Source organism: Variovorax sp. RO1 (genome assembly GCF_002849325.1).
GTDB lineage: Bacteria > Pseudomonadota > Gammaproteobacteria > Burkholderiales > Burkholderiaceae_C > Variovorax.
Window position 1 is genome coordinate 111,418 of the sequence record NZ_PKMT01000007.1, and the last position, 113,802, is coordinate 225,219.

98 protein-coding genes and 1 riboswitch (2 of these 99 cut by a window edge) are annotated in these 113,802 nt (G+C 68.7%); of the genes, 49 read left to right on the forward strand and 49 right to left on the reverse strand.

The window, feature by feature from the left end; translation table 11 throughout:
* The 3 genes from CY658_RS27420 to CY658_RS27430 all read left to right on the forward strand — a co-directional run.
* Positions 1–456, forward strand: partial view of a mandelate racemase/muconate lactonizing enzyme family protein gene (locus CY658_RS27420; RefSeq protein ID WP_101493193.1) — the final stretch only. The gene continues 699 nt to the left of window position 1, outside the view; 456 of the gene's 1,155 nt are visible here — the last part of the coding sequence; the start codon falls outside the window, past its left edge; it ends in the stop codon at positions 454–456.
* A gap of 72 nt (positions 457–528) precedes the next feature.
* On the forward strand, positions 529–1,536 hold the full coding sequence (locus CY658_RS27425; RefSeq protein WP_101493194.1) for a Bug family tripartite tricarboxylate transporter substrate binding protein: 1,008 nt from the start codon (positions 529–531) through the stop codon (positions 1,534–1,536).
* A 315-nt stretch (positions 1,537–1,851) separates the two neighbouring features.
* The gene (locus tag CY658_RS27430; protein WP_101493195.1) at positions 1,852–2,562 is read left to right on the forward strand and encodes an aspartate/glutamate racemase family protein; all 711 of its coding nucleotides are present in this window, start codon (positions 1,852–1,854) and stop codon (positions 2,560–2,562) included.
* Positions 2,563–2,572: 10 nt separating this feature from the next.
* Here the strand turns inward: CY658_RS27430 and CY658_RS27435 are convergent, their stop codons facing one another.
* The 3 genes from CY658_RS27435 to CY658_RS27445 are packed head-to-tail and all read right to left on the reverse strand — an operon-like array spanning position 2,573 to position 5,896.
* Positions 2,573–3,934 carry an MmgE/PrpD family protein gene (locus CY658_RS27435; protein WP_101493196.1) on the reverse strand — a complete coding sequence of 454 codons (1,362 nt, stop codon included), beginning with the start codon at positions 3,932–3,934 and terminating at the stop codon, positions 2,573–2,575.
* A gap of 10 nt (positions 3,935–3,944) precedes the next feature.
* A complete protein-coding gene (locus CY658_RS27440; RefSeq protein ID WP_180839065.1) occupies positions 3,945–5,108 on the reverse strand; it encodes an acyl-CoA dehydrogenase family protein in 1,164 nt (387 codons plus the stop codon).
* 5 nt (positions 5,109–5,113) lie between these two features.
* The gene (locus tag CY658_RS27445) at positions 5,114–5,896 is read right to left on the reverse strand and encodes a citryl-CoA lyase (RefSeq protein WP_101493197.1); all 783 of its coding nucleotides are present in this window, start codon (positions 5,894–5,896) and stop codon (positions 5,114–5,116) included.
* Positions 5,897–6,041: 145 nt separating this feature from the next.
* Here CY658_RS27445 and CY658_RS27450 point away from each other — a divergent pair, with 145 nt between their 5' ends.
* The 5 genes from CY658_RS27450 to CY658_RS27470 all read left to right on the forward strand — a co-directional run bounded on the left by CY658_RS27450 (position 6,042) and on the right by CY658_RS27470 (position 12,057).
* Positions 6,042–8,378, forward strand: a complete 2,337-nt coding sequence (locus CY658_RS27450; protein WP_101493198.1) for an acyl-CoA dehydrogenase — start codon at positions 6,042–6,044, stop codon at positions 8,376–8,378.
* Between the two features lie 44 nt (positions 8,379–8,422).
* Entirely contained in the window at positions 8,423–9,409 is a 987-nt protein-coding gene (locus tag CY658_RS27455; protein WP_101493199.1) for a Bug family tripartite tricarboxylate transporter substrate binding protein, read from the forward strand.
* 3 nt (positions 9,410–9,412) lie between these two features.
* Positions 9,413–10,915 (forward strand): class I adenylate-forming enzyme family protein, encoded by a 1,503-nt coding sequence (locus CY658_RS27460; RefSeq protein WP_101493200.1) that lies wholly within the window; start codon positions 9,413–9,415, stop codon positions 10,913–10,915.
* A gap of 111 nt (positions 10,916–11,026) precedes the next feature.
* On the forward strand, positions 11,027–11,212 hold the full coding sequence (locus tag CY658_RS27465) for a DUF3606 domain-containing protein (protein ID WP_101493201.1): 186 nt from the start codon (positions 11,027–11,029) through the stop codon (positions 11,210–11,212).
* 164 nt (positions 11,213–11,376) lie between these two features.
* Positions 11,377–12,057, forward strand: a complete 681-nt coding sequence (locus tag CY658_RS27470) for a hypothetical protein (RefSeq protein ID WP_101493202.1) — start codon at positions 11,377–11,379, stop codon at positions 12,055–12,057.
* Here the strand turns inward: CY658_RS27470 and CY658_RS27475 are convergent.
* Positions 12,003–13,157, reverse strand: coding sequence for a DNA topoisomerase IB (locus CY658_RS27475; protein ID WP_101493203.1), 1,155 nt, complete (start codon positions 13,155–13,157; stop codon positions 12,003–12,005). The two genes, CY658_RS27470 and CY658_RS27475, sit on opposite strands and share 55 nt — an antisense overlap.
* A gap of 108 nt (positions 13,158–13,265) precedes the next feature.
* On the opposite strand from CY658_RS27475, the gene CY658_RS27480 reads away from it, so the two are divergent.
* The gene (locus CY658_RS27480) at positions 13,266–14,327 is read left to right on the forward strand and encodes a purine-nucleoside phosphorylase (protein WP_101493204.1); all 1,062 of its coding nucleotides are present in this window, start codon (positions 13,266–13,268) and stop codon (positions 14,325–14,327) included.
* 6 nt (positions 14,328–14,333) lie between these two features.
* On the opposite strand, the gene CY658_RS27485 is transcribed toward CY658_RS27480, so the two are convergent.
* Both CY658_RS27485 and CY658_RS27490 read right to left on the reverse strand, forming a co-directional pair.
* Positions 14,334–15,017, reverse strand: coding sequence for a TIGR02117 family protein (locus tag CY658_RS27485; protein WP_101493205.1), 684 nt, complete (start codon positions 15,015–15,017; stop codon positions 14,334–14,336).
* A gap of 11 nt (positions 15,018–15,028) precedes the next feature.
* Positions 15,029–16,213 carry a Y-family DNA polymerase gene (locus CY658_RS27490; protein ID WP_101493206.1) on the reverse strand — a complete coding sequence of 395 codons (1,185 nt, stop codon included), beginning with the start codon at positions 16,211–16,213 and terminating at the stop codon, positions 15,029–15,031.
* A gap of 166 nt (positions 16,214–16,379) precedes the next feature.
* Here CY658_RS27490 and CY658_RS27495 point away from each other — a divergent pair, with 166 nt between their 5' ends.
* Positions 16,380–17,234 (forward strand): RNase A-like domain-containing protein, encoded by an 855-nt coding sequence (locus tag CY658_RS27495; RefSeq protein WP_101493207.1) that lies wholly within the window; start codon positions 16,380–16,382, stop codon positions 17,232–17,234.
* A gap of 23 nt (positions 17,235–17,257) precedes the next feature.
* On the forward strand, positions 17,258–17,536 hold the full coding sequence (locus CY658_RS27500) for a contact-dependent growth inhibition system immunity protein (protein WP_101493208.1): 279 nt from the start codon (positions 17,258–17,260) through the stop codon (positions 17,534–17,536).
* Between the two features lie 3 nt (positions 17,537–17,539).
* Here the strand turns inward: CY658_RS27500 and CY658_RS27505 are convergent, their stop codons facing one another.
* Positions 17,540–18,157 (reverse strand): YiiX family permuted papain-like enzyme, encoded by a 618-nt coding sequence (locus CY658_RS27505; protein WP_257885004.1) that lies wholly within the window; start codon positions 18,155–18,157, stop codon positions 17,540–17,542.
* Between the two features lie 63 nt (positions 18,158–18,220).
* Between CY658_RS27505 and CY658_RS27510 the strand changes: the two genes are divergently transcribed.
* Together CY658_RS27510 and CY658_RS27515 are read left to right on the forward strand one after the other, a co-directional pair.
* Positions 18,221–18,781: a putative glycolipid-binding domain-containing protein gene (locus CY658_RS27510; RefSeq protein ID WP_101493209.1), complete on the forward strand. Its 561-nt coding sequence runs from the start codon at positions 18,221–18,223 to the stop codon at positions 18,779–18,781.
* A 44-nt stretch (positions 18,782–18,825) separates the two neighbouring features.
* Complete coding sequence (locus tag CY658_RS27515) at positions 18,826–19,944, forward strand: hypothetical protein (RefSeq protein ID WP_101493210.1); 1,119 nt, start codon at positions 18,826–18,828, stop codon at positions 19,942–19,944.
* Here CY658_RS27515 and CY658_RS27520 read toward each other — a convergent pair.
* Both CY658_RS27520 and CY658_RS27525 read right to left on the reverse strand, forming a co-directional pair.
* Positions 19,941–20,933, reverse strand: coding sequence for a Bug family tripartite tricarboxylate transporter substrate binding protein (locus CY658_RS27520; protein ID WP_101493211.1), 993 nt, complete (start codon positions 20,931–20,933; stop codon positions 19,941–19,943). The two genes, CY658_RS27515 and CY658_RS27520, sit on opposite strands and share 4 nt — an antisense overlap.
* Positions 20,930–21,856 carry a LysR family transcriptional regulator gene (locus CY658_RS27525; protein ID WP_099795484.1) on the reverse strand — a complete coding sequence of 309 codons (927 nt, stop codon included), beginning with the start codon at positions 21,854–21,856 and terminating at the stop codon, positions 20,930–20,932. The genes CY658_RS27520 and CY658_RS27525 overlap by 4 nt, the downstream gene beginning before the upstream one ends.
* A 118-nt stretch (positions 21,857–21,974) precedes the next feature.
* On the opposite strand from CY658_RS27525, the gene CY658_RS27530 reads away from it, so the two are divergent.
* Genes CY658_RS27530 through CY658_RS27540 form a run of 3 tightly spaced genes read left to right on the forward strand, consistent with a single transcriptional unit; the run spans position 21,975 to position 27,108 of the window.
* A complete protein-coding gene (locus CY658_RS27530) occupies positions 21,975–24,755 on the forward strand; it encodes a tannase/feruloyl esterase family alpha/beta hydrolase (RefSeq protein ID WP_101493212.1) in 2,781 nt (926 codons plus the stop codon).
* Entirely contained in the window at positions 24,752–26,104 is a 1,353-nt protein-coding gene (locus CY658_RS27535) for an alpha/beta hydrolase family protein (RefSeq protein WP_101493213.1), read from the forward strand. Before CY658_RS27530 ends, CY658_RS27535 begins: the two co-directional genes overlap by 4 nt.
* A gap of 29 nt (positions 26,105–26,133) precedes the next feature.
* A complete protein-coding gene (locus tag CY658_RS27540; protein WP_101493214.1) occupies positions 26,134–27,108 on the forward strand; it encodes a tripartite tricarboxylate transporter substrate-binding protein in 975 nt (324 codons plus the stop codon).
* Positions 27,109–27,123: 15 nt separating this feature from the next.
* On the opposite strand, the gene CY658_RS27545 is transcribed toward CY658_RS27540, so the two are convergent.
* On the reverse strand, positions 27,124–27,834 hold the full coding sequence (locus tag CY658_RS27545) for a FadR/GntR family transcriptional regulator (RefSeq protein WP_101493215.1): 711 nt from the start codon (positions 27,832–27,834) through the stop codon (positions 27,124–27,126).
* Positions 27,835–28,072: 238 nt separating this feature from the next.
* Here CY658_RS27545 and CY658_RS27550 point away from each other — a divergent pair, with 238 nt between their 5' ends.
* The 10 genes from CY658_RS27550 (at position 28,073) to CY658_RS27595 (ending at position 40,185) form a co-directional block, all read left to right on the forward strand.
* Positions 28,073–31,324 (forward strand): glycosyl hydrolase family 95 catalytic domain-containing protein, encoded by a 3,252-nt coding sequence (locus CY658_RS27550; RefSeq protein WP_101493216.1) that lies wholly within the window; start codon positions 28,073–28,075, stop codon positions 31,322–31,324.
* 80 nt (positions 31,325–31,404) lie between these two features.
* A complete protein-coding gene (locus CY658_RS27555; protein ID WP_101493217.1) occupies positions 31,405–32,463 on the forward strand; it encodes a porin in 1,059 nt (352 codons plus the stop codon).
* A gap of 35 nt (positions 32,464–32,498) precedes the next feature.
* Positions 32,499–33,260: an SDR family oxidoreductase gene (locus CY658_RS27560; protein WP_101493218.1), complete on the forward strand. Its 762-nt coding sequence runs from the start codon at positions 32,499–32,501 to the stop codon at positions 33,258–33,260.
* Positions 33,261–33,283: 23 nt separating this feature from the next.
* Positions 33,284–34,159 (forward strand): amidohydrolase family protein, encoded by an 876-nt coding sequence (locus CY658_RS27565; RefSeq protein WP_101493219.1) that lies wholly within the window; start codon positions 33,284–33,286, stop codon positions 34,157–34,159.
* Between the two features lie 10 nt (positions 34,160–34,169).
* A complete protein-coding gene (locus tag CY658_RS27570) occupies positions 34,170–35,681 on the forward strand; it encodes a sugar ABC transporter ATP-binding protein (RefSeq protein WP_101493220.1) in 1,512 nt (503 codons plus the stop codon).
* Positions 35,682–35,698: 17 nt separating this feature from the next.
* Positions 35,699–36,724: an ABC transporter permease gene (locus CY658_RS27575; protein ID WP_101493221.1), complete on the forward strand. Its 1,026-nt coding sequence runs from the start codon at positions 35,699–35,701 to the stop codon at positions 36,722–36,724.
* Between the two features lie 42 nt (positions 36,725–36,766).
* A complete protein-coding gene (locus CY658_RS27580; RefSeq protein WP_101493222.1) occupies positions 36,767–37,720 on the forward strand; it encodes an ABC transporter substrate-binding protein in 954 nt (317 codons plus the stop codon).
* A gap of 26 nt (positions 37,721–37,746) precedes the next feature.
* Positions 37,747–39,027: an L-fuconate dehydratase gene (locus CY658_RS27585; protein ID WP_101493223.1), complete on the forward strand. Its 1,281-nt coding sequence runs from the start codon at positions 37,747–37,749 to the stop codon at positions 39,025–39,027.
* 37 nt (positions 39,028–39,064) lie between these two features.
* Positions 39,065–39,841 carry an SDR family oxidoreductase gene (locus CY658_RS27590; protein ID WP_101493224.1) on the forward strand — a complete coding sequence of 259 codons (777 nt, stop codon included), beginning with the start codon at positions 39,065–39,067 and terminating at the stop codon, positions 39,839–39,841.
* 14 nt (positions 39,842–39,855) lie between these two features.
* Positions 39,856–40,185, forward strand: a complete 330-nt coding sequence (locus CY658_RS27595) for an L-rhamnose mutarotase (RefSeq protein ID WP_101493225.1) — start codon at positions 39,856–39,858, stop codon at positions 40,183–40,185.
* A gap of 18 nt (positions 40,186–40,203) precedes the next feature.
* Here the strand turns inward: CY658_RS27595 and CY658_RS33085 are convergent, their stop codons facing one another.
* The gene (locus tag CY658_RS33085) at positions 40,204–40,551 is read right to left on the reverse strand and encodes a hypothetical protein (protein WP_257885005.1); all 348 of its coding nucleotides are present in this window, start codon (positions 40,549–40,551) and stop codon (positions 40,204–40,206) included.
* Positions 40,552–40,782: 231 nt separating this feature from the next.
* On the opposite strand from CY658_RS33085, the gene CY658_RS27605 reads away from it, so the two are divergent.
* Positions 40,783–41,223: a hypothetical protein gene (locus CY658_RS27605; protein WP_101493226.1), complete on the forward strand. Its 441-nt coding sequence runs from the start codon at positions 40,783–40,785 to the stop codon at positions 41,221–41,223.
* Positions 41,224–41,345: 122 nt separating this feature from the next.
* Here CY658_RS27605 and CY658_RS27610 read toward each other — a convergent pair whose 3' ends face one another.
* The 6 genes from CY658_RS27610 to CY658_RS27635 all read right to left on the reverse strand — a co-directional run bounded on the left by CY658_RS27610 (position 41,346) and on the right by CY658_RS27635 (position 46,135).
* Positions 41,346–41,762 carry a type II toxin-antitoxin system HicB family antitoxin gene (locus CY658_RS27610; RefSeq protein WP_101493227.1) on the reverse strand — a complete coding sequence of 139 codons (417 nt, stop codon included), beginning with the start codon at positions 41,760–41,762 and terminating at the stop codon, positions 41,346–41,348.
* On the reverse strand, positions 41,763–41,951 hold the full coding sequence (locus CY658_RS27615) for a type II toxin-antitoxin system HicA family toxin (RefSeq protein WP_101493228.1): 189 nt from the start codon (positions 41,949–41,951) through the stop codon (positions 41,763–41,765).
* Between the two features lie 242 nt (positions 41,952–42,193).
* A complete protein-coding gene (locus CY658_RS27620; RefSeq protein ID WP_143713801.1) occupies positions 42,194–43,075 on the reverse strand; it encodes a DUF3108 domain-containing protein in 882 nt (293 codons plus the stop codon).
* A 255-nt stretch (positions 43,076–43,330) separates the two neighbouring features.
* Positions 43,331–44,488, reverse strand: coding sequence for an alpha-hydroxy acid oxidase (locus tag CY658_RS27625; RefSeq protein ID WP_101493230.1), 1,158 nt, complete (start codon positions 44,486–44,488; stop codon positions 43,331–43,333).
* Positions 44,489–44,625: 137 nt separating this feature from the next.
* Complete coding sequence (locus CY658_RS27630) at positions 44,626–45,519, reverse strand: LysR substrate-binding domain-containing protein (RefSeq protein ID WP_101493231.1); 894 nt, start codon at positions 45,517–45,519, stop codon at positions 44,626–44,628.
* A gap of 34 nt (positions 45,520–45,553) precedes the next feature.
* On the reverse strand, positions 45,554–46,135 hold the full coding sequence (locus CY658_RS27635) for a TetR/AcrR family transcriptional regulator (protein ID WP_101493232.1): 582 nt from the start codon (positions 46,133–46,135) through the stop codon (positions 45,554–45,556).
* Between the two features lie 88 nt (positions 46,136–46,223).
* Here CY658_RS27635 and CY658_RS27640 point away from each other — a divergent pair, with 88 nt between their 5' ends.
* Together CY658_RS27640 and cynS are read left to right on the forward strand one after the other, a co-directional pair.
* Complete coding sequence (locus CY658_RS27640) at positions 46,224–46,646, forward strand: nuclear transport factor 2 family protein (RefSeq protein ID WP_101493233.1); 423 nt, start codon at positions 46,224–46,226, stop codon at positions 46,644–46,646.
* Between the two features lie 199 nt (positions 46,647–46,845).
* Positions 46,846–47,289 (forward strand): cyanase, encoded by a 444-nt coding sequence (gene cynS, locus CY658_RS27645; RefSeq protein WP_101493234.1) that lies wholly within the window; start codon positions 46,846–46,848, stop codon positions 47,287–47,289.
* On the opposite strand, the gene CY658_RS27650 is transcribed toward cynS, so the two are convergent.
* The 4 genes from CY658_RS27650 to CY658_RS27665 form a co-directional block, all read right to left on the reverse strand.
* Complete coding sequence (locus tag CY658_RS27650) at positions 47,243–48,064, reverse strand: SDR family oxidoreductase (RefSeq protein ID WP_101493235.1); 822 nt, start codon at positions 48,062–48,064, stop codon at positions 47,243–47,245. The genes cynS and CY658_RS27650 overlap by 47 nt on opposite strands.
* Positions 48,065–48,225: 161 nt before the next feature.
* Positions 48,226–48,828, reverse strand: coding sequence for a Pr6Pr family membrane protein (locus CY658_RS27655; protein WP_101493236.1), 603 nt, complete (start codon positions 48,826–48,828; stop codon positions 48,226–48,228).
* Positions 48,829–48,845: 17 nt separating this feature from the next.
* The gene (locus CY658_RS27660; protein WP_101493237.1) at positions 48,846–49,193 is read right to left on the reverse strand and encodes a DUF1161 domain-containing protein; all 348 of its coding nucleotides are present in this window, start codon (positions 49,191–49,193) and stop codon (positions 48,846–48,848) included.
* A 171-nt stretch (positions 49,194–49,364) separates the two neighbouring features.
* Positions 49,365–51,599 (reverse strand): NADP-dependent isocitrate dehydrogenase, encoded by a 2,235-nt coding sequence (locus CY658_RS27665; protein WP_101493238.1) that lies wholly within the window; start codon positions 51,597–51,599, stop codon positions 49,365–49,367.
* 266 nt (positions 51,600–51,865) lie between these two features.
* Positions 51,866–51,991: riboswitch (glycine riboswitch) on the forward strand.
* Between the two features lie 134 nt (positions 51,992–52,125).
* On the opposite strand from CY658_RS27665, the gene CY658_RS27670 reads away from it, so the two are divergent.
* Genes CY658_RS27670 through CY658_RS27695 form a run of 6 tightly spaced genes read left to right on the forward strand, consistent with a single transcriptional unit; the run spans position 52,126 to position 60,060 of the window.
* Positions 52,126–53,709 (forward strand): ABC transporter substrate-binding protein, encoded by a 1,584-nt coding sequence (locus CY658_RS27670; protein ID WP_101493239.1) that lies wholly within the window; start codon positions 52,126–52,128, stop codon positions 53,707–53,709.
* 23 nt (positions 53,710–53,732) lie between these two features.
* Positions 53,733–54,674, forward strand: a complete 942-nt coding sequence (locus CY658_RS27675) for an ABC transporter permease (protein WP_101493240.1) — start codon at positions 53,733–53,735, stop codon at positions 54,672–54,674.
* A gap of 20 nt (positions 54,675–54,694) precedes the next feature.
* Complete coding sequence (locus CY658_RS27680; RefSeq protein ID WP_257885006.1) at positions 54,695–55,672, forward strand: ABC transporter permease; 978 nt, start codon at positions 54,695–54,697, stop codon at positions 55,670–55,672.
* Positions 55,673–55,675: 3 nt separating this feature from the next.
* Positions 55,676–57,295 carry a dipeptide ABC transporter ATP-binding protein gene (locus CY658_RS27685; protein ID WP_101493241.1) on the forward strand — a complete coding sequence of 540 codons (1,620 nt, stop codon included), beginning with the start codon at positions 55,676–55,678 and terminating at the stop codon, positions 57,293–57,295.
* 37 nt (positions 57,296–57,332) lie between these two features.
* Positions 57,333–58,835 (forward strand): M81 family metallopeptidase, encoded by a 1,503-nt coding sequence (locus tag CY658_RS27690; RefSeq protein ID WP_101493242.1) that lies wholly within the window; start codon positions 57,333–57,335, stop codon positions 58,833–58,835.
* A 40-nt stretch (positions 58,836–58,875) separates the two neighbouring features.
* A complete protein-coding gene (locus CY658_RS27695) occupies positions 58,876–60,060 on the forward strand; it encodes a M20 aminoacylase family protein (protein WP_101493243.1) in 1,185 nt (394 codons plus the stop codon).
* Between the two features lie 3 nt (positions 60,061–60,063).
* Here CY658_RS27695 and CY658_RS27700 read toward each other — a convergent pair whose 3' ends face one another.
* From CY658_RS27700 to CY658_RS27730, 7 genes are all read right to left on the reverse strand, one after another.
* Positions 60,064–61,386 (reverse strand): CynX/NimT family MFS transporter, encoded by a 1,323-nt coding sequence (locus CY658_RS27700; RefSeq protein WP_257885007.1) that lies wholly within the window; start codon positions 61,384–61,386, stop codon positions 60,064–60,066.
* Positions 61,383–62,063 carry a FadR/GntR family transcriptional regulator gene (locus tag CY658_RS27705; protein WP_101493245.1) on the reverse strand — a complete coding sequence of 227 codons (681 nt, stop codon included), beginning with the start codon at positions 62,061–62,063 and terminating at the stop codon, positions 61,383–61,385. Before CY658_RS27705 ends, CY658_RS27700 begins: the two co-directional genes overlap by 4 nt.
* Positions 62,064–62,175: 112 nt before the next feature.
* Entirely contained in the window at positions 62,176–63,636 is a 1,461-nt protein-coding gene (locus tag CY658_RS32840) for a TPM domain-containing protein (RefSeq protein ID WP_180839066.1), read from the reverse strand.
* Positions 63,633–65,894, reverse strand: a complete 2,262-nt coding sequence (gene pbpC / locus CY658_RS27715) for a penicillin-binding protein 1C (protein WP_101493246.1) — start codon at positions 65,892–65,894, stop codon at positions 63,633–63,635. The genes CY658_RS32840 and pbpC overlap by 4 nt, the downstream gene beginning before the upstream one ends.
* 85 nt (positions 65,895–65,979) lie before the next feature.
* Positions 65,980–68,382, reverse strand: coding sequence for an ATP-binding cassette domain-containing protein (locus CY658_RS27720; protein WP_101493247.1), 2,403 nt, complete (start codon positions 68,380–68,382; stop codon positions 65,980–65,982).
* A gap of 90 nt (positions 68,383–68,472) precedes the next feature.
* A complete protein-coding gene (locus CY658_RS27725) occupies positions 68,473–68,883 on the reverse strand; it encodes a VOC family protein (protein WP_101493248.1) in 411 nt (136 codons plus the stop codon).
* A gap of 31 nt (positions 68,884–68,914) precedes the next feature.
* Positions 68,915–69,361, reverse strand: coding sequence for a helix-turn-helix transcriptional regulator (locus tag CY658_RS27730; RefSeq protein ID WP_101493249.1), 447 nt, complete (start codon positions 69,359–69,361; stop codon positions 68,915–68,917).
* A gap of 182 nt (positions 69,362–69,543) precedes the next feature.
* Between CY658_RS27730 and CY658_RS27735 the strand changes: the two genes are divergently transcribed.
* Positions 69,544–69,750, forward strand: coding sequence for a hypothetical protein (locus tag CY658_RS27735; RefSeq protein WP_056572175.1), 207 nt, complete (start codon positions 69,544–69,546; stop codon positions 69,748–69,750).
* Between the two features lie 83 nt (positions 69,751–69,833).
* Here the strand turns inward: CY658_RS27735 and CY658_RS27740 are convergent, their stop codons facing one another.
* From CY658_RS27740 to CY658_RS27775, 8 genes are all read right to left on the reverse strand, one after another.
* Positions 69,834–70,460, reverse strand: coding sequence for a LysE family translocator (locus CY658_RS27740; protein ID WP_101493250.1), 627 nt, complete (start codon positions 70,458–70,460; stop codon positions 69,834–69,836).
* A 66-nt stretch (positions 70,461–70,526) separates the two neighbouring features.
* A complete protein-coding gene (locus CY658_RS27745) occupies positions 70,527–70,817 on the reverse strand; it encodes a DUF2277 domain-containing protein (protein ID WP_101493251.1) in 291 nt (96 codons plus the stop codon).
* A gap of 113 nt (positions 70,818–70,930) precedes the next feature.
* Positions 70,931–71,296: a nuclear transport factor 2 family protein gene (locus CY658_RS27750; protein ID WP_101493252.1), complete on the reverse strand. Its 366-nt coding sequence runs from the start codon at positions 71,294–71,296 to the stop codon at positions 70,931–70,933.
* A gap of 75 nt (positions 71,297–71,371) precedes the next feature.
* Positions 71,372–71,719 (reverse strand): NIPSNAP family protein, encoded by a 348-nt coding sequence (locus CY658_RS27755; protein WP_101493253.1) that lies wholly within the window; start codon positions 71,717–71,719, stop codon positions 71,372–71,374.
* A 19-nt stretch (positions 71,720–71,738) separates the two neighbouring features.
* Entirely contained in the window at positions 71,739–72,575 is an 837-nt protein-coding gene (locus tag CY658_RS27760) for a hypothetical protein (RefSeq protein WP_101493254.1), read from the reverse strand.
* Positions 72,572–73,084, reverse strand: coding sequence for a phosphatase domain-containing putative toxin (locus tag CY658_RS27765; protein WP_101493255.1), 513 nt, complete (start codon positions 73,082–73,084; stop codon positions 72,572–72,574). The genes CY658_RS27760 and CY658_RS27765 overlap by 4 nt, the downstream gene beginning before the upstream one ends.
* Positions 73,085–73,108: 24 nt before the next feature.
* Entirely contained in the window at positions 73,109–73,753 is a 645-nt protein-coding gene (locus tag CY658_RS27770; RefSeq protein ID WP_101493256.1) for a hypothetical protein, read from the reverse strand.
* 88 nt (positions 73,754–73,841) lie between these two features.
* Positions 73,842–79,832 (reverse strand): alpha-2-macroglobulin family protein, encoded by a 5,991-nt coding sequence (locus CY658_RS27775; RefSeq protein WP_101493338.1) that lies wholly within the window; start codon positions 79,830–79,832, stop codon positions 73,842–73,844.
* A gap of 183 nt (positions 79,833–80,015) precedes the next feature.
* On the opposite strand from CY658_RS27775, the gene opgC reads away from it, so the two are divergent.
* Complete coding sequence (gene opgC / locus CY658_RS27780; protein ID WP_101493257.1) at positions 80,016–81,158, forward strand: OpgC domain-containing protein; 1,143 nt, start codon at positions 80,016–80,018, stop codon at positions 81,156–81,158.
* A 46-nt stretch (positions 81,159–81,204) separates the two neighbouring features.
* Positions 81,205–82,017 (forward strand): hypothetical protein, encoded by an 813-nt coding sequence (locus CY658_RS32595; protein WP_143713803.1) that lies wholly within the window; start codon positions 81,205–81,207, stop codon positions 82,015–82,017.
* Here the strand turns inward: CY658_RS32595 and CY658_RS27790 are convergent, their stop codons facing one another.
* The 3 genes from CY658_RS27790 to CY658_RS27800 are packed head-to-tail and all read right to left on the reverse strand — an operon-like array spanning position 82,018 to position 84,191.
* Complete coding sequence (locus tag CY658_RS27790; protein WP_101493339.1) at positions 82,018–82,794, reverse strand: SGNH/GDSL hydrolase family protein; 777 nt, start codon at positions 82,792–82,794, stop codon at positions 82,018–82,020.
* Positions 82,795–82,840: 46 nt separating this feature from the next.
* Positions 82,841–83,599 carry an anti-sigma factor gene (locus tag CY658_RS27795; protein WP_101493259.1) on the reverse strand — a complete coding sequence of 253 codons (759 nt, stop codon included), beginning with the start codon at positions 83,597–83,599 and terminating at the stop codon, positions 82,841–82,843.
* Between the two features lie 16 nt (positions 83,600–83,615).
* Positions 83,616–84,191 carry an RNA polymerase sigma factor gene (locus tag CY658_RS27800; protein ID WP_257885008.1) on the reverse strand — a complete coding sequence of 192 codons (576 nt, stop codon included), beginning with the start codon at positions 84,189–84,191 and terminating at the stop codon, positions 83,616–83,618.
* 187 nt (positions 84,192–84,378) lie between these two features.
* Between CY658_RS27800 and CY658_RS27805 the strand changes: the two genes are divergently transcribed.
* From CY658_RS27805 to CY658_RS27830, 6 genes are all read left to right on the forward strand, one after another.
* Complete coding sequence (locus CY658_RS27805) at positions 84,379–84,939, forward strand: DUF3455 domain-containing protein (protein WP_101493261.1); 561 nt, start codon at positions 84,379–84,381, stop codon at positions 84,937–84,939.
* 97 nt (positions 84,940–85,036) lie between these two features.
* Positions 85,037–85,576, forward strand: a complete 540-nt coding sequence (locus CY658_RS27810; protein WP_101493262.1) for a hypothetical protein — start codon at positions 85,037–85,039, stop codon at positions 85,574–85,576.
* A gap of 25 nt (positions 85,577–85,601) precedes the next feature.
* Positions 85,602–86,903, forward strand: a complete 1,302-nt coding sequence (locus CY658_RS27815; RefSeq protein WP_101493263.1) for a hypothetical protein — start codon at positions 85,602–85,604, stop codon at positions 86,901–86,903.
* Between the two features lie 71 nt (positions 86,904–86,974).
* Positions 86,975–89,167: an ATP-binding protein gene (locus CY658_RS27820; RefSeq protein WP_101493264.1), complete on the forward strand. Its 2,193-nt coding sequence runs from the start codon at positions 86,975–86,977 to the stop codon at positions 89,165–89,167.
* Positions 89,164–89,784, forward strand: a complete 621-nt coding sequence (locus CY658_RS27825) for a response regulator transcription factor (RefSeq protein ID WP_101493265.1) — start codon at positions 89,164–89,166, stop codon at positions 89,782–89,784. The genes CY658_RS27820 and CY658_RS27825 overlap by 4 nt, the downstream gene beginning before the upstream one ends.
* A gap of 145 nt (positions 89,785–89,929) precedes the next feature.
* A complete protein-coding gene (locus CY658_RS27830; protein ID WP_099795530.1) occupies positions 89,930–91,279 on the forward strand; it encodes an MFS family transporter in 1,350 nt (449 codons plus the stop codon).
* A gap of 47 nt (positions 91,280–91,326) precedes the next feature.
* Here the strand turns inward: CY658_RS27830 and CY658_RS27835 are convergent, their stop codons facing one another.
* Both CY658_RS27835 and argH read right to left on the reverse strand, forming a co-directional pair.
* A complete protein-coding gene (locus CY658_RS27835) occupies positions 91,327–92,805 on the reverse strand; it encodes a rhomboid family protein (protein ID WP_101493266.1) in 1,479 nt (492 codons plus the stop codon).
* A 134-nt stretch (positions 92,806–92,939) separates the two neighbouring features.
* A complete protein-coding gene (gene argH / locus CY658_RS27840; RefSeq protein ID WP_101493267.1) occupies positions 92,940–94,337 on the reverse strand; it encodes an argininosuccinate lyase in 1,398 nt (465 codons plus the stop codon).
* 57 nt (positions 94,338–94,394) lie between these two features.
* Between argH and CY658_RS27845 the strand changes: the two genes are divergently transcribed.
* Genes CY658_RS27845 through CY658_RS27855 form a run of 3 tightly spaced genes read left to right on the forward strand, consistent with a single transcriptional unit; the run spans position 94,395 to position 97,497 of the window.
* Complete coding sequence (locus CY658_RS27845; RefSeq protein WP_101493340.1) at positions 94,395–95,480, forward strand: sensor histidine kinase; 1,086 nt, start codon at positions 94,395–94,397, stop codon at positions 95,478–95,480.
* Positions 95,477–96,229: a LytR/AlgR family response regulator transcription factor gene (locus CY658_RS27850; RefSeq protein WP_101493268.1), complete on the forward strand. Its 753-nt coding sequence runs from the start codon at positions 95,477–95,479 to the stop codon at positions 96,227–96,229. The genes CY658_RS27845 and CY658_RS27850 overlap by 4 nt, the downstream gene beginning before the upstream one ends.
* The gene (locus CY658_RS27855) at positions 96,226–97,497 is read left to right on the forward strand and encodes an AI-2E family transporter (protein ID WP_101493269.1); all 1,272 of its coding nucleotides are present in this window, start codon (positions 96,226–96,228) and stop codon (positions 97,495–97,497) included. The genes CY658_RS27850 and CY658_RS27855 overlap by 4 nt, the downstream gene beginning before the upstream one ends.
* 9 nt (positions 97,498–97,506) lie before the next feature.
* Here the strand turns inward: CY658_RS27855 and CY658_RS27860 are convergent, their stop codons facing one another.
* A complete protein-coding gene (locus CY658_RS27860) occupies positions 97,507–97,965 on the reverse strand; it encodes a winged helix-turn-helix transcriptional regulator (RefSeq protein WP_101493270.1) in 459 nt (152 codons plus the stop codon).
* 121 nt (positions 97,966–98,086) lie between these two features.
* Between CY658_RS27860 and CY658_RS27865 the strand changes: the two genes are divergently transcribed.
* Complete coding sequence (locus tag CY658_RS27865) at positions 98,087–99,016, forward strand: nitrilase family protein (RefSeq protein WP_101493341.1); 930 nt, start codon at positions 98,087–98,089, stop codon at positions 99,014–99,016.
* Here CY658_RS27865 and CY658_RS27870 read toward each other — a convergent pair.
* Both CY658_RS27870 and CY658_RS27875 read right to left on the reverse strand, forming a co-directional pair.
* Positions 98,934–100,253: an MFS transporter gene (locus tag CY658_RS27870; RefSeq protein WP_101493271.1), complete on the reverse strand. Its 1,320-nt coding sequence runs from the start codon at positions 100,251–100,253 to the stop codon at positions 98,934–98,936. The two genes, CY658_RS27865 and CY658_RS27870, sit on opposite strands and share 83 nt — an antisense overlap.
* Positions 100,240–100,764 carry a GNAT family N-acetyltransferase gene (locus tag CY658_RS27875; protein WP_101493272.1) on the reverse strand — a complete coding sequence of 175 codons (525 nt, stop codon included), beginning with the start codon at positions 100,762–100,764 and terminating at the stop codon, positions 100,240–100,242. The genes CY658_RS27870 and CY658_RS27875 overlap by 14 nt, the downstream gene beginning before the upstream one ends.
* A gap of 48 nt (positions 100,765–100,812) precedes the next feature.
* On the opposite strand from CY658_RS27875, the gene CY658_RS27880 reads away from it, so the two are divergent.
* Complete coding sequence (locus CY658_RS27880) at positions 100,813–101,739, forward strand: LysR family transcriptional regulator (RefSeq protein ID WP_101493273.1); 927 nt, start codon at positions 100,813–100,815, stop codon at positions 101,737–101,739.
* Positions 101,740–101,745: 6 nt separating this feature from the next.
* Here the strand turns inward: CY658_RS27880 and CY658_RS27885 are convergent, their stop codons facing one another.
* The 5 genes from CY658_RS27885 to ppc all read right to left on the reverse strand — a co-directional run.
* A complete protein-coding gene (locus tag CY658_RS27885; protein WP_101493274.1) occupies positions 101,746–102,996 on the reverse strand; it encodes an MFS transporter in 1,251 nt (416 codons plus the stop codon).
* 211 nt (positions 102,997–103,207) lie between these two features.
* Positions 103,208–103,750, reverse strand: a complete 543-nt coding sequence (locus CY658_RS27890; RefSeq protein WP_101493275.1) for a hypothetical protein — start codon at positions 103,748–103,750, stop codon at positions 103,208–103,210.
* 35 nt (positions 103,751–103,785) lie between these two features.
* Positions 103,786–112,017, reverse strand: coding sequence for a GH36-type glycosyl hydrolase domain-containing protein (locus CY658_RS27895; protein WP_101493276.1), 8,232 nt, complete (start codon positions 112,015–112,017; stop codon positions 103,786–103,788).
* Complete coding sequence (locus CY658_RS27900) at positions 112,014–112,232, reverse strand: hypothetical protein (RefSeq protein WP_062474298.1); 219 nt, start codon at positions 112,230–112,232, stop codon at positions 112,014–112,016. The genes CY658_RS27895 and CY658_RS27900 overlap by 4 nt, the downstream gene beginning before the upstream one ends.
* Positions 112,233–112,398: 166 nt before the next feature.
* On the reverse strand, positions 112,399–113,802 hold the 3' portion of the coding sequence (gene ppc, locus CY658_RS27905) for a phosphoenolpyruvate carboxylase (protein ID WP_101493277.1). It continues 1,443 nt past the right edge of the window; 1,404 of the gene's 2,847 nt are visible here — the last part of the coding sequence; the start codon falls outside the window, past its right edge; its stop codon occupies positions 112,399–112,401.

Sequence of the window (113,802 nt, forward strand, 5' to 3'; positions counted from 1 at the left end):
CTCACGCAGAACGACGTGCGCCAGATGGCCCAGCTGCGCGCACGCACGCGCATTCCGCTGGCCTGCGGCCAGAACGAGGGCCTGGCCTACCGCTTCCGCGACCTGCTGGTGAACCAGGCGGCCGACGTGCTGCAGCCCAACGTGACCATCTCGGGTGGCTACTCGCAGTGCCTGAAGATCGCGGGCATGGCCGCCGCCTTCAACGTGCCCATCGACAACGGCGGCGCCTGGCCCTTCCACAACATGCACCTGCATGCGGGCGTGTCGAACGGCGGGCTCGTCGAGTACCACTACGTCGCGGTGCAGATGCTCAAGCAGATCTTCGACGGCCTGCCCGTGCCCGACCAGGGCTGGCTCACGCTGCCCGAGGCGCCGGGCCTGGGCTTCACGCCCAACGCCGAGCGCGTGCGCGAACTCGCGAAGCTGCCCACGTCGCACGGCAAGGGAAAGGCCTGACGCGCAACGACACTTCAGATCACGACCAGGCCGCGCAGACGGCCGGCGAATCCCGACCACCACGGAGACAAGATGAACGACAGAAGAAGAGACGCCACGCGACCCTCGCGCCGGCATGCAATACGGGCCGCCCTGGCCTTGGCCGGCCTGCTGGCCGCCACACCCGCCGCGTGGGCGCAGAAGTTTCCCGACAAGCCCATCCGCATCGTCGTCGGCTACTCGGCCGGCGGCGGCGTCGATGCCGTCGCGCGCATGCTCAGCGCGCGCTTGCCCGCCGTGCTGGGCCAGCAGGTGCTGGTCGAAAACCGCACCGGCGCCACCGGCCTCATCGCGGCCGACCTCGTCGCCAAGGCGCCGCCCGACGGCTACACGCTGATGATGGGCGACAGCGCCTTGCTCATCGCCAAGCTGCTGCAGCCGAAGATCCCCATCGATCCGCTGACCAGCTTCAAGCCCGTGGCCGGCGCTTTCGTGTCGCCGCTGATGATCGTCGCGGGCAACGACTTTCCCGCCAAGACGCCCGCCGAACTCGTCAAGGAACTCAAGGCGCATCCGGGCCGTTACTCCTACGCGTCGTCGGGTGTCGGCACGGTGCAGCACCTGGGCTTCGAGATGCTCAAGCAGTCCACCGGCGCGTTCGTGGTGCATGTGCCGTACCGCGGCGCCGCGCAGATCGTGCCCGATGTGGTCGGTGGCCAGGTGCCGCTGGGCGTGGTGAGCGCCACGGCTGCGATGGCGCAATCGAAGGCCGGCAAGCTGCGCGCGCTGGCGCTGTTGAACAACGCGAAGCTCGAAGGCGCCGAAAGCGTCGCACCGCTGGCCGACGCATTGCCGGGCTTCGACGTGGCGCCGCGCATCTTCCTGCTGGCACCGGCGGGCACGCCCAACGATGTCGTCGACAAGCTCTCGGCTGCGGTGAAGACCGTGCTTGACATGCCCGAGACGGGGACGGCCGCCGCGGCACAAGGCACGCTGCGCGCCTACGCCACGCCGGCCCAGTTGGGCAAGGACATGGCGGAGGAAACGACGCGATGGAAACGCATCATCACGGACCAGCGCATCGTGGCGGAGGGGAACTGAGGTGACTGTCTGGTTTGGTCGTTCTTCTATGCGCTGCGGTTCTTCAGGGCGACGCTCCCGCCGACGGGGAGCCTTGCTCCGCGAATGTCCCCCGCTTCGCTCCTCCTTGATTTCGCTGCGCAAGGCACCCCATCGACGTGAGCGTTGGGCAGTGCAGTCGTTGATCGAACGGCACGACAACCGCACTCGGTGTGCGCAGGACACTGGGTGCTTCCCGCAGCGAAATCAAGGAGGAGGCCGCAGGCCGGGGGACATTCGCGGAGGGAAGTACCCGGTGGCCTGTGCACACGCCCTGAACAAACAAGAGCCACACCCATGACCCGTCTTCCTCATCTGGGCCTCATCGTCCCTCCGGCGGCCGGCGCGGTGCCGGTCGACGGCCCACTGCTCTACGGCGACCGCATCCGCTTCACTGCGAAAGGTTTGGCCCTCGGCGAAATCTCTACCCGCGGCTACACCGAAGTGATCGACTCGGTCATCGGCAAGGCGCTGGAGTTGAAGGCAGAGGGCGCCAGCGCCATCTCCCTCATGGGCACGTCGCTGAGCTTCTTCCGCGGCGTGGCCTTTACGCGTCAACTCAAGCGAGAGATGGAACAGGCCACAGACCTGCCCTGCACGACCATGAGCGACGCCATCCTCGCGGGCCTGCGTCACCTGAAGGTGCGGCGCGTGGCCGTCGCCACGGCCTACATCGACGAGGTCAACACGCAGCTTCGCACCTACCTCGAACAGAGCGACTTCGAACCGCTCGCACTCGAAGGCCTGGCCATCTCCGACGTGCAGGCCGTGGGCCAGGTGTCGACCGAGGTGCTGGTCAACCTGTGCCTCAAGGTGTTCGAAGGCCAGCCCGGTGCCGACGGCCTTCTGATCTCGTGCGGCGGCCTCGTCACGCTCGATGCCGTGCGCGAGGTCGAGGCGCGCCTGCAGGTGCCCGTGGTGTCCAGCTCGCCCGCGGGCTTCTGGGACCTCGCGCGCACTGCGGGGCTCGATGCGCGCTCGCCGGGGCAGGGCCGGCTGTTCGCCTGAACGACCGGCCTTAGCCCAGCCAGCGCCCCACGCGCGCCGTGTCGGCCAGTTGCCAGATGCGCTCGCAGAGCGCCTTCGCTTCGTCGGCCGTCGCGCCTTCGCCGTAGTGCGCGAGGCGCTGCATCTTGTCCTCGATCTCGGCGCGGCTCAGGCTGTTGCCGGGGTCGCCCTTGGGCTCGTCGACGCGGCCGGCCAATGTGCGGCCGTCGGCGGTGTGCACGCTGACCTTGCCGATCCAGCGCGCGGGGTAGGCGGTGTCGACCTCGTCGTCGAGCGCCATCGTCACCTTCTCGCGGAAGGCCGAGACCTCGGGCGAGAGAAAGTCGCGGTCGAACTCGCCCAGGCCCGCGCGGCCGTGCACGGCGATGAGGCCCAGCACCGTGCCCATCGAGAACTTGCCCTGGTGCACCGTGGCCGGCACCGTCACGCGGCCGAGCACGTCGATGGCGCCTTGGTGCACGTGGGTCGTGACCTGGGAAACGTCGGCCGGCGTGAGCTGGTTCTGTTCCATCACCTGCAGCAGCGCGTCGGCAGCCGGGTGCGTGTGGCGGCAGGAGGCGTGGTACTTAAACGAGGTTTCGGCCAGCGTCCAGCGCGTGCCCAGGCCGTCGGTGAGTTTGGCCGGATCGGCGTCGCTCGACATACCCACGCCCAGCCCCTGCGCGCCTTCGAGAATCTTCGCCGCGCCCGTGAAGCCGTCCTGCGCGAGGTAGGCCGACATCAACCCGCTGGCCGCCGCGTGCGCGCAGTGCAGCTGCTTTGAATCGGCGGCGTCGCGCAAGAATTCCCAGACACCGGCCGACTGCGTGCCGGCCGAGCCGAAGGCATGCAGCATCTGCTGCGGCGACAGCTCGAGCAGCTGGCCCACCGCCGCGGCTGCGGCGAGCGTGCCCGCCGTCGCCGTGGTGTGGAAGGTGCGGTAGTGCGATCGGCCCAAAAATTCGCCGACGCGGATGCCGACCTCGTAGCCCGCGACCACGGCCGTCAGCAGCTGCGCGCCGCTGGCGCCGATGCTTTGTGCCACGGCCAGTGCGGGTGCGATGACCACGGCGGCCGGGTGGAACACCGAGCCGTTGTGCACGTCGTCCTGCTCCACGTAGTGCGAGGCCGCGGCGTTGACCAGCGCGGCGAACAGCGGCGAGCTGGTGCGCCGCGAGGTGAGGATTTCGCTCGGGCCGTCGGCGGGACCCATCATCTGCGCGAAGCGCTCGATGCTGCGGATCGGCCTCGCGGTGCGGGCCGCGAGCACCGAGCCGAGCCAGTCGAGCATCAGGTCCTCGGTGCGGCGCAGCACCGGCGCGGGAATGTCGGCGAACTTCAGCTCGGCCGCGAAGGTCGCGAGCACCTTGCTGGGGTGGTCGATGGCGTTCATGTGCAGTCCTTCAGAACGAGCGCGGCAGGCCGAGCATGTGCTCTGCTACGTAGCTCAGGATGAGGTTGGTCGAGATCGGCGCCACCTGGTACAGCCGCGTCTCGCGGAACTTGCGCTCGATGTCGTATTCGCACGCAAAGCCGAAGCCGCCGTGGAACTGCAGGCACGCATTGGCCGCCTCCCAGCTGGCCTTGGCCGCGAGGTACTTCGCCATGTTGGCCTGCGCGCCGCAGGGCTGGCGCGCGTCGAACAGGCGACAGGCCTCGTAGCGCATCAGGTTGGCGGCCTCGGTCTCGATGAAGGCTTCGGCAATCGGAAACTGCACGCCCTGGTTCTGGCCGATGGGCCGGCCGAACACCACGCGGTCCTTCGTGTAGGCCGTCACCTTGTCGATGAACCAGTAGCCGTCGCCGATGCACTCGGCCGCGATCAGCGTGCGCTCGGCGTTCAGGCCATCGAGGATGTACTTGAAGCCCTGGCCTTCCTCGCCGATGAGGTTCTCCGCCGGGATCTCGAGGTTCTCGAAGAACAGCTCGTTGGTCTCGTGGTTCACCATGTTCAGGATGGGCCGCACCGTCATGCCCTTGCCGATGGCCTCGCGCAGGTCGACGATGAAGATCGACATGCCTTCCGACTTCTTCTTCACGTCCGCCAGCGGCGTGGTGCGCGCCAGCAGGATCATCAGGTCCGAATGCTGGATGCGCGAGATCCACACCTTCTGGCCGTTGATCACGTAACGGTCGCCCTTCTTCACGGCCGTGGTCTTGATCTTCGTGGTGTCGGTGCCGGTGGTCGGCTCGGTCACGCCCATGGACTGCAGGCGCAGATCGCCGCTGGCGATCTTCGGCAGGTACTGGCGTTTTTGCGCCTCGCTGCCGTGGCGCAGCAGCGTGCCCATGTTGTACATCTGGCCGTGGCAGGCGCCTGAATTGCCGCCGCAGCGGTTGATCTCTTCCATGATCACCGAGGCTTCGGTCAGGCCCAGGCCCGAGCCGCCGTATTCCTGTGGGATCAGGGCGGCCATCCAGCCGGCCTTGGTGAGTGCGTCGACGAACTCGGCGGGGTAGCCGCGTGCTTCGTCGACCTTGCGGAAGTACTCGTTGGGAAACTGCGCGCACAGGTCGCGCACGGCATCGCGAATGTCGGGGAAACGGTTGTCGGTAGCGATCATCATGTGCATCAATCCTGGCGGGGGCCGCCTGCTTCTTTTTCGACGCGTTGCCAGATCTCGATCGCCATCGGGTCGTCGATCTCCTCGAGGATGTGGCCCACGAGGCCGATGGCGCGCGCCATCACGCCGAAGCCGCGGATGATCTTCCACGGAAAGCCGAACTCGGCGGCAATGGCACCGATGGCGCCCGTGGCGTTGATCGGCAGCGACTTGCCCGACACGCGCTCGGCCTCTTCCTGCACCGCCTGCATCAGCGCGACGTAGTGGGAAGAGAGACCGTTCTCGGCCGCGATCTGGAACAGGCGCGGCGTGCGCGGGTCGATCGGCTTGTGCAGCGGATGGCCCAGGCCCGGCACGATGAGCTTGCGTGCGCGGTGGTCGGCCACGATGTCCTTCGCCATGTCGGCCAGCGGACGACTCGGCTTCTCGCCGAAGGGAATGGCCTCGTACAGCATCTTCGCGGCGCCTTCGGTGCTGCCCACGAACACGCTGCCCAGCCCGCACAGGCCGGCGGCCACGGCGGCCTGCAGTGCTTCGGGGGCGCCCGCGTAGGTGAGCCGCGCGACCAGCGCGCTCGGCGTGACGCCGTGCTCCACCAGCGTGACGACGATGGCGTTGAAGGTCACGGATTCCTGCGGCGTCGGGATGCGTCCCGTCAGCTCCAGGAAGGCCATGTCGCCCAGGTTGAGATGGCCGAGGATTTCCGAGGGCAGGTCGCGCCCGCGCACGGTGATCTTGTCGGGCGTGCTGTGGCCGAGGTCGGTGTGCAGGGATTTCTTGATCTTTGTCATGGCCGCAAATCTATCCCCGTGCGCGCGATCGGCCACTCAGTGATTGCCAAACCCTCCCTTCCGCAATTGCGAATGCCCTGCGGCGGGGTCTTCGGGCACGCTGCGACTCGTCAATGCAACGGAAAAGAAAAGGCAGAACAGCGCGATGGATTCCGACTCACTCCTGGCCGTGCGCGAAGCGGCGCTCGACTACTTCACCCGCAGCGGCGCGACCGCGCGGCGCCGCGCCCGCACCGAACGACCCGAGGCCGACGAGGCGGAAGGCTGGGGCGAGATCGCCGCGCTCGGCTGGCCCGGCATGCTGGCGCCCGAAGCGGCCGGCGGGCTCGCGCTGGGGCTCGACGGCGCCGCCGAAATCCTGCGCGCGGCCGGTGAACACGCAGCGCCGGAGCCGCTGCTGGCCGTGGCAGGCCTGAGCGCGCTGCTGCTGGCTCGGCTCGACTCGACCGGCGCGCGTGCCTTGCTGGCCGACCTCGTGGCGGGCCGCAGCCTGCCCGCGCTGGCGTGGCAGGAAAGCGCGGGTGACCTCAGCGCCGTGCCGCTGGCCTGCGGCTGCGAGGTGCGCGCGGGGCACGTGGGCGGCGTGCTGCTGCAGGGCGAAAAACTCATGGTGCTGCCCGGCGCCGCTGCCAGCGGCTGGCTGGTGTCGGCGCGCGGCGAGGACGACGCCGTGCTGCTGTGGGTGCCGCGCGGCACAGAGGGCGTGAGCGAGACGCTCGTGCCGCTGGTCGATGGCAGCCAGGCAGCCAACCTCCGTTTCGAAGAGGTCGTGCTGCCGGCCGACGCCGTGCTGGCCAGCGGACCGGCCGCGCAGGAGGCACTGCGCCAGGCGCTCGCCGCCGGGCAGATCCTGCAGGCGGCCGAGCTGCTCGGCGCGGGGCAGGCGATGCTGGCGCAGACGCTGGCCTACCTGCGCACGCGTTCGCAGTTCGGCAAGGCCATCGGCAGCTTCCAGGCGCTGCAGCACCGCAGCGTCGACATGTTCATCCACCTCGAAGTGGCGCAGGCCACGCTCAACGAAGTGCTCGCGCTGGTGGGCGACGGCGCGATGCCTGCCGACCGGCTCGAAGCCGAAGCCAGCCGCGTCAATGCGCGCTGCACGGCTGCTGCGTTGCAGGCGTCGCGCGCAGCGGTGCAACTGCACGGGGCCATCGGCTACACGCAGGAGTGCGACCTGAGCCTGTTCTACAAGCGCGTGCTGTGCCTGTCGGCGTGGCTGGGCAATGTCACGGCGCACCAGCGTCGGCATGCCGCGCTGACTGGCGAAGCCGAAGCTGCTGCGAGTAGTGCTGCAGCTTGGAGCGGCGAGTTCCTTGCGCGGACCACCGACTGGTCTGCCATGCCCGAGCCTGAGTTCCGCCGCATGGTGCGCGGCTTCCTGCAGCAGCGCTATCCGGCGCAGTTGCGTTACCTGTCGCACCGCGCGCGCTGGAGCGAGATGCGCGAGTGGTACCTCACGCTCTCGGCGCAGGGCTGGATCGCACCGGCCTGGCCGCAGTCGCACGGCGGCATGGGCCTGCCGGCCGACAAGCTCATCGCCTGGATCGAAGAGCTGGAGCAGCACGGCGTGGCGCGCGCGCCCGACCAGGGCATCGTGATGATCGGGCCGCTGCTGATCCAGCACGGCACGCCCGAGCAGCAACAACGCTTTCTGCCGCGCATCCTCAGCGGCGAGCATGTGTGGTGCCAGGGCTATTCGGAGCCCAATGCCGGCTCCGACCTCGCCGGCCTGCGCACCGAGGCGGTGGCCGGGCGCGATGCGCAGGGCGATCACTTCGTCGTCAACGGCCAGAAGATCTGGACCACGCTCGCACAAGACGCCAACCATATCTTCATGCTCGTGCGCACCGACAAGGGCGCGCGCAAGCAAGAGGGCATCAGCTTCCTGCTGTGCGACCTGCGCACGCCGGGCGTCACGGTGCGGCCCATTCACACGCTGGCGGGCGAGCCCGAGTTCTGCGAAGTTTTCTTCGACAACGTGCGCGTGCCGGCCGACCAGCTCGTGGGCCAGCTGCACGGCGGCTGGACGATCGCGAAGGCGCTGCTGGGCTTCGAGCGCATCTTCCTGGGCAGCCCCAAGCAGTCGCAGTACGCGCTGGGCCAACTGGCGCGGCTCGGGCAGGCGCGGCGGCTGTTCGCCGACCCGGTGTTCGCACAGCGCTTCGCAGCGCTGCGGCTCGACGTGCTCGACCTGTCGGCCGCGTACACGGGCTTCGCCAACATCGTGCGCGCGGGCAAGCCGCTGCCCGCGTCGGTGTCGCTGCTGAAGATCTGGGCCAGCGAGACGTACCACCGCATCGGCGCACTGCTGGTCGAGGCCGGCGAAGAGCAGGGCGCGGTCGCAGGCGACCAGGTGCTCGACGGCCAGAGCTTCAACGTGCTCTCGCCGCTCATCGGTTCCACCGCCGCAATGATCTACGGCGGCACGAACGAGATCCAGCGCAACATCCTCGCGCGACAAGTTTTGGACTTGCCGGCCTGAGCGATGTGAGCGACCGAAGACATACACAAAAGGAGACAACGCTCATGCAATCCCTCGAACTCTCTCGCCGCCAGCTCATGGCTGCGTTGGCGGGCAGCGCGGCGCTCGCCGCACTGCCTTCGCGCGTCTTCGCGCAGCAGCCGCTGCCGCCGCTCATCAAGCTGGTGGTCGGCTATTCCGCCGGCGGCCCGGTGGACGGCGCCGCGCGCCTGCTCGCGCCCGCGCTGGGCCAGGAGCTGGGCACGCAGGTGATCGTCGACAACCGGCCCGGCGCCGCCGGTTCGCTCGGCGGCAACGCGGTCGCCAAGGCGCCGCCCGACGGCGCGATGCTGTTCTTCGGTGCGAGCCCGACCATCACCATCAACCCGAACGTGCAGCGCAGCATGCCCTTCGACCCGATGAAGGACCTCACGCCCCTCGCGCCGCTGGTCGACTACACCAACGTGCTGGTGGTCAACAACGACCTGCCGGTGCGCAACGTGGGCGAGCTGCTGGCGTATGCCAAGGCCAAGCCCGGCAAGCTGTTCTACGGCTCAGCGGGCGTGGGCGCGTCCAACCATCTGTGCGGCGCACTGCTCGAGAAGATGAGCGGCCTGCAGCTCACGCACGTGCCGTACAAGGGCAGCGCGCCGGCGCTGGCCGACGTGATGGCCGGCACCGTGCCGATGATGTTCGACATCATCGCCACCTCGCGGCCCTTCATCCAGTCGGGCAAGCTGCGTGCGCTGGCCGTCACCTCGCGCCAGCGCAACCGCATGCTGCCCGACGTGCCGACCATGATCGAGTCGGGCGTGCCCGGCTACGACGTGGGCGGCTGGTTCGGCCTGTACGGCCCGGCGCGCATGGATGCGGCGCTGGTCGCGCGCGTGAACGCCGCGGCGCAGAAGATGCTGGCGCGCGAAGACATCGCGCACCGCCTGCGCGAGCAGGGCTACGACGTCTGGGCGGGCGCACCGGAGGTGCTGGGCACCAAGGGCGTGTCGGACCGCAAGCTGTGGGCGAGCGCGTCCAAGGGCATCGAGGCGGAATAGCCGATGCAGCCATCACGCATTCATCACCTGCTCGAAGACCGCGCCGCCCGCACGCCGGACGCGGTGTTTCTCTACGAACTTGAGGGCACCACCACCTATGGCGCGCTGCAGGCCATGGTCGAGACCGCCGCGAACGACCTGCTCGCCGCCGGTGTGCGGCCGACCGACCGCGTGGTGCTGGTGGCCGAAAACTGTGCGGCCCACATCGCGCTGCTGCTGGCCTGCAGCCGCGTGGGCGCATGGTCGTGCGGCGTCAACGCGCGCATGTCGCCGGGCGAGATCGCGGCCATTGCCGAACGCGCCGACGCGCGGCTGTGCGGCTTCACCACCGATGCGTCCGATGCCGCGCGCACGCACGCGCAGCGCGCGTCGGCCGTGCCGGCCACGCTGCCCGGCGTGATGTTCACCGCCGCGCGCGCCGACGCCCGCCCCGAGCCCGACGCGGCGCTGACCGATGCCGCCGCGATCATCTTCACGTCGGGCACCTCGGGCACGCCCAAGGGCGTGATGGTGTCGCACCGCGGGCTGCTGCACTTCGGCCGCGTGTCGGCCACGGTGCGCACGCTCGACACGCACGACCGCGTCTACGCCTTCCTGCCGATGACGCACATCTTCGGCATCGGCACCGTGCTGATGGCCGCGCTCTCGGGCGGGGCCGCGCTGGTGCTGCGCGCCAACTTCTCGCCGGCCGACATGCTCGAAGCGCTGGCGCACGGGCAGGTGTCGAACCTGCTCGGGCCGCCGACCATGTACGCGCGGCTACTGGCGCACATCGAGGCACAACAGCTCGCGCCGCGCTTTCCGAATCTGCGTTACGTGTACACGGGCTCCGCACCGCTCGACCCGGCGCTCAAGCAGCGCGTGGAGCAGCGCTTCGGCCAGCCGCTGCACTACGGCTACGGGCTCTCGGAGTACGCGGGCTCGGTGTTTCTCACGCGCACCGAGGCGCCGCGCACCGACACCTCGGCCGGCTACGTGGTCGAGGGCGGCGAGGGGCGCATCGTCACGGCCGACGGCGCCGAGGCTGCACAAGGCGACACCGGCGAGATCTGGCTGCGCGGCCCGGGCCTGATGCTGGGCTATTTCCGCGACGCGGCCGCCACCGCACAGGTGATGCGCCCGGGCGGCTGGTACGCCACCGGCGACCTCGGCCGCTTCGACGCCGACGGTGCGCTGTTCGTGGTGGGGCGGCTCAAGGAAATGATCATCCGCTCGGGCTTCAACGTGTACCCGGCCGAGGTCGAGGCGGTGATCGGCCGCTTCACCGGCGTGCACCTGTGCGCCGTGGTCGGCGTGCCCGAGGCCGACGGCAACGAGCAGATCGTCGCGTTCGTCGAGCTGAACCCGGGCGCGTCGCTCGACGAGGTGGCGCTGCGCGCGCACCTGGCCGAGCACCTGTCGCCCTACAAGCGGCCCGCGCGCATCGAGGTGATCGACGCGATGCCGACCACCGCCAACGGCAAGCTGCTCAAGCGGGAACTGCAGGCGCGGGCCCGCGCGTCCTGAAACCCATCGGGCCGGTCCTCGGACTTTTCCTGCACGGGCGCGCGCTGCTGTCCTCTAACGAGCGGCGCGCCGACGCGGCATGGTGAAAGCATCTACCGAGGAGACTTTCCCATGGCCGATGACCTGAGCAAGCGCGGACCGCAGGATGCGAGCCGCGTCAACGTCAATGAACTCCACGAGGTTCGCTACTGGACCCAGACGCTGGGCGTGACGGAGGCGCAGCTGCGCTCGGCCGTGGCAGCGGCCGGGGTCGAGGTGAAGGACGTGCGCGCCTACCTCGGCAAGCCAGCGGCTTGACGCGCGGCGGCGCGGGCAGGGCGTAGGCAGGCTCCTACAGCCGCGGCGCGGAGCGGGCCCGATACTCGTGGCCTTGTTCCCGCCTTCAGGAATCTTCCCGTGACCGTGTTCCCTGCCGCCTCCCGCCACTCGGGCCGCGCGCCCTTGCGGGCCGCCGCACCGCGATGAAGTCGTCCCCCAGTGCCCGCAGCTGGATTGCGGCCGGCGTGCGCCACGAGCTGCTCACGCGCGCCCTGCCGGCGCTGCGGCACGACATGACGGCGCCCGTCTCGGTGATCCGCATGGCGGTGCTGATGCTCAAGCGCCAGGTGGCGGCCGACCCCGTCGACCCCGCCGCCTGCGAGGACCGCGTGAACCTCATCGACAACCAGGTGTCCGAGCTGGTCGGCGCGATCCGCTCGCTGCGCGACTGGGAACTGGCCACCACCGACGACGGCATCACGCGCAGCGCGCTGGTGGCGCAATGCATGACGCTGATGCGCTCGGCCTTCGACCTGCACGGCGTGACGCTCGAGGTCGACGAGGCGCTCGCCACCCCGCAAGACGACGAGCCGCGCTGGCCCAATGCCGCCGCGCTGCGCTACCTGTTCCTCGGCGCGCTGGGCTACCTGCACGACGGCGTGGACGAGATTGGCACCATCTGCATCGAGCCCGACGGCGCCGATGCGCTGCGCCTGCGCGCCCTGGTGCGCGAGGCCGGCGGCACGAACGCGGTGCTCGACGCCCACCGCGCGCCGCGCGCCCTGGCCATCGACACCGTGGCGCTGCAGAACCTGGCCGAAGACCTCGGTTACGCCGTGCTGCTCGACGCCGACGCCGTGCGCCTCGCCCTCGCCGCAGGCTGAGGCGCCCGCAGGAAGGCGAGCAATCGCCGCTCCGCCGCGACCAGGCCGCGCGCCGGGCCGGCCGTGGCGGCACGGGCCGCGATCTTCTCCAGCAGCGTGCCCGTGACCGCCGTGTCGTCGGCGCGCGCCAGCGCCTCGCCCAGCGCCAGCACGGCCGGGTGCACATACGCCTTCTTGCAGACCGCCGGCGTGTTGCCGAGCTGCCGCGCGACGGCCGCGAGGATGTCCTTGGCACCAGGCCGGCGCTCGTCGCCCTCCCAGGCGCAGGCCAGCCGCGTGAGCTCCAGCGCCTGCACCGTGCCGTGCCAGGTGCGGAAGTCCTTGGCGGTGAAGCGCTCGCCGTCGCCCTTGTCTGTGGCTTCGGCGATGTAGTCGTTCACGTCGTTGGACGACACGCCGCGCACCTCGCCCGCTTCGTCGGTGTACTGGAACAGCGCCTGCCCCGGCAGCTGCTGGCACTGGCGCACCACGCGGGCCACGCGCGGGTCGTCGACGCGAGCCTCGTGCACCACGCCGCTCTTGCCGCGAAAGCGCAGTCGCAGTGCCGAGCCTTGCACCGCCGCGTGGCGGTTGCGCAGCGTGGTGAGGCCGAACGATCCGTTGCTGCTCGCGTAGGCCTCATTGCCCACGCGCAGCAGCGTGGTGTCTAGCAGGCGCACCAGGGTGGCGATCACCTGCGCGCGGCCGGGCGTCTTGGTGCCCGCGCGCAGGTCGCGTGCCACGCGGGCACGCAAGCGGGGCAGGGCGCGCCCGAAGGCTTCGAGGCGCTCGAACTTGGTGCCGTCCTGCAGCGTGCGCCAGTCGGGGTGGTAGCGGTACTGCGTGCGACCGCGTGCGTCCAGCCCCGTGGCCTGCAGATGGCCCTGCGGCAGCGGGCAGATCCACACCTCGGTGTAGGCCGGTGGAATCGCCAGGCGGCGGATGCGCGCCAGCGTGTCGGCGTCGCGCACCCAGCGGCCGTGCGCGTCGCGGTAGCGAAAGCTGTCGCCCCACTTCAGCCGGCGGATGCCCGGCATGCCGGGGTTCACGTAGACCAGGCCGCGCGCCAAGGGGGAGGCGGAAGCCGGTGCGGGCCGGCATGGGGTTTGCATCGAAGGCATGACAACGCGCTTGTGCCAGCATCGACAATCGTGCGGTGTAGGACGCCGCATGCTCACGCTGTTACCGAGGTGCGCTTTCCCTTCCTTCTTTCTCTTCGGATTCCACCCATGTCCCTCCTGAACTCCCGTCGCGTTTCCCTGGGCGCCCGCGGCCTGGCGCTGTGCGGCGCCGTGCTGCTCGCCACGGCCTGTGCCTCCACTTCGCCCACCGCCGACACGCGCGCTGCTGCAGTTGCCGGCGCACCCGTCAAGGTGAAGGTGTTCGTCGCCGCCATGTTCGAGATCGGCCAGAACACCGGCGACCGCGCCGGCGAGTTCCAGTACTGGTACGAGCGCTACTGGAAGGGCGCCAAGCCCATGGCCGTGCCCGGCGCGCTGCAGCCCGTGTACTGCAACACCGACGGCGTGTGCGGCGCAGTGCTGGGCATGGGCAAGGTCAACTCGTCGTCGTCGATGCAGGCCATCCTGCTGAACCCGCAGTTCGACTTCTCGCAGGCCTACTACGTGATCTCCGGCGTGGCCGGCACGCCGCCGCAGCGCGGCACCATCGGCGAGGTGAGCTGGGCCACCTGGCTCGTCGACTACGACCTCGGCCACCGCTGGGCGCCCGAAGAAAACAAGCCCGGCGAACCCACCTTCATGCCGCGCAAGGGCTACGAGGAGTACCGCCGCTTCAAGCTCAACCCCGACCTCGTCGGCTGGGCCATGAAGCTGTCGGCCGACACGCCGCTGAAAGACTCGGAATCGGCCCGCAAGTACCGCCTGCGTTATTCCGACGCGGCCGCGCGCCGCGCACCCTTCGTGGGCACCGGCACGCACATGACGGGCGACACCTTCTTCCACGGCCCCGGCATGTCGAAGCAGGCGCAGTACATCGCCAAGCTCTACGGCGCCGACGACTACGTGATCACCGAAATGGAAGCCGCCGCCATCACCCTCGTGATCAAGCGCACCCACGGCACCGACCGCGTGATGAGCCTGCGCGGCGCGGTCAACTTCGACCAGGGCAACCCGAAGGAAACCACGCTGCAGCACCTGGACCCGGCACCGGGCGAGACGGCGGGCGGCTTTGCCGAGACGGTGGAGAACATCGCGCTGGTGGGCACGCGCGTGGTCGATCACATCGTGAAGAACTGGCCCACGTGGTCGACGGGCGTGCCCAAGCCCTGAAGATCGTCAGCGCTGCAGCACCGGCTGCAGATGCCACGTCACGTTGAAGTCGAAGGGCGTCCAGCGGCTCACCGTGACGCCCGCCTGCCGCAGGCCGCGGCCGGTCCAGGTGTTGCAGGTCTCGAACAGGTGGTAGCTGCCTTTCGCTTCGTAGAAGGCATCGTCGCTCGCGTAGTGCGCGCCCGCGATCGGCGTGGCGCGGCCTGAGGGCAGCGTGGCGCGCACGTGGGCCACGAGCTGCGCGTACTGCGCCTGCGAGAGCGGCAGCTTGTAGGCCCCGCGCTGCAGCTGCGCGCGCTGCAGGTAGGTCACGTGCAGCAGCGAGCGGTTGCCGCCCGACAGCGCCCCGAAGGCGCGCGCAGCCGTCAGGTCGGCCCAGGTCGGCGTGTGCAGATAGAACTCGCGGTCGCCCCAGCCGATGGCGACGAACTCGGCATCGGGCGGCGGCGCCTTGAAGTCTGACAACGGAAAGAGCTGCTGCCAGTCGACCGTGGCCGAGCGGACCGGAAACACCAGGTCGGTGTGCACGCCGTTGCTCAGCACCCAGGCCTCGACGGCCGGCGGCTCGGCCGGTGGTTTCGCGTTCGCCGGCAAGAAGACCAGCGCGCAGGCCACGGCCACATACAGCGTGATGGCGAGCAGCAGCCCCAGCAGGGTGAGGGCGATGCGTCGCAGCCAGCGTCTGATCATCGGGGAAGCGGTCAGAAGAGCGACGCCGTGGTCGCCACCGGCTCCGCGCTGCGGGTGCTTCCGGCGGGCGCCAGCGCCTCGGGGCTTCCCGCCTTGGCCAGCGCGCCCACGCGCACGCCGAGCAGGCGCAGCGGCCGTTCCAGCGGCACGCGCTTGAGGCACTGGCCGCCGATCTGGCGGATGGTCTTGCCGTCGTCGGTGAAGCGGTCGATGGTCTGGTCGCGCGTGGCGATCTTGAAGTCGTCGTAGCGCAGCTTGATGCCGATGGTCTTGCCCACGTAGCCCTTGCGCTGCAGGTCTTCGGCCAGCTTCTCGCACAGGTGGGTGAAGATCGCGCCCAGCTCGGCGCGGTCGCGCACGGCGTGCAGGTCGCGCTCGAAGGTGGTCTCGCGGCTCATCGACACGGGCTCGCTCTCGGTCACCACGGGGCGGTTGTCGCGGCCCCACGCCACCTCGTGCATCCACGCGCCAGTGGCCTTGCCGAAGGTGTCGATGAGCCAGCCGCGCTCGCGCGCCGCGAGCTGGCCCACGGTCTCGATGCCGAAGCGCTTGAGCTTTTCGTCGGCCTTGGGCCCGATGCCGTTCACCTTGCGGCAGGGCAGGGGCCAGATGCGGGTTTCGAGGTCGTGTTCGTAGACCACCGAGATGCCGTTGGGCTTCACGAACTCGCTGGCCATTTTTGCGATGAGCTTGTTGGGCGCCACGCCGATCGAGCAAGTCAGGCCCGTGGCGTCGAAGATGGCTTTCTGGATCAGCCGCGCCAGCGAGCGCCCGCCGTCGCGCTGGCCGCCGGGCACGTCAGTGAAGTCGATGTACACCTCGTCCACGCCGCGGTCTTCCATGAGCGGCGCGACCTCCAGAATGACCTGCTTGAAGGTGCGCGAGAAGCGCCGGTACTCGTCGAAATCGACCGGCAGGATGAGCGCCTGCGGGCACAGCTTGGCGGCCTTCATGAGCCCCATGGCCGAGCCGATGCCGAACTGGCGCGCGGGGTAGGTGGCGGTGGTGATCACGCCGCGCCCCGTGTAGTCCTTCAGTCGCGGAAACGCCTCGATGGGAATGTCGGCCAGCGTGGCGCCCTCGGGCAGCTCGCGGATCGCCTCGTCGACGCGGCGCCGGCCGCCGCCGATCACCACCGGCAGGCCCTTGAGCTGCGGATAGCGCAGCAGCTCGACCGACGCGTAGAACGCGTCCATGTCGAGGTGGGCGATGCGGCGGATCGGAGGGGCGGGGGGCGCGGGCTGGGAACTCACGGGGACAATTGTCTCGCTCTCGCCGCATGTTCGCCCGCGCCCGTGTCGCGTGCAAGAATGCGGCGGAATTTCAATCCCCACGCAGGTGGCGAACGGAAAGGAATGCACGATGGGTGATGACGACGAGGTGGAAGGCGGCCTGTCGGTCGCGCTGACGCCGGTGCAGATGGCGGCGGTGCTCGGCGGCGAAGACGTGCCCGAGTCGGCCAGCCTCAGCAACCGGCTCTGGGGCACGGCGGCGCTGATCGGCGGCGTGATCGAACTGGTCGGCGCCGGCGTGCTGTGCGTGGCACCCGAGCCCACCATGGCCAGCAAGGTCGGCTGCGTGGTGCTGGGCGCGCATGGCAGCGACGTTACCGCCACGGCCGCGCGCCAGATCTGGACCGGCCAGACGCAGCGCACCGCCACCGCACTCACCGCCGACGCCACCGCGCAGGCGCTGGGCGCCTCGCCCGAAACCGGCGCGCAGGTCGGGCTCGCGGTCGATGTGGCGGTGCCGCTTTTCGTGGCCGGCGGGGTGGCGGTGTCGCGCGTGATTGCGGTGCGCGCGAGCCGCTTCAAGCTCGAGCCCGTGCGCCTCATCGAGCACGAGGGCATGGCCGGTTCCAAGGCCGGCGGCCACACCATCCGCGAGCACGTGGGCAAGTCGGCGCAAGAGCTGTTCGACCGCTTCGCGAAGAAGCCCAGCCTGCAGCGTTCGTCGTCGTTCTTCGACCTCGCCACCGCCGAGTCGGCCATCAGCCAGACCGTGCGTGCCAACGCACGGGCCATTCGCGCGTGGTCGCGCTCCGCGGCGGTGGGCTCCAAGCCCGTGGCCTTCGAGCACGACATCGGCGCGGTGGTCGGCATCGGCGTGCAACGCGGCAGCACCGCCGTGAGCCAGCTCACCAAGGTGCGCGTGACGCTCAACATGCGCACGTACAACGGCAAGCCGTTCTACATCCTCACCGCCCATCCGTTCTGACCTTTTCTCCCCCACGACCCACGATGCGATTCGAACTGATCGACCACCTCACCAAGGTTTATTTCGGCCAGGACGCCGACATCCTCTTCGGCGAAACCGGCGCCGAGATCATGGCGTCCTACCGCGAGTCGAGCACCCCGGCCGAACTGGCCGCGCTGCGTGCCGAGATTGCGGACTACCTCGGTTCGCACGACGACGTCGAGGCGGCCTTTGCGCGCGACTTTTCGCGCGACTACATCCCCGAAGATTTCGGCACGCCGGCGAAGCAGTTTCTCGACAGCGTGCTGGCCGCGGTGCAGTAGCCGTCAGCGCGACTCGACCGTCACCAGCAGCGGCGAGTCGAACATCGCCACCGGCGAGATCACCGGCTCGTCCATGGGCACGTTGTCGCCGTAGCGCTCGCGCATCTTGGCGCGCACGGCCGGGTCGCTGAGGTTGAAGCTGCGGATCTTCTGCAGCTCGCCGATGCGCACGCCCAGTGCGCGGTCGTAGAGCTTCCACACCAGTTCCGAGCAGTAGATGCGCGAATCCGACCACTCGAAGGTCAGGTCGTACGGGCGGCCCGCGAAGTCGGAGGTGCGCGCATGCAGGCGCGCCACGGCGCCGGGCGTGAGCCGCGTGTCGGCGTCGCGCAGCCGCTTGACCACGTAGCGCCCGCCGTTGCCGCGCGCCGTCCATTGCGCCAGCGGCGTGTAGCGCACCGTCGAGACGGCCTCGAATACGTAGGGTTTGCCCTCTCGCAGCAGCACGATGCCCATGTGGCTGTAGCGCGAGCCGGTGGCGCGCTGCACGGCGACGCTTTGCGCCGAGCGCGAGGTGTGGAAGATGATGTCGCCGTCTTTCAAGGCGGTGGCCGCGTGGCCGGCGCTCGCTGTCAGAAGGGCAAGAAGGGTAGACAGCAACGGATAAAGGGCTTTCGACATGCAGGGCATTTTGCTGGATGCCGCTTGCGCCCCGCGGCATGCCGGTGCCATGATCCGCGGCATATGCAAACCGTCGCCTCCATCCTCTGGCGCAGGCTCGATGCACCGGGCCACGATGCCTGTCGCCTCGAACGCAATGCCTCGGCCTGGCAGCTCGACGGCGCGGCGGTGTTCCGCACCGAAGGCGGGCGCATCGCGCAGCTGCACTACCGCGTGCGCTGCGACCTGCTCTGGCACACGCAATGGGGCACGGTGCGCGGCTGGCTCGGCGAGTCGGCCATCGACCTGTCGATCACGCGCGATGCGCACGGCCACTGGAAGCTCAACGACGAAGCCGTGTCCGACATGTCGCACTGCGTCGATCTCGACCTGGGCTTCACGCCCGCCACCAACCTGCTGCAACTGCGCCGGCTGAACCTCGCGGCCGGCGAAAGCGCCGATGCGCCGGCGGCCTGGGTCGATATCGAAGACGGCGGGCTCAGCGAGCTGATGCAGCGCTACGAGCGGCGCAGCGACAGCACGTACGCGTACGAGGCCAAGCGCTTCGATTACGCGGAGGTGCTGGCCGTCACGGCGGACGGCTTCGTGAGCGACTATCCGCGGCTCTGGCGCGCGGAGGACTAAGCCGTTGTTGGGAGTCATCGGGCGCTGCGCCTGAACGCAGCGGCATGGGCTTTTTGAGTTTCGCCTTCAACGCGGCCACCGTGGTGCTGCTGATGGTCGGCGTCGTGATCGTCGGCGTCGTCCTGCTGCGGGTCTTCGGGGCACTGGAGCGGCGGATGGACTCCCGGGCGGCCGGGCGTTTCTTCAAGTTCACGGGCTACTTCACGCTGGCGACCTGCGTGGTCGCGCTCGTGGGCGGCTTCGTTCTCTACGTGACGCGCGCGCCGGACCCCGCGGAACTCGAGCGGGGCATGGCCAAGCTCTTCACCTACCCGTCCAACCGCATCCGCATCGATCTGAACGCTGTCAGCGAAGCGCAGCGCCAGGAACTGGTGCGCGCCCTGCAGCCGCTGCTGGCAAGCACGTCGCGCGAGTTCTACCAACGCGTGACCACGCGCCGCGGCGGCTACGGCGTGAAGGCGACGCTGCCGAGCTACTACCGCCTCACCGCCGATCGCCTGGAGATCGCCACCGGCGAGAGCTTCGGCAACGGCAGGACGATCCCCGTGCTGTTTCCGCAGGTGCTGGCGCATGCGGCCAACGCCGCCACCGTGCCGGCGCTGCCTCCCGCGATCGACGCGCAGATCGTGGCGGGTGACCACGAACCGGTCCCGCTGTCGCTGGTGTCGAAGACCGCCGAGCTGATGGTGCTCACGCGCCAGACGCTGCGGGGCACGCAACCCTTGCCCGCGCCCTGTCTCATGGCGGTCCGGGCGCAGGTGCCCACCGATCATTTCGAGTGGCTCTTCGGGGCCGACCGGAACGGTTTGGGCAAAGACGTGCGCCTGCAGGTGAGCGCCGTGCCCGGCGTGCTGCCGGCCGGTGACTACGAACTGCGCCAGCTGACGCTGCTGGGCTCAGAGCGCCGGCGCGTGCTCTGGGAACGCGCCGCCGCGCAGGGGCATGTCGCCGTGCAGCTGGGCCTGGCGCCTGTCGGCCTGCGCGAGAGCCCCGGCTGCGAGGCCCGCCTGCTCAAGCAGCTCGACCGCGCTTGGACCGTGACGGCGTTGCGCAACGTGTCGCCGGCGCTGGCCAGCGCGGTGAAGCAGGTCGACATCGAGCAGCGCCCGTCGCGCTTCAGCCCCTGGTACGCGGGCTTCGGCTGGACGGCGGCACCGCCCTAATCGAACTGCGCCCGCGCCCCCGCCACCAGCGCGCGGTTGCGCCGCCGGTCGGCGGCAATCTCCTGCGCGAAGTCCTCGATGCTCCCTCCGGCCGGCAGGTTGTAGGCCTCGCGCAGGCGCGCACGCAGCGCGTCACCTTGCAGCAGCCGGTTGATCTCGGCGTTGAGGCGCTGCACCACCGCTGCCGGTGTGCGCGCGGGCGCGAAGATGCCGAACAGCGAATCGCGGTTCGCCTTCTCGTAGCCCAGCTCCGCGAGCGTGGGCACCGCAGGCAGCGCCTCGATGCGCGCGGGTGCGCCGACGGCCAGCGCCTGCAGGCGACCGCTCTCGATGTACTGCAGCTGCTGCGCCGCGACGTTGGTCGACAGCACCTCGAACTGCCCGCCGAGCGCGTCGTTGAGCTGCGGGCCGCCGCCGTGGTAGGGGATGTGTGTGATGTCGGTGCGGCTTTGCATGCGCACCTGCGCCAGCACCATGTGGCCGATGGTCGCAACGCCCGAGGTGGCCCAGCGCACCGCGCCCGGCTGGCGGCGCGCCAGCGCGATCAGCTCCGCAAAGCCGCGGCCCGCGAAGGCCGGCGTGCCGACGACGAGCACCGGCGTGCGCATGACGCTGGCCACGGGCGCGAAGGCGCGCAGCGGGTCGTAGGGCGCGCGTGCGAGCAGCGGGTGCAGGGTGAGCGGGCTGATGGCGGAAAAGGCCAGCGTGTGGCCATCGGGCGTGGCGCGCGCGAGCGCGTCCATGCCCAGGCTGCCGCCCGCGCCGGCGCGGTGTTCGATGAGCACCGGCACGCCCAGCGACTGCGCCAGCGGCTCGGCCAGCGCGCGCGCCATGCCGTCGCTCACACCGCCCGGCGGGTAGACCACGATCAGGCGCACGGGGCGGCTGGGCCAGGGTGGCGAGGCCGCGTGCGACAGATGCGGCAATGCGCACGCAGCCGCGAAGCCGATGCGTTGCAGGAAGTGGCGGCGCAACAGCGGAAGGGTCATGCGACGGGCTTCCCTTCGGCCAGCCCGCGCAGCAGCGCCGCGAAGTGCCGCGCCGGCAGGTTGTCTTCGTCGGCGCGCGACACCAGCGTGAGCGGCGCGTCGAGCTGGCCGCCGTCGGCCAGTCGCGTGTAGGCGATGGCGTGCGCGTGCACGCCGGTCATCGAGGTCGGCACCACCGACAGGCCGACGCCCGCGGCCACGAGGTTCAGGTTGGTCATCATGCGATCGACTTCGGCCACCACGCGCGGGCGCAAGCCCTGCGCGTGGCACAGCGCGAGCAGCTCGGCATAGAGGCCGGGCGCGCCCGGGCGGCGCACGAGGATGATGCCTTCTTCGCAGAGTTTCGACAGCGACAGTGGCTTCGCCGGCTTCTTGCCATTCGCAGCAGTTGCAAAGCGGTGGTCGCTCGGCATCGCGACCCACACCGGCTCGCGCAGCAACGTCTCGAACACCAACCCCTCGGGCCGCGCCACCGGCACGCGCAGCAGGCCGCAGTGCAGCCGGCCCGCGGCCAGCGCCTCGGTGAGTTCGGCGGCGTTGTCTTCGCGCAGCTGCAGTTCCACGCCGGGGTGTGCACGGCGGAACGCGCGCAGCGCCTCGGGCATGAAGCGGTGCGCGGCGGCCGAGCTGGTGAAGCCGACCGCGAGCGTGCCGGTCTGGCCCTGGGCCACGCGCGCCATGCGCTGCTTCATGGCCTCCATGTCCTGCAGCATGCGCAGCGCCTCGGCCTGGAACAGCCGGCCGGCGTCGGTGAGCGCCACGCCGCGCGGGTGGCGCTTGAACAGCAGCACGCCCAGCTCGCGCTCCAGCGCCTTGATCTGCAGGCTCAGCGGCGGCTGCTGGATGCCCAGCTGCTCGGCGGCGCGCGTCATGTGGCCGGTGCCGGCCACGGCCACGAAGTACCTCAGGGCGCGTATGTCCATATGTTTTTTGTATTGAATAGGCCTTGTTATTTTATTTGACCCTAAGTCACACGGAATCTATCGTCCGGCCGCCTATTCAAAAAGCAGTCCACCGAGGCTGCATGCCGGAGACAAATCCATGCGCACACCGCGCCCTGCCTCGAAGTTTTGTGTCGTCGTTGCGCTGATCGGCGCCTCGCTGGTTCTGGCCGCCTGTGGTGGCGGCAGCGGAGGTGGGGGAGGGAGCCCCGGCTTCTTCCTGCCGACCCCGCCGCCCGCCAGCGGCAACAACCCGCCGGCCGAGGAGCCGCCCGGCAATCCGCCCCCGCCCGTGCTGCCCGTCGTGGCCTGTGCCGACCTCGCCGGCAAAAGCCTGCCCGCCGCGCTCATCAGCCTGCCCACGCAGGGTGCCACCGTCACCAGCGCCACGCCCGTGGCCGCCGGCGACGCGGGCAACACGCTGGGCGACCACTGCCGCGTGCGCGGCACCATCGCGCCGGTCGACCCGGCTTCGCAGCTCATCAACTTCGCCGTCAACCTGCCCGAGCAGTGGAACCAGAAGACCATCCACTTCGGCGGCGGCGGCTTCGACGGCGTGCTCATCGACGGCACCGAAGTCATCCGCTTCGGCCCCGCGGGCAAGCCCGCGCCGCTGGCGCTGGGCTACGCGACCTACGGCGACGATTCGGGCCACCAGTCGAGCAGCATCACCGACGGCAAGTTCGCGGCCAACGACGAGCAGCTGGCCAACTACGGCGGCCAGTCGCTCAAGAAGACGCGCGACGTGGCGCAGGCGCTGGTGTTCGCGCGCTATGCGGTGAAGCCCAAGCACGCCTACTTTCTCGGCACCTCGACCGGCGGGCGCGACGCACTCGGCTACATCCAGCGCTGGCCGCAGGACTACGACGGCGTGATCGCCAACGAGCCCGCGCTCAACTACACCGGCACGCGCCTGTCGAACGTGGCGGTGGGCCGCGCGCTGTACAACAACAGTGCGGCGGGCTGGCTCAACCTCACCGAGACGCTGCTGGTGCAGAAGGCCGCGATGCAGGCCTGCGACAAGCTCGACGGCGCGGCCGACAGCATCGTGAGCAACGTCGAAAGCTGCCGTCAGCTCAACACGCAGATCCTCGCCTCGCTGCGCTGCCCCAACGGCGCCGACACGGCGGACACCTGCCTGTCGGACGCGCAGATCGACACGGTGCACGCCATCGAGTCGCCGCTGGAGTTCACGCGCTATTCGCTCGCCAACGGCGTGAAGCGCGCGGGTGGCTACAACCTGCTCGAGGGCGCGCTCGTGGCGGGCCCGTACACCACGCGCGACCTCGGCACACGCAAGGTGCCGGGCAACCCGGCCACCTCGGCCGACGCCAACATGTACGTCACGGGCGACCAGTGGGTGAAGTTCTTCGTCACGCGCGATGCGGACTTCAACACGCTGACCTTCGACCCGCAGAACCCGGGCGCGTACACGTCGCGCGTGACCGAGGTGTCGAAGCTCACCGATGCGACCGACCCGAACCTCGCGCCCTTCTTCGCACGCGGCGGCAAGCTGCTCATGCTGCACGGCCTGGCCGACGAGGTGATCAGCCCCAACTCGACCATCGACTACTACCAGCAGCTCGTCGCCACGCTGGGCCAGGCCGCGGTCACGCAGAACGTGCGCTTCTACACCGTGCCCGGCATGGGCCACGGCACCGGCAGCTTCATTCCCAACTGGGACTCGCTCGCGGCGCTCGAAGGCTGGGTCGAGGGTGGCCTGGCGCCCGCCACGCCGGTGGCGGTGGACGCCGTGGCCGGCAGCTACGGCCGCACGCGCCCGCTGTGCCAATTTCCGTCGTGGCCCAAGTACCGCGGCAGCGGCAGCCTCGATGCGGCCGTCAACTACAGCTGCGTGACCGAGGTCGGCGACCCGCTCGCTTGCCCGAACCTGCCGGCGAGCGCAACGCGCTACAAAGGCGGCAACAGCTTCGGCGAGGAACTGCAGGTGCAGATCGACCCGGCTTCCATGGCCTACACCGTGACCATCGATGCGAGCCACGAACCCACGCGGGTCGGCACGCAGCGCGCCGGTTCGCTCGTGTCGCAGGGCAGCTGCAGCTACACGAGCGGCGAGAGCGGGGCGGTGTTCAGCTTTGGCGCCGGCGGCGTGCTGCTGGGCGGCGTGAACCCGCCGAGCGGCACCGGCTTCTCGCCGCTGGTGGCGTTCCAGAACACCTTCCAGAACGTGTCGCCGTCGACGGATTTCCGCACGGTGTCGCTGATCTTCAATGCGACCGGCGTGGAACAGCTCGGCGCGGGGGCCACGACGGCGTTCTCGTCGGCGGGACGGCTGCGCAATGCGGGCACCTTCCAGTTCTGCCGCAGCCCGGCGTCGAACAGTTTCATGACCTACGACCAGACCTGCAAGAACACCGAGAAGGGCTACCTCAGCTACAGCACGGTGCGGGGCGCCTTCGACATGTACACGACCTCGACCTCCTCGAGCGGCACCGCCGAGACCACGGGTGGCACGCTCACCGGCTCGGTGGTGATCGGGCTGGTCAACGGCGTATCGACGCCGCTGTACCTGCGCCGCGTGGCGACCGCTGTGCCGGCCGGCGACACCACCAGCGGCGCGGCCACCGTCATCCAGCCGGGCCTGCGCCTGCTGGCGGTGCAGCAGACGCTGATGCCTGGCGCGGCCGACGGCAGCTATGCCATGGCCAGCGCGAAGGGCGAGAGCCGCGAAGCCACCGTGGTCGCCACCGCCTTCAACCTCGGCGGCGCGGCGGCCACGCTGGGCTACGACACGCCGGTGCTCGGCGTGGCGCAAGCCGGCGCCGGCCGGCCGGGCCATTTCATCTTCAACAGCGGCGTGATGGCGTTCGTCACCACCGACGGAACGAACGCCGCGCTGGACCTCGGAGTACGCCATTGAAAAAACACCTCTCGCAACTTGCCGCCCTCGCTTTGCTGGGTGCGGTGCCGCTGCTGTCCGCGCATGCGGCCCCCGCCACCGCACCGAAGCCCACGGCCTGCCCGTCGCCCGTGCCGGAGACCGCACGCTGCTACACCGGTGAAGACGGTACGGGCGCGTTCTACTGGATCGCCATTCCCAAGGACTGGCAGCGCGGCGTGCTCGTGATGCATGCGCACGGCGGCCCCGAGACGGGCGCGCCCAAGCTCGCGCGCAGCGAGGAAGACCTGAAACGCTGGGCCATCACCGTGAAGGCCGGCTATGCGTGGGCCGGCTCCACCTACCGGCGCGGCGGCTACGGCGTGACGATGGCGGCCGAAGACACCGAGCGCTTGCGGCAGATCGTCGTGCGCCACTTCGGCACGCCCAAGCGCACGCTGCTGCACGGGCAGAGCTACGGCGCGGGCGTGGCGGCGAAGGCGGCCGAACTCTATGCGCCCGTGGGCGATGCGAAGCGTCCTTACGACGGCCTGATGCTCACCAGCGGCGTGCTCGGCGGCGGCAACAGCGCCTACGACTTCCGGCTCGACCTGCGCGTGGTCTACCAGTACGTCTGTCGCAACCACCCGAAGCCCGACGAGCCGCAGTACCCGCTGTGGATGGGGCTGCCGATGGACGCGAAGCTCACACGCGCCGACCTCGCCGCGCGCATCAAGGACTGCACCGGCGTCGGCACGCCCGCCGCGCAGCGCACGCCCGAGCAGGCGGCGCGGCTGAAGACCATCCTGTCGGTCGTGAAGATCCCCGAGCGCTCGCTGGTCGGCCATCTCAACTGGGCGACGTGGCTGTTCCAGGACCTCGTCCAACAACGCCTGAACGGCCGTAACCCCTTCGGCAACATCGGCGTGGTCTACAGCGGCTCGACTGACGACGCGGCGCTCAATGCCGGCGTCCTGCGCTACACGGCCGACCCGCGGGCGCAAGGTGCGCTCGCGGCCGACAGCCAGCCCACGGGCCGCACCTCGCTGCCGACCGTCGGCCTGCATGCCATCGACGACCCGACCGCGTTCGTCGAGCTCGAGAACGCCTACCGCCGCATCCGCGATGCGGCCGGCACCGGCAGCCACCTGGTGCAGAGCTTCAGCGCCGAGCGCGAGCACAGCTACCTCAGCGATTCGGAATACCCCGCGCTCTTCGGCGCGCTGCTCGACTGGATCGACACCGGCGAGAAGCCCACGCCCCAGAGCCTCGCGCAACGCTGCGCGTCGCTCATGCCGCGCTACGACACCGACGGCAAGAACGGCTGCTACATCCAACCCGAGTGGCAACCCCCGACGCTCGAAAGCCGCGTGCCTTCGCGCGCGCCCTGATTTTCTTTTTGACCTTGACGGAGACTCCGATGAAAAAAATGTTCGCCCTCGCGGCGGTGGCCCTTGCTGTGTGCGCCCACGCGCAAGACTTTCCCGCGGGCAAGCCCGTGACCATCGTCGTGCCCTTTGCGGCCGGCGGCCCGACCGACCGCGTGGCGCGCGACCTCGCCGAGGCGCTGCGCAAGCCGCTGGGTGGTGTCAGCGTCATCATCGACAACGTGCCCGGCGCGGGCAGTTCCATCGGCGCGGCCAAGGTGGCGCGCGCCAACCCCGACGGCTACACGCTGCTGCTCAACCACATCGCGATGGCGACCGTGCCGACGCTGGTGCGCAACGTGCCGTTCAAGGTCGAGACCGACTTCGAGTACCTGGGCATCGTCAACGACGTGCCCATGACGCTCATCGCCAAGCCCAGCCTGCCGGCCACCAACTACAAGGAACTGACGGCCTGGATTGCTGCCAACAAGGGCAAGATCAACCTGGGCAACGCGGGCATCGGCTCGGCCTCGCACCTGTGCGGTTTGCTCTACCAGAGCGCCATGAAGACCGAGATGACGCCCGTGCCCTACAAGGGCACGGCACCGGCCATCACCGACCTCATCGGCGGCCAGATCGACCTGCTGTGCGATCAGAGCACCAACACCTCGCCGCAGATCGAAGCCAAGAAGGTCAAGGCCTATGCCGTGACCACGCCCAAGCGCCTGACCACGCCGCTCTTGAAAGACCTGCCCACGCTCGACGAGGCCGGCCTGAAGAACTTCCAGGTGACGATCTGGCACGGCCTGTATGCGCCCAAGGGCACGCCCGCGCCGGTGCTCAAGAAGATCAGCGATGCACTGAAGCTGGCACTGAAAGATGCCGACTTCATCAAGCGCGAAGAAGCACTGGGCGCCGTGGTCGCCACCGATGGCCGCATCGAACCCGAGGGCCACAAGAAGTTCGTGGCGGCGGAAATCGCCAAGTGGAGCCCGATCATCAAGGCCGCGGGCGTCTACGCCGACTGACCTTGTAGCCCGGCGTCAGCCGCCCGGTGCGACGGACTCTCCGCTCCACCGTGCGTGCGACGCCTGCAGGTGGTGCAGCATGGCCGCCGCCGCCACCTGCGGATCGCGCGCCACCAGCGCGAGATAAATCGCCTCGTGCTCCACGAACGCCGCCTTCCAGGCCTGCGGGTTCTCCGTGCGTTCGCTCATGCGCGACGAGATCGGGCTGTGCCGGTCGTCGAACAGGTCGCCGATGAGCCGGATCAGGATCGAGTTGCCCGTCATCTCGGCAATCGCGAGGTGAAAGCGGCGGTCGTTCTCGACCATGGTGCGCCCGCTCAGGCCGTCCTGGCGCATCGCTTCCAGGCACTCCTTCACGCGCTCCAGCTGCTGGCGGCCGACCCGGGCCGCGGCCAGCGTGGCGGCCGAGCTCTCGAGCATCGAGCGCACCTGCATCAGCTCTGACGGGCTCTCGCCCAGCGCGGGCGTCTCGCCCTCCAGCATGGCCTGCGGCGAGCAGACGTACACGCCCGAGCCCATGCGGATTTCCACCGTGCCATCAATTTCCAGCGCGATCAGCGCCTCGCGCAGGGAAGGGCGCGACACGCCCAGCTGCAGTGCCAGCTCGCGCTCGGGCGGCAGGCGCGTGCCCGCGCTCAACCGGCCGTCGCGAATGAAGGCGCGGATGCGATCGGCGACTTGCTGATAGAGCCGGCGGGCGGGCGGGGACTTGGCGGAAAGAAGCATGCGGCTCCGGCGGAAAAAAGAGGCGAAGGGGCTTGGTCAGGCCAATTTAAGCATCCTAAGCCAGCGGCATTCCAGAGGGAAGTGCGGCCTATGAAAACAAAGGCTGTCATAGGGTTTGTTCTGGTAAGGCCAATTCCAAGTGCTGCTCAAATTGGCCCGACCAGATGGTTTTAAGCGAATTGGCTTGACCAGATGGCACCTGCCTGCATCGAGGTCCTGCCATCCAGAAAGGGTACACATGCGCTTGAAATCCACCGAGGAGACCGTGTCGATCGCCGGCGAGGCATCGCCCGCGATCGACATCCGCCGCCGCACGCTGTTCGGCGCGCTGGGCGCCTTTGCCACCTTGCCCCTGCTGTCCGCCTGCGGTGGTGCCAGCGACGGCGCGGGCTCGGCGTTTCCCTCGGTGGCCGGCGCGCAGCCGCCCGCACCGGCGCCTGCCGCCGCCAAGACCGCGGTGCCCGACGTGGCCACCAGCGGCGGCCGGCGCATGTGGTACGCGGCCCCCGCCTCGACCTGGCTGGAGGCCCTGCCGCTGGGCAACGGGCGGCTCGGCGCCATGCTCTATGCGGGCGTGTCGTCCGACCGCCTCCAGTTCAACGAGAACAGCCTGTGGACCGGCGGCAACAACTTCGACAGCGGCAACTACGACCTGTCCGACCAGGCCTTCGGCACCTACAAGAAGTTCGGTGAGCTGCTGGTCGAATTCGACAGCGGCAACCGCGTGAGCAGCCCCACCGGCCATCTGGGCAGCAGCGGGGAAGAGGTCGAGAAATCGGTCGACGGCACCTCGGCCACCAAGTGGTGCGTGACGCCGGTCAGCAGCCGCATCGAGTGGCAGGCGACGCTGGCCGCGCCGGCCGTGGTGTCGCGCTACACGATCACGAGCGCCAACGACGTGCCCGCGCGCGATCCGCGCCAGTGGACGCTCTCGGGCTCCAACGACGGCACGACCTGGGTGCTGCTCGACAGCGTGAGCCTGGCCGCTTCGTTCGAATCGCGCCTGCAGACCAAGAGCTTCAGCTTTGCGAACAGCGCGTCGTACAGCCGCTACCGGCTGGCGTTCACTCACGACACCGCCACGCCGCATTTCCAGCTGTCGGAAATCGCGCTTGACGGCGTCGTCTTCGCCAGCGCGTCGGTGCAGCCCTGCCTGTCGTCGCCGAGCGGCCATGGCGGCGAGGACAACGTCTCGGCCAACGAAGACATCTCGCGCTCCGTCGACGGCCGGGTCGACACCAAGTGGTGCGTCGAGACGCGCGATGCCGAGGTCGTCTGGCTGCTGGACAACCGCACGCCGGTGGTCGTCAACGCCTGCGCGCTCACGAGCGCCGGCGACGTGCCGGCGCGCGACCCGCAGAGCTGGCAACTGCAAGGCTCCGCCGACGGCATCGTGTGGACCACGCTCGACACGCGCAACCTGGGCGGGCCCTTCGCCCAGCGCAACCAGGTGCGCGACTTCGCGTTCAGCAACGGCACCGCCTTCCGCTACTTCCGCTTCGTGTTTGCGCGCGACGTGGCCGTGTCGCACTTCCAGGTGGCCAACATCGTGCTGCGCGGGCCGGGCTACACCAGCGACGGCCTCGACGTGCTCGCCAACTACGAGCGCAGCCTCGACCTGCGCCGCGGCGTGCACGGCGTCGGCTTTCGCCGCCAGGGCCAGCGCCAGGCGCGCCTGGCCTTCGCGTCGCGCATCGACGACGTGGTGGTGTGCTTCTACGAGGCCACGCAGGCCGGCGGCCTCTCGGGGCGCATCGCGCTCACGAGCGGGCAGTCGTCGGGAAGCATCACGGCGCCCACGGGCAGCTCGCTGGAACTCACGTCAACGCTGGGCAACGGGCTGCGCAGCGGCGCGGTGCTGCGTGCCTTGCCCACCGGCGGCACGCTGTCGAGCGTAGGCAACGAGCTGCGCTTCGCCAACTGCAACGGCCTGCTGCTGGTGCTCGACGCGGGCACCGACTACGCGCCGTCGCACGACGCCGGCTGGCGCACCGGCACCGACCCGATGCCGGCCATCCGCCAGCGCGTGGCCGCCGCCGCGGCCCGCAGCCTGGAGACGCTCGTCGCGCGGCACGCGGACGATTTCTCGGCGCGCATGGTGCGCGTGCAGGCGACCTGGGGCGCCGAGGCCGCGCCGTCGCTGCGCGCGCTGCCGACCAACCTGCGGCTGAAGTCGTTCAAGACCGCCATGGCCGATGCGGGGCTCGAGCAGGTCATGTTCGACTACAGCCGCTACCTGCTCGCCAGCTCGTCGCGCCCGGGCGGCCTGCCGGCCAACCTGCAGGGGCTGTGGAACGACAGCAACGACCCCGCGTGGGCCAGCGACTATCACAACAACATCAATGTCCAGATGAACTACTGGGGCGCCGAGACCACCGACCTCGGCGACTCGCACCAGGCGCTGGTGGCTTACGTGCAGGCGCAGGCGGCGCCGCTGCGCATCGCCACGCGCGCCGCGTTCGGTGCCAGCACGCCGGGGTGGACGGCCCGCACCAGCCAGAACATCTTCGGCAGCTCCGCGTGGGACTGGAACGTCGTCTCCAGCGCCTGGTATGCGCAGCACCTGTGGGAGCACTTCGCGTTCACGCAAAACGTGCCTTACCTGCGCGACGTGGCCTATCCGCTCATCAAGGAGGTGGTGCAGTTCTGGATGGCCCGCCTCAAGCGCCGGACCGACGGCCTGTACGTGTCGCCCAACGGCTGGTCGCCGGAGCACGGACCGGTCGAAGACGGCGTGATGTACGACCAGCAGATCATCTGGGACCTGTTCCAGAACTACCGCGACGCTGCGGCCCGGTTGGGGCAGGACACCGCCTATGCCGCCGACGTGCAGGCCCGGCAGACCGCGCTCGCGCCCAACAAGATCGGCAGCTGGGGCCAACTGCAGGAGTGGCAGACCGACCGGGACGACGCGGCCGACCGCCACCGCCACACCTCGCACCTGTTCGCCGTGTACCCGGGGCGCCAGATCACGCGCACCGCCACGCCGGCCTTTGCCGATGCGGCGCTGGTCTCGCTCAAGGCGCGCTGCAACGAAAGCACGGCGCACGCCTTCGTCGCTTCCGACGTGGTGGGCGACAGCCGCCGTTCGTGGACCTGGCCCTGGCGCTGCGCGCTGTTCGCCCGCCTGGGCGACGGCGCCCGCGCCGGTGAAATGCTCAAGGGCCTGCTCGCGTTCAACACGCTCGACAACTTGTTCTGCGACCACCCGCCGTTCCAGCTCGACGGCAACTTCGGCATCTCGGGCGCCATCGCGGAACTGCTGCTGCACAGCCACGAGGGAAAGATCGTGCTGCTGCCGGCGCTGCCCGTGCACTGGCGCACCAGCGGCTCCTTCAGCGGGCTGCGCGCACGCGGCGGCTACCGCGTCGATTGCGCCTGGGCCAACGGGCAGGTGAGCGCGTACGCCATCACCGCCGACCGCGCGCCCAACAAGAACCCGATCGTCGTGCGCGTGAACGGCGTCGACACCACTGTCGTGCCCACGTAGCCCGCCCCGTTTCCCAGCCGCACGGCCCGGATCGGCCGCCTTCGCATCGACAACAACACAAGAGACAAGGAAGAAAGAAGATGAAGCACGGTTTCCAGGCTGCCACGGCCACCTTCTGCCTGTGCATTGCTGCAGCGGGCGCGCAGGCCCAGAGCAGCGTCACCCTCTACGGCCGGGCCGTGGCGGGCGCCGACTACCAGAACAACATCGCCAACCCCGACGGCAAGGGCCGCGGCCACCTGTGGCGCCATGCAGGCAACCAGTGGGGCACCAGCCTGCTGGGCGTGAAGGGCAGCGAAGACCTGGGCGGCGGCATGCGCGCGTTCTTCGTGCTCGAAGGCGGCTTCGACCTGCCCGCGGCCAAGCCCAACGGCGCCGACCTGCTGGTCAATCGGCGCTCGTACGTGGGCCTGGAAGACTATTGGGGCAAGCTCGTGCTCGGCAAGAACCTGTCGATCGCCAACGACGTCTGGTACCTCGACCCCACGGGCCAGCAGTTCATCGGCACCGCCACGCTGGTGCGCGGGCGCAGCTGGCAGGGCAACGACAACGGCATCGAATACACGACGCCCAAGTGGGGCGGCTTCAGCGCCACCGTGCAGACCGGTCTGGGCGAGCAGCTCGACGGCTTCACCAAGCTGCGCAAGGACGGCATCTCGCTGTCGTACACCGCGCCTTCGTTCGAGGTGCGCGCCATCTATGACGTGGCGCGCGACAAGAACGGCAAGTACACCGAGCTGTTCAACACCTCGAAGGAGCTCACGCTCGGCGGCACCGCCACGCTGTTCGACGACCTGAAGATGTTCGTCGGCTACCAGCGCCTGTCGGCACCCGACGCGCCGCTCAACGCACCGAGCAAGGCCAACCACTACTGGGTCGGCGCCAACTACAAGCTCACGCCCTGGCTCACGCTCATCGGCTCGATGTTCCGCGTCGAGCAGAACCGCAACGCCGGCAGCGCCAACCTGTACATGCTGGGCGCGAACTATGTGCTGTCGAAGCGCACGCTGCTTTACGCATCGGTGGGCAAGGTCTACAACAGCGCCAACGCCAACTTCTCGGTGGAAGCCACCAACAACAATCCGCCCATGGGCGGCAAGCAATCGGGCACGTACTTCGGCATCAGCCATACGTTCTAAGCCTGGCCCGCCACGCGAACCATTGAACATTTCGAATGACTTCGACACGACTGCAGAACAAGACGATCCTCATCACCGCGGCGGCGCAGGGCATCGGCCTGGCCACCGCGCTGGCCTGCGCACGCGAAGGCGCGCAGGTGATCGCGACCGACATCAACGCCGCGCTCCTCGACAAGCTCGCGAGTGAATCCACCGGCATCCGCACCGCAGTGCTCGACGTGCGCAGTGCCGACGCCATCGCCGCGCTGGCCGCCGAGCTGCCGTCGCTCGACGGCCTCTTCAACTGCGCGGGCTACGTGCACCACGGCAGCGTGCTCGAATGCGACGAGGCCGCGTGGGACTTCAGCTTCGACCTCAATGTGAAGAGCATGTACCGCATGGTGCGTGCCTTCCTGCCGGGCATGCTCGACAAGGCGGCGCGTGAAGGCAGCGGTGCATCGATCGTCAACATGGCGTCGATGGCGTCGTCGGTGAAGGGCTTCCCGAACCGCTTCGCGTATGGCGCCTCCAAGGCCGCGGTGATCGGCATGACGAAGGCGCTGGCCGCGGACCACGTCAAGCAGGGGCTGCGCTGCAATGCGCTGTGCCCCGGCACCGTCGACACGCCCTCGCTGCGCGAACGCATTGCCGCCGCACCCGACCCGGTGCAGGCCGAGCGCGATTTCATCGCGCGCCAGCCCATGGGCCGCCTCGCGGTGGCCGACGACATCGCGCCGCAGGTGGTCTACCTGCTGAGCGACGAGTCGCGCTTTGTCACGGGCCAGGTGGTGCTCGTCGATGGCGGTGTGACGATCTGACCCGACGGATGGCGCCTCCCCGCATGACCCCACGCATCGACTCGCATCAGCATTTCTGGCGGCCCGCGCGCGGCGACTACACGTGGCTGCGCGCCGACGTGCCCGCGCTGGCGCCGCTGGTGCGCGACTTTCTTCCCGAGCACCTCGCGCCGCTGCTGCAGGCGCATGGCGTGCAGCAGACCGTGCTCGTGCAGGCCGCCGACTCGGAAGCCGAAACCGACTTCATGCTCGAACTGGCGACCGCGCACGACGTGATCGGCGGCGTGGTCGGCTGGGTCGACCTGAGCAGCCCCGAGGCCGTGGCGTCGATCGAGCGCATGGCCCGGCACCCGAAGTTCAAGGGCGTGCGGCCGATGCTGCAAGACCTGCTCGACGACGACTGGATCGCGCGCATGCCGCGCCCCGATGCCCTCCAGGCGCTCGTGCGCCGAGGCCTGTGCTTCGATGCGCTGGTGATGCCGCGGCACCTGCCGTCGCTGCTGCGCTTTCTTCAAGACTGGCCGCAGCTGTCCGTGGTGATCGACCACGCCGCGAAGCCGCCGGTGGGCGCACCCGACAGCGAGGCCTTCGCGACCTGGCGCCGGCACATGACCATGCTCGCTGCACTGCCGCAGGTCTGCTGCAAGTTCTCCGGCCTCTGGGGCGAGGCCCCGCGGGCGGTGCACCACGACGTCGATGCCGCCGTGCAGGCCGTGCGCCCGGTGTGGGAGCACCTGCTCGACAGCTTCGGTCCCGCGCGCCTCATGTGGGGCAGCGACTGGCCGGTGCTCACGCTGGCTGGCGACTACGCGGGCTGGATCGCGGTCAGCGAGGCCTGCATCGGCAGCCTGTCGGCCGACGAGCAGGACCACCTCTGGCGCGGCACCGCGCAACGCTTCTATGGTCTCCCGACGAACTGAACGCGCTCCCATGCAACCCATCGTCACCCTCCGCGACCTGTGCAAATCCTTTGCCGGCGTGCGTGCCCTCGACAAGGCGCAGTTCGAGCTGCTGCCCGGCGAGGTGCATGCGCTCATGGGCGAGAACGGCGCGGGCAAGTCCACGCTCATGAAGGTGCTCGCCGGCGTCTACACCAAGGATTCGGGCGAGGTGCTGTTCAACGGCCAGCCCGTTGACATCGCGAGCCCGCGCGCCGCGCAGGCGCTGGGCATCGGGATCATTCACCAGGAGCTCAACCTGATGAACCACCTGAGCGCCGCGCAGAACATCTTCATCGGCCGCGAGCCGCGCGGGCGGCTGGGCCTGTTCATCGACGAGGAGGCGATGCGCGTCGACACACAGCGCATCTTCGATCGCATGAACCTGCGGCTCGACCCGCACACGCCGGTCGGCGAACTCACGGTGGCCAAGCAGCAGATGGTCGAGATCGCGAAGGCGCTCTCGTTCGACTCGCGCGTGCTCATCATGGACGAGCCCACCGCCGCGCTCAACAACGAAGAGGTGGCCGACCTGTTTCGCATCATCGGACAGCTGAAGTCGCAGGGCGTGGCCATCGTCTACATCTCGCACAAGATGGACGAGCTCAAACGCATCGCCGACCGCGTGACCGTGATGCGCGACGGCCAGTACATCGCCACCGTGTCGATGGCCGACACGCCGATGGACTCGCTCATCGCCATGATGGTGGGCCGCCAGCTCACCGAGGTGGAGAACGATTTTCCCGACACCTCGAGCAACGCCGTCGTGCTCGAAGCGCGCGGCATCGCGCGCGGCGCGATGGTGCGCAATGCCAGTTTCGTGCTGCGCAAGGGCGAGATCCTGGGCTTTGCCGGCCTCATGGGCGCGGGCCGCACCGAGCTGGCGCGCGCGGTGTTCGGCGCCGACCCCATCGATGCGGGCGAGGTCTTCGTGCACGGCAAGAAGGTGTCGATCAAATCGCCCGAAGATGCCGTGCGACACGGCATCGGCTACCTCTCCGAAGACCGCAAGCACTTCGGCCTGGCCACCGGCATGGACGTGGAAACCAACATCGCGCTGCCGAGCATGAAGAAGTTCGTGTCGATGGGCGTGTTCATCGACCAGGCCGCCATCGAGGCGGCCGGCAAGCACTACGTGAAGCAGTTGAGCATCAAGACGCCCTCGGTGCGCCAGCAGGTGCGGCTGCTCTCGGGCGGCAACCAGCAGAAGATCGTGATCGCCAAATGGCTGCTGCGCGACTGCAGCGTGCTCTTCTTCGACGAACCCACGCGCGGCATCGACGTGGGCGCCAAGGCCGAAATCTATCGCCTGCTCAACGAGCTGGCCGCGCAGGGCAAGGCCATCGTGATCATCTCGTCGGAGCTGCCCGAGATATTGCGCGTGAGCCACCGCGTGCTGGTGATGTGCGAAGGCCGAATCACCGGCGAACTGGCGGGGCGCGAGGCCTCGCAGGAAAAGATCATGCAGCTCGCCACCCGGCGCGAAGCAGCTGCCACCGCATGACGATTGGAGACCCTACCTTGACCACCCCTACCGCCGCAACCGCCGCCACGCCTGGCTTCTCGCTGAAGGCGCGGCTCTTTCGCCCCGCCACGCGGCAGAAACTGCTGGCCTTCACCAGCCTCATCGCGCTGATGGTGTTCTTCAGTTTTGCGTCGTCGCAATTTTTGCAGACCGACAACCTTGTGAGCATCCTGCAGTCGACCGCGGTGAACGGCGTGCTGGCCACTGCCTGCACCTTCGTCATCATCACCGCGGGCATCGACCTGTCGGTGGGCACGCTCATGACCTTCTGTGCCGTCATGGCCGGCGTGGTGCTCACCTACATGGGCATGCCGCTGGCACTGGGCATTGCGGCGGCGATTCTCTTCGGTGCGCTGGCCGGTTTCGTGTCGGGCGTGCTGATCGCCAAACTCAAGATCCCGCCCTTCATCGCGACGCTCGGGATGATGATGTTGCTCAAGGGCCTGTCGCTCGTGATCTCGGGCACCAAGCCGATCTACTTCAACGACACGCCGAACTTTCCGGCCATTTCGCAAGACTCGCTGATCGGCTACTTCATTCCGTCGCTGCCGATTCCCAACGCGGTGCTGATCCTGTTCCTGGTGGCGGTGGCCGCGAGCATCGTGCTCAACAAGACCATCCTCGGGCGCTACACCTTCGCGCTGGGCAGCAACGAAGAGGCCGTGCGCCTGTCGGGCGTGAACACCGACTTCTGGAAGGTCGTGGTCTACACGGTGAGCGGCGGCATCTGCGGCATCGCGGGCCTGCTCATCGCCTCGCGCCTGAACTCCGCACAGCCCGCGCTGGGGCAGGGCTACGAGCTCGATGCGATTGCGGCCGTGGTCATCGGCGGTACCTCGCTCAGCGGCGGCACCGGCACCATCGTCGGCACGATCATCGGCGCCTTCATCATGAGCGTGCTGATCAACGGGCTGCGCATTCTGTCGGTGGCGCAGGAGTGGCAGACGGTGATCACCGGCGTGATCATCATTCTTGCCGTGTACGCGGACATCCTGCGCCGCCGCAGTGCGGCCACGCACTGACCGACTTCCCCTTTTTCTTTCCACACACAACAGGAGACTTGCATGATCCATAGAAGAACCCTCACGGCCACGCTCGGCGCGGCGCTCATCGGCCTGTCGGGCCTTGCGCAGGCGCAGCAGCCCACGGAGATCTACATTCCGCTCGTGTCCAAGGGCTTCCAGCACCAGTTCTGGCAGGCTGTGAAATCGGGCGCCGACCAGGCCGCGAAAGACCTGAAGGTGAAGGTCAGCTTCGAGGGGCCCGAGTCGGAGTCGATGGTCGACAAGCAGATCGACATGCTCTCCGCCGCGCTCGCCAAGAAGCCGCAGGCCATCGGCTTTGCCGCGCTCGACAGCCAGGCCGCGATTCCGCTCTTGAAGAAGGCGCAGGCCGCGAAGATTCCCGTGGTGGCCTTCGACTCGGGCGTGGACAGCGACATTCCCGTGACCACCACCACCACCGACAACAAGGCCGCTGCGGCATTGGCCGCCGACAAGATGGCCGAGCTGATCGGCAAGGCCGGCGAGGTCGCGCTCGTGGTGCACGACCAGACCAGCCGCACCGGCGTGGACCGGCGCGATGGCTTCGTGAGCCGCATGAAGTCGACCTACCCGAACATCAAGATCGTGAGCGTGCAGTACGGCGGCGGCGACCAGCTGAAGTCGACCGAGATCACCAAGTCGATCCTGCAGGCCTCGCCCAACATCAAGGGCATCTTCGGCGCCAACGAGGGCTCCGCCATCGGCGTGGTCAACGGCGTGAAGGAGATGAAGCGCAACGGCAAGGTCGTGATCATCGGCTACGACTCCGGCAAGCAGCAGAAGAACGCCATCGTCGACGGCAGCATGGCCGGCGCCATCACGCAGAACCCCGTGGGCATGGGCTACAAGACCGTGGAGATGGCGGTGAAGGCGATCAAGGGCGAGAAGCTGCCCAAGGTGGTCGACACCGGGTTCTTCTGGTACGACAAGACGAACATCACCGACCCCAAGATCGCCGCCGTTCTGTACGACTGATTCATCTCTTTGCGAAGACCCCGTTCATGACCATCGTTCGATCCATGCGCGTACTGGACGTGCGCTTTCCCACTTCGCAGCAGCTCGACGGCTCCGACGCGATGAACCCCGACCCGGACTACTCCGCGGCGTACGTCGTGCTGGAAACCGACCAGCCGGGCCTCGAAGGCCATGGCCTGACCTTCACCATCGGGCGTGGCAACGAGATCTGCTGCGCGGCCATCGAGGCGATGCGTCACCTGGTTGTCGGGCTCGACCTGCAGTGGGTGGCGCAGGACATGGGCCGCTTCTGGCGGCACATCACCTCCGACAGCCAGCTGCGCTGGATCGGCCCCGACAAGGGCGCGATTCATCTGGCGACCGGTGCGGTGGTCAATGCGATGTGGGACCTGTGGGCCAAGTCCGAAGGCAAGCCGGTGTGGCAACTGGTGGCGGACATGAGCCCTGAAGAGCTGGTGCGCTGCATCGACTTTCGCTACATCACCGACTGCATCACGCCCGAAGAAGCGCTGGTGTTGCTGCGCGAAGCCTCTGTGGGCAAGGCCGAACGCATCGCCACGCTGAAGGCCGAGGGCTACCCCTGCTACACCACCTCGGCCGGCTGGCTCGGCTACTCCGACGAGAAGCTGCGCCGGCTCGCGCAGGAGGCGGTCGATGCGGGCTTCAACCACATCAAGCTCAAGGTGGGGCGCGACCTGCAGGACGACATCCGCCGCCTGACCGTGGCGCGCGAGGTGCTCGGGCCCGACCGCCATCTGATGATCGACGCCAACCAGGTCTGGGAGGTCGACCAGGCCATCGACTGGGTGAAGCAGCTCGCCTTTGCCAAGCCCTGGTTCATCGAGGAGCCGACGAGCCCCGACGACGTGGAAGGCCACCGCAAGATCCGCGAAGGCATTGCACCGGTGGTGAAGGTCGCCACGGGCGAGATGTGCCAGAACCGCATCATGTTCAAGCAGTTCATCATGCGCGGCGCCATCGACGTGGTGCAGATCGATTCGTGCCGGCTCGGTGGCGTGAACGAAATTCTGGCGGTGATGCTGATGGCCGCGAAGTACAAGCTGCCCGTGTGTCCGCACGCCGGTGGGGTGGGGCTGTGCGAGTACGTGCAGCACCTGTCGATGATCGACTACCTGTGCATCTCGGGCACGCGCGAAGGCCGCGTGATCGAGTATGTCGATCACCTGCACGAGCACTTCGTCGAGCCCTGCGAGATCCGCGGCGCGGCCTACATGCCGCCGAAGGGCGCGGGCTTTTCGATCACGATGAAGCCGGCGTCGCTCGAACGCTATCGCTTCCGCGCTTGAACCCACACACCCGCAACAGCAAAGGCATCGGCCCCTCATGGACCTGCATCTGAAAGACAAGGTGGTCATCGTGACCGGTGGCGGCAGCGGCATCGGCGCGGCCATTTCGCTCACGCTCGCACGCGAAGGGGCAGTGCCCGTGATCTTCGGCAAGAGCCCGCTCGACGCGCCGTTCGAGCACGAACTGCGCGCGCTGCAGCCGCGTGCGCGCTTCATGCAGCTCGACCTCATGGAAGAGGCCGCGTGCGCGAAAGCCATCGACGCCACGGTGGCCGAGTTCGGCCGCATCGACGGGCTCGTCAACAACGCGGGCGTGAACGACAGCGTGGGCCTGGAAGCGGGCCGCGAGGCCTTCGTGACCTCGCTGGAGCGCAACCTCGTGCACTGCTACGTGATGGCGCATTTCTGCCTGCCGCACCTGAAGGCCAGCAAAGGCGCCATCGTCAACATCTCGTCGAAGACGGCGGTGACGGGGCAGGGCAACACCAGCGGATACACCGCTGCCAAGGGCGCACAGCTGTCGCTCACACGCGAGTGGGCCGCGTCGCTGCTCGAAGACGGTGTGCGCGTCAACGCCGTGATCCCCGCCGAAGTGATGACGCCGCTGTACCAGCGCTGGATCTCCGGCTTCGACGAACCCGACAAAAAGCTTGCGACCATCACCGACAAGATTCCCCTGGGCCGTCGGATGACCACGTCGCAGGAGATCGCCAACAGCGTCGTGTTCCTGTTGTCCGACCAGGCCTCGCACACGACCGGGCAGTGGGTGTTCGTCGACGGCGGCTACACCCACCTGGACCGGGCCTTGACCTGATCGGACGACGACCCATGCGCCACTGCCTTGCCCTCGACCTGAAAGACGACCCCGCACTGATCGCGGAATACGAGGCGTACCACCGCGACATCTGGCCCGAGGTGCGCGCGCACCTGCACGCGCACGGCGTGAAGGGCATGGAGATCTACCGGCTGGGTACGCGGATGGTGATGCTGATGGAGACGGACGATGCGCGGTATGACGCGCAGGCGATGGCGGCGGCATCGCACAGCGACCCGAAGATTCGGGCGTGGGAGGAACTGATGTGGAAGTTCCAGGCGCCTACGCCTTGGACGCCGGAAGGGGAGAAGTGGGTGGGGATGGAGCGGATCTTCTGTTTGTAGATTCCGCGTCCATCGCACTCAGAGCCCGTGGATGGCAACGGTGGCCCAGAAGGCGGCCCACACGCCAATCAGGCCCAGCAGGGCCATGACGGTGAGGTATGCAATGAAGTACGTGATGCGCCTTGCGATGCTGCGGGTGGCTGGAACCTGCCGCCAGTAGATCAACCCGGCCCACAAGAGCAGGGCGCCGGCAACGAGTGCGACCATGGGCCCCGTCAATGTCAGGACCCGCCGTCGCTCAAGGCCGCCGAGCAGGACATTGAGGGCCGGGATTGAAACGGTCCACGACAGCATGCTCAGCACCAGCCGCGAGCCGGCACTCATCGGGCCGCTTCGCGTGGTGCTGCCTAAGTCTTGTGCTGTCATTTTTACTCTCCCTGTTGGACTGTTGTTGCCTCTCTCAAAATCATAGGGAGAGTGGTCTCATGCACACGCAGCAGGTCGCGCGGGAATCAGTAGTGACCGTGACGCAAGTAGCTTGCTTGCCGTGGCAATCGCAAACCGATCGTGAACGCCTTAGCCCCACCGTATTGAAAGCACCAAGGCGCAGCCCGGAGCCATTACCCTCACCGACCCTGTTCATCAGAAATCGGCGCCATGAGCTTCAGCATCTACTACGACGCAAGACGCGACAGTCCCCTGACCCACGAGGAAGCGCAGCGCCTGCATGCGATCGTGGGGGCCTTCGACAAGATCGACGAAGCTGACCACCATGCGCATCCAGGCAAGGGCCTCAACTGGGAGACCTTCACGCTCTACAAGGCGTCCGAACTCACCGGAGGCAAGGTGCTGGCCGGCGCCACGAAACTCCCCGACAACAAGGCGTTCGCCCTGCACAAGGGGGCCAGCCATTGGGTGGCCTGCCTCAACCGGATTCGCCGTGAAGTGCTGCCGGATGCCAGGTGCAGCGTGAGCATCGATGACAGGACGCTGCTCTGGAGCGACAAGAGCGGCTGGCACGACGAGGCGTCGGACGGGCTGGCGACGCTCTGGCTGGGCTGCCTGTTGAGCGCACCATTCCGGCTGTTCACGAAGTGAGCGGCTGACCGCCGGGCGTGGCGCTGCCAGCCGCGGTCGACGCCGACGGCCGCATCGAGCCCGAAGGCCACAGGAAGTTCGTGGCGGGGGAGACTGCAATTCCGACGATGCAGCTTGACGTTTCAGACGAGAGAAAATTCCAGGCGTTTACCCAAGGCCTGCAATGCAGCGGCAACCGTATCGATCTTCGTCGGGTGATGCAAATCCAGGAGGCGGGTGACTTCTTGAGGCCTCGCATCCATTCGGCGCGCCAACTCAGCGGGACGCGCACCTTGAGCAATCATCTCGTTCAGCAAAAGTACTTTGGCTGAAACGCTTGCGGGAAGGTCGATGGCAACCTGCCCTCGCTTCAACGAAGATGGCAAAGGCACCGGGCGTCGATCTTCAAAATAGAAGTCCATTGCAGTGGTGAGCGCGTCCAGTGCAAGCTCCAGAGCTTTCGTTCGACTCTTGGCGCCCGTCAATGCTTCCGGGATGTCTGGAAACGACACCACGAATCCATCACCATCCCGCGCAATTCTTGCAGGGTAACTAAACATTCATTTCCCCTTGGGGTTCACGCCTAACTGGCGAAGGATGAGCATGCGGAGTCCCAGACCCAGCTCTTCCGTCGCGTGACGAGGCAGCGTTGTTTGTTTGCCGTTCAAATAGACCTTCGTGTGCTTTTTCCCCTCAAGGAAAGTGGCGCCCAATGAGGCGAGGTAGCGTTTGAACTCCGATGTCTTCATGAGCTAGGCACAGGCGGGGCGCCTATGTCCTCGGAAAAGTATAAACAAAAATGTTGATTGACGGGGGTGCAGTGCCCGCAGAAAGTGCTCCGCGCTCGTCGCCTATGCAGATCGGGTGAAAAATCTCAATGGTCGTGATGCCGGCAACTCGCCTGCTCGGCAGCTGAAGGCTCATCAGAAACGCGATCACCATCAACGAAAACGGACCCCGAAGGGTCCGTGGCCAGAGACTGAAACCCGCGTTACTTGGGCGAGTAGGTCATCTTCGTCACAACCATCGACGTCTTCGTATCGCCGCCCTTCAGCAGCTGGCCGCGATACGGGCCTTCGGCGGCGAGCCAGAACTCTCTCGTGGCTTCCTTGGTGATCACCGATGCACCCACAGTGATCTTGAGCGAGAGCTTGCAGGTGTTGAACGTGCCCAGTGGCGTGTCCAACTGCTCGCGGCCGTGGTAGGTGAGCTCGCCACTCGCGGGCAGCGAAACCGTTGTGCCACTGCTGCCGTTGAGAACCGGCGTCTTCGCCACTGTGGATTGTTGGCTGACGACCTGGCCCGGCGTCATGTCGACCGGGAATGCGAACGGCGGCGTGAAGACCTGGGACACCGTGCTGACATTCACCAGCGGATAGCCCGGAGGAAGCGAAGGCGCGAACGTCGGATCGATCGTGTTCTTGTACGTGGCCGATTTCCCGTAGAGCAGGAAGCTGCCGTTCACGAGGTCCTTGTATTCCTTCTTGACGGTGATTTGCTGAAACGCCGGATAGGTGATGCTTTCCGAGCCCACGTTCACCGCGATCGGGTTCGCGCCGCCGAATGCCTCGCGGCCCGCGGTCACTGCTTTTCTGCGGAAGGAGGGAGTCGCTGGATCTGTTCCTGGCTTGGCTGCCTCGAATTCCACAACCGTGCCTTCGCGGAAGTCGGCCTCATTGAAGCAAGGGCCCGAACTGTCCGACACGGGCGCTGGTGCGGGCGGCGGCGGGGCGGGTTCAGCGATGGGCAAGATGGGAAAGGCGGGAGCGCCACCACCGTCTCCGCCACCGCCGCAAGCGGAAATTGCTGCGACTGCGGCAACGATTGCGAGCAGTCGTGCGCGCGAAATGTTGTTGGAACGTGCTTTTTTCAAGATTCCTCCCTGTTGTTGAGGGCCGAATCTTGGAGGGCGATCTTCTGCGTTCGAACGAGGTGTGTATTTCGTTTGCAGTTGACTTTTCGCGGTTGGGGAATAAGTCACACAAGCGCGTGAAGGCCCTGTGGATGGCCCTCAGCGCCGGTGTCGATCGGCCCGCGAGCGAAAGCGCCATGCGCACACGCTCTTGATGCCCGGGAACGAGGTCCCCAACCGCTGGAACCTGCGCCCGGCGAGGCCTTCAACCGCCCCTCAGAACGTCCCCGGCAGCAGGATGTCCGACTTCACGTCGTCGATCTGCGTGCGACCGCAGAAGGCCATCGTGATGTCCAGCTCCTTGTGGATGATCTGCAGCGCGCGCGTCACGCCTTCCTGGCCATAGGCGCCCAGGCCGTACAGGAAGCTGCGGCCGATGAGCGTGCCGCGTGCGCCGAGGGCGCGGGCCTTGAGCACGTCTTGCCCGCTGCGCACGCCACCGTCCATCCACACCTCGATCTGGCTGCCCACGGCGTCGGCAATGGCCGGCAGCGCGGCGATGGACGAGGGTGCGCCGTCGAGCTGGCGGCCGCCGTGGTTGGAGACGATGAGCGCGTCGGCGCCGCTGGCCACGGCCAGGCGCGCGTCTTCGGCGTCCATGATGCCCTTGAGGATCAGCTTGCCGCCCCAGCGCTTCTTGATCCATTCGACGTCGGCCCAGCTCAGGGCCGGGTCGAACTGCTCGGCGGTCCACGACGACAGCGACGACAGGTCTTTCACGCCCTTGGCGTGGCCGGCGATGTTGCCGAAGGTGCGGCGCTTGGTGCCCAGCATGCCCATGCACCAGCGCGGCTTGGTCGCCAGGTTGATGAGGTTCTTGATCGTGGGCTTGGGCGGCGTCGACAAGCCGTTCTTGATGTCCTTGTGGCGCTGGCCGAGGATCTGCAGGTCGAGCGTGAGCTGCAGCGCCGACACGTTGGCGGCCTTGGCGCGGTCGATCAGGCGCTCGATGAAGTCGCGGTCCTTCATCACGTAGAGTTGGAACCAGAAGGGGTGGCGGTCGGTGTTCTCGGCGATGTCTTCCAGCGAGCAGATGCTCATGGTCGAGAGCGTGAACGGAATGCCGAAGGCCTTGGCCGCGCGTGCGCCCAGGATTTCGCCGTCGGCGTGCTGCATGCCGGTCAGGCCCGTGGGCGCGATGGCCACGGGCATGGCGACTTCCTGGCCGATCATGGTGGTGCGGGTGGAGCGGCCTTCCATGTTCACGGCCACGCGCTGGCGCAGCTTGATCTTCTGGAAGTCGCTCTCGTTGGCGCGGTAGGTGCCCTCGGTCCAGGCGCCGGAATCGGCGTAGTCGTAGAACATCTTCGGCACGCGCCGCTGGGCGATCGCCCGCAGGTCTTCGATGCAGGTGATCTTGGAAAGGTCGGGCAAGGGGAAGTCTCCAGGCTGGTGTTATGGGGGTCAAGGCGGGCTGCAGCCTGGGCAGGCCACGGCAGCGCCGGGGGTCGAGTCTGCAGGGGAAACGCGCCGGTCACCTGAAAAAAGCCCGCACCCCGTCTGAAAATTATTCAGCCCGGTTCGCGCAGCGCCTGGCGCAGCCATTCGACGAAGGTGGCGCATTCCCAGCGCTCCATGGTGCCCGGGCGCCAGCACAGGAAGTAGGCGTTGGGCGAGGGCGCGCTGTGCGGCGACAGGCGCACCAGCCGGCCGTTGTCGATCCAGGCGCGGCCCAGCCGCAGGTGCATGAGCACCACGCCGAAGTCTTCGGCCGCGGCATCGAGCGCCAGGCCCAGGTCGTTGAACTGATGGCCCACGGCCGGCTCGGGCAGGCCGATGCCGCAGGCCTTGAACCAGATGCGCCACGACTCCAGCGGCGTGCGCAGCAGCTGCACGCGCGCCACCTCGGCGTCGGTCGAGAAGTGGTTGTCGAAGGGCCCGTGGCGTTTCAGGTAGGCCGGGCTGCACACCGGCGAGACGTCGTCGGCCAGCAGCTGGCAGAACTCGCGGTCGTGGAAGGGGCCGGTGCCGAAGCGCAGCTCGATGTCGGCGTCTTCTGCGGTGAAGTTGCGCACCGGCATGGTCACCTGCAGCATCAGCTCGATGGTCGGGTAGGCGTCGCGGAACTCGGCCAGCCGGGGCAGCAGCATCTGGCGCGAGAAGGTGGGCGTGACCGCCACGCGCAGCCGCCGCACCTGCGACGCGGGCTCGCGCCCCGGCACCTGCTGCAGCGCCGCAATGGCCTCGCGCACGCGCGCCAGGTAGGCCACGCCGTCAGCGCTCAGGCCGAAGTCGTTGCCTGTGAAGAGCTTGAGCTCGAGCTGCGTCTCAAGCTGGCGGATGCGGTGGCTGACCGCGCTGGGCGTGACGCTGAGCTCCTCGGCCGCGACGTTCACGCTGCGCAGCCGCGCGACGGCCTCGAAGGCCTGCAGGCCCTGGGTCGAGGGGAGTCGCGTCGATGCCATGTGTTTTTTGGGGAAGAGAGTGAGCGATGCGATGTTATCGAAGGGCGACCAGCGCATCGAGCAGCCGCCGCAGGTCGTCGACCGCCTCGCGCGCCAGGGCCGCATCGCCCATCTGCGCCTTGACGATGGTGCCATCGACGCCCAGCGCGGCCGCCTGCGCGATGGCCATGCGCTGCGGGCCGTCGGGGAGCAGGCCGGCGATCACCTCGACCATCTCGCGCTTGTGCTCGCGCGCGATGTCGGCGGCGCCGGCCACGCTGGCACCCACCTCCACCACCGAGTTGATGAAGGCACAGCCCCGAAAGACCGGGTCGGCGAACCACTCGGCCATCACGTCGGCCAGCACCGGCAGCGCCTGCCCCTGCGCGATGCGCTGCTGCGCGTCGCGGCGGCCCAGCGCATCGACGAACCACGCCATCCACACGCCGTGTCGGTGGTCGAGAAAGGCGCGCACTAGGTCGTCCTTCGACGGGAAGTGCCGGTAGAAAGTGACCTTGGTGACGCCCGACGCGGCGATCACGCGGTCGATGCCGGTGGCACGGATGCCGTCGGCATAGAAGAGCTCGTGCGCCGTGAGCAGGATGCGCTCGCGTGCGGGCAGTGCAGAGATGTCCATGCGGCGATTGTAGGCATGTAGACAGGTCTGTCTACTCGTGGCACATTGCGGGCCTTCATCACTTCATTTCTTTGACTGAAAGACCGCCATGGAATCCCGCCCGCCACTGCCGCCCTTCACCCTTGAATCTGCGACCCAGAAAGTCCAGGCCGCCGAAGACGCCTGGAACTCGCGCGACCCCGTGCGCGTGAGCCTGGGCTACACGCCCGACACCGAGTGGCGCAACCGCGCGGACTTCGTCAACGGCCGCGAGCAGGTGGTCGAGTTCCTGTCGCGCAAGTGGGAGCGCGAGCACGACTACCGCCTGAAGAAGACGTTGTGGGCCTTCATGGACAACCGCATCGCGGTGCGCTTCGAGTACGAATGGCACGACGCCGCGGGCCAGTGGTTTCGCAGCCATGGCAATGAGAACTGGGAGTTTGCGGAGAACGGGTTGATGCGCAAGCGCTACGCGAGCATCAACGACCAGCCCATCGCGGAGTCGGAGCGCAAGTTCCGCTGGGAGCGCTGAGCTCTTCCTGTCTTGTCCCCTCTCCCGCTTGCGGGAGAGGGTTAGGGTGAGGGCGTGCGGCCTTCGCAAAGCCGCGCCTCACGCCATCGCCGTCGCACCCTCACCCCAACCCTCTCCCCGAGGGGAGAGGGAGCAAGTCAGGTGGGCATGCCTGTTGCTTGGCCTATCGCATCCATTTCAACCCCAGGAGCCAAGCCGCATGAACCGCAACGACGTCACCGAGAAGATCATCACCGTGAAGGTGTCCAAGGGCATCCAGTGGGCCGACGTGGCCAGGAAGGTCGGCCTTTCGAAGGAGTGGACCACTGCGGCCTGCCTCGGCCAGATGACGCTCGACGACAAGCAGGCCAAGATCATCGGCAAGATCTTCGGCCTTACCGTCGAAGAGCAGAAGTGGCTCAAGGTCGTGCCCTACAAGGGCTCGCTGCCCACGCCCGTGCCCACCGATCCGCTGATCTACCGCTGGTACGAGGTGGTGAGCGTGTACGGCACCACCATCAAGGAACTGATCCACGAGGAGTTCGGCGACGGCATCATGAGCGCCATCGACTTCAGCATGGACATCCAGCGCCAGCCCGACCCGAAGGGCGACCGCGTCAACGTGGTGCTGTCGGGCAAGTTCCTGCCGTACAAGAGCTACTGAGGTTCGGCTTTCGGCACACCGGCGTCGCAGGCTTCGGCCGCGGCGTCGGGGCCGAACGCCAGCCCGGGCCGGCCATGCCGTAGCTCGCACCCTCGATCGCGCCGGCAATGGCACGCGCCACGCCCTCGACGGGCGTCGTCAGCCGCCGCCGCGTGCGCATGCGTTCGAAGGTGTAGCTCGCGGCGATGCGCTCGGCCAGCGGGTCGGCGGCCTCGGCCACGTCGGGGCTCACGAGCGTGACGTGCAGGTGCCCCGCGTGTTCCCGTCGCAGCCCTTCGGAAATCGCCTGCACCGCGTACTGCGTGCCGTGGTACACGGCCGAGTCGGGCGTGGCGCCGCCCATGGCGACCGGCGCGACGTTGACGATGTGGCCCCAGCCCTGCTCCTGCATCGTCGGCAGCACGGCCGCCACGCCCAGCAGCATGCCGCGCAGGTTGACGTCGATCATCAGCTCCCACTCCTCGACTTTGCGCTGCCACAGCGGCGACCGCGGCATCACGCCGGCGGCGTTCACCAGCACGTCGATGCGGTCGTGCGTGTCGAGGGCGAACTCGGCAAAGGCCTCCATGTCGGGCCGGTGCGTCACGTCCAGCCGCCGGAAGCTCGCCGAGCCGCCGGTGGCATTGATCTCGGCCGCGAGCGCGGCCAGCCGTTCGGTGCGGCGCGCGCCGAGCACCACATGGGCGCCACGCCGCGCGAGCCGCCGCGCCGTCGCCTCGCCGATGCCGCTGCTGGCGCCGGTGACGAGAACCACTGTGTCCTGGATTGCACTCATACAAAACTCCTCATGCAGGTCGGTGCGCCGTGGCGCGAAGGGTGCGCCGGGCATGGGGATGAGTCTCGGGGCGAAGAGGGTTGGAGCGGTATCCGGATCGAACGAGGTTTTTGCCTGATCCTGCGAAATGTAGAAACAGGCGGGTCGCGCGCGTGGCCGCGTCAGGCGCGCCGGCCCAGCCGATTCCCCAACGCCAGCAACCCCCATCCCGCCAACCCGAAGGTCAGCGCGATACCCGCCGCATAGACAGCCACACCGCCGTAGCCGCCCACATTGGCGGGGTTGAGGAAGGGGTAGGGATACCAGCCGGTGCTGCCACCGCGCAGCAGTGTGTAGGCCAGGTAAACCATCGGGACGACGAGTATCCACAGCAGCTGCCGGCCGCCGAGTCGCGTGCGCGGTGGTTGCAGCAGCCAGTCGAGCAGCACGACGCAGGGCATCACGTGGTGCAGCAGCGTGTTGATCCACGGCCGCAGCGCGCCGAGGTCGACGTCGCGCAGCAGCAGCGAGAAGACGATGCCGACCACCGCCATGTTCACGGCCGACATGGCGCGCAACCCCTCGTCGGGGCCCGTGTACGCCGGTCGCCAGAGGCGGCGCGCGCCGAGCACGAGCACGATCGCCGCGAACAGGTTCGAGAGGTTGGTGAAGAAGCTGAAGAAGTTGACGACGTTGAAACCCATGCGGACATGGATCGTCAGCTGCCAGCCGATCGCCACGAGGGTCAGCAGGCCGAAGAAGAGGCGCAAGGCAGGCCAGATCACGGGATGCTGCCCTGCGCTCAGGGCTTGCAGGTGCCGCCCATGGACACCGAGCCGTCCTTGCACTCGGTGAGCAGGGGCTCGCCGCGTGGCGCGGGGGCTGACGTGGAGGCAGGCGCTTGCGAGGCCGTGCCGCCTTCGCGCTGATAGACGATCTTCTTCGTGCCGAGGTCGCAGCTGCCCACCACCTGGCCGCTCGCGGTGGCGGCGGCATCGACGGTGACGACGCTGAAATTGGTGACGCCCGACGCGGCGATCTTGGCCTCGATCTCGGCGCGCAGCGTGTCGCAGTTGCTCTGGGCGTGGGCGCTGCCGACGACCGCGAGCAGGGTCGAGGCGGCAGCAACAGCAAGCAGACGGAGTTTCATGAGGGGCCTGCCTTTCTTTTCTCTTGCAGTGAGTGGGGCGGGGAATCGCAGTCTAGTCTCGCGCTGTGCGATGGAAGATGCAAAAACAAACGGCCTGCCGCGCGAGCAACAGGCCGTTGGTAGGAAGGCTTCCGGGTCAGTGCAGACCCGGAAGACGCAGGCGCAGCGCGATCAGGCCGCCGGCGCCAGCACCGCGTTCAGCGTGGCGCTGGGGCGCATCACGGCTTCGTACTTCTTCGGGTCGGCCAGGTAGTAGCCGCCGATGTCCACCGGCTTGCCCTGCACGGCCGCGAGTTCGTCGACGATCTTCTTCTCGTTGGCGGTGAGCGCCTCGGCGAGCTTCTTGAACTTGGCTTGCAGGTCCTTGTCCTCGGTCTGCGCGGCGAGTTCCTGGGCCCAGTACATGGCCAGGTAAAACTGGCTGCCGCGGTTGTCGAGCTGACCGGTCTTGGGCGACGGGTTCTTGTTGTTGTCGAGCAGCTGGCCCGTGGCCGCGTCGAGCGTCTTGGACAGGATCTTGGCTTGCGCGTTGCCGGTCTTCAGGCCCAGGTCTTCCAGGCTCACGGCCAGCGCGAGGAATTCGCCGAGCGAATCCCAGCGCAGGTGGTTTTCTTCCACCAGCTGCTGCACGTGCTTGGGGGCCGAGCCGCCCGCGCCGGTCTCGTACATGCCGCCGCCGGCCATCAGGGGCACGATCGACAGCATCTTGGCCGAGGTACCCAGTTCCATGATGGGGAACAGGTCGGTCAGGTAGTCGCGCAGGATGTTGCCGGTGGCGCTGATGGTGTCCAGGCCGCGCACGACGCGTTCCAGCGTGTAGCGCATGGCACGCACCTGGCTCATGATCTGGATGTCCAGGCCCGTGGTGTCGTGCTCGTGCAGGTACATCTTGACCTTGGTGATCAGCTGCGCCTCGTGCGGGCGGTAGGCGTCGAGCCAGAACACGACCGGCATGCCGGAGTTGCGTGCGCGGTTGACGGCCAGCTTCACCCAGTCGCGAATGGCGGCGTCCTTGACCTGGCACATGCGCCAGATGTCGCCCTTTTCCACGTCTTCGCTCATCAGCACTTCGCCGGTGTCCAAGTCGGTGATGTTGGCGATGCCGTCTTCGGCGATCTCGAAGGTCTTGTCGTGCGAGCCGTACTCTTCGGCCTTCTGGGCCATGAGGCCGACGTTGGGCACGGTGCCCATGGTCTTGGGGTCGAAGGCGCCGTGCCACTTGCAGAAGTTGATGATCTCCTGGTAGATGCGGGCGAAGGTCGATTCGGGCATCACGGCCTTGACGTCCTTCAGGCGGCCGTCGGCACCCCACATCTTGCCGCCGTTGCGGATCATGGCGGGCATCGACGCATCGACGATCACGTCGTTGGGCGAGTGGAAGTTGGTGATGCCCTTGGCCGAGTCGACCATGGCCAGCTCGGGGCGGCCTTCGTGGCAGGCGTGCAGGTCGCGCTTGATCTCGTCCTGCGTGCTCTGGGGCAGCGTGGCGATCTTGTTGTACAAGTCGACCATGCCGTTGTTGACGTTGATGCCCAGCTCGTCGAACAGCTTGCCGTGTTTCTCGAAGGCTTCCTTGTAGAAGATCTTCACGCAGTGGCCGAACACGATGGGGTGCGAGACCTTCATCATGGTCGCCTTGACGTGAAGCGAGAACATGACGCCGGTCTTGTGCGCGTCTTCGATTTCCTTTTCATAGAAGGCCAGCAGCGCCTTCTTGCTCATGAACATGGAGTCGATGATCTCGCGGTCGAGCAGGGCGACCTTGGGCTTGAGCACGATGGTCTTGCCGCTCTTGGTCAGCAGTTCCATCTTGACGTTGCGCGCGCGGTCCAGGGTCATGGACTTTTCGCCGTGATAGAAGTCGCCGCCGTGCATGTGCGAGACGTGCGAGCGGGAGGCCTGGCTCCACTCGGCCATGCTGTGCGGGTTCTTGCGGGCGTATTCCTTCACGGCGCGGGGCGCGCGGCGGTCGGAGTTGCCTTCGCGCAGCACGGGGTTCACGGCGCTGCCGGTGCACTTGTTGTAGCGCGTGCGGATGTCCTTGTCCTCGTCCGAGGTCGGGTTCTCCGGGTAGTCGGGAATCTTGTAGCCCTTGCCCTGCAGTTCCTTGATGGCCGACTTGAGCTGCGACACCGAGGCGCTGATGTTGGGCAGCTTGATGATGTTGGCGTCAGGCCGCAGCGTGAGCTTGCCCAGTTCGGCCAGGTTGTCGGGCACCTTCTGGTCGTCGCTCAGGAACTCGGGGAATTCGCCCAGGACGCGGGCGGCCACCGAGATGTCGCTCGTCGTCACGTTGATGCCGGCCGGCGCGGTGAAGGCGCGCACGATGGGCAGGAAGGCGTAGGTCGCCAGCAGCGGCGCCTCGTCGGTGAGGGTGTAGACGATGGTGGGTTGCTTCGTGCTCATGCGCTTGCTTCCGTAGGTTCTGGGTTGTCGAGAGGGCTGAAATTTCATTGGGCGAAATGGACTTTCGCCGGAGCCCCCCATTGTCGCCCGGTCGGGCCGGGGCGCGGTCGGAGAAACCCCGATGACCCCGCTGCCGCGGCCCATGCCACCGCGTGGCACGCAAACTGCTTTGAAGAAAGCATCCAGGAGAAATGCCTGGCTCGATGCGTCGAGCTGGTGCATTACCGAAGGCGATAGCCCATAACGCTCAGGTCCCAAGACTGGATTTTTCTAACGCTGGAGAGCGCTGACCGGCCCCCTTGCAGGGGACCGAGGGCAGCCGCCGAAGGGGCAAGCCCTGCGCGATGTGCGTGCAGGGTGAATCTCTCAGGCAAAAGGACAGCAGGGGCACGCCGCGCGATGAGCGCGGTGTGTCCGTGTTCGCTCCGGAGCCTTTTTCATGACCTGTTTCCCGCACCGCCGCCCGATGCCTGCGCCCCCGGCGTTGCCCGCGCGCGCCCCTCTTTTTCAACCGGAGAACTGACCCATGCTGAAGACACGACAACTGAAAGCCCTGTTCGCAGGTGCCTTGCTGGCCGCGGCAGCGGCCTCCTCCTTCGCGCAGGACACCGGCAAGGTGCTGCGCCTCGTGCCGCAGTCCGACCTGAAGATCCTCGACCCGATCTGGACCACCGCCTTCGTCACGCGCAACCACGGCTACATGGTCTACGACACGCTCTTCGGCGTGGACGCCCAGGGCAAGGTGCTGCCGCAGATGGTCGACAAGTACACGACCAGCGCCGACGGCAAGACCTGGACCTTCACGCTGCGCAAGGGCCTGGCCTTCCATGACGGCAAGCCCGTCACTTCGGAAGACGTGCTCGCCTCGCTCAAGCGATGGGGCCAGCGCGACGGCCTGGGCCAGAAGATGTTCACCGCCCTGGACAAGACCGAGGCGGTCGATGCCAACAGCTTCAGGTTCGTCTTCAAGGAGCCCTTCGGCATGGTGCTCGATGCGCTGAGCAAGCCTTCGTCGAACCCGCCCTTCATCATGCCGGCGCGCGTGGCGGCCACGCCGGCCGACAAGCAGATCGACGACGCCACCGGCTCCGGCCCCTACATCTTCAAGAAGGACGAATACCGCCCCGGCGAAAAGATCGTCTACCTGAAGAACACCAAGTACGTGCCGCGCGCCGAGGCGCCGTCGGGCACGGCCGGCGGCAAGAGCGTGTACGTCGACCGCATGGAGTGGATCGTGCTGAAGGATGCACAAACGCAGGCCAATGCGCTGGCCAACGGCGAGGTCGACATGATCGAGTGGGTGCCCTCCGAGCAGTACACCGCGCTCAAGAACAACCCTGCCATCACGCTCGACAGCCCCGTGTCGAAGGGCTCGTTCGCGTTGCACCTGAACCACCTGATCCCGCCCTTCGACAACCCGAAGATCGCGCAGGCCGCCTTCATGGCCATCAACCAGGAGGCGCTGATGCGCGCCCAGCTGGTGCACAAGGAGCTGTACAACGGCTGCGCGTCCATCTACCCCTGCGGCTCGGCCTTCGCCTCCGACAAGACGGGCTACTTCACCGGCAAGCCGCAGTTCGAAAAAGCCAAGGCGCTGCTCAAGGAGGCAGGCTATGACGGCAAGCCCGTGGTGCTGATGTACCCGGCCGATTTCGCGGTGCTCAACAAGTTTCCGCCGGTGATGGCGCAGCTGCTCAAGCAGGCCGGCTTCAACGTCGACATGCAGTCGATGGACTGGCCCACGCTGGTCACGCGCCGCGCCAAGAAAGATCCGGTCGACAAGGGCGGCTGGAACCTCTTCATCACGGGCTGGGGCATTGCCGACAACATGAACCCGATGTTCTTCGCGCCGCTCACGGGCAATGGCGAGAAGGGCTGGTTCGGCTGGGCCACCGACGACAAGCTGGAGCAGCTCAAGTCCGACTTCCTTGCCAGCAGCGACGAACCCAAGCGCAAGGAGCTGGCCACCGCCATCCAGCAGCGCGTGTACGACACCGGCATCTACGCACCCATCGGCGAGTACAAGCCGCTCACGGCCTACCGCAAGGGCGTGGTGAGCGGCGTGGTGCGCTCGCCGGTCGCCGTGTTCTGGAACCTGAAGAAGAACTGACGCGGCCGGACCCGGGAGCCACCATGCTGCTTTTTCTTGCACGCCGCATTCTCTCGACCGTGCCGGTGCTCGTCATCGTCGCGCTCATCGTGTTCCTGATGCTGCGGCTCGCGCCCGGCGACCCGGCCGCCGCCATCGTGGGCGACAGCGGGACCAGCGAGAACATCGCCAGCGTCCGCGCGCAACTGGGGCTCGACCAGTCGCTGCCCGTGCAGTTCTTCCACTGGAGCGCGCAACTGCTGCAGGGGAACCTGGGCGAGTCGTACTTCATGAAGAAGACGGTGGTGGAACTGATCGGCCAGCGCATCGAGGCTACGGTGTCGCTCGCGGCCGTGACGCTGGTGGCCACCATCCTCATCGCGGTGCCGCTCGGCGTGCTCGCGGCGTGGCGCCACGGCGGCTGGCTCGACCGCATGCTGATGGGCTTCTCGGTCATGGGCTTTTCGATCCCCGCGTTCGTGATCGGCTACGTGCTCATCTGGATCTTCGCGCTGCACCTGCAGTGGCTGCCGGTGCAGGGCTACCAGCGACTGAGCCAGGGGCCTTTGCTGTGGCTCAAGCACCTGATCCTGCCGTCGATCACGCTGTCGATCATCTACGTGGCGCTGATCGCGCGCGTCACGCGTGCGGCCGTGGCCGAGGCGATGACCGAGGACTACATCCGCACCGCGCGCGCCAAGGGCATCTCCGAGACGCGGCTGCTGATGCGCCACGCGCTCGCCAACGCGGCCATTCCCATCGTCACGGTCATCGGCATCGGCATCGCGCTGCTGATCGGTGGCGTGGTGGTCACCGAAACGGTGTTCGCCATTCCGGGACTCGGGCAGCTCACGGTCGATGCGGTGCTGTCGCGCGACTTCCCGTTGATCCAGGGCATCACGCTGTTCTTTTCCGTCATCTACGTGCTCATCAATCTGCTGATCGATCTGAGCTATCTGGTGTTCGACCCCCGCATCCGGTACTGAACGAAGTGAACGGAAACACCATGACCGATTCGACCCTTTCCATGTCGGCCGCAGCCGCCGCAGCAGCAGCAACAGCAGTGGCGCCAGACGCCGCCATCGAACCGCTGGCACCGCCGCAACGCCGCTCGCTGCTCACGCGCATCCTGGCCGACTGGTCGGTGCGCGCAGGCGGCAGCGTGCTGCTGCTGCTCGTGCTGATGTCGCTGGCCGCGCCGTGGCTCGGCACCATCGACCCGACCGCCATCGACCCCGGCAGCGGCAACCTCATGCCCGGCACGCGCGGCGAGTTCAACAGCCTGGCCGGCGACACCTTCGAGCATCTGTTCGTGATGGGCACCGACAGCCTGGGGCGCGACATCTGGAGCCGCACGCTGTACGGCGCGCGCGTGTCGCTCACGGTGGGCGTGGCCGTGGCCGCGCTCGCCATGGTGCTCGGCATGCTCGTGGGCCTGCTGGGCGGCTACTTTCGCCGCATCGACAGCGTGATCATGCGGCTGATGGACGGCGTCATGGCCATCCCCGGCATCCTGTTCGCGATCAGCCTCGTGGCGTTGTTCGGCGGCAGCCTGCTCACCGTGGTGGTCGCCATCGCGGTGCCCGAGATTCCGCGCGTGGCGCGGCTGGTGCGCTCGGTGGTGCTCACGGTGCGCGAAGAGCCGTATGTCGAGGCGGCCATCGCGCTCGACACGCCGACCTGGAAGATCCTCGCGCGGCACATCCTGCCGAATGCGATTGCGCCGCTGATCATCCAGGCGACCTATGTGTGCGCCTCGGCGATCCTGGTGGAAGCCATCCTGTCCTTCCTCGGCGTGGGCCTGCCGGCGGACATGGCGACCTGGGGAAACATCATGGCCGAGGGCCGTGCGCAGTTCAACCAGTACCCGCACAACGTGCTGTTCCCGGGCATCTTCCTGGCGCTCACGGTGCTGGCCGTGAACATCCTGGGCGACGGGTTGCGCGACACGCTCGACCCCAAGTTCAACAAGCGCGGAGGCTGAGCCATGACGCAACAAGCCCCCGTGCTTTCCGTTCGCGACCTCGCCATCGCATTGCCGCGCGGCGGCGACCGGCCGCATGCGGTCGACAAGGTGTCCTTCGACGTGCCGCCCGGCAAGATCGTCTGCCTGCTCGGCGAATCGGGCTCGGGCAAGTCGGTCATCGCCAATGCGGTGATGGGCCTGCTGCCCGCCGGGCTCGTGCCGGTGCGCGGCACCATCGAATTGCAGGGCGAGAACCTGCTCGCCGCACCGACGTCGCGCCTGCGCCAGTTGCGCGGCCCGTCGATGGCGATGGTGTTCCAGGAGCCGATGACCGCGCTCAACCCCGTGATGACCTGCGGCGCGCAGATCGACGAAATGCTGGCGCAGCACGTGCACATGGGCGCGGCCGAACGGCGGCAGAAGATCCTCGCGATCATGGCGCGCGTGCGGCTGCCGGAGCCCGAGCGCATCTACGCCTCGTACCCGCACCAGCTCTCGGGCGGGCAACGCCAGCGCATCGTGATCGCGATGGCGCTCATCCTCAAGCCCGCGCTGCTGATCTGCGACGAGCCGACCACCGCGCTCGACGTGACGACGCAGGCCGAGATCCTCAAGCTCATCCTTGAACTGCAGACCGAGAACGGAACGGCCGTGCTGTTCATCACGCACGACTTCGGCGTGGTGGCCGAGATTGCCGACGAGGTGGTGGTGCTGCAGCTCGGCGCGATGATCGAGAAGGGCGACAAGATGGCGGTGCTCACGGCGCCGCGCGAGCCCTACACGAAGATGCTGCTGGATGCGGTGCCCGAGCTTTCCGCGCACAAGCGCCCGCCGGTCGTGGACGCGTATCCGCTGCTCAACGCGGTGAACATCTGCAAGACCTACGTCACGGGCAGCTGGCCCGGCAAGCGCCGCACGGTGAAGGCGGCGCGCGACGTGTCGCTCGCGGTGCGGCCCGGCGAAACCGTGGGCATCGTGGGCGAATCGGGCTCGGGCAAGTCGACCGTGGCGCGCTGCATCGCGCGGCTGATCGACCCGACCTCGGGCGACATCTTTGCCGATGGCCGGTCGGTTGCGCATGTCAGGGGGCGCGCGCTGTCGCCGTTCCGGCGCACGGTGCAGGTGATCTTCCAGGACCCGTACCGCTCGCTCAACCCGCGCCAGACCGTGGGCGACTCCATCGTCGAAGGGCCGGTGAACTTCGGCACGCCGCACGGCCAGGCCTGGGCGCGCGCCGAAGAGCTGATGCGGCTGGTGCGCCTGTCGCCCGACGCGCTGCGCCGCTACCCGAGCGAGTTCTCGGGCGGCCAGCGCCAGCGCATCTCGATTGCACGCGCGCTGGCCTGCGACCCCAAGGTGTTGATCGCCGACGAGGCCGTGTCGGCGCTCGACGTGTCGGTGCAGGCGCAGATCCTGCGGCTGCTCGACGAGATCCAGCAGCGGCTGAAGATCGGCATTCTGTTCATCACCCACGACCTGCGCGTGGCCAGTCAGATCTGCGACAGCGTGATCGTCATGAGCCAAGGTGAAATCGTGGAACGCGGTGACGTGAAGGACGTGTTCTTCGCGCCGCAACATGACTACACGCGCAAACTGCTGGCTGCCGCGCCGGGCCGCGACTTTGCCTTTGCACGCAGCTGAAATTCCTTCGTCCCACGTCAATGAAAAAAAGGATGCCATGAAAGTCTTCATCGCCGGTTTCCAGCACGAGACCAACACCTTCGCACCGAGCAAGGCCGACTGGGCCGCGTTCAATGCGGGCTCCAGCTTCCCGCCGTACCGGCGCGGCGCAGCGATCGTCGAGGCCTACGCGGGCCGCAACATCCCGGTCGGCGGCTTCATCGACGCGGCGCGCGAGAAGGGCTGGTCGCTGGTGCCTTCGGCCTGGGCCGGCGCCACGCCTTCGGCGCATGTGACCGAGGACGCCTTCGAGCGCATCTCGGGTGCCATCACCGAAGACCTGGCGGCCGCGCTGGCCGATGGCGGCATCGACGCGGTCTACCTCGACCTGCACGGCGCGGCCGTGACCGAACACCTCGAAGACCCAGAGGGCGAGCTGATCGCGCGCATCCGCACGCTCGTGGGCCCCGACGTGCCGATCGTCGCGAGCCTGGACCTGCACGGCAACATCACCGCCCAGATGCTGGCCGAGGCCGATGCGCTGGCCACCTACCGCACCTATCCGCACATCGACATGGCCGACACGGGCCGCCTGGCCGCGACGCTGCTGGAGCGCCGCATGGCGCGCGGTTCGCGCGAGCCGCTGCATGCGCGGCGCTTCAGCTTCCTGCTGCCGTTGAATGTGCAGTCGACCATGATCGAACCCGCCGCGTCGGTGTACGGGCTGCTGAAGGAGCTCGACGCGCAGCACGATGCGGTGTTGAGCTTCGCCACGGGTTTTCCGGCCGCCGACATTGCCGAATGCGGCCCGGTGGTCTGGGGCTACGGTGACGATGCCGGCGCGGCCGTGGCCACGCTGTACGAGCGCATCGACCAGCCGCGTTCGCAGTGGCGGCTCGACGTGCTCGAGCCGCGCGTGGCCGTGGCGCGCGCGCTCGAACTGGCCGAGGGCGCGAGCCAGCCGGTCGTCGTTGCCGACACGCAGGACAACCCTGGCGCGGGCGCCGACAGCAACACGACCGGCATGCTGCATGCGCTGCTGGCCGAGGGCGCCGGCAAGCGCTTTCCAGGCAAGGTCGCGCTCGGGCTGATGTTCGATCCGGCCGCCGCGGCCGCGGCGCATGAAGCCGGTGTGGGCGCGCAGATCCGCATCGCGCTCGGCACCTCGGTGCCCACATGGGGCGGCCAGTTCAGCGACGCGCCGGTCGAAGGCGTGTTCACCGTGACGGCGCTCAGCGACGGCCAGGTGAAGGGCAAGGGGCCGATGTCGCGAGGCGGCACGGTGTCGCTGGGCCTGAGCGCCTGCCTGGAGATCGAGGGCGTGCGCATCGCCGTGGCCAGCGGCAAGAGCCAGATGCTCGACCGCGAATTCTTCCGCTACCTGGGCATCGAGCCCGAGGCGATGAAGGTGCTGGTCAACAAGAGCTCGGTGCATTTCCGGGCCGACTTCGCGCCCATCGCCAGCACCATCCTCGTGGCCAAGGCGCCGGGACCGATGGCCGCCGACCCGGCCGACCTGCCATGGACGCGGTTGCCCGCCACGATGGCGCTGCGGCCTTGAGCACCCCTTCTTTTTTCTTCCATCTCACACAGAGCACACGATGCCTCAGAACGCACAGCATTACCTCGAGTACATGAGAAAGCACGCCGCCGAATTCGTGACGGTACGCCAGCAGATCCACCAGAACCCTGAGCTCGGCTTCGAGGAATTCGGCACCAGCGACCTGGTCGCCGAGCGCCTTGCGGCCTGGGGCTACGAGGTCGAGCGCGGGCTGGGCGTGACCGGCCTCGTCGGCCGCCTAAAGCGCGGCAGCGGCACGCGCACCATCGGCATCCGTGCCGACATGGACGCGCTGCCCATCGAGGAGAAGACCGGCCTGGCCTACCGCAGCGGACGGCCCGGCATCATGCACGCCTGCGGCCACGACGGCCACACGGCCATGCTGCTGGGCGCGGCCAAGTACCTGGCGCAGCACGGCGAGTTTTCGGGCACGCTGAACCTGATCTTCCAGCCGGCCGAAGAGGGCATGGGCGGCGCCGTGAAGATGATGGACGACGGCCTGTTCGAGAAGTACCCGTGCGACGCGGTGTACGCCATGCACAACTCCCCGGGCCGCAGGCAGGGCGACCTGGTGTTCCGCGAGGGCGCGGCCATGGCCTCGTCGGACTACGCCACCGTCACGCTCACCGGCGTGGGCGGCCACGGTGCCATGCCGCACCGCACGGCCGACCCCATCGTGGCGGCGTCGAGCATCGTCATGGCGCTGCAGACCATCGTCTCGCGCAACGCCGATCCGCAGGAGATGTCGATCGTCACCGTCGGCGCCATCCATGCCGGCAAGGCCAACAACGTGATCCCGGAGACCTGCACGCTGGAGATCAGCGTGCGCTCGCTGGACCGCGAGGTGCGCGTGCTGCTGGAGAAGCGGCTCAAGGCCATCGTGAACGCGCAGGCTGAGAGCTTCGGCGTGCGGGCGCACATCGACTACCGCAAGGGCTATGCGGTGCTGGTCAACACGCCGGAAGAAACCGAGTTCGCGCGCCGCATCGGCCGCGAGCTGGTGGGCGAGGCCCACGTCGAGCCGCAGGGCCCGGCCGTCACGGGCAGCGAAGACTTCGCCTTCATGCTGGAGAAGAAGCCCGGCTGCTACCTGTTCATCGGCAACGGCGCCACGGGCGAGCACGGCGGCTGCATGGTGCACAACCCCGGCTACGACTTCAACGACAGCAACCTGCCGATCGGCGCCGCCTACTGGGCGCTGCTGGCCGAGAGCTACCTGCAGTGAGGCTCAGTGGCGCGGCACCGTCACCGCGCCCACGTGCAGCGTGCGTCCCGCGCCCAGCCCCGCGATGACCAGCGCCACGCCCAGGCCGACGAACAGCCAGGCCGAGGCGTGGAAGCTGCCGGTCCAGCCGTGCAGCAGCCCGGCCAGCAGCGGGCCGAAGGCCGCCACCATGTAGCCCACGCCCTGGGCCATGCCCGACAGGTGCGCGGCCACGTGCGAATCGGGTGAGCGCAGCACGATCATGGTGAGCGCCAGCGCGAAGGTGCCGCCCTGCGAAATGCCGAGCACCACGGCCCAGGTCCACATGCCGCCGGGGGCGTCGAGCGGCGCGAACAGCATGGCCAGCATGGCCGCCACCGTCATCGCCGACAGCACCACCGCCAGCGCGCGCTGGTTGCGCAGCTTCACGGCCAGTGCCGGCACCACGAGGCAGGTCACGACCTGCGTCATGACCGACAGCGACACCACGTAGCCGGCCATTTCGCCGCTGAGCCCGCGCTCGCGCAGGATCGGCGCGAGCCAGCCCATCACGATGTACGCCAGGGCCGATTGCAACCCCATGAAGAAGGTCACCTGCCAGGCCAGCCGGTCCCGCCACAGGCCGCGCACGGTGAAACCTGATTCGCTCGCCACCGGCTTGAGCGGCAGCGCCTGCGGTGCCCAGATGAAGGTGACCAGCGCGGCCGGCACGGCCCACATGGCGAGCGCCAGCGTCCAGCCGCCGCCCAGCGCGTGCTCCAGCGGCACGGTGAGGCCCGCGGCGCTGGCGGCGCCGCCGCACACGGCCATGGTGTACAGGCCCATCATCAGCGCGGCCTGCTTGGCGAAGTCGCGCTTCACCAGGCCCGACAGCAGCACGTTCGACACCGCGATGCCGCTGCCCGCGATGGCCGAGGCCAGGAACAGCAGCGGGATGTTCCCGGTGCCGCGCAGCAGCGTGCCCACGCCGATCAGCACCATGCAGCCCAGCAGCGTGCGCTCGGTGCCGAAGCGGCGGCCGAGCCAGGGCGCCATCGGCGCGAACACGCCCAGGCAGACGATGGGCAGCGTGGTCAACAGGCTCGCGGCGGTGGCCGACAGGCCGGTGGCACGGATGATTTCCGGCAGCACCACCGACAGGCTGGCGAACACCGGCCGCAGGTTGAAGGCGATGAGCACCACCGTGAGGCCCAGCAGCAGCCGGCGGGCCCGGCTGGGCGTCGGTGTGGGGCGCGGCGCGGGCAGGCTGTCGACCTCGGCGTCGATCAGCAGTTCTTCAGCGCCCGATGGCGTGGCCTGGGTGCGCGCCGTGGTGGCGGCACCCGTGGGCAGGGTCATTGAGTTCATGCCGTGCCCAGTGCCAGGACGTGCATCGTGGGTGCCATCAGCTCGCGCACGGCGGCGGCGGCGCGCTCGGGGTCGCGGCTGGCAATGCCTTCGACGATGGCGCGGTGCGCCGCCTCGTCGGGCTCGGGCAGGTTGGTGCTCAGCGTGCTGGCAATGGTTTCCTTGATGTAGCCGGTGATGAAGCGGCAGGTTTCGACCAGCGCCAGGTTGCCCGACACATCGACGATGGCCAGGTGAAAGGCCAGGTCGCGCTCGATGAAGGCCGCGCCGTTGTCGGCCGTGTCGGGCTGGCCGCGCTTGTCGAGCAGGGCGTGGAGCCGGCGCAGGTCTTTCGCGGTGTGGCGCACGGCGGCGAGCCGGGCGGCTTCGACCTCGAGCGCGCGGCGCACCTCGAACTGGTCGCGCAGGCTCGCCAGGCGCAGCTTCTGCAGGCTGGCCGAGGGGTCGAAGCCCGAGCGCACGTAGGTGCCCGAACCCTGGCGCACCTCGAGCAGGCCGCGCGACACCAGCGTCTTCACTGCCTCGCGCACCGTGCCGCGGCTCACGCCCAGCAGTTGGGCCAGCTGGGGCTCGATGGGAATGCGCGAGCCGATGGGCCAGCGGCCTGCGGCGATCTCGGTGCGGATGCTGTTCGCGGCGGCGTCGGCCAGGGAGGTGCGGGGAGGTTGGACGAGCATGGATCAGGCCGGCTTATTCATTGAATGATTGGATGAATTTAACCATCCTTGAAAAGTCGCAGTCGGCGGCAGGGGCATGGAAGCGGCGCGGCGGGGTGGCCGGCCGCCCGCATCACCAACTGCCCGAGGCGCCGCCGCCGCTGCTCGACCCGCCGCTGTCCGAGGAGGACGAAGACGACGAGGAAGACGATGACGAACTGCTGCTGCTGTCGTCATCGTCGCCGCTGCCCGATTCCCAGACACCGGGCGGCAGGAAGCCGAGCAGCATCGAGAAGAACGCCGCCAGCGCGATGGGAATCCACGAGGTGTCCGGCACCGGGCCGGGCGAGGTGATGTGGAACACGTAGCCGCAGATGCCCGCCACGATGACCAGCCGGACGAAGAAGCTGACGACGCTGCGCTGGAAGGTGTTGACCATGCAGCGCAGGATGATCACGGCGAACAGCGTCACGCCGCCGATGCACAGCGCCCACAGAAAGCCCCACCAGAAGCGCTCGGCGCCGACCGTGAATGCGATGGCGACCAGCGACGCGATCACGCCCACGAAGCCGCCCATGAAGATGGCTGCCGTGCGCGACATGCCGCAGAGAAAGCCCAGGCCGTAGCCGAAGATCGCGGGCATCGCCAGCACCAGCGCGATGGGCGGGTTCAGCAGCGCCGCGCCGGCCGCCAGCGGACCGGCCCCGAGCAGGCCGAGCACCAGGCGCAGGTCGCGCGGGGCAGGGCGCGCACGTGCCGGTTCGGGCTTCATTGCCGCCAGGGCGTCGGCCCAGGGTTCGGGGCCGGCGCTGGCGTTGCGCCCGCCCTTGCGTTTTTTCTCTTGGGCACGTCGCGAGGCCGAGGTGCCGCGCGGCGGGTCGCGCTCCACGCCACGGCCGTGGTAGATGCCCAGGCCCAGGCCCCACAGCAGCACGCCCAGCAGGCCCCAGCCTTCGGGCGTGACCCGCCCACCGCTCGTCAGGCTGGTGACTCTCTCGTCGTCGGGTGCGGGTGCGGGGGCGGGTGCGGCGGCGGCGTGGTCCACGGCGATCTGCTGCGACTCGGGTGCGACGAAGCTCACCTCGCCATCGAGCAGCCGCGCGAGCGCGCCCACGGCCGCCTGCACGCCGCCGCCGAAGTCGCCCTCGCGAAAACGCGGCGCCATCTCGCGGTCGATGATGCGGGCCGCCTGGATGTCGGTCACCGTGCCTTCAAGCCCGGTGCCGACCTCGATGCGCATGCGCCGGTCTTTCTGCGCCACGAGCAGCAGGATGCCGTCGTCGGCCTCGCTGCGGCCCAGCCGCCATTTTTCGAAGACGCGCGTGGCGTAGGCCTCGATGGTGTCTTCGCCCGTGGTCGGCACGATGAGCACCGCCAGTTGGGCTTCGGTGCGGGATTGGATGTCGGCGATCTGTTGGCGCAGCGCGTCGGCCTCGCGGGGCGACAGCGCCTGGGCGAGGTCGACCACGCGCGAACTCATCGGGGGCACCGGCACGGGCTTGGCCTGCACGGCGCGTGGGCCGGCGAGGCACAGCACGACCAGCAAGGCCAGGCACAGCGACAGCCAGCGGGGCATCCATGTCAGTCCGTTCATCGGCGCGCTCCCTTTGCTGCCACCACACCCGCACCGCGCACTTCGACGCGGCGCTGATCAACCACCTTGCCGCTGGCGTCCACCAGTTCGATCAGGTGCCGGCCCGGCCACGGCAGCCACTGCGCGCTGTTGCCGCGCGCATGGAACTTGCCGTCGATGCGCCACTGCACGCCGCGCCCTTCGGATTCGAAGCGCACGCGCTGGCGCTGCGGCGGAATGTCGGGGTCGATCGCGAGGATCGTGCCGTCGGCCGGCGCCGTGATGCGCGCCGAGGCCGCGTCGCTCGCCATGCCGGTGTCGAGCGCGAACAGCGGCTGCTCGGTGCCTTGCAAAAACCATTCACTGCGCGCCGCTTCGAGCGCGTTGCCGTCGGCGCCGGGGCCGAAGCTCACGGGCGCCTCGACCAGTCCGGCGGGCGGCGCGGGCGCGCGGCTGGGTTCGCGGGCGTGCAGGAAGCGCATCACCTCGGCCCACACGGGCGCGGCACCGCTGGTGCCGCTCACGTCCCACATCGAGGCGCCGCTCGCGTTGCCGACCCACACGCCGACCGTGTAGCGCTGCGACCAGCCCACGGCCCAGTTGTCGCGCATGTCCTTGCTGGTGCCGGTCTTCACGGCGGTCCAGAAGCGGGTCGAGAGGATGCTGTCCAGGCCGAAGGTGCGCGTGCGCGCGTTCGGGTCCGAAAGGATGTCGCCGACGATGAAGGCGGCGCGCGGGTCGAGCAGCGGCGCGGCTTCTGCAGGCTTCACTTTGGTGGCCGGGGCAGGGCGTGGCGTGAGCGTGGTCGCGCCGAAGCGTCCGCCGTTGGCCACCATGCGGTAGGCATTGGCCAGCGACAGCAGCGACACCTCGGCGCTGCCGAGCGCCAGGCTGTAGCCGTAGTAGTCGCCGCTCTCGCGCAGCGGCAGGCCGACGGCGCGCAGCTCGCGCGCGAAGGCTTCGGGCGACACCATCACCAGCGTGCGCACGGCCGGCACGTTGAGCGAGGCGGCCAGCGCGGTGCGCGCCGACACCGGGCCCTTGAAGCGGCGGTCGTAGTTCTGCGGAATGTAGAGTCCGCTCGCGGTGCTGATCTGCGCCGACGAGTCCTCGATGAGCGAGGCGGCCGTGATGCGCTTCTCGGCGATGGCCTGTGCGTACAGCAGCGGCTTGAGCGTGGAGCCGGGCTGGCGCAGCGCGGTCACGCCGTCCACTTCGGCGGCCTGGCTCAGCGGGCCCGAGGAGCCGACCCAGGCCAGCACTTCGCCGCTCGCGTTGTCGAGCACCACGAGCGCGCCGTCTTCGACGTGGCGGTCGCGCAGCTCGCGCAGATGGCGCTGCAGGCTGTCGAGCGCGTAGCGCTGCAACGGCGCGCGCAGCGTGGTGCGGACGCTGGCGGGGGCGGCGGGCTTGCTGTCGCTCGCAGTGCCCGCCGTGCCCGTGGCATCACGCAATTCGCGCAGCACCCTCCGCGCGGCATGCGGTGCGATGCCTTCGTTGGGTTCGAACGCGCGCCGCTGCACCACCGCGCTGGTGAACATGTCGAGCGCCTCGCAGTCCGTCTTCGCGCCGGGCTCCATCACGCGCAGCACCTCGCAGGCGCGCTGCGCCACCAGCGCGGGGCGGGCGTTGGGCGCACGCACCAGCGCGGCGGCCACGGCGGCCTCGCGCGCGTCGAGCCCGCTCGGGGCCTTGCTGAAGAGCGTGCGCGAGAGCGCGTCGATGCCGACGATCTCGCCGCGGAAGGGCACCGTGTTCAGGTAGGCCTCGAGGATCTGGTCCTTGCGCCAGCGGCGCTCCAGCTGTGTGGCCGCCACGGTCTGGCCGATCTTCTGCGTGAAGCTGCGCCCGCCCGCCGCGCGGCGCAGGTCGTCGTCGAGCAGGCCTGCGAGCTGCATGGTGATGGTCGAGGCGCCGCGCGTGCGCGTGTTCCACAGGTTGCCCCAGGCCGCGGCCGAGGCGGCGCGCCAGTCGACGCCGCTGTGTTCGTAGAAGCGCTTGTCTTCGCTCAGCAGCATGGCCGCGCGCAGCGCCGGCGACACGTCGGCCAGCGCGGTCCACTGGCCGCGCCGCACCGTGGGGTCGGTGCGCACGCGCTGCAGCAGCTCGCCCTGGCGGTCGAGCACGGCGGTTTCGGAGGAGCGGAAGTCGCGCTTCACTTCCTCAAAGCTGGCCAGCGCCCAGGCTGAGGGTGCACTGGCCGCTGCGAGCAGGACCACGGCCAGGGTCAGCGCGTGGCGGGTGGCGGAAGAAAACGGAGACGAAGGCGCAAGAGGCATCGCAGCAGACGGGGCCGCAGGGCGGCAGGCAAAGCGGAGACGGCCCATTCTCCGCGATGCCTTCCGGGGCCCGCCCATGGCCGCGTCAGGTGCGGACGTACGCCGCGAGGTGCTGACCGGTGAGCGTGGCGCGCTTGGCGACCAGGTCGGCCGGCGTGCCTTCGAAGACCACGCGCCCGCCGTCGTGGCCGGCGCCGGGGCCCAGGTCGATGATCCAGTCGGCATGCGCCATCACCGCCTGGTGGTGCTCGATGACGATGACCGACTTGCCCGCATCGACCAGCCGGTCGAGCAGGGCCAGCAGCTGCGCCACGTCGGCCAGGTGCAGGCCGGTGGTCGGCTCGTCGAGCACGTACACGCCGCCTTTCTCGGCCATGTGCGTGGCCAGCTTGAGCCGCTGGCGCTCGCCGCCCGACAGCGTGGTGAGCGGCTGGCCCAGGCTCAGGTAGCCCAGGCCCACATCGGCCAGCCGTTCCAGGATGGCGTGCGCGGCCGGCGTGCGCGCCGGGCCTTCGCCGAAGAAGGCCGCGGCCTCGGTCACGGGCATCGCGAGCACCTCGCTGATGTCGCGTCCGCCGAAGTGGTGTTCGAGCACCGAGGCGTGGAAGCGCTTGCCCTCGCACTCTTCGCAGATGGTGGCCACGCCGGCCATCATCGCCAGGTCGGTGTAGATCACGCCCGCGCCGTTGCAGGTGGGACAGGCGCCTTCGGAGTTGGCGCTGAACAGGGCCGGCTTCACGCCGTTGGCCTTGGCGAAGGCGTTGCGGATCGGGTCGAGCAGCCCGGTGTAGGTGGCCGGGTTGCTGCGCCGCGAGCCGCGGATCGCGCCCTGGTCGACCGCCACCACGCCCGCGCCGGCCGGGATCGATCCGTGCACCAGCGAGCTCTTGCCCGAGCCCGCCACGCCGGTCACGACCACGAGCACGCCCAGCGGAATGTCGACATCGACATTGCGCAGGTTGTGCGCCTTGGCGCCGCGGATCGGCAGCGTGCCGTTGGATTGGCGCACCTTCTTCTTGAGCGCGGCCCGGTCGTCCAGGTGCCGGCCCGTGAGCGTGCCGCTGGTGCGCAGCGCTTCCACGCTGCCTTCGAAGCAGACCGTGCCGCCCGCCGCGCCCGCGCCGGGGCCGAGGTCGACGACGTGGTCGGCGATGGCGATGGCCTCGGGCTTGTGCTCCACCACCAGCACCGTGTTGCCCTTGTCGCGCAGCCGCAGCAGCAGCTCGTTCATGCGCTGGATGTCGTGCGGGTGCAGGCCGATGGTGGGTTCGTCGAACACGTAGGTCACGTCGGTGAGCGAGGAGCCGAGGTGGCGGATCATCTTCACGCGCTGCGCCTCGCCGCCCGAGAGCGTGCCCGAGGGGCGGTCGAGGCTGAGGTACCCGAGGCCGATTTCGACGAACGAGTCGAGCGTGTGCGCCAGCTTGGCGAGCAGCGGCGCCACGGATGGTTCATTCAGGCCGCGCACCCACACGGCGAGGTCGCTGATCTGCATCGCGCAGGCCTCGGCGATGTTGAGCTTCTTGATGCGCGACGAGCGCGCCCCTTCGCTGAGCCGCGTGCCTTCGCACTCGGGGCAGGTGGTGAAGGTCACGGCCCGTTCCACGAAAGCGCGGATGTGCGGCTGCATCGCCTCGACGTCCTTGGCCAGGAACGACTTCTGCACCTGCGGAATGAGGCCCTGGTAGGTGAGGTTGATTCCGTCGATCTTGATTTTGGTCGGCTCCATGTGGAGCAGGGCCTCGAGCTCTTTCTTGGTGAACTTGCGGATTGGCTTGTCGGGGTCGAAGAAGCCGCAGCCGTTGAAGATGCGCCCGTACCAGCCCTCCATGCTGAAGCCCGGGATGGTGAGCGCGCCTTCGTTGAGCGACTTGCTGTCGTCGTAGAAGGCCGTCAGGTCGAAGTCGGTGACCGCGCCCCGGCCTTCGCAGCGCGGGCACATGCCGCCGGTGCGGCTGAAGGTCTGCTTCACCGTCTTGGCCGCGCCGCGCTCCACGGTGATGGCGCCGGTGGCCTTCACCGAGGGCACGTTGAAGGCGAAGGCGCTGGGCGAGCCGATGTGCGGCTTGCCCAGGCGGCTGAAGAGAATGCGCAGCATCGCGTTGGCATCGGTGGCGGTGCCGACGGTGGAGCGCGGGTCGCCGCCCATGCGCTCCTGGTCCACGATGATCGCGGTGGTCAGGCCGTCGAGCACGTCGACCTCGGGCCGCGCCAGCGTCGGCATGAAGCCCTGCACGAAGGCGCTGTAGGTTTCGTTGATGAGCCGCTGCGATTCGGCCGCGATGGTGCCGAACACCAGCGAGCTCTTGCCCGAGCCCGAGACGCCCGTGAACACCGTGAGCCGCCGCTTGGGCAGCTCGATGCTGATGTCCTTCAGGTTGTTCACGCGCGCGCCCTGCACGCGGATGAGGTCGTGGTGGTCGGCGGCGTGCCTGTGCTGGGCGTCTTTCGGGGGCTTCGCGTCCTTCTTCGGGGCCTTGCTGCTCATCGGGTCTTTCTTCTCTGGAAGGAACACGGGGCCGCCACGGCGGCGGCGCCCGTGCAGGAGGTCAGGGGGCTGCGGCGCCGGAGGGCCGGCTCAGCGCGTCTGCTGGATGCGGATCAGGTTGCCGGCCGGGTCGCGCACTGCGCAGTCGCGCACGCCATAAGGCTGATCGGTGGGCTTCTGCACGATCTCGGTGTTGCGGCCCTGCAGCCGCTCGAAGGTGCCGGCCAGGTCGGGCGTGGCGAGCAGCAGCGAGGCGAAGGTGCCCTTGGCCATCATCTCGGCGATGGTGCGGCGCTCGTCGTCGGTGAGACCGGGCGTGGCGGCCGGCGGGTACAGCACGATGGAGGTGGCGGGCTGGCCGGCCGGGCCGACTGTGATCCAGTGCATGCCGCCATAGGCGACGTCGTTGCGAACCTCGAAGCCGAGGGTGTCGCGGTAGAAGGCCAGCGAGGCCTCGGGGTCGGTGTGCGGAAGAAAGCTCGAATGGATGCTGAGGTTCATGGTGACGAGGGTCCGTAGTGGTGTCGGGCCGTCATGCTAGGTGCGACTCGGGGTTTCGCGCTTCTCGATTCCTGATCGGCCGCGTCACTTGTTTGGCGATGCACGCCGGCATGCCCGCCGTGGCCTGCGCCGCCTCGCGCCGGTAGACGCCGGGCGACACGCCGACCAGCTCGGTGAAGCGCGTGGTGAAGGTGCCCAGCGACGCGCAGCCGACCTCGAAGCAGACCTCGGTCACGCTGAGGTCGCCGCGACGCAGCAGCGCCATCGCGCGCTCGATGCGTCGCGTCATCAGGTAGGCGTAGGGCGATTCGCCGTAGGCGAGGCGGAACTGGCGGCTCAGGTGCCCGGCCGACATGTTCGCGTCGCGCGCGAGCGCTTCCACGTCGAGCGGCTGCGCGTGTTCGCGGTCGATGCGGTCACGCACGCGGCGCAGCCGTGCGAGGTCGGGCAAGGAGGGTTGGGGCTGCGTGGCGCTCATCGGCGGGATCGTGCCACGTCGCTACGGCGTGCTCAAGCGCAGGCAAAGGTTCCACATCCGGTAACGAACTTCACACAAGCCACCGCATCTGGAAACCCGATGCGCACGCAGGTGGTCTTCAATACGGTACGGGTTCGCAGCAGGCGCGCCCGACCGTACAGCTCACCCAAGGAGAACTTCGCATGACAAAAACACTCGCGCTTCTGCTGGCCGCCTCGGCCATCCTGGCTGGTTGCGTGGTCGCACCCTACGACCGGGGCCCGCCCCCGCGTGGCCATGGCTACGACCGCGACCGAGACGGCGTGCCCAACCGCTACGACCGCGATCGCGACAACGACGGCGTGCCCAACCGCTACGACCGCCGTCCGAACAACCCGTATCGCAACTGATACCGGGGCTGAAGCCCTCCAAAAAAGAAAGACCGCGAGGCGCACAGCCCCGCGGTCTTTTTTCTTGCGCGCTGCAGGCGTGCTCAGGCAGCGCGGCGCGCCATCAGCGCCCACAGGCCGGCCGCGCTCAGCAGCGAGCCACCCGCCAGGTGGAAGCGCCGCTGCGCGCGCGGCGAGGCCAGCAACCGGCCCGCCGAACTGGCGAACACCGCATAGAGCGTGGCATTGAGCGTCGCCAGTGCCACGAAGGTCAGGGCCAGCACCCACATCTGCTGCGACACGTCGGCGCCCGGGCGGATGAACTGCGGCAGGAAGGCCACGAAGAACACGATGCCCTTGGGGTTCAGCGCCGTCACCAGGTAGGTGTTGGCGAACAGGCGCCAGCGCGAGGCGGGCGCGGCCGGCGCGGCGGTCTCGGTGGACGAGATGCCGGCGCGCAGCAGCTTGATGCCCAGGTACAGCAGGTACAGGCCGCCGACCCACTTCACCACCGTGAACCAGAACGCCGAGGTGGCCAGCAGCGCGCCCAGGCCCAGCAGCGACACCACCAGCGCGGTCGAATCGCCCAGCGCCACGGCGGCCACCAGCGGCACGTTGGCGCGGCGGCCGTGCGACATCGAATAGCTGATCACCGTGAGGATGGTCGGCCCCGGAATGATGAGGAGCAGCGCAGAGGCGGCGACGAAGGCGAGCCAGAGTTCGATGGGCATGGGGATGGATGCTCCTGATGGTGTGGGAGGGGCGGTGCGCCGTTCAGCGCGGGAACGAAGTCTTTTTCATGCGTCCGAGCTCGATGCGGATGTGCCGAAGCGCAGCGCAGACCGCGCCTTGGCGCGCTCGGCCTCGATGGCACGGTCACGCGGTTCGGCTGTGGTGACCAGCGATTCGATCAGCCGCCCGGCCGTGGCGGCCACCTCGTCGACGGCGCGCTCGAAGGCCTGCTCGTTGGCGCGCGAGGGCACGCTGAAGCCGCTGAGCTTGCGCACGAACTGCAAGGCGGCGGCGCGGATTTCCTGCTCGGTGGCAGGGGGCTCGAAGTTGTAGAGGGTCTTGATGCTGCGGCACATGGCGGATGCTCCGGTCAGACGCGGCGCAGGGGCCGCGCGGCCAGTCTAGCGAACCGGGTCTTCTTGCGCAGCACCCGCCGAAGAAGGCCTGCCACAGGCCCAGGGCACCCCGATCAGCTGCCTTCGTAGAAGAACTCTTCGCGCACGATCTTGCCGTCCTTGACGGTGTACAGCGCCATCTCTTCCATCGTGAAACGCTGGCCCGTGGGCTTCATCGTCACGTCGAAGCGAAAGCCGACGATGAAGCGGTCGCCGTGCGGCCAGGGGCCGGCCACCTGGAACGAATGCACCTCGTGGTTGGCGACCCACCACTCGCCCTTGGCGCGGATCGCCGACAGGCCCACCGCTTCGCGCGACATGCCGGGCGGCGCGCTGGCCTCGACGCTGACGGCCTCTGGCGCGTAGAGCACCTGGGCTTCGTCCATTTTCCCTGCGTTGCACAGCGCCACGAGCTTCGCGGCGATTTCCTGGGTGTTCATGCGTTTCTCCAGTGAGGTCGGGGGATGACGGGAGGCGCAGTGTAGGCCCGCGCACCGCGCGGCGTCGACAGCCGTTCAGCGTGCCGGGTCGTTGAGCGCGCGCAGGCTGTCGACACCCTCTGGCGAGAGCCACAGCAGCGTGTTCAGGTAGGTCTCGATGCGGTCGACCAGCGCGCTGCGCGGACCCTCGCGCCATTCGGTGGAACCGTAGAACGCGGCCTGCTCGGCCTCCAGCGCCTCGCGGCTCGCATAGGCGCGCACGATGCAGTAGCTCTCTTCCTCGTGGTCCGACTTGCCGTAGCTCACCACGTCCATGCCCTTGCTGCGCAGCATGGGCACCGCGCGTTCATGCACCGCACGGTGGAAGTCGTCGAGGGTGCCGGGCTTGAGGCGGTAGGTGCGGATTTCGAGCAGACGCTTCATGAGGAATAGCCAGTGGCGTTCATGCGGGAATGCGCGGCGCTTCGACGTCGTGCAGCCGCGCACTGAAGTCGTACCTGTATTCATAGTCGCCCGCGTAGGCCAGCGCGATCTTCCCGGTCCACGTGATGTGGAAGCGGTCGGTGCCCGCGATGCGGTCGAAGCGGATGCGATGGTGGGCCGCGGCGTCGTGCCCGAGCAGGTAGATGTGAAAGACGTTGTCTTCCCTGTCATCGGGCGGTGGCAGGTCAATGCTGACCTCGAGCCCGTCGAGCCGCGCCAGGCTGAAGTCGGGCAGGGCGCAGACCGCAAAGCCGCCGCCGTCGCCCCAGGCGGTCGACGACAGCGTGCAGCGGTGGTAGTTGTTCCAGACCCCGGGCGCGTCCCAGTCGGAGGGGTGGTCGATGTCCTCGTCTTCGGGCTCGTCGATCTCGCGCTCGGCGTCGTAGTCTTCGCTGCGCAGGTGCAGGTCGAACCACACCTCGTTGTTCCGCACGGACGCGGTCCAGCGGAATTCCTTGACGGGATGGCCTTCGGGCCAGGGGTTGCCGGCGAAGTGAATGCGGTCTTGGGGGCGTGTCATGGGAGGCGTTTTCGTTGCGCCGTCGTGTGTGCGGGCGTACGCGCTGTCGTCCGCGATCGCGATGCAGCGGTCCAGCAGGCCGGCCTCGCGCACCTCTTCGGTGGTGTCCACCTGGAACACGTTCTTGCGGCAATCGCTGCAGTACCGGACGCCGGGCGTGGAGGTTTCTTCGAGTGCGTCCCAGGGCTTGGGGCACGAGAGCGATCCGTCGTGCGCGCTTCTCGACGGCGCTTGTGGATCGACCGGCGCGCGACCGATGCGGATCGACTTCTTCATGGCGAAGGTGGGCGGCGGGTGCCGAAGACGTACTGCGCGACCCATTCCGCCTGCTCCGATGTATCGGGCATCTCGATGCCCCGGGAGCGGCTCAGCAGGTGGAAGATGTTCTGGCCCGGAACGCCGAGCCCGTGGAGCAGGCTGCCCGCGATGAGGCCCGTGCGGCCGATGCCTGCGTGGCAGTGAATCGCGATGGCCTTGCCGCTCGCCAGGTCGACGCCCAGTTCGGCAATCAGGGCCGCCGCGTCCCGTTGCGATGCCGGGATGCCGTGGTCCGGAATCGGGAAATGCCGAAACACGATCCCATGTTCGGCGCAGAGCGCAGGCTCTTCCTGGAGTTCAAGTGCCCTGATTTCCTGCGCCTCGAGCAAGGAGACCACGATGTTCAGCGAGGCACGCTGCCAGGACGCCACGTCCTCGCGCAGCAGGTCACCGCCACGCGGGCGTGCCATCAGGCCCAGCCGATGTGGCGGTATGCCGCGAACCCAGTGGATGGTGGTCTCGAACATGGCCTCTGCTTCCGGTGATGCCTCTCAGGTGAACACAATCGCCGTCTTGTGCGCGATGCTCAAGCGAGCCGATTCATACAGCAGCAGCCACGACTCGATCTCCCGGTAGAGGCCTTCGTCCTCTCCCATGCTGTCGCCAAGCCGCGCAGCTTCCTCGTCCGACAGTTCACCGTCCGAGAGCGTGATGCCGAGGGCAGGAGCGACCAGCACCAGTTCTTCGAGCAGGCGGTACGACGAGCCGAGCATGCCGCCAGGCAGGTCGGTCTCGTCTTCCTCGGCAAAGATCACTTCTTGGAAGTCGACCGGCAGGTAGAAGCCTTCCGCGTCGGAGTGGCACAGCAGGTGGCTTTCGAACATGCCGGCCACGTCTTCGAGCGTTTCGTCTTCCGTGGGATCGGTGTCTTCCGGCAGCGGTGTGGCGATCCAGCCGGGCGTCGTGACGCGGTGCGCGTAGGCGCGGCGCAGGTAGTGGATGAACGAGTAGGGCAGGCCGTCGAGCGGCGCGCGGGATTCGAGCGGCGGCAAGCTGCGAGGCTCGACGTGCGGCGGCAGGCCGGCTTCGGCGAGCTTGCGGTTCGCGGCGGCGAAATCGGCCTCGAAGTGTTCGACGCTCTCGGGATCGTTCTCGATCAGGTCGGCGAGGATGCCGACGCAAATGGCCAGGCCCATGGGTTTCTCCAGTTGGTGGGTGCGTCGCGATGGTGACGAGGACCGGTGAAGGCGGGATGACGGCCCGCCTTCACCGGTCGTTGTCCGGTTACTTCGCCGCCTCCACCTTCACCCGCGCATTCGGCGTCTCGCCGAACATCTCGGGCGCGTACATCGCTTCCACGCGGCTCGGCGGCAGCGCGAAGTCGCCGACGTTGTTCAGGCGCACGGTGTATTCCATCTTCACGACGCCCTTGGGCAGGTACTCGTAGTAGCTGCGGAAGGCCTCGAAGCTGCGTTCCTCGAACGCCGGCCAGCCCGAACCGCTCTTCTTCTCGCCCTGCGTGGCGATCTGCGAGTCGCGGCCCAGGCCGCTGCCCAGGATGGTGGCGCCACCCGGGATCGGGTCGCTGATGACGACCCAGGTCATGTCGGTGCTGGCGTTGACCTCGATGCTCACGCGCAGCACGTCGCCGCGCGTGTACTTGCCGGCCACGGCCTGCTCGACCGGCGTGATGGTCTTCTTGAGCGCATAGCCCGCCGCGAACGGCGCCTTCAGCTGCACGGCGGCCAGCGACTGCAGCGTGAGCCACGGCTTGCCGGTGCCTTGCTGCGTGACCAGCAGCGTGTCGCGCACCGGGGCGCCCGAGGGCGAGGCGGCCCACGGCAGGAACATCGTGTTGTTGCGCAGGTTGCCCGGCGACGCAGGCGCACCGAACATGGTGGTCTGGTTCGGGGCGCCGGACGCGTCGCTGGCCTTCACGCGCTCGACCTTGCTCCAATCGACCTGCGCCTTCACCGCGCCCAGCGTGGCGGCCGTGACGCCGGCCACCGGGGTGCTCTCGAACACCTTGCTGAACTTCTCCAGCGCGAGCCCGCCCCACAGGTTGGCGGTGGTGGTGTGCCAGGCGCCGTTCTGCTGGCGGCCGATGAAGCCGTTGGCGAGCTTGCCGATGTCGTCCTTCCAGCTCGGGTCGTCCATCACGCTGAGCAACAGGCGCGCGGTGTTGACGTCGCCGTTGGTCATGAGCCACCACCAGTAGTCGTCCTGCTCGGTGCTGAAGATGAGCTTGGTGCCCTGGTACGAGAGGCGCGCCTTCAGCACGTTGTTGGCTTCGTCCAGGCGCTGCTGGCGCTGCGGCACGTCGTTCACGCGCTTGAGGATGTTGAGCCAGTCGATCACCGCGCTGGTGGGCCACTGGTTCGGCGCGATGGTGATGCTGCCGAGCATGCTGCCCTTGGCCTTGCCGTAGCGCGAGAGCGCTTCGAGCGCGGCGAGCTTGCGCACGTCGAGGTCCTTGCGCGGGCTCCAGAACTCGCGCGTGACGCGGCCTTCGACGAACGCGATCAGGCCCGATTCCATCGGCGCGCGCGCGTCGTCGGCGAGCGCGAAGGCCGGGTTGAGCTGCGCCGCTTCGTGCGTGGCCGCGAGCAGGTACGACGTGAGGATGTCGCTGCCGCGGTTGGCTTCGCCGTCGCGCGGCGGGAAGTAGCTGGCGAGGCCGTCGCTGTCCAGGTAGGTGGGCAACGCGGCGAGCACGCCCTGCCACATCTTCGCGTCGCGCAGGCCGACCGCCTTGCTGGTCTTCTGTTCGAGGCAGCTGAAGGGGTAGTTGGCGAACCAGTCGCGCACGCCCGGCAGGCCTTCGGCGAGCTTGGGCTGCAGCGACATCTTCAGGCCGCCGCGGCCGGGCAGGGCGTCGGCGGGCGGTGCCACGTCGAGCGTGAACGGCCCGTCGATCTGCACCAGCGTGGCCTGCTGCACGGTGAGCGGCACGGCGGGCACGATGCGCTGGCGCACCTTGAGCGCGTCGCGCGCGCCACCGACCGTGTCTTTCGCCTCGATCTCCCACAGGATGGCTTCGGCGCGCGTCTGCGCGAGCTGCGCGGGGGCGGTCACGTTCCAGGCCACTTCACGCGATTCGCCGGCCGGAATGTCGACGGTCTGCGTTTCGAGCGTGAGCAGCGTGGCGCGCGGCGTGGCTTCCACCTTCATGGGTTTCTGCGTGGTGTTGCGCAAGGTGATCTGCGCGCGGAACTGGTCGTCCTCGCGCACCAGCGGCGGCAGGCCGCTGATGATCTGCAGGTCTTGCGTGGCCTGGATGCTGGCCTGGCCGGTGCCGAACAGGCTGGTGCCCGCATCGGCCACGGCCACGATCTTGAAGGTGGTGAGCGCGTCGTTCAGCGGCACCGTCACCACGGCCTGGCCGTTGGCGTCGAGCACGATCTTCGGGTTCCACACGAGCAGGGTGTCGAGCAGCTCGCGCGTCTGGCCCTTGCCGCCGCCGCCGCCCGCGGGCACGGCCTTGCGACCGTAGTGGCGCCGGCCGACGATTTCCATCTGGGCGGTCGAGGTGCTCACGCCCCAGCTGCGCCGCTGCAGCATCGCGTTGAGCAGGTTCCAGCTGTCGTTGGGCATGAGCTCCAGCAGCGCCTGGTCGACCGCGGCCAGCGCCACTTCGGCGCCGGCGGCCGGCTTGCCGTCGGGCAGCTTGGCGGTGATGGTGACCTGCGCCTTGCTGCGGATCGGGTAGCTGGGCTTGTCGCTGGTGACGGTCACGTCGAGCTGGTGCGCGCGCGTGCCGACGCGGATCTCGGCCATGCCCAGGCGGTAGGCAGGCTTGCTCAGGTCGACCATGGCCGTGGGCGCGACGTATTCCTTGCCTTCGTACCAGAAGGCCGTCCACCACTCGCGCGGTGCCTTGAAGCCCCAGGTGAAGAAGCTGTACCACGGCACTTCGCGCAGGCGCCCGCGCAGCGCGAGCACGCTGATGTAGGCGTTCGGGCCCCACTCGGGCTTGACCTGCAGCGAGACGGTCGGGTCCTTGCCGTCGAGCTGCACCACATGCGTCTCGATGATGCCTTCGCGTTCCACGGCCACGAGCGCGGTCGCAAAGCGGAACGGGCTGCGCACCTGGAACTTGGCGACCTCACCGGGCTGGTAGCTCTTCTTCTCGGGCAGCACGTCGATGCGGTCGTTGTCCTCGCCGCCGAACCAGAGTTCGCCCTGCTTGGTCACGTAGACCGAGCTCACGGCGCTGGCGCTGCGGCCGTCGCTGTCGGTGGCGCTGGCAATCAGCTCGACTTCGCCCGCTTCCTTCAGCTCCGATTCGCACAGCAGCAGGCCGCGCGAGTCGCTCTTGCCGGAGCAGACGGTGCCGATGTCCTTGGTCTCGGTCTTGTTGTCGTAGGTGTAGAAGCCGCCCACCATGCGCTTGCGGCTGGTGGTGGTGATGCGCGCCACGGCGCGCACGTTGAGCGTCACGCCGGCCTGGGGCTTGCCCGTGAGGTCGAGCGCGAGCGCCTGGAACTTGAGCTTCTGGCTGGTCGAGACCCAGCCTTCGGTCTTGATGCCGGCGATGACCGACGCGGGCCACAGCGTCTGCGTGCTGCGGATCGTCTGCACCTCGCCGTTCGGGTCGGCATACGTGGCTTCGAGCAGCAGCTCGCGCGCGGCCTTCACCTTGGGCACCTTGTCGATCGTGACCTTGCCGGCGCCGTCCTTGTTGAGCGTGAGCGGCAGCTTGTCGGCGATCACGCGGGTGTCGTTCACGCTGTTGAGGTCTTCCTCGCCGGCGCTCGTGTCGGCGGCGGTGGCGGCTTCGCTGCCGTCGCCCGAGGCGCGCGGCGGGCTGAAGCTGAAGGCGTCGTAGTCGGAAAAGCTCAGGCCCTTGCCGCGCACCATGGCCGACACGCGCACCGGCAGGTTGGCGGCGCCGCCGCCGGCCACGTAGTTGATCTGCACGTCGGTGGGCACGCTCGTGGCGGCCACCAGCGGTTTCTTCTCGGTGGGCGCGATGCGGCCTTCGAGCACCGGCAGGCGGAACTCTTCGACGCGGAACATGCCGGTCGAGTAGGTGCGGTTGTTGCCTTCGTCGCTGGTGCCGTCGCCGGAGCGCAGCTCGACCTGGTACACGCCGAGCTTGGCGGCCGGCGGAATGGCAAAACTGTTCTCGGCGCTCAGGCCGCCGGTGGCGGTCTTGCGCCAGGCCAGCGGCTGCGTGAAGCGCTGGCCGCTGCCCATGTGGGTGACGACGAGCGTGTCGGGCCGGTCTGCCGGCAGGCCGAAGCCCTTGCTGGTCTGCGTGCGCAGCAGGCTCTTCATCGACACCGTCTCGCCGGCGCGCAGCAGCGTGCGGTCGAAGATGGTGTGGGCGATGCCGTCGGGGCGCACGTCCAGGCTGGTGGGCACGTTGAAGCGCCAGGGCTCGATGCCGCGCTGCCAGTCGCTCCAGGTGAAGGCGAGGTCTTCCACGCCCTTGTCGTCCTTGGCGCGCGCGCTCACGAACCAGGCGCTGGTTTCGTATTCGTTCGGGCCGTTGCAGCTGGGCGCATCGGGCGACACGCCGTTGAGCATCACGATGCCGCTGGCGTCGGTGGTGCCGGTGGCCACGGCCTTGCCGTCGCAGCTGGACACGCGCACCTCGGCGCCCGCCACCACCTTGCCCTTGTCGAGCGTGGTGACCCAGGCCATCGAGTTCTCGCGGCCCAGCTTGAAGTGCACGGCCAGGTTGGTGGCCAGCGCGGTGGTGCGCACGTACATCGTGCGGCCGGCGTTGTAGCGCTCGTCGAGCAGGGCTTCGCCGAGTTTCTGCGAGGCAATTTCAAGCACGTGGAAGCCCGGCGTCAGCGGGATGCCGATGACTTCAAACGGGCGCGGATCGCCGCTCTCGGCCTTGGGCATGTCGAGCGCCTTCACGCCCGGCTGGCCGCCGAGCAGCGACAGCATGCGGGTCTGCACGTGCGAGCGTTCGTTCTTGTCGATCACCGGGGGCAGGGCGCCCTTCACGTCACGGCGCGCGGTGTCGCGGCTGATCGTGTAGTTGTCGTAGCGGCGCACCTTGCGGTACCACGCGATGATCTCGGCGTCGGTCTTGGGGTTGAGGTCGCTCACCTTGCCGGGCGTGAGGGCCTGCACCATGAGCTGCGGCTCCACGCGGCGCACCGTGACCGGCATCATGGCCGGGGTGTCGGGCTCGGCGAGGCGTTCGATCACGCCGAAGGGCGAGGCCGCGAACTTGGCCAGCGGCGGCATCGCGCCGGTCGCCACCTTCAGCGGAAAGCTGCCGGGCGTGCCCAGCGGACGGCCCGAGGCGTCCTGGAAGCCGGAAGGCAGCGCGATGCTGAACTGCGCGCTCTCGGCCAGCGGCGGGCCGAAGCTCGCGCTGTTGACCACATCGTCGTCGTTCTGCGAGCCGCCGCCGCTCTCGAGCGTGGCCTTGATCGTCTTGCCGTCGCCCTTGAGCTCGATCTGCGACGCCACCTTGCGCGTCACCGGCGCGTTGAACTGCAGCTGCATCGGGCGCAGTGGCAGGCAGGCGGCCTGCGCGTTCTCGCGCTCGCAGCTGAACGACACGGCGAAGGGCTCGCGCACCTGGTAATCGAAACGGCGTTCCGTGGCGTTGGCGACGCCCGACGGCGTGGCCACGCCCTTGCCGTAGACGACCTGCACCTTGGCGCCCGGCGTGAGCGTGCGGTTGCACTGCATCGTGATGAAGCGCAGCGGGTCTTTCGCGGCTTCCTTCTCACGGTGGAAGGCCTTGAGCAGCTCGGTGCGCGCCTCGCCCTCGAGCAGCTTGGCCGGAATGCGTTCGCCGACGCCGTCGGCCGCGCACCAGACGTTCTGGCGCACGCTCTCGATCGTGGCCGCGCCGTTGAGTTCGAGCACGAACATCTGCTGTTCGTCGATGCGGGCGTAGGTGCCCGGCATGTAGTTGCGCACGAACGGGCCGCCGCTATTGAATTGATAGCGTTCCGGGCCGGTGAGCTCGCCACCGCCGGCCGGCTTGAAGGTGGGAATGCGGGTGACCGAGCAGCGCACGCCGGGCGGCAGGTCGTTCTCGAAGTCGTAGACCCAGGCCTTGGCGTCGGTCCAGCGGCCGGTGCCCTTGCCGGCCTGCGCGTCCGAGCAGCTCACGGTGAGCGGGGCGGGCGCCTTGGGGTCGCCGAAGTTGACCGCCGCCTGATCGAATTTGGCGACGACCTGGCGCACGCGCGCCACTTCGCCCTGCGGGGTCAGGCTGGTGATCTGAAGTGCAAAGCCCGGGCCCGCCGCGAGCGTGCCGGCGGCCAGTAGCAATGTCGGAATGAAACGGTTCACGGAGTTCTCCACCTTGAGGCAGCGCGCAGCGTAGCCGATTTGCATGGCGCTTCGGGAGTGCCAAGCGTCATAGGCCGTGCGTGCTTTGAGCGCGCGTTCTGTTGACGTACGCCGGTCTTCTTACAATCGCAGACGTCGTGCGTGCGCTGCGCAGACCGCCACCAAGACCTCGCCGCCGACCGAATGAAACGCTACTGGGAAATAGACGCCTTGCGCGGGCTGATGCTCGTGCTGATGACCGTCACCCACCTGCCCACGCGGCTGACCGATCCGCTGGGTCAACCTTTTGGCTTCGTGTCGGCCGCCGAGGGCTTCGTCTTGCTGTCGGCCTTCGTGGCGGGGCTGGTCTACAGCCGCATCGGCCACGTGCGCGGCGTCGACTCGATGCGCCAGGCGTTCTGGCGCCGCGTGCTCAAGGTCTACCTGTGTCAGGCGGCGATCCTGCTCTTCTTGTTCACGGTGATTGCGGCGCTCGGCGTGCACATCGACCAGCCGGCGGTCAAGAACCTCGTCTCCTATTACCTGGCGGAGCCGCGCGACGGCTTCCTGTTCGGGCTGCTGCTGATCTACGAGCCGCCGCTGCTGGACATCCTGCCGATGTACATCTTCTTCATGCTCATGAGCCCCTGGGTGCTGGCCTTTGCCATGCGCCACGGCTGGACGCTCGTGATGGTGGCGAGCGCCACGGTCTGGGCGATGGCGCAGTTCGGACTCAGCGAATGGGTCTATGGGCTGGCCGTGCGCTACCTCGGCGTGCCGGTGCCGTTCCACGAGATGGGCGCCTTCAACACCTACGCCTGGCAGTTCCTGTGGTTCGCCGGCCTGTGCCTGGGCGCCAGCCGCAACGCGCCCGACGCGCGGCCGCTGCGCTTTCCGGCCTGGCTGCTGGTGCTGGCGGCGGGCATTGCGCTCTACGGTTTCTACTGGCGCCACACCGGCATCAACGGCCAGGCGCCGTTCGGCGGCGATGTGGAGATGAACCTGCTGTTCGACAAGTGGCAGCTCGGCCCGCTGCGGATCGTGAACCTCGTCGCCCTCGGCATCCTGGCGGTGGGCTTCGGGCCGTGGCTCATGCGCAAGATTCCGCGCCTGCACTGGCTCGAAGCCATGGGCTCGGCCTCGCTGCCGGTGTTCTGCGCGCACCTCGTGGCGGTGCTGCTGGTGCTGGCCTTCTACGGCGACAACCAGATGGCGCGGCCCTGGTGGGGCGACGGCCTGCTGCTGGCGACGGTGTTCGCGGGGATGTACTTCGTGGCGCGCTTCACGCGCGGCGCCGACGTGCCGCCGCCGGCGGACGATGTGCCTTCGGAGCCTGCGCCAGCGTAGGCGACAGCCCGAGGCCGCTCGATTTTTTGAGAAGAGGGAGAGGGCGATGATCGATTCCGTGGTTTGGAAACGTGCGTTGGCGGTTTGCGTGCTGGCGTGGGGCGCGGCGGCGCATTCGGCGCTGCCGGAGGCGGCGCAGCAGGACGTGCAGCGGCGGCTGGATTGCTATGCCGCGGCCAACCCGTCGACCTGCGAAATTGCACTCGCCGACAGCGGCTCTCCCTTCGGACGCGTGCATCGCGGCTGGTCGCTCATGATGGGTGTGGAGGTCGATGCAGCGACCCGTGCCCGTGCAATGGAAGACCTTCGATCCGCAGCAGCGGAAGGCTATACGCCCGCCTACGAATCCCTCGCGGTTCTTCTTAGGCGTGGTGCCGGTCGAAGCGAGAGCCTGCAGTGGCGCTGGCTGGCGGCCGAGCACGGTCACGCCGCTGCGGCAAAACACCTGAGTGGGTCCATCGACCTGGACGGGACAGACCGCCAATCGGCAGCCGACCGGATGTTCCTGTCGTGGGTCTACTGCCACCCGGCATCGTTCGACAGCGACGGTCCCGTGATGAGCCAATTGAACACGGCGCGCAAGGCCTCACCGGGCGCAGACCTGGCGCAGGTGATCGCTCAGGTCCACGCAAAGCGGCTCAACGAAGCCAAGGCGAAGGCCGAGAACTTCCTGGGCGGCTGCGTGGCGGGCGCCTACTACCTGGGCAGCCTGTCGCCCGACGACCAGGCCTGGGTGCGCAAGACGGTGCGCGCCCGCATGGTGCAGACGCTGAAGAACGTCAAGGAGGCGGTGCGCAAATTCCCCGACCTGGAGCTGCTCACGCTTCCCGAATACCAGGACCTGCTGCCGCCGCCCTGATCAGGGCGCGTTGGAAGGCGAGACCGGCACCGAAGGCGGCATCGGCAGATGCGGCGCCACCACCGACTGCCACAGCCGGTAGCCCTCGTCCGTCAGGTGCAGGCGGTCGCCGCGGAACAGCTCGGGGCGCGGGCGGCCATCGGCGCCGAGCATCGGCGTGTGGATGTCGATGTACTCGCTGTTGGGCAGCAGGTTCAGGTAGGCCGAGATCACGTGGTTGGTCTCGCGGATCTGCGGCATCAGCTGCTCGCGCGACGGGCTGGGCTTGACCGAGATGAAGCTGATGCGCACGTCGGGCAGCTCGGCGCGCACCGTGTTGGCAAAGCGCGCGAAGCTGTCGAGCACCTGCAGCGGCGTGCGGCCTTCGGCCAGGTCGTTGTCGCCGGCATAGAGCACCACCTGCCGGGGCTTGTAGCGCACCACGAGATCGCGCGCGAACAGGGCGCAGTCGGCCAACGTCGAGCCGCCGAAGCCGCGGTTGACGATGCCGCCCGGCACGCGGGAAAAGTCCTGCGACAGGCGGGTCCACATGCGCACGGTCGAGCTGCCCACGAACACCACGCCGCCGGGTTGCGGAAAGCGCTCCTGGTCGGCGCGCGCGAAGGCGGCCAGCTCGTTGTGCCAGCGGGCCTTGGCGGCGAGGTACGCGGGGGCGGTGTCGGCGGCCGTCGAACCGTCGGCTTCGTAGGGGAAGGCGGCGGCCGCGGTCTGGGCCTGGGCGGTGAAGGCAGCGGTTGCCAGCAGCAAAGCGGCGGTGGCCGCCAGTGCGGATTTCATCGAAGGCATCGGAAGGAAGACGAAAGCGGAGAAATTCAGGACAGGGTCAGAGCGTTTTTTCGATCAGCGGGCCATGGAACAGCACCGGCCCGGTCGGGCCGCCCGCGCTCGGGACGCCGCCCTTGGGCTCCAGGCTGATCGCCAGCGCCGGCACGCGCACATCGGATTCCGAGGCGGCCAGCCGCAGCGCCGGTGCATTGTCCAGCACGCCGAGCGAGCGCGGCGCGCCGCCGGGCGGCAGCGCCCACAGCTGCAGCGACTTGTCGGTGCCTTCTCGGAAGGTGCCCACGCGCTGCAGCACCAGCTGCTTCTTCTTCGGGTCGAAGGTCACGAGCATGGAGGCGGCGGCCTTGTCGTCGGACAGCACGGCCACGTACTGCACGGCGGGCGCGTTGATCAGCTGCTCGCGCAGGTTCAGGCCCACGCCCACGGCCAGCACGGCCACGAGCGCGCCGGCCGCGGCGGCGCCGCGCCACAGCGCGAGGCTGCGCAGCCAGCCGCCGGTGGTGGTCAACGGTGCGGTGATGGGCGTGGCGGCGTCGCGCTGCCGCGCGAGGGCCTGCTGCGCCTGCTCGGCGTCGATCAGGTTGCGGATGCGGGTCCAGACGGCCGGGTCGGGCGTGACCGGCTGTTGCAGCTCGGTCATGCCGGCCAGCCGGCCCTGCCAGACCAGCGCGGCGGCGCGCACAGGCGCCTGCTCGCGCGCCAGGGTTTCGAAGCGGCGGCGGGCGCCGCCGCGCAGCGTGCCGAGCGCATGGCTCGCAGCCAGCAGTTCGAGCAGTTCGGGGTGGGCAAGGAGGTTCATGGGGCGGGTCTCGTGGTCAGGCGAAGCGGCCCATGCAGGTGCGCAGCTTGTCGAGCCCGCGCCGGATCCAGGTCTTCACGGTGCCCAGCGGCAGCTTGAGCTGGTCGGCGAGTTCGCTGTGGCTCAGCTCGCGCAGGTAGGCCAGGCTGACCACCTCGCGCTGGCGGCCCTCGAGCTGGCTCAGGCACTGGTGCAGCGCCCAGGCCTGCTCGCTCGCATCGGCCATGTCGGCCGGGTTGGGCGTGTCGGATTCGAAGGTGTCGGCCATCAGCTCGTCGAATTCCTGCGTGAGCTGGGCGCGGTCGGCGGTGCGGCGGCGCAGCAGGTCGAGCGAACGGCTGCGCACGATGAGCCCCAGCCAGGCCAGCGGCGGACTCAGCGAGGCGCGGTAGTCGCCGGCCACGCGCCAGACGGTGAGAAAGGACTCCTGCAGCACGTCTTCGGCCCATTCGCGCTGGCGCACCACGCGCATCGCCAGGCCCATGAGCCGTGGCGAGGTGCGGTCGTACAGCTGCCGCAGGGCGGCTTCGTCGCGATGGCCGATCCGGTCGATCAGCGCCATCAGTTCGGCGTCGGGGCTGGGTGCGGTCATCGGCGGATTGTGGGGCATCGGTGCGCATGCCCCAGGTACGGCCCGGCCGCGTCGGCGGATTCAGCGCGACCCGTGTGAATCCAACGGGCGTCGGGCTGCGTACAGGGGGCAGGGGGGCGTCGACATGCAGAACTCCAGACGGCGGCTCTTTCTTTTTCACCACCGATCAGACACCAAGGAAACGACCATGCACATCCGCACCCTGACCGTCCTGGCTTCCACCCTTGCAGCGGCGCTTGGCCTGGCCGCCTGTTCCGGCATGGGCGCCAAGCCCCTGCCGATGTTCTCGCAGGCCAGCCTGCCCGACGCCGTGAAGGTGCCCGCCGGCCACCGCGTGGCCATGGAAACCGTGGGTGCCGGCGACATCACCTACGAATGCCGCGCCAAGGCCAACACGCCGGGCGAGCACGAATGGGTGTTCGTCGGCCCCGACGCCAAGTTGATGGACCGCGCCGGCAAGCAGGTCGGCAAATACTACGGACCGCCCGCCACCTGGGAGAACGCAGACGGCTCGAAGGTCACGGCCACGCAGGTGGCGGTGGCGCCGAACGGCACCGGCAACATTCCCCACCAGCTGGTGAAGGCCAACCCCGCCACCGGCATGGGCGCCATGCAGGGCGTGAGCTACATCCAGCGCGTCGCCACGCAGGGCGGCGTGGCCCCCGCTGCGACCTGTGGCGCCACGAACATGGGCCAGAAACAGGTCGTGAAGTACCAGGCCGACTACATCTTCTACCGCGCCATCTAAGGCCGGCTGAGCCCCCGCCGCGTCGCCGTCTGGAAACATTCGGCAACGTATACTGCGCCGCAAAACGGAGTGGGACCGCGTGCGCGCGGGGGCGGGAATGAAGCAAATTGCGATCGTGATCGCGCTCTGCGTGGGCGCGTGGTTCTTCTTTGTCGGCGGCCGCAAGCTCGACGAGGCGATGGTGCGCGACTACTACCAGAAAGACGCCCACGCCATCTACTCGCGCGACGCCGACGCGATCTGCAAGAAGCTCAGCCGCAAGGCGGTGATCGAGAGCAAGGTCACGGCCATGGGCCGCACCCTCGAGACCACTCAGAACCGCGACGAAGCCTGCGACTCGGTGAAGGAAAACATCGAGCTGTTTCGCACCGTCGGCGACCGCATGGGCGGCATCCTCACCATCGAGTACGACTACCACATCGACAGCATCGAGCTGGCCACCGACCGCAAGAGCGCCACTGTCTCGGGCACCAGCGTGCTGAAGATGGGCGAGTCGGTGCTGCAGTACAAAAGCAATTTCACCCAGCGCCTGGAGCGCGAACTCGGCCAGATGCGCCTCGTGCATTCCAACGGCGTCACCGTGGTGCGCCTGGGCGGCGCGGGCGCGATGAGCCAGAGCGATTTCTTCCGCAAGTAGCCGCAGCCGCAGAACAGGCCCCGCCATGATCGACCGCGACTCCCTGCCGCCGCCCCCGCCGTTCTGGCACCGCCTCAACAGTTTTTTCGCCTTTCCGCTCCAGCTGCGGCCGCTGGCCTACGGGCTGGTGCTGTCGTTCTGCAGCCTGCTGTTCGAGGCCGTGTTCTTCCTGCCCGACGCGCTGGCGTTCATCGTCATCGAGGTCGGCATCATCCTGGCGGCCAGCCGCTACGGCTTCAAGGTCATTGCGCTGGGCGCGCGCGGCATCCGCGATTCGGCCGACTTCGGGCGTGAATCGAGCGACGAGTGGACCTACCTGCCGTGGAAGCTCTTCGCCATCTCGCTGGTGCAGACGATGCTCATCGGCTGGCTCGCGTGGTACGAGCCGGTGCTGGGCACGGTGGGGCTGTTCATCATGTCCTTCACCTTCCCGGCCGCAGTGATCGTGCTGGTGCAGTCGGGCAGCTTCTTCCAGGCCATGAACCCCGCGCATGTGATGGACGCGATGCGCACCATCGGCTGGCCTTACGCGCTGCTGTGCTTCTTCTTGTTCCTGCTGAGCACGGGCGCGCAGGTGGCGATCTCGATGGTGTTGCCGGTGTTCGACGGGCGCATCGTGCTGCCGATCGTCAACTTCGCGTTCATCTACTTCGGCTGGGTGATGGCGAGCCTGCTGGGCTACGTGATGTACCAGCACCACGACGCCTTCGGCATCGACCTCGTGCCCGGCGCGGGCGCCGACGAGGGCGCGCCGGCCGACCGCCGCACGCCCGCGCAGATCGCCGCGCAGCGCACCGACGCCGAGGTCGCGCAATGCATCACCGACGGCGACCTGGCCGCTGCATTGGGCATTGCCTACGAGGCGCAGCGCACCGCCGACGCCGACGACCTGGCCGCGCAGCGCCGCTACCACCGCGTGCTGGCGCTCATGCCCGACAAGAAGGACACGCTGTTCGACCACGCGCGCCGCTTCATTCCGCTGTTGATGCGGCGCGACCTCACGTCGGACGCGCTGAAAGTCTTCAAGGCCTGCCGCGCGATCGACAAGACGTTCGTGCTCGACGACCCGGCCATGGTCATCGCCATGGCCCGCGCCGAATGGCGCGGCGGCGACGCCCACGGCACGTTGGCGCTGCTGTCGGGCTTCGACAAGCGCTTCCGCGGCCACGCGGCGATTCCGCAGGCCTACGAGCTGGCGGCCCGCGTGCTGGTGCAGGGGCTGGGTCGCACGGACATGGCGCAGCCGATCCTGACGACGCTCGAAGCCCGTTACCCGGAGAGCGAGCAGACGCAGGAAGTGCGCTGGCTGCTGCGGCCGGCGGCCTGACGGGAGACCGGCGAGCGGATCAAGGCAAAATTCCGCACGCCGCGCCGGCCGGACCTGCGGACCCGCCTCCCATGCCGCCCCTCACGCCCGAACCGTCCCTTCCTGCTCCTTCATCTCCATCGCCGGTGCGCTCCCGCCGCCGCGCGCTGGTGGCCTGGGCGGCTGTCCTTGCACTGGTCTTGCTGCTGATCGCCGTGGCCGGCCAGTGGGCCGCGCGGCGCGAGGCGAACTTCCAGGCCGATTCGATCCGCCGCGCCATGGAAGTGCACGTGCTCGGCCTGCGCGACGCCGCCGGCAAGTACGGCTACCTGCCGTTCACCGCCGGCATGCACCCCGACGTGCTCGCCGTGCTGGCCCGTCCGCAGGACCCCGCCACGCGACAGCGCGCCAACCACTACATCGAGGAAGTGAACCGCCTCGCGGGCTCCGACGCGCTGTACCTGACCGACCCGCAAGGCCTCACGCTGGCCGCGAGCAACTGGGCCACGCCGCAGAGCTTTGTCGGCGAGTCGTACGCCAACCGGCCGTACTTTCTCGACGCGCGGGCCGGGCGCCACGGCCTGTTCTACGGCGTGGGCCAGACCACGGGCGAGCCGGGGCTGTTCATGTCGGCGCCGGTGCGTGCCGAGGGCGGTGGGGGCGAGGTGCTGGGTGTGATTACCGTCAAGGTGAGCCTGCGCCAGCTGCACGACGCTTGGGCCTTCGTGCGCGATCCGATCTTGTTGACCGACGCGCGCGGCATCGTGTTCCTGAGCTCGGTGCCGGGCTGGATGTACCAGGCCACGCGGCCGCTGAGCCCCGCCGACCTGGCCGGCATCGAACACGACCAGCAGTACGGCACGCGCACCCGCTTCGCGCCGTTGCCGTGGCGTGTCGAGCCCATCGAGGACGCGCCCGGCTACCTGGTGCGCACGACGGTCGGCGGCAAGGCGCGCCGCTTTCTCGCCGTCGACGAGCCCTTGCCCGACCTGGGCTGGACCCTGACGGTGATGGCCGACCACGCCGAAGTCACCCGCGCGCGCGAGCGCACCTGGATGCTCGGCCTGCTGGGCGCCGGAGTGCTGCTTCTGGGCGCGCTGTACTGGCGGCTGCGCGAGCGCCGCTTTGCCGAGCAGCGCGACGCGCGGCGCGACCTCGAGCTGCGCGTGCGCGAGCGCACCCATGAGCTGGACCAGGCCCACGCCTTCCGCAAGGCGATGGAAGACTCGCTGCTGGTCGGCATGCGCGCACGCGACCTGCAGGGCCGCATCATCTACGTCAACCCGGCCTTCTGCGAGATGACCGGCTACGGCGCCGACGAGCTGCTGGGGCGGCTGCCGCCGTACCCCTACTGGCACCCCGACGACGTGACCCAGCACTGGTTCCACTACGAGGCCATGATGAGCGGACAGCCCGCGCGCTCCGGCTTCGAATCGCGCCTGCGGCACCGCGACGGGCACGAGGTCATCACCATGGTCTACACCGCGAGGCTCATCGACGCCGACGGCCGGCACAGCGGCTGGATGAGTTCGGTGGTCGACATCACCGAGCAGAAGCGCGCCGAGCTGCGCCAGCGCCAGAACGACGAGCAGCTGCAGCATGCGCAGCGCCTGGCCAGCCTGGGCGAGATGGCGTCCACGCTGGCCCACGAACTCAACCAGCCGCTGATGGCGTTGAGCAATTTCGCCAGCGCTGCCAAGGCCTTCGCCGAGCAGGGCAACCAGCCGCTGCTGGCCAGCAGCCTCGACGAGACCGTGGCGCAGGCCAAGCGCAGCGCCGAGATCGTGCGGCGCATCCGCGGCTTCGTGCGCCAGCGCACCGCCGGCACTGAAGACTGCGCGGTGGCCGCGCTGGTGGCCAACGTGCTGGCGCTGCTGCAGGGCGAGATGCGCCAGCGGCAGGTGCGCGCCGAGGTGCGCGTGGCGCCCGCGCTGCCGCCGGTGCGCGGCGACCGCGTGCTGCTCGAGCAGGTGCTGCTGAACCTGCTGTCGAACAGCCTGCAGGCGATGGAGCAGGGCACGCCGCCCGACCGGCGCGTGGTCGAGGTCGAGGCCGAACTGTGTGAGGGACGCGTGCACATCCGCATCGCCGACCACGGCCCCGGCATCGATGCGGCGCTGGCCGAGCAGGTCTTCGCGCCGTTCTTCACCACCAAGGCCGGCGGCCTCGGACTGGGCCTGAACATCTGCCGCACCATCGTGGAGGCCCACCGCGGCCGGTTGTCGTTTGCTGACCGGCCCGGCGGCGGCACGGTCTTCACCCTCGAACTGGAGGCTTCCCCGTGAACGCACCCCTGCTTGCCAACCACCTGTGCGTCGTCGACGACGACGAGGCCGTGCGCCGTTCTCTGGGCCTGCTGCTGCTGTCGCGCGGCCACGCGGTGCAGGCCTTTGCCTCGGGCGAGGCCTTTCTGGCGGGCGCCGACCTGCAGCGCCCGGGCTGCGCCATCCTCGACCTGCGCATGGAGGGCATGAGCGGCCTGCAGGTGTTCGACGCGCTGCGCGCGCAGGACAGCCCGCTGGTCGTGATCTTCCTGTCCGGCCACGGCGACATCCCGATGGCCGTCGAGGCGGTGCAGAACGGCGCCTTCGGCTGGCTGGAGAAACCCTGCAACGACGAGCGGCTGCTCGACAGCATCGCCAAGGCGCTGCAGAAAGCCGAAGAGGTCGCCGTGCGCCGCCAGGCCCGGCAGGCCGCGCAGGCGCTATGGGCCAAGCTCACGCCGCGCGAGATGCAGGTCGCGCGTCTCGTGGCCGAAGGCCTGCCCAACAAACGCATCGCGCAGGAACTCGCGCCGCTTGAGCTGCGCACGGTGGAAACGCACCGGGCGCACATGTTCGCGAAGCTGGGTTTTTCGAGCAGCCTGGAGTTGGATCGGTTTTTGCGCGAGCATGGGCTCTAGAGCCTAGGGTTTACCCCTGCGTACGGGTACGCAGTCCCGCGGCGGGGGCCTACGGACGACAGCGCGCCCCCGGCGGACCAGACTCCCCGGCACGGCTTTCCGCGGGCTTCGCGGGGGCTGAAGCCAGAGACAAGGACCCCCTCGCATGACCGCCATTGCCAGCAGCAGCACGAGCGCCGGCGCTTCCAGCCCGGACGCGACCAGCGACAACCACACCCCCTACACCTTCGAGGAAAAGCGCAAGCGCATCTTCGCCATCTTTGCCGCCTCGTCGGGCAACCTGGTGGAGTGGTTCGACTTCTACGTCTACGCCTTCTGCGCGATCTACTTCGCGCCCTCGTTCTTCCCCAAGTCGGACCCGACGGTCCAGCTGTTGAACACCGCCGGCGTGTTCGCCGCCGGCTTCCTGATGCGCCCGATCGGCGGTTGGATCTTCGGCCGGCTGGCCGACCGCAAGGGCCGCAAGACGTCGATGGTGACCTCGGTCGTCATGATGTGCGTGGGCTCGCTGATCATTGCGTGCCTGCCCACCTACGCGCAGATCGGCGCCTGGGCGCCCGCGCTGCTGCTGGCCGCGCGCCTGCTGCAGGGCCTGTCGGTCGGCGGCGAGTACGGCACCACCGCCACCTACATGAGCGAAGTGGCGATGCGCGGCCAGCGCGGCTTCTTTTCGTCGTTCCAGTACGTCACGCTGATCGGCGGCCAGCTGCTGGCCGTGGTGGCCGTGGTGGTGCTGCAGCAGCTGCTCACCGAGGCCGAGCTCAAGGCCTGGGGCTGGCGCATTCCCTTCGTGCTGGGCGCCCTGGCCGCCGTCGTGGCGCTGATGCTGCGCCGCACGCTGACCGAGACCGCCAGCACCAAGACCCGCGCCGCCAAGGGCGCCGGCAGCGTGGCCGAACTGTTCAAGCACCACAAGCGCGCCTTCCTGGTGGTGCTGGGCTACACGGCCGGCGGCTCGCTGATCTTCTACACCTTCACCACCTACATGCAGAAGTACCTGGTGAACTCGGCCGGCATGTCGATCAAGACCGCCAGCAACGTGATGACGGCTTGCCTCTTCCTGTACATGTGCATGCAGCCGCTGTTCGGCGCGCTGTCGGACCGCATCGGCCGGCGCAGCAACATGCTGCTGTTCGGCGCCCTGGGCATGCTGATGACGGTGCCCGTGCTGAGCAACCTGCAAAGCGTGAGCAGCCCGCTGGTGGCCGGCGTGCTGATCACGCTGGCGCTGGCGGTGGTGAGCTTCTACACCTCGATCAGCGGCATCGTGAAGGCCGAGATGTTCCCGCCCGAAGTGCGCGCGCTGGGCGTGGGCCTGTCGTACGCGGTGGGCAACGCCATCTTCGGCGGCAGCGCCGAGTACGTGGCGCTGGGCCTGAAGTCGATCGGCCACGAGTCGTACTTCTACTGGTACGTGACGGCGATGATGGGCGTGGCCTTCCTGGTCAGCCTGCTGCTGCCGAAGCAGGCGACGTACCTGCACAACGACAAGTAAGCGCTGCGGCGCTTCGTCAACCGAACCCGGCCATGTGCCGGGTTTTTTTATGCGCGCTGCAACGCGCGCGTGACCATGTCGTTGGGCGCCAGCCGCAGCAGGTGCGGCAGCAGGCCCATCGCGCGCTCGCGTTCGCCCGCATGCAGCAGACCGTTGGCGCACACCGAGAGCGTGTCGGCCAGCTCGGGATGGTCGGGCGCGGTCTTCAGCAGGATGCGGCAGAGCTTGTCGGCATCGCCGAACTGGCGGATGCGCGCGAAGCGGCGCGCCAGCCGGGCCATGTCGTCGGGCTTCAGGCGCACGCCCGGCTTGGCCTGGTCGAGGTAGGTCGTGAAGCTGCTGTGCTGCAGCGCCAGCGTGTCTTCATCGGTGGCGGGCAGGCGGAAGATGCGGCGCGCGGCCTGATGGAAGTCGTCGCTGGCGGGCTGCAGGCGCGCGGTGTTGAACCAGGCGCGCAGCGTGTCGGCGTCGCCGGGGCGCAGGGCGGCGGCGGCGCGCCACTCGGCGCAGGCGGGCTCGAACTTCATCGCCGCCGACAGCTTGCGCGCCGCGGCCACGTGCTGGTCGAAGCGGTGGTCGTCGGTCACCATTTCCGACTTCACGGTCTCGGGCGTCTTCACGCGGCCCAGCCACATGGCGCCGGCCATCAGCGCGGCGCCCGTCAGCAGGCCGCCCAGGTGGGCCATGTAGCCGACGCCCTGGTCCCCCATCCATTGCTGCAGCAGCTCGTTGGCGATCCAGGCCGGCAGCAACAGCAGGGCGGGTGCGGTGACGTAGCTGAAATAGAAGAACAGCTGGTAGAAAAAGCGGATGCGCCGCAGCCGGTACATCACGGCGTACATGCCCATCAGCGCCGAGATCGCCCCCGAAGCGCCCAGGCCGTGGCCGCCGGCGCCGGCATAGGCCCAGCTGGCCAGCAGCGACGAGCCGACGGCGCCGAGCAGGTAGAAGCACAGGTAGGTGCCGCGCCCCAGCGCCAGTTCGACCGAGAAGCCGAACAGGAAGAGGAACAGCATGTTGCCCAGCAGGTGGCCGGTGTCGGCATGCAGGAAGGCGGCGGTGATCCAGGTCCAGGGCTTGAACGCGGCGCCCTTGTTCTGGTCGAGCGACCAGCGCTCGGTGAAAGGCGGGGGCAGCATCGCCTCGTACTGGCGGCGTTCGCGCTGCCACTCGTCGAAGCGCGGGTTCGCGGGCGTCACGACCTCGTCGGCGCGCAGCTTCTTCAGGAAGGGCTGGTCGTTCTGCAGCGCTTCGAGCAGCTGCGGGTAGGCCTCTTCATGCCGCAGCGCGCGGCGCGCCGTCTTGCCGCGCTTCGGGTCGGTCTTCTCGAGCCACTCGACGAAGGGTGGCAGCTCCAGTTCAGGCAGCACGCTCTGCACGTAGAACTGCGCCGCGCGCTCGCGGCCGTTGTCTTCGCTGCGCTGCGGACCCCAGAACACGATCATGTTCACGAGGATCAGCAGCACCGTCATCCACGGCGGGTTGTGCCAGCTCGGTTTGTTTTCGAGCGGGATGGCGTAGAACATGAAGTGCTTTCCCGCTCTGAAGTTCGCCGCTTACAGGCGGCCGCCGCCGGGCCGCCCCAAGGCGAGCCGCGCCTCCCCCCCGGGGGGTGGAGTTACAGGAGCGAAGCGAGTGAAAAGCCGGGGGGCCAACATTTCTAGCCCAGGCGGGCGCGGTGGCGGGCGACTTGCGCCTTCACTTGCACAGGCGCAGTACCGCCCAGCACGTTGCGGGCGTTGAGCGAGCCGCGCAGGCTCAGCACGTCGTACACGTCCTTCTCGATGTTCGGATTGAACTGCTGCAGCACCGACAGCGGCAGCTCCGACAGATCGACCTGGTGCGAGGTGGCGGCCTTCACGGCATGGGCCACGGTTTCGTGCGCGTCGCGGAAGGGCAGGCCCTTCTTCACGAGGTAGTCGGCCAGGTCGGTGGCGGTGGCGTAGCCGCGCAGCGCGGCGGCTTCCATGGCCTCGGGCTTGACGGTGATGCCGCCGATCATCTCGGCAAAGATGCGCAGGGTGTCCTTGAGCGTGTCGACGGTGTCGAACAGCGGCTCCTTGTCTTCCTGGTTGTCCTTGTTGTAGGCCAGCGGCTGGCCCTTCATGAGCGTGATGAGCGCCATCAGGTGGCCGACCACGCGGCCGGTCTTGCCGCGCGCCAGTTCGGGCACGTCGGGGTTTTTCTTCTGCGGCATGATCGACGAGCCCGTGGTGAAGCGGTCGGCGATGTTGATGAAGCTGAAGTTCTGGCTCATCCAGATGATGAGTTCTTCGCTCAGGCGGCTCACGTGCACCATGCACAGGCTGGCGGCGGCGGTGAACTCGATCGCGAAGTCGCGGTCGCTCACGGCGTCCAGGCTGTTCTGGCAGACGCTGTCCATCTTCAGGGTGCGCGCCACCAGTTCGCGGTCGAGCGGGTAGCTGGTGCCGGCCAGGGCGGCGGCACCCAGCGGCAGGCGGTTGACGCGGCGGCGCACCTCGCCCATGCGCTCGGCGTCGCGGCTGAACATTTCCACGTAGGCCAGCATGTGGTGGCCGAAGCTCACGGGCTGGGCCACCTGCAGGTGGGTGAAGCCGGGCAGGATCACCTCGACGTTCTTCTCGGCGATGTCCACCAGGGCCTTCTGCAGGTCGACCAGCAGGTCGCCGATGAGGTCGATTTCGCCGCGCAGCCACAGGCGCACGTCGGTGGCGACCTGGTCGTTGCGGCTGCGGCCGGTGTGCAGGCGCTTGCCGGCATCGCCGACCAGCTGGGTCAGGCGGGCCTCGATGTTCAGGTGCACGTCTTCGAGGTCGAGCTTCCATTCGAAGCTGCCGGCCTCGATCTCGCTGCGGATCTGCGTCATGCCGCGCTCGATGGCGGCGTGGTCCGTCACGCTGATGATGCCCTGGGCCGCGAGCATGCCGGCGTGCGCCAGCGAGCCCTCGATGTCGGCTTGCCACAGGCGCTTGTCGAAGAAGACGCTGGAGGTGTAGCGCTTCACCAGGTCGCTCATCGGTTCGGAGAACAGGGCCGACCAGGCTTCGGATTTCTTGTCGAGTTGGTTTTGGGTCATGGGAGCCGTCCAGGAAGGCAATAATGGGTTGGTCACCCGATGGATCTGATGTCTGCGATGCGCAACCCGGCGATTTTATCGGCCAGCTCCCCCTCCACGTCCGCTTCGTCGCCGGAACGCGTGCGCGCGCCCGTGCGCGGCGGCCCGGCGCTGTTCGACGCCTGCCAGATCGGCGTGGTGCTGCGCACCGTGGTGTTCGTCGAAGCGGTGGTGGCGGTGGCCACGCTGTTCGTGGTCGGCTCCTTCGGCGAATGGCTGGTGCAGGCGGCCACGGTCACGGGCGGCGCGCTGCCCGCCACGCTGCTGTGGCTGGTGGCGGCCTGCGGGCTCAAGAAGCAATTGCGGCGCCTGCCGCCCCCCGGGCAATACGCCGCGGGCGCCGTGCTGGGCGCCGTGGCCTCGCTCTATGGCTGCGGCCTGCTGCGCCTCACCGGCGTGATCGCCAGCGCCCCCTGGCTGGCCAGTGCGCTGGCCGGCGCGCTGTTCGCGGGGCTGGTGATGGCGGCCATGGTGCTGCGCGCGCGCGGCCAGACGCCGGCCGCGACCACGGCCCGGCTCGAAGAGCTGCAGTCGCGCATCCGCCCGCACTTTCTGTTCAACACGCTCAACAGCGCCATCGCGCTGGTGCGCGAGGAGCCCGCCAAGGCCGAGACCATGCTCGAAGACCTGGCCGAGCTGTTCCGCCAGGCGCTCACCGTGCCCGGCGAATCGGGCACGCTGGCCGACGAGATCGCGCTGGCCGAGCGCTACCTGGCCATCGAGCAGGTGCGCTTCGGCGACCGCCTGCGCATCCGCTGGGACCTCGATGCCGCCGCCAGCGACGCGCGGCTGCCGCCGCTGTTGCTGCAGCCGCTGGTCGAGAACGCCATCAAGCACGGCGTGGAGCCCAGCCCCGACGGCGGCAAGCTGCGCATCCGCACCGAGCGGCGCGGCGGCATGGTCGTGATCGAGGTGGTCAACAGCCTGCCGCCGCTGCGCTGGGCCGACGAGCCGCTGCCGCGCGGCCACGGCATCGCACTGGACAACGTGCGCGAACGGCTGCGCCTCTTGCACGACATGCAGATGCAGTTCAGCGCCGGCATGGACCAGAAGAACTACCGCGTACGCATCGCGATTCCCGCAGACTCCGCCGAATCCCCATGAGCCTCAAGACCCTGATCGTTGACGACGAAGCCCTGGCCCGGTCGCGCCTGCGCACGCTGCTGCGCGACTGCACTTCGCCCGCCGCCGAGGTGACGGCCGAGGCCGCGCAGGGCGAAGAGGCGCTGGCGCACCTGGCCGCGATGGACCTCGACCTGGTGCTGCTCGACGTGCACATGCCCGGCGTCGACGGCATCGAGGTGGCGCGCGCGTTGCGCAGCCGGCCCGACGCGCCGGCCGTGGTGTTCGTGACGGCGCATGCCAGCCACGCGGTCACGGCCTTCGAGCTGGAGGCGGTCGACTACCTCACCAAGCCCGTGCGCGCCGAGCGGCTGCAGCAGGCGCTGCAGAAGGCCGAGCGCTTCCTGAAAGAGCGCCGCGCCGCCCAGCCGGCCGCCGAGGCCACGCCCGAGTCCGTGCTGATCCAGGACCGGGGCCGCGCCGAGCGCGTGCCGCTGTCCGAGGTGCTCTACCTCAAGTCCGAATACAAGTACCTCACGGTGCGCACCGCCACGCGCAGCCACATCCTCGACGGCTCGCTCAACGATTTCGAGGAGCGCTACCCGAACCGCTTCTTGCGCGTGCACCGCAACGCGCTGGTGGCGCGCGCGGCGATCCGCGCACTCGAGCGCTACGACGACGGCGAGGACGCCGAAGGCTGGGCGCTGCGGCTCGATTCGGTGCCCGAGCCCGTGGCGGTGTCGCGCCGCCAGCTGGCCGCGGTGCGCGAGATGCTGAAGGAATCGCGATGACCGACGAAGTCCCGGCCGGCCCCAAGCCCGCGCCCGAACGGCCCGTGGCCGCTGAAGAACCGCTGCCTGCGCCCGCGCCGGTGCCGCCGCCGCCGGCCGAACCTGCCGAACCCGCTGCGCCGGTCGAGCCGAAGGAGGACGCGACGACCTCCGCCCTGCGCAAGCGCTTCGTGCTGCACATGCCGGTCGACGTGCGCAGCGCCTCGCTCGTCGTGCTGGCCGTGCTCGCCAGCGTGTTCGCGTTGCGCTGGGGGCAGGCCGTGTTCGTGCCGCTGATGCTGAGCCTGCTGCTGAACTACGCGCTGTCGCCGCTGGTCGAGCGCTTGCACAGCTGGTACGTGCCGCGCTGGATCGGCGCGGCGGTGATCCTGCTGGGCCTGTTCGGCGGGCTCGGGTGGACCGGCTATTCGCTCTCGGGCAGCGCCTCGCAGCTGCTCGACTCACTGCCGGTCGCCGCGCAGAAGCTCGGCCAGGCCATGCGCCGCAACAAGAACGCCAGCGCCACGCCACTCGACAGCGTGCAGCAGGCCGCCGCCCAGCTCGAGAAAGCGGCCGAGGAAAACTCCGCGCGCGTCGCCTCGCGCAAGGGCGTGGCGCGCGTCGTCATCGAACGGCCAGGTTTCAACGTGCGCGACTACCTGGTGAGCGGCACGGTCGGCCTGCTCAACGCGATGGGGCAGCTGACGCTGGTGGCTTTTCTCACCTACTTCGCGCTGTGTTCGGGCGACACCTTCCGGCGCAAGCTCATCAAGATCACCGGGCCCAGCCTGCAGAAGAAGAAGGTCACGGTGCACGTGCTGGACGACATCACGCGCAACATCGAACGCTACTTGCTGGTGCAGATCCTGGTGAGCGCGCTGGTGGGGCTCACCACCGGCCTCGCGTTCTGGCTCCTCGGCGTGGAGAACGCGGCCGTGTGGGGAATCATCGCGGCCGTGACCAACCTCATTCCGTACATCGGCTCGGTGATCGTGCTGGTGGCGGCGGGGCTCATGGCCTTCCTGCAGTTCGGCAGCATCGAGATGGCGCTGCTGGTGGGCGGCGTCTCACTGGCCATCCACACCGTGGTCGGCAACCTGCTGATGCCCTGGCTCACGAGCCGCACCAGCCGCATGAACCCGGTGGCGGTGTTCGTGGGCGTGATCTTCTGGGGCTGGCTGTGGGGCATCTGGGGGCTGCTGCTGGGCATCCCGATCACCATGGTCATCAAGTCGATCTGCGACCGGGTGGAAGACCTGCAGCCGATCGGCGAGCTGCTGGGCGAATAGCAGGCCCGCTCAGGCGGCGGGCACGGGCAGCTTCTGCACCACGGTGTCGGCCGCATCGAGCGGCTGGCCGTCGCGGGTGCGCAATTCGATCGGCGCCACCGGCTTTCCGCTGCCGCGCTCCAGCAGCACCGAATGCGGCTCGCCCGGCGCGAACAGGTTCGCTTCGCCCCAGTGCCGCAAGCCGACCACCACGGGGAACAGGCCGCGGCCCTTGGCCGTCAGCGCGTACTCCTGGTAGAGCGAGCCGTCCGAGGCGGGCACGAGGTCGAACACGCCTTCCTGCACCAGCCACTTCAGGCGGTCGGCCAGGATGTTCTTCGCCACGCCCAGGCTCTGCTGGAACTCGCCGAAGCGCCGCATGCCGTCGAAGGCGTCGCGCACGATCAGCAGCGACCACTGGTCGCCGACGATCTCGAGGGCGCGCGCCATCGGGCAGGCGTCGAACCTCAGACTTTTTCTCCTGGCCATCGTGTGTTTGTCCTGTGCGTCCTCGGGGATGGTGGGATTAGACCGTAGCGCTGGATCGGTTGCAAATTAAAACCAATGACGCTAGCATCCATCTGGTTTTAATTTGAAACCTTAAATGACCATGACCGTCCCAGCAAACATTCCTTCCGGCGGCGACGCCGTGCCCGGCCTGCGCGCCAGCCCCGTGCGCGTGGCCGTCGTGCAGTTCGATCCACAGGTCGGCGTCGAGAACCTCGCGCGCAACGCCGCTGCCGTGCGCCAGCAGCTCGAAGCGGCCGTGGCCGGCGGCGCGCAGCTCATCGTGCTGCCCGAGCTGGCGACCACCGGCTACTGCTTCAGCGGCCGCGACGAAGCCTTCGCCCACGCCGAGCCCGTGCCGCACGGCCCGACCGTGCAGGGCTGGGTCGCGTTCGCGGCGCAGCACGGCGTGTACCTCGTCGGCTGCCTGGCCGAGCAGGACGGCATGCAGCTGTTCGACACCGCCGTGCTCGTCGGCCCCGAGGGCTACATCGGCCGCTACCGCAAGACCCACCTGTGGAACCACGAGAAGCTGTGGTTCACGCCCGGCAACGAGGGCTACCGGGTGTTCGAGACGAAGATCGGCCGCATCGGCCTGCTGGTGTGCTGGGACATCTGGTTTCCCGAGGCGCCGCGCATCGTGGCGCAGCAGGGCGCCGACATCCTCTGCGTGCCCACGGGCTGGGTCTGGACGCCGCCGCCGCTGTACGACGCCAGCGGCGTCTGCATGCCGGCCTATCTGACGATGGCGGCCGCGCACACCAACAACGTCTTCATCGCCACCGCCGACCGCGTGGGCCAGGAGCGCGGCACGGGCTTCATGGGCAACTCGCTGATCGCGGGCACGAACGGCTGGCCGATGGGGCGCATCGCGGGGCCCGAGGAAGAAACCATCCTGTACGCCGACGTCGACCTGGGCGCCGCGCGTTCGGCGCCGATCTGGACGCCGCTCAACGACTTGCACCGCGACCGGCGAACCGATCTGTACGACGCGATGCTGGGGTACCGGGGGGCGCAGGCACTGCCGCGCTGAGGCGGGCGAAACGGACAATCATCCACGGGCCGAGCAACGCCCCGAGCCCGACCGAGCTCCACGCCGCGACCCACGCATACGTGCTGCCGAAACCGAACTGCGCCTGCCCCCAGTCGAGCGCGAGCCCGAACACCCAGGGGCTGAGCGCGCCCGCGCCGAAGCCCATCACCGAGCGCACCGAGAAGGCCACGCCGAGCCGGTGCGGCGCCACCACGTCGGCCAGCGCGGTCGAGTAGACCGACGAATCGGCGATGGCGAGCAGGTTGTACAGCGCCGCCATCGCGGCCAGCGCCCACAGCGGCCAGGTCCACATCCAGCCGAAGGTGAACGACAGGCTCAGGCTCGCGACGGTGGCGATCATCATCACGCGCGCGCGGCCCAGCCGGTCGGACGCGGCGCCGCCCACCACGCTGCCGAACACGCTCACGAGGTGCGCGAACGCCGCCAGCGCGATGCCCGCGGCTGGCCACGTGGTCGCGCCGCCGCGCGACGAAGCCATGAGGTAGGCGGGCAGCCAGGCCCACAGTGCCATCAGCTCCCAGCAGTGGAAGGCGTAGGCCCAGTTGCCGGCCATCGCGGGCCGGTCGCGCACGGTCGCGTTCAGGGCCTGCAGCACGCCTTCGCGCGGGGCACCGGCGACCCGTGGCACGGGCGGCGCCATGCGCCGCAGCGCGAGCACGGCCAGCAGCACGCCCATCACCGTGCAGCCCGCCGCCACCAGCAGCCCGGTGCGCCAGTGCGCGACCACGCTGAAGCCCGCCACCACCGCGAGCGACAGCGCATAGCCCATCGACGCCGCGCCGAGGAACAGCCCCATCGCGCGCCCGCGCACCGCGGGCCCGGTATTGAGCGACAGCAGCTGCAGCCCCGGCGTGTACGAGGCGCCCGCGCACAGGCCCGCCAGGCCGTACAGCAGCAGCGCCGAGCGGTGGTCGTGGGCGAAGAGGGCAAAGGCCAGCGAGGCGGCCGCGCCGATCACGCCGCCGACCGCGAAGATGCGGTGCGGGCCAAAGCGGTCGGCCAGCAGGCCCACGGCGAACAGCGAGCTCATGTAGCCCACGTGCCAGGCGCTCTGGATGGAGCCAGCCTGCGCGGCCGTCATCTGCCAGTCGTCCCGCATGAACGGCAGCACGCCCGAGTAGGCGGTGACGATCATTCCCTGCAGCAGCCGGCTCGCGCACAGCAGCGCGAGCCATCCGCGCTGCGGCGCCGCTGGGGTGGGGTCAGCGCAGTGCACGCTGCATCAGCACGGTGTCGACCCACTGGCCGAACTTGAAGCCGACGTTGCGCAGCACGCCGACCGTCTCGAAGCCCAGGCGCGCATGCAGCCGCTGCGAGCCAGCGTTGCCGCTGTGGCCGATGCACGCGACCATCTGCATGAAGCCGGCCTCGGTGCAGCGGTGGATCACCGCCTGCAGCAGCGCCGTGCCGATGCCGTGGCCGTGCATGTCGGGTGCGACGTAGATCGAGTCTTCCACCGTGTGCCGGTAGGCCGAGCGCGCGCGGTAGGGGCCGGCGTAGGCATAGCCGGCCACCTCGCCATCTTTCAACGCCACGAGGTAGGGCAGGCCGCGTTCCTGCACGTCGATGCGGCGTGCCTGCATCTGCGCGACGCTGGGCACTTCTTCTTCGAACGAGCACAGGTCGTGCTGCACGTAGTGGCTGTAGATGGCCTGCACGCGGGCCATGTGGTGGGGCTCGGCATCGGCGATGTCGAGCGCGGTGAAAGCAAGGGTGGGGGAGGACATGGCCCGATCTTGACGAGGCGAGAGCTATAAGTAAAGATGGGTCCACCTATGCAGCGCATAAGAAATACTTTGGAAAAAAACCTCAACCTCGACCAGCTCGCCACCTTCGGCCTGGTGATCGAAACCGGCAGCTTCTCCGCCGCGGCCGATCGGCTCGGCCTGTCGCAGCCGGCCGTGAGCCTGCAGGTGCGCCAGCTCGAACGACGGCTCGCCGTGCGGCTCATCGAGCGCGTCGGCAAGCGTGCGCGGGCCACGCCGGCCGGTGCGGAGTTGCTGCGCCATGTGCCGCAGATCGAGGCGGCGGTCGAGAACGCGATCGACGCGCTGGCCGACCACGCGCGCGGCGTCACGGGCCGCGTGCGGCTGGGCACGGGCGCGACGGCCTGCCTGTACTTTCTGCCCGCGGTGCTGCGCCAACTGCGTGAAGAGTTCCCCGCGCTCAGCGTGGTGGTGAGCACCGGCAACACCGACGAGCACGTGCGCAAGGTGGAAGACAACAGCATCGATCTCGCGCTGGTCACGCTGCCTGCGGCGGGGCGTTCGCTCAGCGTGATGCCGGTGTGCGACGACGCGTTCGTCGCCATCGGCCGCGCCGACCTCGCGCCGCTCAAGGCCCGCGTGACGCCGGCCGACCTCGCGACATTGCCGCTGGTGCTGTTCGAGCCCGCGGCCAACACGCGCAAGCTGGTCGATCGCTGGTTTGCGGCCGAGGGCCTGCAGCCGCAGCCCGTGATGGAGCTGGGCAGCGTCGAGGCGATGAAGGAGATGGTGGCCGCGGGGCTGGGCTACGGCCTCGTGCCCGGCATGTCGATGGCGGGGCGCGGTGCCCACCCGGCGCTGAAGGTCAGTCGCCTCGCCCCGCGCATGCACCGCACGCTGGCGGTGGTGGTGCGCCGCGACAAGCCGCTCAACAAGGCGCTGCGCACGGTGCTCGAGGCGATCGTGGCGGCCGGCAAGAAGCCCGGCCGCCGCTAGAACTGCTTACTCCGGAATGGCCGCCAGCGGCGCCGCGCCGCCGCGTGCGCGGCCCAGCGTGCCGACGATGAGCGCGGCGATCAGCACCAGCACGCCGCTAAGCACCATCGTGGGCGAGATGCCGCGGCTGTCGACCATGAGGCCGCCGATCAGCGCGCCCGAGGCAATCGCCACCTGGAAGCCCGTCACCAGCAGGGCCTGGCCGGCTTCCTGCGCGTCGGGCACGGCTTCCATCATCCAGCCGGTGAGCGCCACCGGAATGAGGCCGAAGGCCACGCCCCAGATCACCACCACCACCGCGCCGGCCACCATGCCGGTGCCGATCAGCGTCGACAGCAGCAAGGCCGTCGCGAGCATCAGCGCCGCCAGCAGGGTGGTGCCGCGCACGCTGCGCGCCACCAGGCTGCCGCCGAGGAAGGTGCCGATGAAGCCCACCGCGCCGTAGACCAGCAGCAGCGTCGAGACCTCGTTGGCCTGCAGGCCGAACACCTGCTGCAGCAGCGGCTTCAGGTAGGTGTAGGCCGCGAAGTGGCCGGCGATGAAGAACAGCACCGCGAGCAGGCCGACCTGCGCCATGCGGCGCGTGAGCGGCGTGAGCAGGTCGCGCGCACCGATGGCGCGTTGCGGCGGAATCGCGGGCAGCAGCCACAGCTGCACCAGCAGCACGGCCGCGGCCAGCGCGCCGGTCACGGCGAACGAGGCGCGCCAGCCGAACATCGTGCCCAGCCACGAGCCCGCGGGCACACCGAGCACCGTGGCGGCAGACACGCCGGCCAGCACCAGCGACATGGCGCGCGGCTTCGAGGCATCGGGCACCAGCTGCGTGGCGGCGGCGGGGGCGAAGGTCCAGAAGCCGCCGACGGCCAGGCCGAGCATCAGGCGCGCGACCACCATCGTCGTGAAGTTGGGCGCGAACGCGGCCAGCAGGTTCGAGGCGATCAGCAAGAGCGTGAGTGCGATCAGCACCGTGCGGCGGTCGAGCCGGCCCGAAGCGACGATCAGCGCCGGCCCCGCAAAGGCGGCGAGCACGCCGGGCATGGTGATCATCAGACCGGCCGTGCCGTCGGACACGTTCAGGCCGCGCGCGATGTCGGTGAGCAGGCCGATGGGCATGAACTCGGTCGAGACCATCGCGAAGGTGCCGACGGCGATGGAGCCGACCGCGAGCCAGGCGGAGCGGGTGGGGGCGGCCACGGCTTCGCGCGCGGGCGCCGCCAGGTCGTCGATGCAGGGGTTGCTGCCGGAAGAATTCATCATGGAGATGCTGTCCTTGAACGCATCGGCGATGAAGGCGCCAATGCCGGTGTGGGGGCATTGGAGTGTGCGAGCGGGCCGCCTTGCGACCAAGGGGCGGTGGAGCAGTAGACAGTTTCCCTGCGGCGAACAATCGATCCCTTTGCTGCCTGAAGCCGCCCGGGGATGCGGCAATGGCGCCTTTCGCCATCACCGTCTTTTTGAGTGGCCGAGATTAAGTGTGGGCGTGGCGCAACTGCAGCGCCTGTCCATCGGCCACGAACGATTCGTCGACCAGCACGCGGAAGGCGGTGCCCTGCACGAACTTCGGTTGCGCGACGGCCGGCGAGAGGAACTCGATGTCGAGCGCCACCGGCGTGCCGCGCGCGAGCGATGTGCCCTGCGGCACGCGCCAGCGCGCCGAGAAGCCTTCGGTGCCGAGCACCAGCGCGCCCCGGTATTCGCCGGGGCCCAGCGGCACGTCCTGCGCGGGCACCGACGGCCGGCGGAAGGTCAGTTCCGCCTTCAGGTGCGGCGTGAATTCGGGCAGCGTGTCGAAGCCCTCGGGCGGGGCCTGCTTGGCCGCGCGGCGCGGCAGCTTGCCGATGAGCCAGGCGATCACGTTGCCGATGATCGGCACCCACAGCACCATCAGCAGCGTGCCGATGTCGCGCGTGGTGGAGCCGGGTGTGGCGTAGTGCCGCACGATGGCGCCGCCCACGGCCACGCACAGCAGGATCATGACGATGAGTCGTCGGCGGAACTGGATTTTGGTCATGAATGCGCGGGGTGAAAGCGGGTCCGGACCATAACCTACGCCGTCATCTGCCCGTCACCCGCCCTTTCACCTGCCGCTTCAGCGACCCGCAGCACCGCATCCGCCGGCAGCGCCTGCCAGTCGATCCATTCGCCCACCGTCACATGGTGCGTGGGCGCGGCGGCGCCTTCGAGGGTGCCCCACTGCAGCATGAGCCGGCGCTGGCCGAGCCGCAGCGCGAGCTCGAAGCCCGGCCAGTGCGCGGGCACGTGCGGCGTCATCGAAAGCTGCCGGCCCTTCACGCTCAGGCCCAGCAAGGTCTCGACGGCCGCGCGGTGCAGCCACGCGGCCGAGCCGGTGTACCAGCTCCAGCCGCCGCGGCCCACATACGGCGCGGCGCCGTAGACGTCGCCCGCCATCACGTAGGGCTCGAGTTCGTAGACCGGGCCACGCTCGGGGTGCTGCGAACGGTGGGCCGGGCTCAGGCCCTCGAAGCTCTGCCAGGCCGCTTCATGGTCGCCTTGCAGCGCCTGTGCCATCAGCGCCCACACGGCGCCGTGCGAATACTGGCCGCCGTTCTCGCGCACGCCACGCGGGTAGGCCTGGATGTAGCCCGGGTTGTGGGTCGACTGGGCAAACGGCGGCACCAGCAGCCGCAGCAGGCCCGCCGGCTCGTCGTGCAGCTGCGACCGGATGGCGGCCATGGCCGGGCCGGTGTGGGCCGCGTCCGAGGCGCCCGAGAGCACCGACCAGGCCTGTGCGATCAGGTCGATGCGGCACTCGTCGTTGGTCGATGAGCCCAGCGGCGCGCCGTTGTCGAAGAAGGCGCGGCGGAACCAGGCGCCGTCCCAGCCGGCGTCGTGCAGTGCGGCGATCCAGCCGGTGCGTGCCGCGGTCCAGCGCGCGGCGCGTTCGTGTTCGCCGCGTGCCTCTGCGATGGGCGCAAAGCGCTCGACCACGCTGCACAGGAACCACGCAAGCCACACCGATTCGCCGCGGCCTTCGTGGCCGACACGGTTCATGCCGTCGTTCCAGTCGCCGGTGCCCATGAGCGGCAGGCCGTGCACGCCGGTGGTCAGGCTGCGGTCGATGGCGCGCGCGCCGTGGTCGAACACGGTGGCCATGCGGCCGCTGTGCTGCGGCGCGTAGTAGGCGTCTTCGGCGCCCTCGGGAATGCCGGGGCCTTCGATGAAGCCGACCATCTCGTCGAGCAGCGAGGCATCGCCGGTCACCTCGACGTAGTGCGCCGACGCGTACGGCAGCCACAGCAGGTCGTCGGAGAAATGCGTGCGCACGCCGGCGCCGCCGGGCATGTGCCACCAGTGCTGCACGTCGCCTTCGGGGAACTGGCGCGCCGCGTTCACGAGGATCTGCTCGCGCAGGCGCGGCGGGTCGGTGAGCGCAAAGGCCATCGCGTCCTGCAACTGGTCGCGAAAGCCGAAGGCGCCGCCGGCCTGGTAGAAGCCGGCCTTCGACCAGAGCCGGCAGGCCAGCGTCTGGTACACGAGCCAGCGGTTGACCAGCGCATCGAACAGCGGGTCGGGCGTGCGCACCTGCAGGCGGCCCAGCAGGTCGTCCCAGAAGCCGCGCGCCTGCGCCAGTGCCTCGGGCACGTCGCGCTGCCGCCAGCGGCGTGCGAGTTCGAGTGCGGCGTCGGCCGTGCCCGCATGGCCGAGCACGAAAGTGAAGCTCGCGGTTTCGCCGGATGCGACGACGAATTCGCCGCCGATGGCTGCGCAGGCGTCGAGCCCGCTGCCGGCGCGCCGCGCCAGCGTGTCGGGCACTTCGACGATGCCGCGGCCGGCGAAGAATTCGCTGCGGTCGCAGGTCCATTGCGTGGCGCCGGTCGTCGCGCCCTGCAGGCCCGCGAGCAGCAAAAAGGCCGCGCTGCCGCCGAAGCCCGTGCTCGATTCGCGCTGCTGGCCGAACACGGCCGGCTGGTCTTCGGGCTTCCAGCAATGCACGGTGCGGCGTTCGCCGCGCGCGGCGCCCAGTTGCCACTCGACCATGGCGAGCGCGCGCAGGCGGCGCTGGCCGGCGCCTTCGTTGCGCACGCGCACATGGACCAGCTTGACGGCTTCGTCGCGGTCCGCGAAGAAGGTGGTTTCGAGCACGAGGTCGCCTTGGCGGACCTCGAAGACCGAGTAGCCCTGGCCGTGCCGCACGAGGTGGCGGTTAGCGCCGCCGCCACCGGCAGGCGTGAGCGGCAGCATCTCGCGCGTCGCCACGTCCTGCAGCAGGTAGTGCTCGAAGGCCGGGTCTTGCACGGGGTCGTTCGACCACGGCGTGACCTGGTGCATGCGGCTGTTGCCGGCCCAGGTGTAGCCGGTGCCCCACTCGGACACCTGGAAGCCGAAGGCCGCGTTGGCGATCACGTTGATCCAGGGGCGCGGCGTGCGGCGGTCGGGGCCGACTTCGAAGCGGAACTCGCCGCTCTCGGCATCGAAGTCGCCGGTGGCGGTCGTGGACGTCGACGAGGCGGCCTGCCGCGTCAACAGCGGCGTGCGGTGCTGCACCGGTGCGCTGCTGTCGTCGGCAATCGTCGGGCTGCGCGCCTCGTGCAACGCCGCCACCTGCACTTCGAGCGCACGGCCGTCGGCCGTGAACACCACGCGCGCCAGGCTGGAGAGCGCGGCCTTTTCCGAAGGCACCACGTCCTGGTCGCGCAACAGGTAGAAGCCGGCCGTGTCGTTGCGCGGAAAGCTGTTCTGCGTCTGCTGCGCGACGCGCGAGCGCAGCGTTTCGATTTCGCGCTGCAGCGGCATCAGGTACGAGTTCGGTTCGCTGTTGAGTACCACGAGGTCGCAGGCCACGCCGCCGAAGCCCCACCACGGCTGCGCGCGCAGCAGCGTGTTGATGAGGCCCATGCCGTTCATCGAGTGGATGGTGACCAGCACGATGGGCTTGTCGCCCGAGATGCCGAAGCGCCAGATCTGGCGCAGGTCGATCAGCCCGCGGTCGCTCATCACGCGCGGCGTGGTGTAGGTGAGGATGGTCGTCAGGTCCTGCAGCGCGAGGTTCTGCGCGGGCGCAATGCTCAGGTCGCGCAGCCGCACCTGCGCCAGCGTGGCGGCCATGCGCGTGGCGCGCTCCACATGCATCGGCTGCAGGTAGCGGTCGATGCTGGGCATCAGCGCCTCGATGCTCTCGTCGGCGGCGGTGGCAAAGCTCAGGCGTGCGGTGGTGCCCGGCGCAATCGACAGGCGCACGCGCAGGCAGGCGATGGGGTCCAGGCCGTTCACCTGCTTGCCCTGGGCCGTGAGCGGTTGCGCATCGAGCGCGGGGTCGGCCAGCGTGCGGTTGCGGCCGATGAAGGCGCGCCGGTCGGTCATGCAGTCGATCGACAGCACGTTGGCATCGACCGAGGCCAGGAAGTGCACCGCGGCCACCACCGCGTCGCCATGCAGGCGCGGCTTGCGCGACAGCAGCAGCGCGCGCCACGTGGGCTCCCAGCGCGATTCGACGAACAGGTTGGCAAAGGCCGGATGCGCCTCGTCGGCCTTGGGGTTCGACAGCACCGGCTCGAAGTACGAGACGAGCTCGAGCGTGCGCGTTTCGTCGCCCGAGTTGTGCAGCGTGATGTTGCGCAGCTCGGTGTCGTCCTCGGGGCTGATGAGCACCGTGGTGCGCACCTGCAGGCCGGGGCCGGCCGCGTCGAACTGCACCTGGTCGGCGAGGAAGCGCGTGCGGTAGAGCCAGTCGGCGCCGGGCGCGGGCAGGGCGGTGAGCGAGGTGAGATCGCTTTGCCCTCCGTCTTTCTCGATATCGCGCACGTAGAAGAAAGTGCCGTAGCTGTCGCGCAGCGGATCGTCGCGCCAGCGCGTTACGTTGAACGCGCGCCAGCGGCTCACGCCCGCGCCATTGGCGCGCAGTGCCACCGTGTAGCGGCCGTTCGACAGCAGGTGCGTGGGCTGGAAGCCCGGCCCCATCGGATCGACCACGCGCGGCTGGAACAGCGGCGCCAGCTCGGCCTGGCTGGGCTCGGGCGGCGTGCGCGGGTCGGCGCTGCCGATGATCTGGCGCGGCGTGCGCTCGTGCAGCAGCGCCTCGTGCGCCTGCACCAGCGCGGCACTGCCGAACCAGCGGCGCGGCGCGTCGGCGCACAGCAGGTTGCACAGCGCGACCAGCGACATGCCCTGGTGGTGCGCCATGAAGTTGCGCACCACGGTGAAGTCCTGGCCCTGGGCCTGGCGCGAGGTGGTGAAGTCCACCGCATCGAGAAAGCCGAACTCGCCGCGTGCGCCGAGCGCTTCGAGCCGCTGCAGGTTGAGCACCGCCGCTTCGGGCGCGAAGGGCGCGGCCATCAGCGTGGCGTAGGGCGCCACCACGCGGTCGGTCGGCGGCGTGCGCCGCAGCGCCAGGCGCGGCACGCCGAAGGGCGAGTACTGGTAGGCCAGTGAATGGTCTTGCGCGAAGTAGGCCGACTCGGACACGCCCCACGGCATGTTCTGCGCGCGGCCGAAGGCCTGCTGCTCGGCAATGGCCGCGGCGTTGGCCACCTGCAGCAGGCCGTCGGTGGGCTCGGTCATCACGAGCGCCGGCATCAGGTACTCGAACATCGAGCCCGACCACGACTTCAGGCTGGGCTGGAAACCCACCAGCAGGAACGGCCGGCCCAGCGCCATCCAGTGGCGGCGCGGTACATCCCCCTTTGCGATGGCCAGGAAGCTCAGCAGCCGCGACTCGGAGGCCAGCAGGTCGTAGTAGCTGGCGTCGAGCACGTTCTCTTCGACGCGCAGGCCAATGTGGAACAGGTGGCGCTTGGCGTCGTAGAGGCCGCTGAAATCCATGCCGTCGTGCAGCGCGTCGCAGCGCTGCGCCAGGGCTTCCAGCGCGGGGGCTTCGTGGGGTTGGCAGCTTGCGTCCGCCGCGAAGGCGCGGCAGGCCTGCGCGACGGTCACGAGGTGGCCCGCGAAGTTGCCGCTGTCGACGCTCGACACATAGTCGGGCGGCAGCGGCTTGAGCGTCTGCGTGTCGTACCAGTTGAACAGGTGGCCGTTGTGTTTCTGCATGCGGTCGACGGTGTCGAGCGTGGCCGTGAGGCGCGCCAGCAGGGCGGCTGTGTCGATCCAGCGGAATTCGCGCGCGCAACAGGCGGCCAGCAGGTACATGCCGATGTTGGTCGGCGAGGTGCGGTGCGCGAGGGTCGGTTGCGGTTCGAGCTGCAGGTTGTCGGGCGGCAGGTGGTTGTCGTCCGGGCCCACCACGTGCTCGAAGAAGCGCCAGGTGTCGTGCGCCAGCGTGTCGAGGTAGCTGCGCTGCGTGGGTTCGAGCGGGTCTTCGGCTTGTGCGTCGACACGGCTGCCCCACCAGGCGGCGATGGGCGCCAGCGCCCAGAGCACGAAGAGCAGCGGGCCGATCACCGGGTAGGCGCTCCAGTTCGCGAGGAGGGCCAGCACCAGGCACACGGCGCTGCTGAGGGCTGCGCTGCGCACGAAGGGCTTCAGCCGCTGGCTCGATTGCGCCTGCGCCTGGTCGGCCGTCGTCCATTGCAGCAGGTGCCTGCGGCTCACGAGCAGCCGCCAGGTGGCGAGGAAGGCCGCGTCGAGCAGCAGCCGCGTCTGCGCCGCCAGTTGCACGAACTGCCAGGCCGCGCCGGCCATCGCGCGCAGCAACTCGACCGCGCCCACGTCGAAGAAGTGGCGCAGCTCGATCGCGCGCCGTGTCGGCACCAGGCCGGCCAGCGCGCCCAGCAGCGGGCCCAGCGTGAGCGCCGCGCCGACGGCGGCCAGCGCCCAGCCCAGCGGCATGGCCTGCGTGAAGATCACCAGCACCAGCAGCGCGAAAGACGCCGGCACGACCAGCGAGCGGCGCAGGTTGTCGCTCATCTTCCACAGGCCCAGCGCGTCGATGCCGAAGCGGCGCGCGCGCCACATCAGCGGCAGCAGCTGCCAGTCGCCGCGCACCCAGCGGTGCACGCGAGAGGCGGCCACACCGGCGTGGTGCGGATGGTCTTCGACCAGCACCACGTCGCTGACCATCGCGCAGCGCGCGACGCTGCCTTCGAGCAGGTCGTGGCTCAGCACGGCGCTGTCGGGCAGGCGGTCGTTCAGCGTGGCGTGCACCGCGCGCACGTTGAGCAAGCCCTTGCCGGTGAAGGAACCGCTGCCGAACACGTCCTGGTAGATGTCGGAGGCGCCGCTGCCGTACGGGTCGAGCCCGCACTGGCCGGCGAACACCCAGTGGAAGAAGGAGCGCTCGCTGCGCATCGGGAACGGCGTGACGATGCGCGGCTGAAGAATGCCGAAGCCTGCGACCACGCGCCGGCCTGGCAGGTCGATCTCGGGCGCGTTCAGCGGATGCGCGGCAATGGACACGAGGTCGCGCAGCGCGCCGGGCGGCAGGCCCGTGTCGCTGTCGAGCGTCAGCACATAGGGCGTGCGGCCGGGCGCGAGCTGCTGGCCTGGCGCGAGCGGAACAAAGCCGCTGGCGTCGCCGCTGGCCAGCAGGCGCATGAGCATTTCGAGCTTGCCGCGCTTGCGTTCCCAACCCATCCAGCGCTGCTCGGTTTCGCTCCAGCTGCGCGGGCGGTGCAGCAGCAGGAAGCGCGGTGAGGTGCCTTCCGCCGGCGGGTACTTGGCGTTGAGCGCGGCGATGCGTTGCTGGGCGTCGTCGAGCAAGGGTGCGTCGTCGGGCATCGACGCTTGCGAGGCATCGGCCCAGTCGGTCAGCAGCGCGAACTGCGCGTGCGCCTCGCGGTTGGCGAGCCAGTGCAGTTCGAGCCGGTGCGCGAGCTTGGCGTTGTTCGCGGTCGAACCCAGCATCGTGGGCATGACGACGAGCGCGCGGTGCCGCTCGGGAATGCCGTTCGCAAAATCGAGACGTGGCAATGCCTGCACACGCACCGACTCCGCCATGACGCGTTGCGCCAGCGAAATCAGCGCTTCAGACAGCGGCCATGCGAGCAGCAGCAACGCCGCGACGGTGGTCCAGTCGCCGCGATGCGGCAGGCCGTGCACCACGGCCGCCAGCAGCAGCGCAGTGCCGAGTGCGACAGAACCCACGTAGACGGGCAAGCGCCAGCCGCGATGGCTGCGCGCGGGCCGCGCGTTTGCTGCGCGTGAGGAACGGCCCGCCGGTGCGTTCGCCTGCAGCGAAGCGATCAGCGCGGGCCGGCCCTGGTCGAAGAGGTAATAGCCGGCGGTGCCGTCGGCGCGGTCGGTTTCGGCGCCGGCTTCGTCGGCCGGCGCGCTGGAGGCCAGCGTGACCACGGCCTGCGCCACTTCGCGCTCGGTCCGTTCGGTGTTGCGCGCCACCTGTTCCATCGCATGTGTGATCTGCTGGCGCGTGAGTTCGCTCTCGTTCGCATAGCTCGGCAGTTCGCGCAGCACGCGCAGCGAGCGGCTCACCGGTTCGATGAGGTCGCTCCACTCGACCTGGCCGATCATGCGCAAGGTCGTGATGATGTTGCCGACCGTGAGGTTGGCCGCGGCCTGTGCGTTCTGCGCGTCGTCGATCAGCGCCGGGCCGTTGGGGCAGTGCTGCTCGGTCCAGCGCACCAGCGCGGGCATATCGTCGCCGTGCTCGACGGGCAGGCGCTGCCACAGCTGCGTGAGGTAGTTGTCCTGCAGGCCATGGCTTTGCAGCGCGCGGTAGAGCACGTCGAGGTCTTGCACCGACAGATGCGGCGCTGCGTCCCAGGCGGCATGCGCGATCTCGCGCGCGACCTTGTTCTCGGCAATGCGCTCGGCCACGCGGCGCAGGTTTTCGAGCAGCACCACGCGCAGGGTGGTGGGCAGCGCCCACAGCTCGCCGAGCATGAGCTCGTCGATGTCCTGGTAGGCGTTGAGGAAGGCGGTGAACAGCGTCTTGTTGAGCACGCTGTCGGTGTGCGCCACATAGGCCCACGCAATGCCATACACGCGCGGCAGCCCCGCCAGCGGCGGCGTGACGAGCTTGGGCAGGCGCGCGTAATAACTGCGCGGCACGCCGTCATGGATCTGCTGGAGCTGCGCCTCGACGAGGTGGAAGTTGTCGAGCAGCCACTCGGCCGCCGGCGACACGTAGCGCCCGCTGCGCGAGATCAGCGCGATGTAGTCGAAGGCCGCGCGCAGCGATTCGAGGTTTTCGTCGACCCGCGGAAAGAAGGGCGCGCCTTCGCGCGCGCGGAGGTGTTCGTCTTCCACCACCTGGGCACGGGCCAGGCTGTGGCCGTGCTGTTCAAAACGTTGGGCACCGAAGAGTTCGGCGCGAATCGGGAGTGCGACCGGGTCGTGCGGACCGAGCAGGAGGGACCGGGCGTAGTGACTGAGCCCTTGAAGGCGGTCGACGACGGCAGCGGCGCTCAAGTGACGGCGAACAGGCCGATGCCCAGCACCACGGCCACGCAGGCCATCGTGACGATGCGGCCCGCAGCGAGCGCGCGCACACGTTGCATGTGGCTTCGCAGCGAGAACCATCGCCCATGGGCACGTGCACAGTGGTGCATGTGTGAAGCCAGTGCTTCGAAATCGCTGCCGACGAAATCGATCTGCGAATGGGAAAGGGACTGCGGGACGGACATTGCAACGGGCTCCTGTGAAACGACTTCGAGCTGCCGCGCGATTGCGAGAACTGGGAACGTGTCCCGACCGTACCCTTTTAAATGACCTTACAGGTACCTCATTGCCGGCGGCCCTCGTAAGAAAGGGCGCACAAGGCGCCCTTCGTTCATCGAGGCTGCGTGCCGGTCAGCCCGTGTTGCGCAACCCTGCAGCCACCCCGTTGATCGAGATGTGGATGCCGCGTTGCAGCCGTTCGCCGCCGTCGCCCGCGCGATAACGCCGCATCAGCTCGACCTGCAGGTGGTGCAGCGGGTCGATGTAGGGGAAGCGGTGGCGCACCGAGCGCTGCATTTCGGCATTGCCTTCGAGGCGCTGCTTGGCGCCCGTGATGAGCGTGAGCGCATCCGAGGTGCGTTGCCATTCGCTCTCGATCATCGAGAACACCTTCTGGCGCAGCTTGCGGTCGGTGACCAGCTCGGCATAGCGCGAGGCCAGCGCAAGGTCGCTCTTGGCGAGCACCATGTCCATGTTCGACAGCAGCGTGCGAAAGAACGGCCACTGCGCATACATGCGCTGCAGCAGCGCCACGCGCTCCTTCTTGCCCGCGCCGTTGCCGGCGGCGGCCAGGAACTGCTCCACGCCCGAACCGAAGCCGAACCAACCCGGCAGCGTGAGGCGGCACTGGCCCCAGCTGAAGCTCCACGGCACGGCGCGCAGGTCGTCGATCTTGTGGCTCGGGTTGCGCGAGGCGGGGCGCGAGCCGATGTTGAGTTCGGCGATTTCGCGGATCGGCGTGGAGCCGAAGAAGTAGTCGCCGAAGCCCGGGGTTTCGTACACCAGTTTGCGGTACGCAGCCATGCTGGCGGTCGAGAGTTCGCCCGCGGCCGAGAGGAAGGTGGCAGGCGCCGGCTTGCCCTGCGGCAGCAGCGTGGCTTCGAGCGTGGCGGCCACCAGCGTCTCGAGGTTGCGCCGGCCGATCTCGCGGTTGGCGTACTTCGAGCCGATGACTTCGCCCTGCTCGGTGAGGCGGATCTGGCCGCGCACCGTGCCGGGCGGTTGCGCCAGGATCGCCTGGTAGCTCGGGCCGCCGCCGCGGCCCACCGTGCCGCCGCGGCCATGGAACATGCGCAGGCGGATCGGGTTCTTTTTCTTCTTGTTCAGCTCGTCGAACAGCGACACCAGCGCGATGCCCGCGCGGTACAGCTCCCAGTTGCTGGTGAAGATGCCGCCGTCCTTGTTGCTGTCGCTGTAGCCGAGCATCACGTCCTGCTCGCCACCCGAGCGTTCGATGAGCGCCTGGATGTTCGGCAGCGCGTAGAAGGCGCGCACGATGGGCGCGGCGTTGCGCAGGTCTTCGATGGTCTCGAACAGCGGCACCACGATCAGGTCGCAGGTCGCGTTGCTGTCCATCGCGCCGCGCAGCAGGCCCACTTCCTTTTGCAGCAGCAGCGCTTCAAGCAAATCGCTCACCGTTTCGGTGTGGCTGATGATGTAGTGGCGGATGGCCGCCGCGCCGTAGCGCGCACGCGCCGTGCGTGCGGCCGCGAAGATGGCCAGCTCGCTCTTCGCGAGCGGCGAGTAGTCGGCGTC

Bases quoted from the DNA above. Each gene is read 5' to 3' on its own strand.
- CY658_RS27525 (WP_099795484.1), bottom strand. From the start codon at position 21,856: ATGGACATACGCGCCCTGAGGTACTTCGTGGCCGTGGCCGGCACCGGC.
- CY658_RS27555 (WP_101493217.1), top strand. From the start codon at position 31,405: ATGAAGCACGGTTTCCAGGCTGCCACGGCCACCTTCTGCCTGTGCATT.
- CY658_RS27495 (WP_101493207.1), top strand. From the start codon at position 16,380: ATGGGTGATGACGACGAGGTGGAAGGCGGCCTGTCGGTCGCGCTGACG.
- CY658_RS27530 (WP_101493212.1), top strand. From the start codon at position 21,975: ATGCGCACACCGCGCCCTGCCTCGAAGTTTTGTGTCGTCGTTGCGCTG.
- CY658_RS27845 (WP_101493340.1), top strand. From the start codon at position 94,395: ATGCGCAACCCGGCGATTTTATCGGCCAGCTCCCCCTCCACGTCCGCT.
- CY658_RS27685 (WP_101493241.1), top strand. From the start codon at position 55,676: ATGACGCAACAAGCCCCCGTGCTTTCCGTTCGCGACCTCGCCATCGCA.
- CY658_RS27595 (WP_101493225.1), top strand. From the start codon at position 39,856: ATGCGCCACTGCCTTGCCCTCGACCTGAAAGACGACCCCGCACTGATC.
- CY658_RS27515 (WP_101493210.1), top strand. From the start codon at position 18,826: ATGGGCTTTTTGAGTTTCGCCTTCAACGCGGCCACCGTGGTGCTGCTG.
- CY658_RS27795 (WP_101493259.1), bottom strand. From the start codon at position 83,599: ATGAACCTCCTTGCCCACCCCGAACTGCTCGAACTGCTGGCTGCGAGC.
- CY658_RS27460 (WP_101493200.1), top strand. From the start codon at position 9,413: ATGCAGCCATCACGCATTCATCACCTGCTCGAAGACCGCGCCGCCCGC.
- CY658_RS27505 (WP_257885004.1), bottom strand. From the start codon at position 18,157: ATGTCGAAAGCCCTTTATCCGTTGCTGTCTACCCTTCTTGCCCTTCTG.
- CY658_RS32595 (WP_143713803.1), top strand. From the start codon at position 81,205: ATGATCGATTCCGTGGTTTGGAAACGTGCGTTGGCGGTTTGCGTGCTG.
- CY658_RS27450 (WP_101493198.1), top strand. From the start codon at position 6,042: ATGGATTCCGACTCACTCCTGGCCGTGCGCGAAGCGGCGCTCGACTAC.
- CY658_RS32840 (WP_180839066.1), bottom strand. From the start codon at position 63,636: ATGAACGGACTGACATGGATGCCCCGCTGGCTGTCGCTGTGCCTGGCC.
- CY658_RS27580 (WP_101493222.1), top strand. From the start codon at position 36,767: ATGATCCATAGAAGAACCCTCACGGCCACGCTCGGCGCGGCGCTCATC.
- CY658_RS27650 (WP_101493235.1), bottom strand. From the start codon at position 48,064: ATGAGTGCAATCCAGGACACAGTGGTTCTCGTCACCGGCGCCAGCAGC.
- CY658_RS27855 (WP_101493269.1), top strand. From the start codon at position 96,226: ATGACCGACGAAGTCCCGGCCGGCCCCAAGCCCGCGCCCGAACGGCCC.
- CY658_RS27865 (WP_101493341.1), top strand. From the start codon at position 98,087: ATGACCGTCCCAGCAAACATTCCTTCCGGCGGCGACGCCGTGCCCGGC.
- CY658_RS27565 (WP_101493219.1), top strand. From the start codon at position 33,284: ATGACCCCACGCATCGACTCGCATCAGCATTTCTGGCGGCCCGCGCGC.
- CY658_RS27445 (WP_101493197.1), bottom strand. From the start codon at position 5,896: ATGACAAAGATCAAGAAATCCCTGCACACCGACCTCGGCCACAGCACG.
- CY658_RS27695 (WP_101493243.1), top strand. From the start codon at position 58,876: ATGCCTCAGAACGCACAGCATTACCTCGAGTACATGAGAAAGCACGCC.
- CY658_RS27835 (WP_101493266.1), bottom strand. From the start codon at position 92,805: ATGTTCTACGCCATCCCGCTCGAAAACAAACCGAGCTGGCACAACCCG.
- CY658_RS27635 (WP_101493232.1), bottom strand. From the start codon at position 46,135: ATGGACATCTCTGCACTGCCCGCACGCGAGCGCATCCTGCTCACGGCG.
- pbpC (WP_101493246.1), bottom strand. From the start codon at position 65,894: ATGCCTCTTGCGCCTTCGTCTCCGTTTTCTTCCGCCACCCGCCACGCG.
- CY658_RS27520 (WP_101493211.1), bottom strand. From the start codon at position 20,933: ATGACCCTTCCGCTGTTGCGCCGCCACTTCCTGCAACGCATCGGCTTC.
- CY658_RS27725 (WP_101493248.1), bottom strand. From the start codon at position 68,883: ATGAACCTCAGCATCCATTCGAGCTTTCTTCCGCACACCGACCCCGAG.
- CY658_RS27900 (WP_062474298.1), bottom strand. From the start codon at position 112,232: ATGTCCGTCCCGCAGTCCCTTTCCCATTCGCAGATCGATTTCGTCGGC.
- CY658_RS27850 (WP_101493268.1), top strand. From the start codon at position 95,477: ATGAGCCTCAAGACCCTGATCGTTGACGACGAAGCCCTGGCCCGGTCG.
- CY658_RS27425 (WP_101493194.1), top strand. From the start codon at position 529: ATGAACGACAGAAGAAGAGACGCCACGCGACCCTCGCGCCGGCATGCA.
- cynS (WP_101493234.1), top strand. From the start codon at position 46,846: ATGAACCGCAACGACGTCACCGAGAAGATCATCACCGTGAAGGTGTCC.
- CY658_RS27735 (WP_056572175.1), top strand. From the start codon at position 69,544: ATGACAAAAACACTCGCGCTTCTGCTGGCCGCCTCGGCCATCCTGGCT.
- CY658_RS27540 (WP_101493214.1), top strand. From the start codon at position 26,134: ATGAAAAAAATGTTCGCCCTCGCGGCGGTGGCCCTTGCTGTGTGCGCC.
- CY658_RS27885 (WP_101493274.1), bottom strand. From the start codon at position 102,996: ATGATGAATTCTTCCGGCAGCAACCCCTGCATCGACGACCTGGCGGCG.
- CY658_RS27485 (WP_101493205.1), bottom strand. From the start codon at position 15,017: ATGATCAGACGCTGGCTGCGACGCATCGCCCTCACCCTGCTGGGGCTG.
- CY658_RS27630 (WP_101493231.1), bottom strand. From the start codon at position 45,519: ATGGCATCGACGCGACTCCCCTCGACCCAGGGCCTGCAGGCCTTCGAG.
- CY658_RS27755 (WP_101493253.1), bottom strand. From the start codon at position 71,719: ATGAAGCGTCTGCTCGAAATCCGCACCTACCGCCTCAAGCCCGGCACC.
- argH (WP_101493267.1), bottom strand. From the start codon at position 94,337: ATGACCCAAAACCAACTCGACAAGAAATCCGAAGCCTGGTCGGCCCTG.
- CY658_RS27680 (WP_257885006.1), top strand. From the start codon at position 54,695: ATGACCGATTCGACCCTTTCCATGTCGGCCGCAGCCGCCGCAGCAGCA.
- CY658_RS27670 (WP_101493239.1), top strand. From the start codon at position 52,126: ATGCTGAAGACACGACAACTGAAAGCCCTGTTCGCAGGTGCCTTGCTG.
- CY658_RS27750 (WP_101493252.1), bottom strand. From the start codon at position 71,296: ATGAACACCCAGGAAATCGCCGCGAAGCTCGTGGCGCTGTGCAACGCA.
- CY658_RS27640 (WP_101493233.1), top strand. From the start codon at position 46,224: ATGGAATCCCGCCCGCCACTGCCGCCCTTCACCCTTGAATCTGCGACC.
- CY658_RS27860 (WP_101493270.1), bottom strand. From the start codon at position 97,965: ATGGCCAGGAGAAAAAGTCTGAGGTTCGACGCCTGCCCGATGGCGCGC.
- CY658_RS27615 (WP_101493228.1), bottom strand. From the start codon at position 41,951: ATGAAGACATCGGAGTTCAAACGCTACCTCGCCTCATTGGGCGCCACT.
- CY658_RS27550 (WP_101493216.1), top strand. From the start codon at position 28,073: ATGCGCTTGAAATCCACCGAGGAGACCGTGTCGATCGCCGGCGAGGCA.
- CY658_RS27465 (WP_101493201.1), top strand. From the start codon at position 11,027: ATGGCCGATGACCTGAGCAAGCGCGGACCGCAGGATGCGAGCCGCGTC.
- CY658_RS27705 (WP_101493245.1), bottom strand. From the start codon at position 62,063: ATGCTCGTCCAACCTCCCCGCACCTCCCTGGCCGACGCCGCCGCGAAC.
- CY658_RS27510 (WP_101493209.1), top strand. From the start codon at position 18,221: ATGCAAACCGTCGCCTCCATCCTCTGGCGCAGGCTCGATGCACCGGGC.
- CY658_RS27440 (WP_180839065.1), bottom strand. From the start codon at position 5,108: ATGATGATCGCTACCGACAACCGTTTCCCCGACATTCGCGATGCCGTG.
- CY658_RS27590 (WP_101493224.1), top strand. From the start codon at position 39,065: ATGGACCTGCATCTGAAAGACAAGGTGGTCATCGTGACCGGTGGCGGC.
- CY658_RS27660 (WP_101493237.1), bottom strand. From the start codon at position 49,193: ATGAAACTCCGTCTGCTTGCTGTTGCTGCCGCCTCGACCCTGCTCGCG.
- CY658_RS27820 (WP_101493264.1), top strand. From the start codon at position 86,975: ATGCCGCCCCTCACGCCCGAACCGTCCCTTCCTGCTCCTTCATCTCCA.
- CY658_RS27745 (WP_101493251.1), bottom strand. From the start codon at position 70,817: ATGTGCCGCAGCATCAAGACCCTCTACAACTTCGAGCCCCCTGCCACC.
- CY658_RS27430 (WP_101493195.1), top strand. From the start codon at position 1,852: ATGACCCGTCTTCCTCATCTGGGCCTCATCGTCCCTCCGGCGGCCGGC.
- CY658_RS27610 (WP_101493227.1), bottom strand. From the start codon at position 41,762: ATGTTTAGTTACCCTGCAAGAATTGCGCGGGATGGTGATGGATTCGTG.
- CY658_RS27810 (WP_101493262.1), top strand. From the start codon at position 85,037: ATGAAGCAAATTGCGATCGTGATCGCGCTCTGCGTGGGCGCGTGGTTC.
- CY658_RS27435 (WP_101493196.1), bottom strand. From the start codon at position 3,934: ATGAACGCCATCGACCACCCCAGCAAGGTGCTCGCGACCTTCGCGGCC.
- CY658_RS27765 (WP_101493255.1), bottom strand. From the start codon at position 73,084: ATGTTCGAGACCACCATCCACTGGGTTCGCGGCATACCGCCACATCGG.
- CY658_RS27830 (WP_099795530.1), top strand. From the start codon at position 89,930: ATGACCGCCATTGCCAGCAGCAGCACGAGCGCCGGCGCTTCCAGCCCG.
- CY658_RS27605 (WP_101493226.1), top strand. From the start codon at position 40,783: ATGAGCTTCAGCATCTACTACGACGCAAGACGCGACAGTCCCCTGACC.
- CY658_RS27560 (WP_101493218.1), top strand. From the start codon at position 32,499: ATGACTTCGACACGACTGCAGAACAAGACGATCCTCATCACCGCGGCG.
- CY658_RS27730 (WP_101493249.1), bottom strand. From the start codon at position 69,361: ATGAGCGCCACGCAGCCCCAACCCTCCTTGCCCGACCTCGCACGGCTG.
- CY658_RS27890 (WP_101493275.1), bottom strand. From the start codon at position 103,750: ATGACCAAAATCCAGTTCCGCCGACGACTCATCGTCATGATCCTGCTG.
- CY658_RS27690 (WP_101493242.1), top strand. From the start codon at position 57,333: ATGAAAGTCTTCATCGCCGGTTTCCAGCACGAGACCAACACCTTCGCA.
- CY658_RS27740 (WP_101493250.1), bottom strand. From the start codon at position 70,460: ATGCCCATCGAACTCTGGCTCGCCTTCGTCGCCGCCTCTGCGCTGCTC.
- CY658_RS27720 (WP_101493247.1), bottom strand. From the start codon at position 68,382: ATGAGCAGCAAGGCCCCGAAGAAGGACGCGAAGCCCCCGAAAGACGCC.
- CY658_RS27800 (WP_257885008.1), bottom strand. From the start codon at position 84,191: ATGACCGCACCCAGCCCCGACGCCGAACTGATGGCGCTGATCGACCGG.
- CY658_RS27875 (WP_101493272.1), bottom strand. From the start codon at position 100,764: ATGTCCTCCCCCACCCTTGCTTTCACCGCGCTCGACATCGCCGATGCC.
- CY658_RS27675 (WP_101493240.1), top strand. From the start codon at position 53,733: ATGCTGCTTTTTCTTGCACGCCGCATTCTCTCGACCGTGCCGGTGCTC.
- CY658_RS27475 (WP_101493203.1), bottom strand. From the start codon at position 13,157: ATGCCTTCGATGCAAACCCCATGCCGGCCCGCACCGGCTTCCGCCTCC.
- CY658_RS27470 (WP_101493202.1), top strand. From the start codon at position 11,377: ATGAAGTCGTCCCCCAGTGCCCGCAGCTGGATTGCGGCCGGCGTGCGC.
- CY658_RS27790 (WP_101493339.1), bottom strand. From the start codon at position 82,794: ATGAAATCCGCACTGGCGGCCACCGCCGCTTTGCTGCTGGCAACCGCT.
- CY658_RS27700 (WP_257885007.1), bottom strand. From the start codon at position 61,386: ATGAACTCAATGACCCTGCCCACGGGTGCCGCCACCACGGCGCGCACC.
- CY658_RS27770 (WP_101493256.1), bottom strand. From the start codon at position 73,753: ATGGGCCTGGCCATTTGCGTCGGCATCCTCGCCGACCTGATCGAGAAC.
- CY658_RS27585 (WP_101493223.1), top strand. From the start codon at position 37,747: ATGACCATCGTTCGATCCATGCGCGTACTGGACGTGCGCTTTCCCACT.
- CY658_RS27815 (WP_101493263.1), top strand. From the start codon at position 85,602: ATGATCGACCGCGACTCCCTGCCGCCGCCCCCGCCGTTCTGGCACCGC.
- CY658_RS27480 (WP_101493204.1), top strand. From the start codon at position 13,266: ATGTCCCTCCTGAACTCCCGTCGCGTTTCCCTGGGCGCCCGCGGCCTG.
- CY658_RS27570 (WP_101493220.1), top strand. From the start codon at position 34,170: ATGCAACCCATCGTCACCCTCCGCGACCTGTGCAAATCCTTTGCCGGC.
- CY658_RS27805 (WP_101493261.1), top strand. From the start codon at position 84,379: ATGCACATCCGCACCCTGACCGTCCTGGCTTCCACCCTTGCAGCGGCG.
- CY658_RS27500 (WP_101493208.1), top strand. From the start codon at position 17,258: ATGCGATTCGAACTGATCGACCACCTCACCAAGGTTTATTTCGGCCAG.
- CY658_RS27665 (WP_101493238.1), bottom strand. From the start codon at position 51,599: ATGAGCACGAAGCAACCCACCATCGTCTACACCCTCACCGACGAGGCG.
- CY658_RS27880 (WP_101493273.1), top strand. From the start codon at position 100,813: ATGCAGCGCATAAGAAATACTTTGGAAAAAAACCTCAACCTCGACCAG.
- CY658_RS33085 (WP_257885005.1), bottom strand. From the start codon at position 40,551: ATGACAGCACAAGACTTAGGCAGCACCACGCGAAGCGGCCCGATGAGT.
- opgC (WP_101493257.1), top strand. From the start codon at position 80,016: ATGAAACGCTACTGGGAAATAGACGCCTTGCGCGGGCTGATGCTCGTG.
- CY658_RS27545 (WP_101493215.1), bottom strand. From the start codon at position 27,834: ATGCTTCTTTCCGCCAAGTCCCCGCCCGCCCGCCGGCTCTATCAGCAA.
- CY658_RS27490 (WP_101493206.1), bottom strand. From the start codon at position 16,213: ATGGACGCGTTCTACGCGTCGGTCGAGCTGCTGCGCTATCCGCAGCTC.
- CY658_RS27760 (WP_101493254.1), bottom strand. From the start codon at position 72,575: ATGAAGAAGTCGATCCGCATCGGTCGCGCGCCGGTCGATCCACAAGCG.
- CY658_RS27455 (WP_101493199.1), top strand. From the start codon at position 8,423: ATGCAATCCCTCGAACTCTCTCGCCGCCAGCTCATGGCTGCGTTGGCG.